This is a genomic window from Methylorubrum thiocyanatum (assembly GCA_014138645.1).
Taxonomy (GTDB): domain Bacteria; phylum Pseudomonadota; class Alphaproteobacteria; order Rhizobiales; family Beijerinckiaceae; genus Methylobacterium; species Methylobacterium thiocyanatum.
On record JACJIB010000002.1, the window covers coordinates 225,626 to 338,070 of the forward strand.

General features: G+C 69.5%; 102 protein-coding genes, 1 tRNA gene and 1 other RNA gene (2 of these 104 running past the window's edge). 51 read left to right on the plus strand and 53 right to left on the minus strand.

Translation table 11 applies throughout. The features are described 5' to 3' along the window. The 4 genes from HNR51_RS04800 to HNR51_RS04815 form a co-directional block, all read right to left on the minus strand. A protein-coding gene (locus HNR51_RS04800; RefSeq protein ID WP_182554148.1) for an AI-2E family transporter crosses the window boundary here: on the minus strand, nt 1-32 show its 5' end (the start). The gene continues 2,005 nt to the left of window position 1, outside the view; only the first 32 of its 2,037 coding nucleotides appear in the window; the start codon lies at nt 30-32; the stop codon falls past the left edge of the window. A 202-nt stretch (nt 33-234) separates the two neighbouring features. Further along, complete coding sequence (locus HNR51_RS04805; RefSeq protein ID WP_182554149.1) at nt 235-1,002, minus strand: LamB/YcsF family protein; 768 nt, start codon at nt 1,000-1,002, stop codon at nt 235-237. 457 nt (nt 1,003-1,459) lie between these two features. Next, nucleotides 1,460-2,758 (minus strand): nicotinate phosphoribosyltransferase, encoded by a 1,299-nt coding sequence (locus HNR51_RS04810; RefSeq protein ID WP_012456771.1) that lies wholly within the window; start codon nt 2,756-2,758, stop codon nt 1,460-1,462. A 155-nt stretch (nt 2,759-2,913) separates the two neighbouring features. Next, nucleotides 2,914-3,417 (minus strand): pyridoxamine 5'-phosphate oxidase family protein, encoded by a 504-nt coding sequence (locus tag HNR51_RS04815; protein WP_012456772.1) that lies wholly within the window; start codon nt 3,415-3,417, stop codon nt 2,914-2,916. A gap of 138 nt (nt 3,418-3,555) precedes the next feature. Here HNR51_RS04815 and HNR51_RS04820 point away from each other — a divergent pair, with 138 nt between their 5' ends. The 10 genes from HNR51_RS04820 (at nt 3,556) to HNR51_RS04865 (ending at nt 12,560) form a co-directional block, all read left to right on the plus strand. Further along, nucleotides 3,556-3,828 (plus strand): hypothetical protein, encoded by a 273-nt coding sequence (locus tag HNR51_RS04820; protein WP_141954184.1) that lies wholly within the window; start codon nt 3,556-3,558, stop codon nt 3,826-3,828. 103 nt (nt 3,829-3,931) lie between these two features. Then, nucleotides 3,932-5,053 carry an Mrp/NBP35 family ATP-binding protein gene (locus HNR51_RS04825; protein ID WP_182554150.1) on the plus strand — a complete coding sequence of 374 codons (1,122 nt, stop codon included), beginning with the start codon at nt 3,932-3,934 and terminating at the stop codon, nt 5,051-5,053. Nucleotides 5,054-5,112: 59 nt separating this feature from the next. Beyond that, entirely contained in the window at nt 5,113-5,715 is a 603-nt protein-coding gene (gene mobA / locus HNR51_RS04830) for a molybdenum cofactor guanylyltransferase MobA (protein ID WP_182554511.1), read from the plus strand. A gap of 315 nt (nt 5,716-6,030) precedes the next feature. Further along, nucleotides 6,031-8,757 (plus strand): DNA gyrase subunit A, encoded by a 2,727-nt coding sequence (gene gyrA, locus HNR51_RS04835; RefSeq protein ID WP_012456776.1) that lies wholly within the window; start codon nt 6,031-6,033, stop codon nt 8,755-8,757. A gap of 145 nt (nt 8,758-8,902) precedes the next feature. Next, nucleotides 8,903-9,190 carry a GIY-YIG nuclease family protein gene (locus tag HNR51_RS04840; RefSeq protein WP_182554151.1) on the plus strand — a complete coding sequence of 96 codons (288 nt, stop codon included), beginning with the start codon at nt 8,903-8,905 and terminating at the stop codon, nt 9,188-9,190. Nucleotides 9,191-9,538: 348 nt separating this feature from the next. Beyond that, on the plus strand, nt 9,539-10,363 hold the full coding sequence (locus HNR51_RS04845; RefSeq protein ID WP_182554152.1) for an outer membrane protein: 825 nt from the start codon (nt 9,539-9,541) through the stop codon (nt 10,361-10,363). A 148-nt stretch (nt 10,364-10,511) separates the two neighbouring features. After that, a complete protein-coding gene (coaD, locus tag HNR51_RS04850) occupies nt 10,512-11,015 on the plus strand; it encodes a pantetheine-phosphate adenylyltransferase (RefSeq protein ID WP_141954192.1) in 504 nt (167 codons plus the stop codon). Nucleotides 11,016-11,040: 25 nt separating this feature from the next. Next, entirely contained in the window at nt 11,041-11,592 is a 552-nt protein-coding gene (locus HNR51_RS04855) for a peptidylprolyl isomerase (RefSeq protein ID WP_012456780.1), read from the plus strand. Nucleotides 11,593-11,618: 26 nt separating this feature from the next. Further along, nucleotides 11,619-12,095 (plus strand): UCP034077 family protein, encoded by a 477-nt coding sequence (locus tag HNR51_RS04860; protein WP_182554153.1) that lies wholly within the window; start codon nt 11,619-11,621, stop codon nt 12,093-12,095. A 3-nt stretch (nt 12,096-12,098) separates the two neighbouring features. Beyond that, nucleotides 12,099-12,560, plus strand: coding sequence for a peptidylprolyl isomerase (locus HNR51_RS04865; protein WP_012456782.1), 462 nt, complete (start codon nt 12,099-12,101; stop codon nt 12,558-12,560). 126 nt (nt 12,561-12,686) lie between these two features. Here HNR51_RS04865 and HNR51_RS04870 read toward each other — a convergent pair whose 3' ends face one another. Next, on the minus strand, nt 12,687-13,091 hold the full coding sequence (locus HNR51_RS04870) for a response regulator (protein ID WP_012456783.1): 405 nt from the start codon (nt 13,089-13,091) through the stop codon (nt 12,687-12,689). Nucleotides 13,092-13,484: 393 nt separating this feature from the next. On the opposite strand from HNR51_RS04870, the gene HNR51_RS04875 reads away from it, so the two are divergent. The 3 genes from HNR51_RS04875 (at nt 13,485) to HNR51_RS04885 (ending at nt 19,027) form a co-directional block, all read left to right on the plus strand. Next, a complete protein-coding gene (locus HNR51_RS04875; protein WP_012456784.1) occupies nt 13,485-14,267 on the plus strand; it encodes an ImuA family protein in 783 nt (260 codons plus the stop codon). Further along, a complete protein-coding gene (locus HNR51_RS04880) occupies nt 14,182-15,696 on the plus strand; it encodes a DUF6504 family protein (protein ID WP_182554154.1) in 1,515 nt (504 codons plus the stop codon). Before HNR51_RS04875 ends, HNR51_RS04880 begins: the two co-directional genes overlap by 86 nt. Nucleotides 15,697-15,817: 121 nt before the next feature. Further along, entirely contained in the window at nt 15,818-19,027 is a 3,210-nt protein-coding gene (locus HNR51_RS04885) for an error-prone DNA polymerase (protein ID WP_182554155.1), read from the plus strand. 48 nt (nt 19,028-19,075) lie between these two features. Here the strand turns inward: HNR51_RS04885 and HNR51_RS04890 are convergent, their stop codons facing one another. Further along, on the minus strand, nt 19,076-19,984 hold the full coding sequence (locus tag HNR51_RS04890; protein WP_012456787.1) for a LysR family transcriptional regulator: 909 nt from the start codon (nt 19,982-19,984) through the stop codon (nt 19,076-19,078). Between the two features lie 107 nt (nt 19,985-20,091). On the opposite strand from HNR51_RS04890, the gene HNR51_RS04895 reads away from it, so the two are divergent. The 10 genes from HNR51_RS04895 (at nt 20,092) to HNR51_RS04940 (ending at nt 27,360) form a co-directional block, all read left to right on the plus strand. Continuing rightward, nucleotides 20,092-20,535: a PACE efflux transporter gene (locus HNR51_RS04895; RefSeq protein WP_012456788.1), complete on the plus strand. Its 444-nt coding sequence runs from the start codon at nt 20,092-20,094 to the stop codon at nt 20,533-20,535. A gap of 239 nt (nt 20,536-20,774) precedes the next feature. Further along, complete coding sequence (locus HNR51_RS04900) at nt 20,775-21,245, plus strand: Na+/H+ antiporter subunit E (protein WP_182554156.1); 471 nt, start codon at nt 20,775-20,777, stop codon at nt 21,243-21,245. After that, the gene (locus HNR51_RS04905; protein ID WP_182554157.1) at nt 21,242-21,496 is read left to right on the plus strand and encodes a monovalent cation/H+ antiporter complex subunit F; all 255 of its coding nucleotides are present in this window, start codon (nt 21,242-21,244) and stop codon (nt 21,494-21,496) included. Before HNR51_RS04900 ends, HNR51_RS04905 begins: the two co-directional genes overlap by 4 nt. Next, a complete protein-coding gene (locus HNR51_RS04910; RefSeq protein WP_012456791.1) occupies nt 21,493-21,777 on the plus strand; it encodes a monovalent cation/H(+) antiporter subunit G in 285 nt (94 codons plus the stop codon). The genes HNR51_RS04905 and HNR51_RS04910 overlap by 4 nt, the downstream gene beginning before the upstream one ends. After that, nucleotides 21,774-22,100, plus strand: a complete 327-nt coding sequence (locus HNR51_RS04915; protein WP_182554158.1) for a hydrogenase subunit MbhD domain-containing protein — start codon at nt 21,774-21,776, stop codon at nt 22,098-22,100. The genes HNR51_RS04910 and HNR51_RS04915 overlap by 4 nt, the downstream gene beginning before the upstream one ends. Before the next feature lie 10 nt (nt 22,101-22,110). Beyond that, entirely contained in the window at nt 22,111-22,914 is an 804-nt protein-coding gene (locus tag HNR51_RS04920) for an MnhB domain-containing protein (protein WP_182554159.1), read from the plus strand. Next, a complete protein-coding gene (locus HNR51_RS04925; protein ID WP_012456794.1) occupies nt 22,911-23,273 on the plus strand; it encodes a sodium:proton antiporter in 363 nt (120 codons plus the stop codon). The genes HNR51_RS04920 and HNR51_RS04925 overlap by 4 nt, the downstream gene beginning before the upstream one ends. Next, nucleotides 23,270-25,024 carry a complex I subunit 5 family protein gene (locus HNR51_RS04930; protein ID WP_182554160.1) on the plus strand — a complete coding sequence of 585 codons (1,755 nt, stop codon included), beginning with the start codon at nt 23,270-23,272 and terminating at the stop codon, nt 25,022-25,024. Before HNR51_RS04925 ends, HNR51_RS04930 begins: the two co-directional genes overlap by 4 nt. A gap of 127 nt (nt 25,025-25,151) precedes the next feature. Further along, the gene (locus HNR51_RS04935) at nt 25,152-26,177 is read left to right on the plus strand and encodes a patatin-like phospholipase family protein (RefSeq protein ID WP_182554161.1); all 1,026 of its coding nucleotides are present in this window, start codon (nt 25,152-25,154) and stop codon (nt 26,175-26,177) included. A gap of 730 nt (nt 26,178-26,907) precedes the next feature. After that, on the plus strand, nt 26,908-27,360 hold the full coding sequence (locus HNR51_RS04940; protein WP_239681458.1) for a hypothetical protein: 453 nt from the start codon (nt 26,908-26,910) through the stop codon (nt 27,358-27,360). Nucleotides 27,361-27,532: 172 nt separating this feature from the next. On the opposite strand, the gene HNR51_RS04945 is transcribed toward HNR51_RS04940, so the two are convergent. Beyond that, complete coding sequence (locus HNR51_RS04945; RefSeq protein ID WP_182554163.1) at nt 27,533-28,861, minus strand: MATE family efflux transporter; 1,329 nt, start codon at nt 28,859-28,861, stop codon at nt 27,533-27,535. Nucleotides 28,862-29,105: 244 nt separating this feature from the next. Between HNR51_RS04945 and HNR51_RS04950 the strand changes: the two genes are divergently transcribed. From HNR51_RS04950 to HNR51_RS04960, 3 genes are all read left to right on the plus strand, one after another. Next, complete coding sequence (locus HNR51_RS04950) at nt 29,106-31,490, plus strand: right-handed parallel beta-helix repeat-containing protein (protein ID WP_182554164.1); 2,385 nt, start codon at nt 29,106-29,108, stop codon at nt 31,488-31,490. Continuing rightward, nucleotides 31,487-32,335, plus strand: coding sequence for a glycosyltransferase family 2 protein (locus tag HNR51_RS04955; protein WP_141954223.1), 849 nt, complete (start codon nt 31,487-31,489; stop codon nt 32,333-32,335). The genes HNR51_RS04950 and HNR51_RS04955 overlap by 4 nt, the downstream gene beginning before the upstream one ends. Nucleotides 32,336-32,479: 144 nt before the next feature. Further along, entirely contained in the window at nt 32,480-33,073 is a 594-nt protein-coding gene (locus HNR51_RS04960; protein WP_182554165.1) for a PAS domain-containing protein, read from the plus strand. Between the two features lie 220 nt (nt 33,074-33,293). On the opposite strand, the gene HNR51_RS04965 is transcribed toward HNR51_RS04960, so the two are convergent. Both HNR51_RS04965 and HNR51_RS04970 read right to left on the minus strand, forming a co-directional pair. Continuing rightward, on the minus strand, nt 33,294-34,025 hold the full coding sequence (locus HNR51_RS04965) for a DUF4198 domain-containing protein (protein WP_182554166.1): 732 nt from the start codon (nt 34,023-34,025) through the stop codon (nt 33,294-33,296). Then, nucleotides 34,022-36,163, minus strand: coding sequence for a TonB-dependent receptor (locus HNR51_RS04970; RefSeq protein ID WP_182554167.1), 2,142 nt, complete (start codon nt 36,161-36,163; stop codon nt 34,022-34,024). Before HNR51_RS04970 ends, HNR51_RS04965 begins: the two co-directional genes overlap by 4 nt. 661 nt (nt 36,164-36,824) lie before the next feature. On the opposite strand from HNR51_RS04970, the gene HNR51_RS04975 reads away from it, so the two are divergent. The 14 genes from HNR51_RS04975 to HNR51_RS05040 all read left to right on the plus strand — a co-directional run bounded on the left by HNR51_RS04975 (nt 36,825) and on the right by HNR51_RS05040 (nt 49,315). Further along, complete coding sequence (locus tag HNR51_RS04975) at nt 36,825-37,127, plus strand: urease subunit gamma (RefSeq protein ID WP_012456804.1); 303 nt, start codon at nt 36,825-36,827, stop codon at nt 37,125-37,127. A 48-nt stretch (nt 37,128-37,175) separates the two neighbouring features. Then, the gene (locus HNR51_RS04980) at nt 37,176-37,586 is read left to right on the plus strand and encodes an urease subunit beta (protein ID WP_182554168.1); all 411 of its coding nucleotides are present in this window, start codon (nt 37,176-37,178) and stop codon (nt 37,584-37,586) included. An 83-nt stretch (nt 37,587-37,669) separates the two neighbouring features. Beyond that, nucleotides 37,670-39,388 carry an urease subunit alpha gene (locus HNR51_RS04985; RefSeq protein WP_012456806.1) on the plus strand — a complete coding sequence of 573 codons (1,719 nt, stop codon included), beginning with the start codon at nt 37,670-37,672 and terminating at the stop codon, nt 39,386-39,388. Between the two features lie 65 nt (nt 39,389-39,453). Next, nucleotides 39,454-39,837, plus strand: coding sequence for a fluoride efflux transporter FluC (locus HNR51_RS04990; RefSeq protein WP_182554169.1), 384 nt, complete (start codon nt 39,454-39,456; stop codon nt 39,835-39,837). Nucleotides 39,838-39,846: 9 nt separating this feature from the next. Continuing rightward, entirely contained in the window at nt 39,847-40,230 is a 384-nt protein-coding gene (gene crcB / locus HNR51_RS04995) for a fluoride efflux transporter CrcB (RefSeq protein ID WP_182554170.1), read from the plus strand. A gap of 25 nt (nt 40,231-40,255) precedes the next feature. Continuing rightward, nucleotides 40,256-40,918, plus strand: a complete 663-nt coding sequence (locus HNR51_RS05000) for an urease accessory protein UreE (protein WP_182554171.1) — start codon at nt 40,256-40,258, stop codon at nt 40,916-40,918. A 41-nt stretch (nt 40,919-40,959) separates the two neighbouring features. Beyond that, complete coding sequence (locus HNR51_RS05005) at nt 40,960-41,640, plus strand: urease accessory protein UreF (RefSeq protein ID WP_239681457.1); 681 nt, start codon at nt 40,960-40,962, stop codon at nt 41,638-41,640. Between the two features lie 20 nt (nt 41,641-41,660). Further along, nucleotides 41,661-42,308: an urease accessory protein UreG gene (ureG, locus tag HNR51_RS05010; RefSeq protein ID WP_012456811.1), complete on the plus strand. Its 648-nt coding sequence runs from the start codon at nt 41,661-41,663 to the stop codon at nt 42,306-42,308. Between the two features lie 4 nt (nt 42,309-42,312). Next, entirely contained in the window at nt 42,313-43,248 is a 936-nt protein-coding gene (locus HNR51_RS05015; RefSeq protein WP_182554173.1) for an urease accessory protein UreD, read from the plus strand. 15 nt (nt 43,249-43,263) lie between these two features. Continuing rightward, complete coding sequence (yut, locus tag HNR51_RS05020) at nt 43,264-44,280, plus strand: urea transporter (RefSeq protein ID WP_182554174.1); 1,017 nt, start codon at nt 43,264-43,266, stop codon at nt 44,278-44,280. 47 nt (nt 44,281-44,327) lie between these two features. Further along, nucleotides 44,328-45,566: an ammonium transporter gene (locus tag HNR51_RS05025; protein ID WP_182554175.1), complete on the plus strand. Its 1,239-nt coding sequence runs from the start codon at nt 44,328-44,330 to the stop codon at nt 45,564-45,566. A gap of 595 nt (nt 45,567-46,161) precedes the next feature. Further along, nucleotides 46,162-46,782, plus strand: a complete 621-nt coding sequence (locus tag HNR51_RS05030; RefSeq protein WP_182554512.1) for a DUF1269 domain-containing protein — start codon at nt 46,162-46,164, stop codon at nt 46,780-46,782. 277 nt (nt 46,783-47,059) lie between these two features. Continuing rightward, nucleotides 47,060-48,550, plus strand: coding sequence for a Do family serine endopeptidase (locus tag HNR51_RS05035; protein WP_182554176.1), 1,491 nt, complete (start codon nt 47,060-47,062; stop codon nt 48,548-48,550). Between the two features lie 405 nt (nt 48,551-48,955). Next, nucleotides 48,956-49,315, plus strand: coding sequence for an acid-activated periplasmic chaperone HdeA (locus HNR51_RS05040; protein ID WP_182554177.1), 360 nt, complete (start codon nt 48,956-48,958; stop codon nt 49,313-49,315). 774 nt (nt 49,316-50,089) lie between these two features. Here HNR51_RS05040 and clcA read toward each other — a convergent pair. The 7 genes from clcA to HNR51_RS05075 all read right to left on the minus strand — a co-directional run bounded on the left by clcA (nt 50,090) and on the right by HNR51_RS05075 (nt 59,939). Further along, nucleotides 50,090-51,457: a H(+)/Cl(-) exchange transporter ClcA gene (gene clcA, locus HNR51_RS05045; RefSeq protein WP_182554178.1), complete on the minus strand. Its 1,368-nt coding sequence runs from the start codon at nt 51,455-51,457 to the stop codon at nt 50,090-50,092. 123 nt (nt 51,458-51,580) lie between these two features. After that, nucleotides 51,581-54,712 (minus strand): efflux RND transporter permease subunit, encoded by a 3,132-nt coding sequence (locus HNR51_RS05050; RefSeq protein WP_182554179.1) that lies wholly within the window; start codon nt 54,710-54,712, stop codon nt 51,581-51,583. A 107-nt stretch (nt 54,713-54,819) separates the two neighbouring features. Continuing rightward, nucleotides 54,820-56,145, minus strand: coding sequence for an efflux RND transporter periplasmic adaptor subunit (locus HNR51_RS05055; RefSeq protein ID WP_182554513.1), 1,326 nt, complete (start codon nt 56,143-56,145; stop codon nt 54,820-54,822). Nucleotides 56,146-56,451: 306 nt separating this feature from the next. Beyond that, a complete protein-coding gene (locus tag HNR51_RS05060) occupies nt 56,452-56,685 on the minus strand; it encodes a hypothetical protein (RefSeq protein ID WP_182554180.1) in 234 nt (77 codons plus the stop codon). 628 nt (nt 56,686-57,313) lie between these two features. Next, a complete protein-coding gene (locus tag HNR51_RS05065) occupies nt 57,314-57,454 on the minus strand; it encodes a DUF2474 family protein (RefSeq protein ID WP_239681456.1) in 141 nt (46 codons plus the stop codon). A 35-nt stretch (nt 57,455-57,489) separates the two neighbouring features. Further along, entirely contained in the window at nt 57,490-58,500 is a 1,011-nt protein-coding gene (cydB, locus tag HNR51_RS05070; protein ID WP_182554182.1) for a cytochrome d ubiquinol oxidase subunit II, read from the minus strand. A gap of 14 nt (nt 58,501-58,514) precedes the next feature. Then, entirely contained in the window at nt 58,515-59,939 is a 1,425-nt protein-coding gene (locus HNR51_RS05075; RefSeq protein ID WP_182554183.1) for a cytochrome ubiquinol oxidase subunit I, read from the minus strand. Nucleotides 59,940-60,739: 800 nt separating this feature from the next. On the opposite strand from HNR51_RS05075, the gene HNR51_RS05080 reads away from it, so the two are divergent. Next, nucleotides 60,740-60,816 (plus strand) — tRNA-Arg (locus tag HNR51_RS05080). A 649-nt stretch (nt 60,817-61,465) separates the two neighbouring features. Here the strand turns inward: HNR51_RS05080 and mnhG are convergent. From mnhG to HNR51_RS05110, 6 genes are read right to left on the minus strand one after another with little or no spacing between them, the layout of a single operon-like run. Next, nucleotides 61,466-61,807: a monovalent cation/H(+) antiporter subunit G gene (gene mnhG / locus HNR51_RS05085; protein WP_182554184.1), complete on the minus strand. Its 342-nt coding sequence runs from the start codon at nt 61,805-61,807 to the stop codon at nt 61,466-61,468. After that, nucleotides 61,804-62,088, minus strand: coding sequence for a K+/H+ antiporter subunit F (locus tag HNR51_RS05090; protein WP_012456843.1), 285 nt, complete (start codon nt 62,086-62,088; stop codon nt 61,804-61,806). The genes mnhG and HNR51_RS05090 overlap by 4 nt, the downstream gene beginning before the upstream one ends. Beyond that, a complete protein-coding gene (locus HNR51_RS05095) occupies nt 62,085-62,573 on the minus strand; it encodes a Na+/H+ antiporter subunit E (protein WP_182554185.1) in 489 nt (162 codons plus the stop codon). The genes HNR51_RS05090 and HNR51_RS05095 overlap by 4 nt, the downstream gene beginning before the upstream one ends. Continuing rightward, nucleotides 62,570-64,174, minus strand: a complete 1,605-nt coding sequence (locus HNR51_RS05100) for a monovalent cation/H+ antiporter subunit D (RefSeq protein WP_182554186.1) — start codon at nt 64,172-64,174, stop codon at nt 62,570-62,572. Before HNR51_RS05100 ends, HNR51_RS05095 begins: the two co-directional genes overlap by 4 nt. After that, nucleotides 64,171-64,539 (minus strand): Na+/H+ antiporter subunit C, encoded by a 369-nt coding sequence (locus HNR51_RS05105; RefSeq protein WP_012456846.1) that lies wholly within the window; start codon nt 64,537-64,539, stop codon nt 64,171-64,173. The genes HNR51_RS05100 and HNR51_RS05105 overlap by 4 nt, the downstream gene beginning before the upstream one ends. Further along, entirely contained in the window at nt 64,539-67,466 is a 2,928-nt protein-coding gene (locus tag HNR51_RS05110) for a monovalent cation/H+ antiporter subunit A (protein WP_182554187.1), read from the minus strand. The genes HNR51_RS05105 and HNR51_RS05110 overlap by 1 nt, the downstream gene beginning before the upstream one ends. Before the next feature lie 349 nt (nt 67,467-67,815). On the opposite strand from HNR51_RS05110, the gene HNR51_RS05115 reads away from it, so the two are divergent. Beyond that, nucleotides 67,816-68,202 carry a hypothetical protein gene (locus tag HNR51_RS05115; protein WP_182554188.1) on the plus strand — a complete coding sequence of 129 codons (387 nt, stop codon included), beginning with the start codon at nt 67,816-67,818 and terminating at the stop codon, nt 68,200-68,202. A gap of 14 nt (nt 68,203-68,216) precedes the next feature. Here HNR51_RS05115 and HNR51_RS05120 read toward each other — a convergent pair whose 3' ends face one another. After that, the gene (locus HNR51_RS05120; protein ID WP_239681455.1) at nt 68,217-68,426 is read right to left on the minus strand and encodes a hypothetical protein; all 210 of its coding nucleotides are present in this window, start codon (nt 68,424-68,426) and stop codon (nt 68,217-68,219) included. A 645-nt stretch (nt 68,427-69,071) separates the two neighbouring features. On the opposite strand from HNR51_RS05120, the gene fcl reads away from it, so the two are divergent. Next, nucleotides 69,072-70,010, plus strand: a complete 939-nt coding sequence (fcl, locus tag HNR51_RS05130; protein WP_182554189.1) for a GDP-L-fucose synthase — start codon at nt 69,072-69,074, stop codon at nt 70,008-70,010. 463 nt (nt 70,011-70,473) lie between these two features. Here the strand turns inward: fcl and HNR51_RS05135 are convergent, their stop codons facing one another. From HNR51_RS05135 to HNR51_RS05170, 8 genes are all read right to left on the minus strand, one after another. Continuing rightward, nucleotides 70,474-73,005: a condensation domain-containing protein gene (locus HNR51_RS05135; RefSeq protein WP_182554190.1), complete on the minus strand. Its 2,532-nt coding sequence runs from the start codon at nt 73,003-73,005 to the stop codon at nt 70,474-70,476. A 12-nt stretch (nt 73,006-73,017) separates the two neighbouring features. After that, nucleotides 73,018-76,542 carry a non-ribosomal peptide synthetase gene (locus HNR51_RS05140; protein ID WP_182554191.1) on the minus strand — a complete coding sequence of 1,175 codons (3,525 nt, stop codon included), beginning with the start codon at nt 76,540-76,542 and terminating at the stop codon, nt 73,018-73,020. Nucleotides 76,543-76,890: 348 nt separating this feature from the next. Beyond that, a complete protein-coding gene (locus HNR51_RS05145) occupies nt 76,891-78,168 on the minus strand; it encodes a hypothetical protein (RefSeq protein ID WP_182554192.1) in 1,278 nt (425 codons plus the stop codon). An 89-nt stretch (nt 78,169-78,257) separates the two neighbouring features. After that, nucleotides 78,258-78,785, minus strand: coding sequence for a SixA phosphatase family protein (locus tag HNR51_RS05150; protein WP_182554193.1), 528 nt, complete (start codon nt 78,783-78,785; stop codon nt 78,258-78,260). Continuing rightward, on the minus strand, nt 78,785-79,765 hold the full coding sequence (locus tag HNR51_RS05155; protein ID WP_182554194.1) for an aldo/keto reductase: 981 nt from the start codon (nt 79,763-79,765) through the stop codon (nt 78,785-78,787). Before HNR51_RS05155 ends, HNR51_RS05150 begins: the two co-directional genes overlap by 1 nt. A 56-nt stretch (nt 79,766-79,821) precedes the next feature. Further along, complete coding sequence (locus tag HNR51_RS05160) at nt 79,822-80,673, minus strand: AAA family ATPase (RefSeq protein WP_141954323.1); 852 nt, start codon at nt 80,671-80,673, stop codon at nt 79,822-79,824. 93 nt (nt 80,674-80,766) lie between these two features. Continuing rightward, complete coding sequence (locus tag HNR51_RS05165) at nt 80,767-81,420, minus strand: glycoside hydrolase family 25 domain-containing protein (protein WP_141954325.1); 654 nt, start codon at nt 81,418-81,420, stop codon at nt 80,767-80,769. Between the two features lie 23 nt (nt 81,421-81,443). Further along, nucleotides 81,444-82,667, minus strand: coding sequence for a hypothetical protein (locus tag HNR51_RS05170; protein ID WP_012456862.1), 1,224 nt, complete (start codon nt 82,665-82,667; stop codon nt 81,444-81,446). A gap of 316 nt (nt 82,668-82,983) precedes the next feature. Here HNR51_RS05170 and HNR51_RS05175 point away from each other — a divergent pair, with 316 nt between their 5' ends. Continuing rightward, a complete protein-coding gene (locus HNR51_RS05175; protein ID WP_182554195.1) occupies nt 82,984-84,882 on the plus strand; it encodes a cation:proton antiporter domain-containing protein in 1,899 nt (632 codons plus the stop codon). Between the two features lie 11 nt (nt 84,883-84,893). Here the strand turns inward: HNR51_RS05175 and murD are convergent, their stop codons facing one another. The 11 genes from murD to ligA form a co-directional block, all read right to left on the minus strand. Then, complete coding sequence (gene murD, locus HNR51_RS05180; protein WP_182554196.1) at nt 84,894-86,261, minus strand: UDP-N-acetylmuramoyl-L-alanine--D-glutamate ligase; 1,368 nt, start codon at nt 86,259-86,261, stop codon at nt 84,894-84,896. 26 nt (nt 86,262-86,287) lie between these two features. Continuing rightward, nucleotides 86,288-87,370 carry a phospho-N-acetylmuramoyl-pentapeptide-transferase gene (gene mraY, locus HNR51_RS05185; protein ID WP_012456865.1) on the minus strand — a complete coding sequence of 361 codons (1,083 nt, stop codon included), beginning with the start codon at nt 87,368-87,370 and terminating at the stop codon, nt 86,288-86,290. Nucleotides 87,371-87,476: 106 nt separating this feature from the next. Next, nucleotides 87,477-88,940 (minus strand): UDP-N-acetylmuramoylalanyl-D-glutamyl-2,6-diaminopimelate--D-alanyl-D-alanine ligase, encoded by a 1,464-nt coding sequence (locus HNR51_RS05190; protein ID WP_182554197.1) that lies wholly within the window; start codon nt 88,938-88,940, stop codon nt 87,477-87,479. Further along, nucleotides 88,937-90,400 carry a UDP-N-acetylmuramoyl-L-alanyl-D-glutamate--2,6-diaminopimelate ligase gene (locus HNR51_RS05195; RefSeq protein WP_182554198.1) on the minus strand — a complete coding sequence of 488 codons (1,464 nt, stop codon included), beginning with the start codon at nt 90,398-90,400 and terminating at the stop codon, nt 88,937-88,939. Before HNR51_RS05195 ends, HNR51_RS05190 begins: the two co-directional genes overlap by 4 nt. Before the next feature lie 57 nt (nt 90,401-90,457). Then, nucleotides 90,458-92,251: a peptidoglycan D,D-transpeptidase FtsI family protein gene (locus HNR51_RS05200; protein ID WP_182554514.1), complete on the minus strand. Its 1,794-nt coding sequence runs from the start codon at nt 92,249-92,251 to the stop codon at nt 90,458-90,460. A 103-nt stretch (nt 92,252-92,354) separates the two neighbouring features. Further along, nucleotides 92,355-92,786 carry a cell division protein FtsL gene (gene ftsL, locus HNR51_RS05205; protein WP_012456869.1) on the minus strand — a complete coding sequence of 144 codons (432 nt, stop codon included), beginning with the start codon at nt 92,784-92,786 and terminating at the stop codon, nt 92,355-92,357. Continuing rightward, entirely contained in the window at nt 92,783-93,838 is a 1,056-nt protein-coding gene (gene rsmH, locus HNR51_RS05210; RefSeq protein ID WP_182554199.1) for a 16S rRNA (cytosine(1402)-N(4))-methyltransferase RsmH, read from the minus strand. Before rsmH ends, ftsL begins: the two co-directional genes overlap by 4 nt. A 451-nt stretch (nt 93,839-94,289) precedes the next feature. Continuing rightward, nucleotides 94,290-94,693, minus strand: an RNA gene (rnpB, locus tag HNR51_RS05215) — RNase P RNA component class A. 102 nt (nt 94,694-94,795) lie between these two features. Further along, entirely contained in the window at nt 94,796-95,101 is a 306-nt protein-coding gene (locus tag HNR51_RS05220) for a type II toxin-antitoxin system RelE/ParE family toxin (RefSeq protein WP_182554200.1), read from the minus strand. Then, nucleotides 95,091-95,366 carry a type II toxin-antitoxin system ParD family antitoxin gene (locus HNR51_RS05225; protein ID WP_182554201.1) on the minus strand — a complete coding sequence of 92 codons (276 nt, stop codon included), beginning with the start codon at nt 95,364-95,366 and terminating at the stop codon, nt 95,091-95,093. Before HNR51_RS05225 ends, HNR51_RS05220 begins: the two co-directional genes overlap by 11 nt. Before the next feature lie 71 nt (nt 95,367-95,437). Next, complete coding sequence (gene ligA / locus HNR51_RS05230; protein WP_182554202.1) at nt 95,438-97,882, minus strand: NAD-dependent DNA ligase LigA; 2,445 nt, start codon at nt 97,880-97,882, stop codon at nt 95,438-95,440. Nucleotides 97,883-97,998: 116 nt separating this feature from the next. On the opposite strand from ligA, the gene HNR51_RS05235 reads away from it, so the two are divergent. From HNR51_RS05235 to HNR51_RS05245, 3 genes are all read left to right on the plus strand, one after another. Beyond that, nucleotides 97,999-98,319, plus strand: a complete 321-nt coding sequence (locus tag HNR51_RS05235; protein WP_182554203.1) for a hypothetical protein — start codon at nt 97,999-98,001, stop codon at nt 98,317-98,319. 45 nt (nt 98,320-98,364) lie between these two features. Next, nucleotides 98,365-98,919 carry a Uma2 family endonuclease gene (locus HNR51_RS05240; RefSeq protein WP_182554204.1) on the plus strand — a complete coding sequence of 185 codons (555 nt, stop codon included), beginning with the start codon at nt 98,365-98,367 and terminating at the stop codon, nt 98,917-98,919. A 76-nt stretch (nt 98,920-98,995) separates the two neighbouring features. Beyond that, complete coding sequence (locus HNR51_RS05245; RefSeq protein ID WP_012456876.1) at nt 98,996-100,009, plus strand: adenosine kinase; 1,014 nt, start codon at nt 98,996-98,998, stop codon at nt 100,007-100,009. A gap of 52 nt (nt 100,010-100,061) precedes the next feature. Here the strand turns inward: HNR51_RS05245 and HNR51_RS05250 are convergent, their stop codons facing one another. Further along, complete coding sequence (locus HNR51_RS05250) at nt 100,062-100,484, minus strand: FKBP-type peptidyl-prolyl cis-trans isomerase (protein ID WP_182554205.1); 423 nt, start codon at nt 100,482-100,484, stop codon at nt 100,062-100,064. A gap of 66 nt (nt 100,485-100,550) precedes the next feature. Beyond that, nucleotides 100,551-101,030: a hypothetical protein gene (locus tag HNR51_RS05255; RefSeq protein WP_182554206.1), complete on the minus strand. Its 480-nt coding sequence runs from the start codon at nt 101,028-101,030 to the stop codon at nt 100,551-100,553. A 333-nt stretch (nt 101,031-101,363) separates the two neighbouring features. Here HNR51_RS05255 and HNR51_RS05260 point away from each other — a divergent pair, with 333 nt between their 5' ends. Next, nucleotides 101,364-102,584 carry a CaiB/BaiF CoA transferase family protein gene (locus HNR51_RS05260; protein WP_182554207.1) on the plus strand — a complete coding sequence of 407 codons (1,221 nt, stop codon included), beginning with the start codon at nt 101,364-101,366 and terminating at the stop codon, nt 102,582-102,584. An 81-nt stretch (nt 102,585-102,665) separates the two neighbouring features. Next, nucleotides 102,666-103,490 (plus strand): enoyl-CoA hydratase, encoded by an 825-nt coding sequence (locus tag HNR51_RS05265; RefSeq protein WP_182554208.1) that lies wholly within the window; start codon nt 102,666-102,668, stop codon nt 103,488-103,490. 89 nt (nt 103,491-103,579) lie between these two features. Here HNR51_RS05265 and HNR51_RS05270 read toward each other — a convergent pair whose 3' ends face one another. Beyond that, a complete protein-coding gene (locus HNR51_RS05270; protein ID WP_182554209.1) occupies nt 103,580-104,257 on the minus strand; it encodes a GntR family transcriptional regulator in 678 nt (225 codons plus the stop codon). A 222-nt stretch (nt 104,258-104,479) separates the two neighbouring features. On the opposite strand from HNR51_RS05270, the gene HNR51_RS05275 reads away from it, so the two are divergent. Beyond that, nucleotides 104,480-105,526, plus strand: a complete 1,047-nt coding sequence (locus HNR51_RS05275; RefSeq protein WP_152278793.1) for a threonine aldolase family protein — start codon at nt 104,480-104,482, stop codon at nt 105,524-105,526. 100 nt (nt 105,527-105,626) lie between these two features. On the opposite strand, the gene HNR51_RS05280 is transcribed toward HNR51_RS05275, so the two are convergent. From HNR51_RS05280 to HNR51_RS05300, 5 genes are all read right to left on the minus strand, one after another. After that, nucleotides 105,627-106,169, minus strand: coding sequence for a DUF4142 domain-containing protein (locus HNR51_RS05280; RefSeq protein WP_012456883.1), 543 nt, complete (start codon nt 106,167-106,169; stop codon nt 105,627-105,629). 107 nt (nt 106,170-106,276) lie between these two features. After that, on the minus strand, nt 106,277-107,404 hold the full coding sequence (locus HNR51_RS05285) for a carboxylate-amine ligase (protein WP_012456884.1): 1,128 nt from the start codon (nt 107,402-107,404) through the stop codon (nt 106,277-106,279). Nucleotides 107,405-107,463: 59 nt separating this feature from the next. Next, nucleotides 107,464-107,835 (minus strand): hypothetical protein, encoded by a 372-nt coding sequence (locus HNR51_RS05290; RefSeq protein ID WP_012456885.1) that lies wholly within the window; start codon nt 107,833-107,835, stop codon nt 107,464-107,466. Continuing rightward, complete coding sequence (locus HNR51_RS05295; protein ID WP_182554210.1) at nt 107,832-109,553, minus strand: S10 family peptidase; 1,722 nt, start codon at nt 109,551-109,553, stop codon at nt 107,832-107,834. Before HNR51_RS05295 ends, HNR51_RS05290 begins: the two co-directional genes overlap by 4 nt. A gap of 5 nt (nt 109,554-109,558) precedes the next feature. After that, nucleotides 109,559-110,011, minus strand: a complete 453-nt coding sequence (locus tag HNR51_RS05300) for a DNA polymerase III subunit chi (RefSeq protein ID WP_012456887.1) — start codon at nt 110,009-110,011, stop codon at nt 109,559-109,561. Nucleotides 110,012-110,149: 138 nt separating this feature from the next. On the opposite strand from HNR51_RS05300, the gene HNR51_RS05305 reads away from it, so the two are divergent. After that, on the plus strand, nt 110,150-110,431 hold the full coding sequence (locus HNR51_RS05305; protein ID WP_182554211.1) for a hypothetical protein: 282 nt from the start codon (nt 110,150-110,152) through the stop codon (nt 110,429-110,431). A gap of 60 nt (nt 110,432-110,491) precedes the next feature. Here the strand turns inward: HNR51_RS05305 and HNR51_RS05310 are convergent, their stop codons facing one another. The 3 genes in view from HNR51_RS05310 to HNR51_RS05320 are tightly spaced (at most 5 nt apart) and all read right to left on the minus strand, a layout consistent with a single transcriptional unit that may run on beyond the window. Further along, nucleotides 110,492-111,655, minus strand: coding sequence for a glutathionylspermidine synthase family protein (locus tag HNR51_RS05310; protein WP_182554212.1), 1,164 nt, complete (start codon nt 111,653-111,655; stop codon nt 110,492-110,494). Continuing rightward, nucleotides 111,655-112,287: a DUF1190 domain-containing protein gene (locus HNR51_RS05315; protein WP_182554515.1), complete on the minus strand. Its 633-nt coding sequence runs from the start codon at nt 112,285-112,287 to the stop codon at nt 111,655-111,657. Before HNR51_RS05315 ends, HNR51_RS05310 begins: the two co-directional genes overlap by 1 nt. A 5-nt stretch (nt 112,288-112,292) precedes the next feature. Next, nucleotides 112,293-112,445, minus strand: partial view of a DUF350 domain-containing protein gene (locus HNR51_RS05320; protein ID WP_182554213.1) — the end only. 246 nt of this gene lie beyond the right edge of the window; only the last 153 of its 399 coding nucleotides appear in the window; its start codon lies off the right edge, out of view; the stop codon is at nt 112,293-112,295.

Here is a 112,445-nt window from a genome sequence, read left to right on the forward strand (position 1 = left end):
ACGAAGCCTTCACCGGTGGACATGCGCTTCATCTCAGGCCGAGCTTTCCTGTTACGCTACGCGTCCCGCGAGGCTGCCGGCCCCGCTTCGTGCCGTGTCGGCTCGGCGGGCCGGTCGCGTCGCCCGCTCGGGCGAATGACCGTCGTGGGCCAGCGCCCGAAGGCACTTGAGCTCAAGAAACCGTGAGCAGCGTGGATTCGATCCCTGAAACGTCGCCGTAACGCGGCGCGTCGTTCAAGGCTCGGAGAAGGGGCGCAGCGTAAAGCCCGCGCGTTCCAACCCGGCCCGCACCGTTCCGGCCATCGCGAGAGCCTGCGGATTGTCGCCGTGGACGCAGACCGTGTCGATCGCAACCGGGATGCGCCGCCCGCTGATCGTGAACACCGCGCGTTGTTCGACCATGTGGACGACGCGCGCGGCGGCCTCCTCTGCGTCGTGGATCACCGCATCAGGCCGCGCGCGCGGGGCGAGCGTCCCGTCCTCGGCATAGGCGCGGTCGGCATAGATCTCCCGCACGAGGGCGAGCCCGGCCCGCTCGCCGGCCCGCTCGGCCGGCAGCCCCGGCATCACCACCAGAGCCAGAGTGCGGTCCACCCCGGCCACGGCGCGAGCCAGCGCCTCGGCGATTGCCGCGTCCTCGTTGGAGAGGTTGGCCAGCGCCCCGTGCGCCTTGACGTGGGTGACGCGGGCGCCCGCGAGTGCGGCACAGGCCTGGAGCGCACCGATCTGGTAGGCGATGTCCCGCTCGATTCGCGTCGGGCTCTCCTGAACCCGGTTCCGGCCGAAGCCGCGCAGGTCGAAGAAGCCGGGATGGGCGCCGACGGCCACACCGCGCGCCTTCGCCGCCAGCACCGTCTCGACCATGATGTCGGGATCGCCCGCATGGAAGCCGCAGGCCACGTTGGCCGAGGTGACGATGTCGAGGAGCGCGGCGTCGTCGCCCATGCGCCAGGGCCCGAAACCCTCGCCGAGATCGGCGTTGAGATCGATGCGACCACTCACGCGGCGGCCCGCATCGCGCGCGACGCCCGGCGGTGCCCGGGCTCGGATGGATCCGTCTGCGCCGAGTCGCCGGGCCTCGGTCGCATCGTCACGCCGAAACCCTCCGTCGCCTCGCCGATGAAGCGGACGCCCGCGCCTACGAGCGGCGAACGGATCGCGTCGAGGGTATTTGCGCGCGGGGCGGCTTGATCGCTCTCGATCATGTTCAGCGTCACAACCGAGACCGCGGCCCCATGGGCCAGAACCCCTTGCGTCCACTTGAGGAGACCGCGACCGGCGCGGATCCGGGCAGGGGTGATGGATGGGCTCGGCATGGGGCGGCGATGGGTGAAGCGGAAAGAATGTCCAAGTTTCCGGTTCCACAATGCACGCTGGACGGGCGGCTGGAAACCGGTCGGATGTCGGCGTGCCTTGGAGGGCCATCCTCCCTTCGGCGGCAGGTTTGCGACAAATGCAGTCACACCGCCACCGGCAAGGCCGCCTGCTCGCCCACGCCGAAAACCCGCTTGTAGCGCTCCACCTCCGCCGCCGGGCCCTGCGCCTTGCTCGGATTGTCGGAGATCTTCACCGTCGGGCGCCCCTCGGCTTCGGTGACCTTGCAGACGACCGAGATCGGATCGAGGCGTCCCTCCGGGACGAGACCGCGAAAATCGTTGGTCAGCCGCGTGCCCCAGCCGTAGCCGATGCGCATGCGGCCGTGGAAATGGGCGTGGATCGCCTCGATGTCGTCGATGTCGAGCCCGTCGGAGAAGATCGCCAGCTTGTCCCGCGGGTCGCAGCCCCGCGATTCCCAGAAGGCCAGCGCCTCCTCGCCGCCCGCGATCGGCTCCTTCGAATCGATGCGGATGCCGGTCCAGGCGGTGAGCCAGTCGGGGGCGTTCGCGAGGAAGCCGGTGGTGCCGTAGGTGTCGGGCAGCGCCACCAGCAGGTTGCCGGCATAGTCCTGCTGCCAGTCGGCGAGCACGGCGTAGGGGGCCTGGGCGAGGGCGTCGTCATCGTCGCCGGCCAAGGCGGCGTAGACCATCGGCAGTTCGTGGGCGTTGGTGCCGACCGCCTCGACCTCGCGGCGCATGGCGATCAGGCAGTTCGACGTGCCGAGGAAGGCCCGCTCACCCAACCCCTCGCTCATCGCCTGCACGCACCAATCCTGCCACAGGAAGCCGTGGCGGCGCCGCGTGCCGAAATCGGCGATGGACAGATCGGGCAGGCGCTTCAGCCGCTCGATCTTTTCCCAGACCCGGGTCATGGCGCGGGCGTAGAGCACCTGAAGCTCGAACTTGCCCATGCCCCGCAGCACGGCGCGGGAGCGCAGCTCGTTGAGGATTGCGAGTGCCGGCACCTCCCACAGCGTGGTCTCGACCCAGGGGCCGTGGAAGGTGAGCGCCACCTGCCCGTCGCGGACCTCCAGCTCGTATTCCGGCAGCCGGAAGGTCTCGAACCACGCCATGAACTCGGAGGAGAGGATCTGGCGCTTGCCGTAGAAGGTGTTGCCGCGCAGCCACGTGGATTCGCCCCGGCTCAGGCGGATGGTGCGGGCGTGGTCGAGCTGCGCCCGCAATTCCCCGAGGTCGATCTCGTCGGCCACCCGCACGCTCCTCGTGCGGTTCTGGATCCCGAAGCTGACCCGGACATCGCGGTGACGGCGGAAGATCATCTGCGCCATCAGCAGCTTGTAGAAATCCGTATCGAGCAGCGAGCGCACGATCGGGTCGATGCGGAAGTTGTGGTCGTAGACCCGCTTCGCGAGGTCGATCATGAGCCGTCCGTGTTCGGGGAGTGTTGCCCGAGCTTGGGACGGATCGCGCCTGCGATCAACGCCGGCCGGCGTGGACGGCCCTCACAAAAACGGCGCCCCCGCCGGGGCGGGGGCGCCGAATATCGAGCAGGGCACCCGGCCCTGTCACGAAAGAATCAGGCGAGGTTGACCTTCTTGGTCTCGGTCTTCGGGCTCTCGCCGGTGAGCGAGGCCTTCACGTAGCCGTAGAGGTGGACCATCGTGGAGGACGGGCTGTCCCAGTACTCGCCCTGCTCGGGATGGATGCGGATCAAGCCGACCTCGGGGTCGTTCTTGCCGTTGGGGAACCACGTCTTGAGGCTCTCCTGCCACTTCTCGTCGATCAGCTTCTGATCGCGGATCACTTCGGCCTTGCCGGCGATGGAGACGTAGGTCTGGCTCGACGGGTCCGAGTAGGCGAGGTTGACTTGGTTGTCGCGGCTGATCTCGGCGGTCTTCGGGCTGTGCAGCTTGGTGAAGAACCAGATGTCGCCGTTCTCGTCGATCTCGTTGTTCCACATCGGGCGGCTGTTCAGCGTGCCGCTCTGGTCGGCGGTGGTCAGCATCGCGACCTTGACGTCCTTGGTCAGCTCGAAGAGCTTCTTCGCGCCCTCGTGGTCGCGATGGTTGCCCTGGTGCATGTGATCCGTTCTCCGTTGTCGGCAATGGTGCGAGCCGGACGCGCGGGGCCGTCCGGCGATTGCCTCGACAACGAGCGAGGCCAGGGTTGGTTCAGGGGCCGGTCGGGAAGCTGCGCGAAGATGGGCGCGAAGATGGGGATGAGGGTTGCGCTGCTCGCAGCGCTGATGATCGCCGGCCTCGGACCGGCCGCGGCCGAGGTGCGCTTCGGGCCCGGCGTACGCATCGGCGGCCACGACTTCTCGAACCGGCGCACCCGCAGCGTCCATATTGAGCGGGTGAAGCGGCTGCGCGGTCCCGTCGGGTGCCGGCATCTGCGCCGCGGCGCCTACCGGCGCGGCGACGGCTCGGTCGTGCGCGGGCCAATGGACGCGTGCAACCTGATCGCCATTCCGCCGGGGCAGCGGCGCTGAGACCGAGTTCCCGGGCTGGTGTTTCCCGCAAGGGCGGTTAGATGAACGGAAGCGGCCTGACCCCGTTCGAGGGCTTGCCCCTTCGCCCGATGGAGTTCGAGTTTTGGCGATCACGCGCGACGACGTGCTGAAGGCGCTCTCGACCGTGACGGTCGATCGCGGCGGCACCACCCTGCCCGGCTCCGGCCGCCTCTCGCCGGTGGTGATCGATCCGGGCAACCGGGTGATGTTCTCCATCCTGATCGACCCAAGCGAGGCCGAGCGCTTCGAGCCCGTGCGCCGCGAGGCGGAAGGACGCGTCCTGGCTCTGCCCGGCGTGTCGAGCGTGCTGGCGAGCCTGACCTCGGAGCGGGCGCCGAATGCGCCGCCGCCGGGGGGGGCGCCCCGCCCGCCCGGTCCCGGTGCGCCGCCGCGCCAGGGCAACGCTTTGCCCGGCGTGCGCCACATCGTGGCGGTGGCCTCGGGCAAGGGCGGCGTCGGCAAGTCCACCACCGCCTGCAACCTTGCCCTCGGCTTGAGCGCACAGGGCCTGCGCGTCGGCCTGCTCGATGCCGATATCTACGGCCCCTCGGTGCCGAAGCTCCTGGGACTGTCCGGCAAGCCCCGGGTGCTCGAGGGCAAGACGCTGGAGCCGATGCAGGCCTACGGCCTGAAGGCGATGTCGATCGGTTTCCTGATCGAGCCGGAATCGGCGATGATCTGGCGCGGGCCGATGGTGCAGTCGGCGATCACCCAGATGCTGCGCGACGTGGCCTGGGGCGAACTCGACGTGCTCGTGGTCGACATGCCGCCCGGCACGGGCGATGCCCAGCTCACCATGGCCCAGGCGACGCCGCTGTCGGGCGCCGTCATCGTCTCGACGCCGCAGGATCTGGCGCTGATCGATGCGCGGCGCGGCGTGACCATGTTCCGCAAGGTCTCGGTGCCGATCCTCGGCGTGATCGAGAACATGGCGACCTTCATCTGTCCGAATTGCGGGGCGGCCTCGGCGATCTTCGGCCATGGCGGTGCCCGCCACGAGGCCGAGCGCCTGGAGGTGCCCTTCCTCGGCGAGATCCCGCTGACCATGGCGATCCGCGAGACCTCGGATGCCGGCCGCCCCGTCGTCGCGACCGATCCGGACGGGCCGCAAGCCAAGGTCTACCGCGAGATCGCCCAGAAACTCTGGGGCAACCTCACCGGCGCGCCCGCCGGCCGGGCGGCGCCGAGGATCGTGATCGAGTGAGCGGCGCTCCGGTGTCCGGGGCGGGCATCTCCGGGTCGGGCATCTCCGGGTCCGGCATCTTGGGCCTGATCCTGGCCGGCGGCCTGTCGCGGCGGATGGGAGGCGGCGACAAGCCGCTCCGGACGCTCTCCGGCCGTACCCTGCTGGCGCGTGTCGCCGAGCGCCTCGCGCCGCAATGCGGGGGCGGCCTCGCACTCAGCGCCAACGGTGATCCGGCCCGCTTCCGCAGCGTGTTCGCGGGGCGTGTCCTGCCGGACACCGTCCCGGACCATCCGGGACCGCTGGCCGGCATCCTCGCCGGGATGGAGGCGGCGGCCGCTCTCCCCGGCCTCACCCATGTCGCCAGCGTACCGGGCGACGCGCCGTTCCTGCCGCACGACTTCGTCGCCCGCCTCGCCGGAGCCGCCGCCGCGGAGGGAAAGTCCATCGCGCTCGCGGCCTCGGGCGAGCGGCGCCACTTCACCTCTGCGCTCTGGCCGGTCGCTCTGCGCGAGGACCTGCGCGACTGGCTCACCCGCGGCGAGCGGCGGGTCGGCGGCTTCATCGAGCGGCACGGCGCGGCCGTCGCCATCTGGCCGGCGGAGCCTCTCGACCCTTTCCTCAACCTCAATGCGCCCGAGGATCTGGCCGCGGCGGAAGCGCTGCTGGCGCGGCGTCCCTGAGGCGTCGGGAAAGCGCCGCCGACAGGGCCGCGGATGTTGTGCCGGGGCCCTGGAATTCATATTTAAGTAACTGAAACCACGGCCTTTGGCTGCTGGCGGGGTCTCCCCTCCGCTCTCCTCATCCTGAGGTGCCGCGAAGCGGCCTCGAAGGATCCTCCAGATCCCGCGCGATCGCTGGAGGATCCTTCGAGGCCCGCCGACGCGGGCGCCGCAAGGTCATGGAATGGATCGGAGGGGTCGCACCGCGATGGCCTTTCCGGCTCACTCGGCGGCGCCTGTCGGCGGGTGAACGAACAGAAGATCGAGAGAACGACGTTGGCAGACGACAAGGACGACACCGGCGCCGGCACGCCGCCGCCCGCGACCGACATCAAGCCCGTCTCCATCACCGACGAGATGCGCCGCTCGTATCTCGATTACGCCATGAGCGTGATCGTGAGCCGGGCGCTGCCCGATGCGCGCGACGGCCTCAAGCCGGTGCACCGGCGCATCCTCTACTCGGCCTTCGAGTCCGGGCACCTGCCGGAGCGCAAATACGTCAAGTCGGCCCGTATCGTCGGCGACGTGATCGGTCAGTACCACCCCCACGGCGACCAATCGATCTACGACGCCTTGGTCCGCATGGCGCAGGACTTCTCCATGCGCCTGATGCTCATCGATGGGCAGGGCAATTTCGGCTCGGTCGACGGCGATCCGCCGGCCGCCATGCGCTACACCGAATCGAGGCTCGCCCGCCCGGCGATCTCGCTGCTCACCGACATCGACAAAAACACCGTCGACTTCCAGTCGAACTACGACGATTCCCGCGAGGAGCCGACGGTCCTCCCCGCGCGCTTCCCGAACCTCTTGGTCAACGGCGCGGGCGGCATCGCGGTCGGCATGGCCACCAACATCCCGCCGCACAATCTCGGCGAGCTGGTCGATGCCTGCGTCGCGCTGATCGACGATCCGGCCCTCACCATCGAGGCGCTCAACGAAATCGTCCCCGGCCCCGACTTCCCCACCGGCGGCATGATCCTGGGCCGCGCCGGCACGCGGCAGGCCTACACCACCGGCCGCGGCTCGATCATCATGCGCGCCCGCTCGCATGTGGAGGAGCTGCGGAAAGAGCGCGAGGCGCTGATCTTCACCGAGATCCCGTATCAGGTGAACAAGGCGACGCTGATCGAGAAGATCGCCGAGCTGGTGAAGGACAAGCGCATCGAGGGCATCTCGGACCTGCGCGACGAGTCCGACCGCGACGGCATGCGCATCGTCGTCGAGATCAAGCGCGACGCCATGGCCGACGTCGTGCTGAACCAGCTCTACCGCTACACCCCGCTCCAGACCTCGTTCGGCGCCAACATGGTGGCGCTCAACGGCGGCCGGCCGGAGCTGATGAACCTGAAGGACCTGCTCCTGGCCTTCAACGACTTCCGCGAGGAAGTCGTCTCCCGGCGCACCAAGTTCCTGCTCAACAAGGCCCGCGAGCGCGCCCACGTGTTGTGCGGTCTGGCCATCGCGGTCGCTAATATCGACGAGGTGATCCGCCTGATCCGCACCTCGCCGGACCCGAACACCGCCCGCGAGGCCTTGATGGCCCGCGACTGGCCGGCCCACGACATCGCCCCGCTGATCGCGCTGGTGGACGATCCGCGCCACCGGGTCGCCGATGACGGCACTTACCGCCTATCGGAGACCCAGGCCCGCGCCATCCTCGACCTGCGCCTGCAGCGCCTCACCGCCCTGGGCCGCGACGAGATCGGCGACGAGCTGAAGAAGCTTGCCGACGAGATCGCCGACTATCTCGACATCCTGCGCTCCCGCGCCCGCATCCAGGCGATCGTGAAGCACGAGCTGGCCGAGGTGCGCGAACTCTTCGCCACCCCGCGCAAGACCGAGATCATCGATTCCGATTTCAGCGTCGAGGACGAGGATCTGATCGCCCGCGAGGACATGGTCGTGACCGTGTCCCATGCCGGCTACGTCAAGCGCGTGCCGCTCTCGACCTACCGGTCGCAGAAGCGCGGCGGCAAGGGCCGCTCCGGCATGAGCACCCGCGACGAGGATTTCGTCACGCGGCTGTTCGTGGCGAACACGCACACGCCGGTCCTGTTCTTCTCCGACCAGGGGCAGGCCTACAAGGAGAAGGTCTGGCGCCTCCCCGTCGCCGCCCCGAACGCGCGCGGCAAGGCGCTCGTCAACATCCTGCACCTGCAGAACGAGGGCGAGCGCATCACCACGATCATGCCGCTGCCCGAGGACGAGGCCTCCTGGGAGACGCTGGACGTGATGTTCGCGACCGCCTCCGGCAATGTTCGCCGCAACAAGCTGTCCGACTTCGTACAGGTGAACCGCAACGGCAAGATCGCGATGAAGCTCGATCCGGGCGATCACATCGTTCATGTCGAGATCTGCCGTCCCGACCAGAACGTGCTGCTCACCACCGCCTTGGGGCAGTGCATCCGCTTCCCCGTCGAGGACGTGCGCGTGTTCAAGGGCCGCGATTCGACCGGCGTGCGCGGGATCAACCTGGGCAAGGACGACAAAGTCATCTCGATGGCGATCCTCAACGCCTTCGACGCCTCGCCCGAGGAGCGGGCCGGCTATCTGAAGATGCGTCGCGCCGTGATCGGCGATTCCGGCGAGGAGGGAACGGAGAACGGCGAGGCCGAGGAGGCCAGCGCAGCGGCGATCTCGCCGGAGCGCTACACGCAGATGGGCGCCGCGGAACAGTTCGTGCTGACCCTGTCCGAGCGCGGCTTCGGCAAGCGTTCGTCCTCCTACGAGTACCGGACCTCGGGCCGCGGCGGCAAAGGCATCACGGCGATGCGGGTCAACGCCCGCAACGGCAACCTCGTGGCGTCCTTCCCCGTGGAGGCCTCCGACCAGATCATGCTGGTCACCAATGCCGGCCAGCTCATCCGCGTACCGGTGGACGACATCCGCATCGTCGGCCGCGCCTCTCAGGGGGTGACGGTGTTCAACACCGACAAGGCCGAGCGCGTCGTCTCGGTGGAGCACATCGAGGGCGAGGAAGAGGGCGGCGAGGAGGCCGTCTGAGACTGACCCGATCTTGCACCCGTCATCCCGGGGCCGCGCAGCGGAACCCGGGATCCACCCGCGATGCGCGGCCGGAGGGATGTCGCGCTCGACCGTGGATTCCGGGTTCGCCTGCGGCGACCCGGAATGACGGGAGAGGGTGCTTGTGATCTGTGCCGTTTATCTGCTCGCGCACAAGCGGGACGGCACGCTCTACCTCGGCGTCACGAAGGATCTGAGCCGGCGCATCTGGGAACACAAGACCAAGGCAGCACCCGGTTTTTCGGCCCGTTACGCCGTCGATCGCCTCGTGTGGTACGAGGTCTACGACCGCATCGACGAAGCCATCGCCCCTGAGAAGGCGCTCAAGAAATGGCGCCGTGCTTGGAAGGTTGCCTTGATCGAAGCGATGAACCCGGACTGGTCCGACCTCTACGAACGGTTGAATGCCTGATCGAGCGAGGCAGGGCCGCCATTCTCCCAAGCATCGGCAGCCGTCATCCCGGGGCCGCGCAGCGGAACCCGGGATCCACCCGTGGTGCGGGGCTGGAAGAGATGTCGCGCTTGGACGTGGATTCCGGGTTCGCCTGCGGCGCCCCGGAATGACGGTGGTGGGAGGCTGAGCCGAACTCATCCGCAGAAGTCGTATTCATCAAAATTTTCGTGATCAGGGATGAATTCACGGAGTAAAGCGTATTACTTGCCTTTCTCATCTAAGTATAAGTGTTGCTGTAATATCATAGAAGCCGCGCCTGCCCCTTGATAGGAACGCACAAGCTTCCTCTAATCTTCGGTGCGAGTCGTGCGCAATTCCCTGATCCTCATCGGCCTCACGGGCGCCCTGCTGTCGAGCACTGCGCTGGCCGCCGACCTGCCGCGCCGGGCCGAGCCGCCGGTCTTCACGCCGATCCCCGTCTTCGCCTGGACCGGCGCCTATCTCGGTATCAATGCCGGCTACGCCTACACCGAGAGCGACACCCTGCGCACCGTGGGTATCGGCGCGCTCCAGGCCAACGTGACCAACGACCTGCGCCGGGCGGCGGTCGGCCTGCCGCAGGACGGCTTCACCGTCGGCGGCCAGGGCGGCTACAACTTCCAGCTCACGCCCGGCACCGGCTTCGTCTTCGGCCTCGAGGTCGATGCGCAGTACATGGACCTGCAGCGCAGCCGCACCGAGACGATCTTCCGTCCGGCCTTCAACCCGAACGTGCTCACCAACGTCTACGCCGCCGATCTCGACTTCCTCGGCACCGTCCGCGGCCGCATCGGCTACGCCTTCGACCGCGTCCTGGTCTACGGCACCGGCGGCTTCGCCTACGGCACCGTCTCGCAGGGCGTCACCTTCCAGACCGGCGCGCCGGTCACCTATGCCGGCGCCCGCTCCGGCGTCGAGACCGGCTATGCCTATGGCGGCGGCATCGAGTACGCGCTGCCGACCGATTCCTTCCTGAACGTGTTCCGCTCCGAGGCCGTCACGCTGAAGGGCGAGTACCTGCGCTACGATCTCGGCAGCCGCACCCTGCTCGTCGGGACCACCGGCGGCCCCGGTGTCGGCTACAACGTCACCTTCCGGACCGAGGGCGCCATCGCCCGTGCCGGCCTGAACTTCAAGTTCGGTTCGTTCTGAGACGGGCAGCCGGTGGGGCACTCCGTCCCGCCGATCCCCGGACCTTCGGCAGGCTTGATCGAAACGGGCGCCCTTCGCGGCGCCCGTTTCCATTGGTGCGGGCCGTCGGCGGTTCCGTTTGCGGGAAAAATGCTCTAGGCCCGTTGCCGTGACGATCCGCACCGCCCTCTATGCCGGCTCCTTCGATCCGGTCACCAACGGCCACCTCGACGTGGTGCGGCAGGCCTGCCGCCTCGTGCCGCGGCTGGTTCTGGCCATCGGCGTGCATCCGGGCAAGGCGCCGCTGTTCTCGGCCGAGGAGCGCGCCGCCCTGCTGGGCGAGACCTGCGGGCCGCTCGCCGCGGCCGAGGGCGCGAGCCTGGAGGTCGTCACCTTCGACGACCTCGCCGTCTCGGCCGCCCGGCGCTGCGGCGCCAGCCTGTTCATCCGCGGCCTGCGCGACGGCACCGATCTCGATTACGAGATGCAACTCGCCGGCATGAACGGCGCGATGGCCCCCGAGGTCCAGACCGTGTTCCTGCCCGCCTCCACCGGGGTGCGGCCGATCACCGCCACCCTGGTGCGCCAGATCGCGGCCATGGGCGGGGACGTCTCGCCCTTCGTGCCCCCTGTCGTCGCCCGGCGGCTCGCCGCCCGCTTCGCCACGTCCTGATTCCCACAACGGAGCTTCCGCCCGCATGAACCGTCGCCACGCCGTCCTCGGCCTCGCCCTCGGGACCGTCCTCTCGGCCAGCCTGTTCGCCGCTCCGGCGCGGGCGGGGGAGAACACCGTCACCCTCGAGACGAAGGACGGGCGGGTCACCATCGAGCTGCGCCCGGAGATCGCGCCCAAGCACGTCAAGCAGCTCAAGACGCTGATCTCTCAAGGCTTCTACAACGGCCTGAAGTTCCACCGCGTCATCGATGGCTTCATGGTTCAGACAGGCGATCCCAAGGGCAACGGCACCGGCGGCTCCAGCCTGCCCAATATCCCCGCCGAGTTCTCCTCCGCCCCGTTCAAGCGCGGCACCGTCGGCATGGCCCGCTCGGGCGATCCGAACTCGGCCAATTCCCAGTTCTTCATCTGCCTCGGCGACGCGGAGTTCCTGAACAACAACTACACCGTCGTCGGCGTCGTCACCTCCGGCATGGACGTGGTCGACAAGATCAAGAAGGGCTCCAAGGCCAATAACGGCTCGGTCCAGGATCCCGACAAGATCGTGAAGATGACGCTCGGAGGCGGCCAATAGCGGCCGCACGGGCCTCGCGCCGGGGGATGAGCCTCCTCGTCGGCTTCCCCGCGATCGGCCTTGCGTTGCTCGCATCGGGTGGGGCGGATGCGTTCGGGGGCATTGAACCCTGGCGCACCCTGCCCCAGACCTTACGAGGCACGCAGCATGTCCCGCTGCGGGCGGGCGAGACGGGGCAGGCCCCGGCCGACACCCTGAAGGCGCTCTATCCGGCGCTGGCCGCCTGCTGGCGGGTGCCCGAGGGCTTGGAAAGATTCGAGCGTGCGGAGATCACGGCGCGCCTCTCGCTGCGCCGGGACGGATCGGTGATCGGCACGCCGCAGGTCACCTTCGCCAAGACGCCGGGCGACGCGAAGACCCGGGACATCCTGATACGGGCGACGCTCGACGCGATCGCCCGCTGCACGCCGGTCCGGCTCACCCCGGGCCTCGGCGGAGCCATCGCGGGGCGCCCCCTGGCGCTGCGCTTCATCTACGACGGACCCAGAGGACAAGGAATTTAAGCCATGGCAGAGACGAACGAGACCATCGTCCTGGAGACCACCAAGGGCCGCGTCGTCATCGCGCTGCGCCCCGATCTCGCCCCCAACCACGTCGAGCGGATCAAGACGCTGGCGAGCCAGGGCTTCTACGACGGCGTGCCGTTCCACCGCGTCATCGACGGCTTCATGGCCCAGACCGGCGACCCGACCGGCACCGGCTCCGGCGGCTCGGAGCTGCCCGACCTCAACGCCGAGTTCAACGCCGAGCCGCACGTGCGCGGCACCTGCTCGATGGCGCGCACCAACTTCCCGCACTCGGCGAATTCGCAGTTCTTCATCTGCTTTTCCGACGCCCGCTTCCTCGACCGCCAGTACACGGTGTGGGGCAAGGTGATCGAGGGCATGGAAGTGGTCGACACGATCAAGCGCGGCGAGCCCGTGCGCGATCCGGACCGGATCGTGAAGGCGACCGTCGCTGCGGCGTGACAGAAGCAGGCCCCTCCCCCTTGTGGGGAGGGGAAGGGGTGGGGGTGCTGCCGGACGGGGCTCTGCGCCGTCTCCTGCACCACTCCCGCCTCCGGCTCCTCCCCAAAAGGAGAGGAGGGACGCCGTTCAACCCTCCGGCGGCTCCCTGAGGCCCGCGGCCTCCTCCAGCCATGTCAGGATCTCCGGCGCCCGCCAGGGCTTGGGCATGAAGGTCGCGGTGACGCGCAGGTCGCTCGGCTGGTCGCCCGCATCGCCAGAGGTCAGCAGCAGGCGGATGCGCGGCCAGGTCACGCCGATGATCCGCGCCAGTTCGAAGCCGCCGATCGTGCCCGGCGTGCGCACGTCGGAGAACACCACGTCGATCCCGTCGCCCCGCTGGCGCAGGATGTCGAGAGCGCGCTCGGCCGTCTCGGCCTCGATCACCTCGAAGCCCTTCTCTTCCAGCAACTCGGCCGCAAGATAGCGCTCGTCGGGCTCGTCCTCGACGACGAGGATGACGGGCCGGCGGTCTGTGGGTCGTGCGTCACTCATGACCGGTCACTCATGACCCTGGCTTATCTTGAGAGTGCGGGGATAACGCAGATTGCGCATCCCGCGCGACATCCTCCGGCAAAGTCCCCGGCAGACATTACGATAGAACGGCAGGGGCAAACGTCTGTCGTTCAAGGGCAACAGCTGGCGGATTTGTTGCTCTCGAGTCGAGGCGGTATGCAGTTTCGGATGAGATAAGCCGTCGCACCCGCATGGCGTGCAGGGCCCAAGGCCGCCCGCCCGAGTCGATTTCGGGGTCAAGGGTAGAGCCGGAATAAAATCCGTATTTTCAACAGGGATGGCAACAACAGATCGGTTGACGAGTTACGGCTCAGGTGTGTTCACTCTTTGTTCTAAGAGCCGCCCCAGAAGCCAGCCCGTGAACCCGCGCCCATGCCCCCTCCCCGCTCCTCCGCCGCGCCGACCCTGGCCGAGCTTCGCCGGCTGACGGAATCCGCCGGGGGGGCTGCCGGCGCTGCCGGACCCGACGCTGCTCCCACCCTGCCCTTCGGGGTCGCGGGGCTCGATGCGGCCCTGCCCGGGGGCGGACTGGCGCTCGGGGCGCTGCACCAGATCCATGAGGGCGGTCCGCGCGGGCGCTACGCCGCCACCGCCGTGCTGTTCGCCGGCGGCATCCTCGCTCGGCTCGACGGGCCGGTGCTGTGGTGCCTGCACAGCCGCGACCTGTTCGCCCCGGCGCTGGCCCGCGTCGGCCTCCATCCCGACCGGGTGGTCTATTGCGAGACGTGGCGCGATGCCGAGGTGCTGCCGGCGATGGAGGAGGGCCTGCGCCATCGCGGGCTGGCCGGCGTCGTCGGCGAACTCACCCGCATGGCGCTCACCCCCTCGCGCCGGCTCCAGCTCGCGGCGGAGGGCTCGGGCGTCACCGCCCTCGTCGTGCACCGCCTCTGCGCCGGCGAGGCGGCCGAGCCGGAGCCCTCCGCCGCGCGAACCCGCTGGCGGGTGGCGCCCGCCCCGCCTGAAGGCATCGACCGTCGCATGGATCGTCGTCTGGGCCGGCCGCGCTGGCGGCTCGAATTGCAGCGCTGCCGCGGCGGTGCGCCGGGGGGCTGGATCGTGGAGGCCTGCGATGCGCAGGGTCGTCTCGCTATACCTGCCGTCCTGGCCGACCGACCGGCTGCGCCGGAGCGGGTCCTGCGCCGCGCCGTCCGATGAACCGCTTGCCACCGTGGCGCAGGACGGCGCCCGCCGTGGGCTGGCGGGCGTGGACGCGGCCGCGCGCCGCCTCGGCCTGTCTCCGGGCATGAGCGCGGCCCATGCCCAGGCGCTGGTGCCCGGCCTGCATCTCGTGCCCGCCGATCCCGAGGCGGAGGCCCAGGCGCTGGCGCGGCTCGGCCTGTGGTGCCAGCGCTACGCGCCGATCGTCGCCCTCGATCCGCCCGATGGGCTCGTGATCGACATCACCGGCGCCGCCCATCTCCACGGCGGCGAAGCGCCCCTGCTCGCCGATCTCGCCGCCCGCCTGGAACGGTCGGGCATCACGGCGCGGCTGGCACTCGCCGATACGCCGGGCTGCGCCTGGGGGCTGGCCCGCTTCGGCGCGGGCGGAATCGTGCCGCCGGGCGGGGCCGCGGACGCGCTCGCGGCGCTGCCGGTGGCGGGTCTGCGGCTCGGCTCCGAGGCGGTGCGGGCGCTGCAGGATGTCGGCCTCACCCGCATCGGCCAACTCGCGGACAAGCCGCGGGCGGCCCTGCGGCTGCGCTTCGGCCCCGAGATCCTGTTCCGGCTCGACCGGGCGCTCGGTCGCGAGCCGGAGCCGCTGACGGCTCTTGCGGCTCCCGAGACCCCGCGTGTCGCCCTGCGCTTCGCCGAGCCGGTCGGTGCCCGCGAGAGCCTGGAGGGCGTCGTGGCCGACCTCTGCGCCCGGCTGGTGCCGGAACTGGAGCGCCGCGGCCTCGGTGCGCGCCGCCTCGACCTCGTCTTCGCCCGGGTGGACCGCCTCGATCAGGCGATCCGGATCGGCACGGCGCGGCCGAGCCGGGATGCGCGCCACCTCGCACGGCTGCTCGCCGAGCGCCTGCCCCTGGTCGATCCCGGTTTCGGCATCGAGGAGGCGGTTCTGGCAGCCTCCCGCGTCGAGCCTCTGGCCGAGCGGCAGATCAGCCACGGCGCGACGCATCTCGTCGCCGGGCCGCAGGCGCCGGACCTCGCCGCCCTGGTCGATACCCTGCTGGTGCGCCTCGGCGCGGCCCGGGTCTACCGACTCGCGCCCGTGGAGAGCGACCTGCCCGAGCGGGCGGTGCGCCGCGTGCCGGCGCTCGCCGCTCCCCTCGGTGCGGTCTGGCCCGCCGACCTGCCGCGTCCGGCCCGCCTCCTGGCTCCCCCCGAGCCGGTGATGGCGATGGCCGAGATTCCCGACGCGCCGCCGCTCTTCTTCGTCTGGCGCAACACCCGCCACCAGATCGCCCGGGCCGACGGGCCGGAGCGCGTCCTCGGCGAGTGGTGGGTGGCGGATGCGGAAGCCGACCTCGCCCGCGACTATTACCGGGTCGAGACGGAAGCCGGCGAGCGCTTCTGGCTTTTTCGCGATGCACCGATGGCGGCGAACGGGCGCTGGTGGCTGCACGGGCTCGGCGAAGCGTGACACCGACCAGCAATGATCCCTTGCAGGTCGCCCCTGCGACTGCGGGGCGGCGCTGGCAAGCTTGCACAGCCTGCCTAGACTTGGCTGCGTCCGACCGTGGTCGGAAGCACGGCAACTCAGCATGAGCACGCCGGAGCTTCAGGTCACGACGCACTTCTCCTTCCTGCGCGGCGCCTCGAGCCCGGAGGAGCTGTTCTCCGCCGCCAGCCTGCTCGGCATCCCGGCGCTCGGGATCACCGATCACGGCTCGCTTGCCGGGATGGTGCGGGCGCATCAGGCGGCCAAGGTGACGGGCGTGCGCCTCGTCGTCGGCTGCCGGCTCGACCTCGACGATTTCCTGCCCCTGCTCGTCTATCCGACCGACCGGGCCGCCTATGGCCGCCTCTGCCGCCTTCTCAGCCTCGGCAAAGCCCGCGGCGGCAAGGGCCGCTGCCGTCTGACATGGGCCGACCTCGAAGCGTGGCAGGAGGGGCTTTTCGCCATCCTTCTGCCCGAGGGGCGGGAGGCCGCGCTCCCAAGCGACCTCGCGAGCCACCTCGTCCAACTCAGAAAAACATTCGGGGCCCGCGCCTCCTGCGCGCTGACCCGCCGCTTCCGCCCCGACGATGCGGACCGGCTCGACGCTCTGGCCGCCGCCGCCCGCGCCGCACGGGTGGCGACCGTCGCCACCGGCGACATCCTCTACCACGTCGCAGGGCGCCGCCGGCTGCAGGACGTGGTGACCTGCATCCGGCTCGGGCTCACCATCGACCGGGCAGGCTTTGCCAAGGAGCGCCACGCCGACCGCTTCCTCAAACCCCCGGACGAGACCGCGCGCCTGTTCGCCCGCTTCCCCGAGGCGCTGGCGCGGGCGGGCGAGATCGCCGCCTGCACCTTCTCGCTGGACGATCTCGCCTACACCTACCCGACGGAGGCTCGCGAGGACGGGCTCTCGCCGCAGGAGCGCCTGGAGGCTCTCACCTGGGCCGGGGCGGAGCGGCGCTATCCGGCCGGCGTGCCGGAGGCGGTGACGCGCCAGTTGCGCCACGAACTCGACCTGATCGGGCGGCTGGCCTACGCCCCCTACTTCCTCACGGTCGAATCGATCGTGGCCTTTGCCGATCGCAAAAAGATCCTGTGCCAGGGGCGCGGCTCGGCGGCCAATTCCGCGGTCTGCTTCTGTTTACGGATCACCTCGATCGATCCGATCCGGCAGAACCTGCTGTTCGAGCGCTTCGTCTCGGAGGCGCGCCGCGAGCCGCCCGACATCGACGTCGATTTCGAGCACGAGCGCCGCGAGGAGGTGATCCAGTGGATCTTCGAGACCTACGGCCGCCACCGCTCCGCGCTCACCGCCATCGTCAGCCGCTTCCGCTCGCGGGGCGCCTTGCGCGAGGTCGGCAAGGTGATGGGCCTGCCCGAGGACGTGACCGGCGCCCTCAACCGCCTGACTTGGAGCTGGAGCAGCGAGGGCGTCGGCGAGCGCGAATTGCGCGAACTCAACCTCAACCCCGACGACCGGCGCCTGCGCCTGACGCTCGAGATCGCCCGCGAGCTGATCGGCACGCCGCGCCACCTGTCGCAGCATCCCGGCGGCTTCGTGCTGACGCTGGACCGGCTCGACGAGCTGGTGCCGGTCGAGCCGGCGGCGATGGCCCACCGCCAAGTCATCGAGTGGGACAAGGACGACATCGACGCCCTCAAGTTCATGAAGGTCGACGTGCTCGGCCTCGGCATGCTCGGCTGCCTGCGCCGCGCCTTCGATCTGTTGGCCGAGGTCAAGAACGAGCCCTACGACCTCGCCTCGATCCCGCAGGAGGACGGGCCCACCTACGCGATGATCCGGCGCGCCGACACGCTGGGCGTGTTCCAGATCGAGAGCCGCGCGCAGATGGCGATGCTGCCGCGGATGAAGCCCAGGACCTTCTACGACCTCGTGATCGAGGTGGCGATCGTGCGCCCCGGCCCGATCCAGGGCGACATGGTCCATCCCTACATCCGCCGTCGGGAAAAGCGTGAGGAGGTGACCTACCCGACGCCCGAGCTGAAGGCGGTGCTGGAGAAGACGCTGGGCGTGCCGCTGTTTCAGGAGCAGGCGATGCAGGTGGCGATGGTCGGCGCCGGCTTCTCGGCGACGGAGGCCGACGAGTTGCGCCGCTCCATGGCGACCTTCAAGTTCACCGGCGGCGTCCACCGCTTCCAGACGCGGCTGGTCGAGGGCATGATCGCCAACGGCTACGCCCGGGATTTCGCCGAGCGCACCTTCAAGCAACTCGAAGGCTTCGGCTCCTACGGCTTCCCCGAGAGCCACGCCGCCTCCTTCGCGCTACTCGCCTACGCCTCCTCCTGGATGAAGTGCCACCATCCGGACGTCTTCTGCGCCGCGCTCCTCAACGCGCAGCCGATGGGCTTCTACGCCCCCGCGCAGATCGTGCGCGACGCCCGCGCCCACGGCGTCGTGATCCGCCCGCTCGACGTGAATTTTTCGGAATGGGACTGCACCCTGGAATCCCTCGGCGAGGGCCGAAAGCTGTTCGCGGTGCGCCTGGGGCTGCGGCTGGCCAGCGGCCTGCCCGAGCGCGACGGCCGGCATCTGGCGAAGATGCGTGGTGGGCGGCCCTTCGCCTCCCTGCCCGAACTGGCAGACCGGGCCGGCCTCCCCGCCACGGCGCTCACCTGCCTCGTGCGGGCCGATGCCTTCCGCTCCCTCGGCCTGAACCGGCGCGAGGCCGCCTGGGCGGCCAAGGCCCTGCGGCCCGATCCCCTCCCCCTCTTCGCCGCCCTGTCCGAACCGGCGCAGGCGGCCGAACCCGCCGTATCGCTGCCGGCGATGAGCGCGGGCGGCGAGGTCGTCGCCGATTACTGCGCCAAGGGCCTCAGCTTGCGGGCCCATCCCCTCGCCTTCCTGCGCGGAACGCTGGGCAGGCTCGGCGCGCGGCCCTGTGCGGCGCTCGACCGGGCGGGCAACGGCGCGTCGATCGTCGTGGCCGGCATCGTGCTGATGCGCCAGCGGCCGGGCTCGGCCAAGGGCACGATGTTCATGACCCTGGAGGACGAGACCGGGATCGCCAACCTGATCGTCCGCCCCGAGCTATTCGACCGGCAGCGCCGGGTCGTGCTCGGCGCCCGGCTGATGGCCTGCCGCGGACGGGTGCAGCGGGTCGGCGAGGTGGTCCACCTCGTGGCCGCGGAACTCTTCGACCGCTCCGGCCTGCTGCGGCGGATCGGCCAGGATATCGGCGAGGAACCCGACCTCGTCCTGCGCACCGGTCGCGGTGACGAGACCGGCCAGAGCGTGCGCCCCGACCCGCGCGGGGATGCGCTGCCGGTGCGGGCGCGGAATTTTTGCTAGTCCCCGTTCCGTCTCGGACCCGATCGTCCTCCCGCCGAGCCCCGTCCCTCACCCCATCCGGTCGCCGCCCGACAAGGTGCCGACCTTTTCCGCCGCGAAGCGCTCGCGCAGCCACGAAGCGGCGGGGCCGCAGGGGCGCTGCTTGTGCCAGACCAATTCCAGGGCGATCGGCCAGTCGCCCTTGTCGAACTGCAGGTCCGGCGTGACGAGGTCCGGGGCGGTCAGCGAGTGGGCGATGACGTGGTCGGTGACGAAGGCCCAGCCGATCCCGTGCTTCACCATCTCCAGGATCACCCAGTGGCTCTCCACCCACCACACCTCCGCGGCCACCCGCAGGCGGCGCTTCTCCTCGCCGTCGCTGCGCGCCGCCACGAGGATCTGGCGGTGACGCTTCAACTCCTCCCACTCCACCCGCGCCTTGGCGAGCGGGTGGTCGCGTCCGCAGACGAGCTTGAGCGGCACCCAGCCGATGGTCTGGAAGCCGAGTTCCGTGGGCAGGGTCTCCTGGCGCCACATCACGCCCAGATCGGCGGCTCCCGACTGCACCATGCGGCTGACATCCTCCATCAGCGGGAAGAGCAGCTCCAGTTCCACGAAGGGGAAGCATCGGGCGAAATCGGCGAAGAGGGCACCGAGTGCGTGCTCGGGGTAGAGTTCGTCGATGGCGACGACCAGCCGGTTCTCCACCCGCTGCTCCAGGCTGCGCGCCACGCCGATCAGGTGCTCCCGCCGTTCGAGCACCACGCGCGCCTCCAGCAGCAGCCGCTCCCCCGCCGGCGTCAGCACCGGATTGCGCCCCGCCCGGCTGAACAGCTCCAGGCCGAGATCCGCTTCGAGGTTCGCCACCTGCGTGCTGACGGCCGACTGCGCCTTGCGCAGGGCACGGGCGGCACCGGAGAACGAGCCGGCCTCGGCCGCCGCGACGAAGGCCTGGAGTTGGTCGAGCGAGACGGCCATCCATCTGGTTCCCAGATAGCTTCTAACTTGCTGGCCGGGGCATCGCAGATAGAAGGCGCGGGAACAACACGGCGTTCAAAGCACGTCCATTTTTCCAGAGCACGTCCATGCGCACCACACGCGACCGTATCCGCCACGCCCTCCTGTTCGAGATCATCGGCCTCGGGCTCATCATCCCGCTCGGGATCGTGCTGTTCGGGCTGCATGCCTCCGACATGGGGGTGATCGGCATCGGCAGCGCCGTGACCGCGACGGTGTGGAACTACGTCTACAATCTCGGCTTCGATCGAACGATGCAGCGGTGGGCCGGGCACACGCGCAAGAGCCTGCTGCTGCGGGTGGCGCACAGCGTGCTGTTCGAGGCGGGGCTGCTCGTGATCCTGCTGCCGGCGATCGCCTGGTACCTCGGCATCAGCCTCGCTCAGGCCTTCGTCATGGATCTCGCCATCGCGGCCTTCTACTTGGCCTACGCCTTCGTCTTCAATCTGGCCTACGACCGGGCCTTCCCCTTGCCGGGCTGGGGCGAGGTCGCGGCGGCGCCCGTCCGCTGAGCCTGTCCGAAATCCGCGCTTACATCCGGGCTTTCGGTGGCCGCATCCGCGCCGGAAGCTGCTGCCACCTACGGCGGTCCCTCCGCTTTCTCCCGGCCATCGCGTTCCGGACCGAGCATCGCCTCCCGTGATGCAGCCGGGAGGCGGCCCTCAAGGGCTCTCCGCCCGCCGCGACGGCGCATCGGCCGACAGAACAGGATGGCGTCCCCCTGGGTTAGCTCCGCGAAAGGGAGGCCGCCATGATCCTGCGCACAGGCGCGCTCTGGCTCGGACTGTTCGCGCTCTATCTGGGGCTGGCGGGGCAGGCCGGGCTGCACGAGGCGGTGACGGGTGCCGTCGTCGCCGCTCTGGCGACGGCCTGGGCTTGCCGCGTCCGCAGGCATGCGCAGCGGCGCTTCGCCTGGCCCGCCGGCGCCCTGCGCCACGGGGGACGGACGTTCGCCGGCCTCGTCCCGGCAACGGCGCGGACCGGGCGGGTGCTGCTGCGGGCGGCCCTCACCGGTTTCCATCCGGGCCACGCCCTGCGCCGCCCGTTCCGGCGCGGGCCCGCGGACGACCCCGCCGAGGCGGGGCGCCGGGCCTGCGCGGTGCTCCTCGCCTCCCTCAGCCCCGACAGCTTCGTGCTGCGGGCCGATCCCGGCCGCGACGAGGCGCTGGTCCACGCCCTCGGCGCGTCCGGTCCTGCCTCCGATCCGCGGTGGCTGGCATGACCGGGCTCTGGCTCGCCGCCACGCTCGCGCTGCTGCCGTCCTTCGCCCTGGCCGTGCTCGCCTGCGGGCGCGGGGCGCTCGCGTTCCGCCTCGTTGCCGTTCAACTCGCCACCGCGCTCGCGACCCTGCTCCTCGTCGCCCTGAGCTTCGCCCTCGATCAGCCCGCGGTGATCGACCTCGCGCTGACGCTCGCGGTGCTGACGCTGCCGGGCACCCTGCTCTTCGCGCTGTTCCAGGAGCGCTGGCTGTGAGCGTGGCGGTGGCGCTCTGCCTCGCCCTCGCGGTCCTCTGCGCCTGGACCGCGGCGCTCGCCTTCTGGCGTCTTCCGACGCCGCTGGAGCGGCTGCACGCCGTCACCTTCGCCACCCTCGCCGGGGGCGCCGCCGTGCTGCTCGCCGCCGGGCTCACCGACGGGCTTACGCCGCGCACCCTGAAATGCGCCGCGATCTGGCTCGTGACGGTGCCGGTCGGCGCCCTTCTCAGCCATGTGACGGGCCACGCCCTGCATATCCGCGACGGGGAGCGGCGATGAGCGGGCTCGTCGCCGGGCTCCTACTGCTCGCTGCCCTCTCCGGTCTCCTCGTGGTGCTGGCCCGCGATCCGCGGCGGCAGGTTTTCGCGATGGCCGGCAACGGGCTCGTGCTCGGCCTCCTGTTCCTCGCGCTCCAGGCGCCGGACGTGGCGCTCTCGGAGATCGCCGTCGGCACCGCGGTCACGCCGCTGCTGTTCCTGGCCGCGCTCGCGGCCATCGCCATGGACCGCGCCAAGGGGCGCACCGAGGGGCGCGCCAAAGGGCGCACCGCGGATCCGGCCAAAGATCAGGCCGAGGACCGCGCCGTGGACCACGCCAAGTGATGAAGCCGCGATGACGCCCCGCTGGCGCCTGCTCCTCCTCGCCCTTGCCCTGGCCGCGCTGCTTCCGGCGGTCCTGCGGGTCGCGCTCGCCATGCCCGAATTCGGCGCGCCGACGGCGGTGCTGGGGCAGAGTGTCAACGCCCTGGTGCCGGAGCTGCGCCACGTCGCCAACATGGTCGCGGCGGTGAACTTCGATCTGCGCGGCTTCGATACCCTGGGCGAGGAATGCATGCTGCTCTGCGCCGTCACCGGGGCGACGGTGCTGCTGCGCGGGGCGCGGGGGGAGCGCGGCGATGTGCGCGCCGGCCATCTCCCCGGCCGGCCGGTGATCCCGCGGGCCGACGCCACGGTGCTCGTCTGCCGGGTGGCCGCGACCCTGACCCTGCTGTTCGGGATCTCCGTGGCGCTCCACGGGATGACGACGCCCGGCGGCGGCTTCCAGGGCGGGGTGATCGCGGCCTCGGGCCTGCTGCTGCTCTATCTCGGCGAGGGCTATGCCGGCTGGCGTACCCTGGTCCCCTCTCCGGTGCTCGCCGCCATGGAGGGCAGCGGCGCCGTGCTGTTCGTGCTCTGCGCCGGGCTGCCGCTGATCGCCGGCCATCCCGCCCTGACGAACGGGCTGCCCCTGGGCGAATGGAAGGATCTCTATTCCGGCGGCCTGATGATCGCGGTGAACGCCGCGGTCGCGCTCTCGGTCACCGGCAGCTTCGGCCTGCTGCTGGTGGAGTTCCTGGAGGAGACCCGCGAGCCCGCCGATGCGCCGGCCTCCAACGAGGCGGACCACGAGGACGGGACCATGAGGGCGCGGACATGACCCTCCTGCCCTGGCTCGTCGCGGCCTGGCTGTTCGCCGTCGGCCTCTACGGTCTCGTCACCTCACGCCACTACGTGCATCTCGTCGGCTGCCTCACCGTGTGCCAGTCGGCGACCTACGTGCTGCTCCTCGGGATCGGCTACGTTCACGAGGCTGGGCCGCCGGTCTTCTACGACCACCCGCCCGGCACGCCCGCGGTCGATCCCGTGGTGCAGGCGCTGGTGCTCACCGACATCGTCGTCGGCGCCGCCGTCACGGCCCTGCTGCTCGCCATCGCGATCCAGGTGCAGCGCCGCCGCGGTACCCTCGACCCGCAGGCCTTGCGTCCCTTGCGTCCGCCGCCCTCCGCCGCCGAATGAGCCTCGCCGAAACCCTCCTGCCCGTTGCGGTGCTGCTGCCGCTCGGCGTCGCGACGTTGCTGCTGGCGCTGGCCCACTGGCTGCCGCCGCGGCTGCCGAAGCTCGTGGCGATCCTCGTGGCGCTCGCCGTCTGCGCTTTCTGCGTGCTGCTGGCCCGCGCGAGCCTCGACGGGCCGGTGCGGCACTGGTTCGGCGGCTGGACGCCCGACGCTGCGGGGCGGCCCGGCGTGGTCCTCGGCATCGGCTTCCAGGCCGATCCGGCGAGCGCGGCGCTCGCCGCCTTCTGCGGCCTGCTGTTCGCCGCCGCCTTCGTCTTCGCCTGGGGCTATTTCGACACCGAGCACGCGCATTTCCACGTGCTGATGCTGCTCTTCCTCGCGGCGATGACCGGCTTCTGCCTGACCCGCGACCTGTTCAACCTGTTCGTCTGGTTCGAGCTGATGAGCGTGGCGGCCTTCGCGCTCACCGCCTACCCGCTCGGCCGCAGTGCGCTCGAAGGCGCCTTCAACTTCACGATCACCAACGCGCTGGCGAGCTTCCTGCTGCTCGCCGGCACCGGCCTGCTCTATGCCCGCACCGGCACCTTCGACTTCGCGACCATGGGCGCGGCCCTGGCCCGGACCGGTGCCGACCCGGTGCTCATCGCGGGCTTCGTGCTGGTGGCCGCCGCGCTCCTGACCAAGGCGGCGATCCTGCCCTTCCATCTCTGGCTCGCCGACGCCCACGCGGTGGCGCCGAGCCCGGTCTCGGTGATCTTCTCCGGTGCGATGGTCAGCCTCGCCCTGTTCGGCCTCGCCAAGCTCGTCGCCCAGGTCTTTCCCGGGAATGCCGAGGTGATGGGCCTCGTCCACGGCCTGCTGCACGGGCTCGGGCTCGCCACCGCCCTTGTGGCCGGCCTGACGGCCTTCGCGCAGCGTCACCTCAAGCGGCTGCTCGCCTTCTCCACCATCGCGCATATGGGCATCATGCTGACGGCCCTGGCCGACGGGAGCGGCACCGCGACCGCGGGGCTCCTGCTCTACATCCTCGGCCACGGCCTGACGAAGGGCGCCCTGTTCATGGCCGCCGGCATCCTGCTCGCCCTGCGGCGCTCGGCGGACGAGATCGTGCTCTACGGCCGGGGCCGGGGTCTGTGGGCGCCGGCGCTGGCCACGGGTCTGGGCGGACTCCTGCTCGGCGGCCTGCCGCTCGGGCTGATGCACGGGGCGACCGGCCTCATGGATCTGTCCGCGGGCGTCCTGGACCGGGTGGTCGTGGCGCTGGCCTCCGCGCTCACCGGCGCCGCGGTCCTGCGCGCCGCCGCCCGCATCTTCCTGCGCGCCAGCGGCGTGCCGGGGCCGGAACTTCTGGCGCCGACCGAGCGCGAGCACGAGAAGCCCGACCGCCCGCTCTGGCTGATGGCGCTTCCGGCGCTCACGCTCGTCGCCCTCGCCCTGGTTCCGCCTGCGGCTGTGAGGCCCTTCCTCGGTGCGGCGGCGGCGCGCCTGCGCGATCCGTCGCTCCCGCCCCTCGCCCTGCCCGAGGCCGGTTCGCTCGATCTCGCCCCGCTGCTGCTGACGGCGGTCCTGTTCGCCTTCGCGCTCCTGCGTCGCCGGGCCGTGCGGCCCCTGAGCCGGGCGGTGACGCGCAGCGAGCGGACGGGCTTCCGCGCGCTCCAGGCGCTGCATAGCGGCTTGGTCGGCGACTACGTGGCGTGGATGGCGGTGGGGCTGGCGCTGTTCGCCCTCGCCGCCGCGGTCTCAGCGGGGTGAGAGCCAGGAGCCGCCCCCGTCACCGCCTTTCTTCTCCATGCATCGCAAACCGCGTCCGCCGGGTTCCCGAACACGGGACCGGCCGCGCGCATGGTCCCCGCCGGACAAGCAAAGGCCTTCTCGACGCATGGAATCGACGTCACCCACCCGCGACCTCGCCCTCGTCTTCGGCGGCGGCAACGCGCTCGGCGCCTATCATGCCGGGGCCTTCGAGGTTCTTCAGGCCCGCGGCCTCCGGCCGGATCGGCTGGTGGGCGCCTCCATGGGGGCGGTCACCGGCGCGATCATCGCCGGCAACGCGCCGGAGGACCGGATCGAGCGGCTCCACCGCTTCTGGAACGAGGCGACCCTGCAGACCGGCCTTCCCGGAACACATCTGCTGAAGCCGCGCCAGTACTACAACGCCCTGCACTCGCTCCTGACCCTGGCCTGGGGGCGGCCGAGCATCTTCACGCACCGCTATCCCGGCCTGTGGTCGGCGCTGCCCTGGGTGCCCAACGACGTCGCCCTGTTCGATCATCGGCCCCTGCTCGCGACGCTGGAACGGCTGGTCGATTTCGAGCGCCTGAACCGGGCCGAGATCCGGCTCACAATCGCCTGCATCGACGTGGCGACCGGTGAGGAGGTGTTCTTCGACAACACCCGCCAGACGATCCGGCCCGAGCACATCCTGGCGAGCGCCGCCCTGCTCCCGGCCTTCCCGCCGGTCGAGGTGGACGGGCGGCTGTTGTGCGATGCCGGCTACACCAACAACCTGCCCCTCGATCCGCTGTTCGATCCCGAGCCGACCCGCGACCTGCTCTGCATCGCCCTCGACCTGTTCTGCCTGCGTGCCGACCGGCCGCGTTCCCTCGATGCCGTGCTGGAGCGGGCCAACGATCTCATCTTCGCCAGCGCCGCCCGGCGCGCGGTCACCGGGCTCGCGCGCACCTACGCCCTGCGCGAGCGGCTCGATCCGGACGGACCCGTCGCGACGCTGCTGCACCTCGTCTACCGGGCCGGTGCCGACCAGCTCGCCTCGAAGAGCTTCGACTTCTCGCCCTCGTCGATCCGCGACCGATGGCAGGCGGGCGCAAGCGACATGGAGCGGGGACTCGACCAGCTGGCCGCGCTGCCGCCCGCGCCGGGGCGCTTCCATTACGCGTGCACGTGACGCGGCAGGCGGCCGCTACGGGTCCCCGATGAGGCCGCGGCTCACGGCCGGCTTCGGATCGAGTCGAGAGCGGAAACAGCGGCACTCGGGCGAGAGCATTGCTTGGGCGAAAGGCCAGGGGCCGCTGCCTAGCCCGGCGGGTCTCTCACGCAGGCAAGCGGGCCGAGCGTCGCCCCCGGTTCGGTGCCCCTCGGCTTCGCACGGATTACGCCGGTCCGAACGGGCGCAGCCACCGGCCGGGTGCCGTCCAACCCGCGGCTGGTCGCAGCTGATGGCCGCGTACGAGTCCCGACCCGCTGACAGAAACGATCCGGAACGGCGATCGCCGCGCGGGGATGGAGGGCGGTCTCGACCGCGTATCCAGGCGACAGGCTGCGCATCCCGCGACCGCGCCTTCGTCGATATTGCCGCGAAGCCGAGTTCGTCGTGTCGAAACCGGGAAGCGGTCGCGAAGATCCGGATAACGTATCTTATTATATGGTAGAAAATGACTATCCTGCTTGTGATATTTTTACAACATTTAGTCGAAAGGGAAACTCGGCAATTTCATCGTTAAAAAATTGTCTTGCCTCCACTAATTATTTCGCCCGATTGTCATTTTGCGGATCATTCCTCGCCCGCGTGTATCCGCCGTGCATCCATGTCTCGCTGGAAGCTTCTAAAAATGGATATCGTCAAGAAGATGCGCTGGGAGCGTCCACTCGATCTTGATCGATCCGAGTCTCAAAACATGCCGCTTGTGTCTCACGAAGCTCCGAAATCGCCCGATAGCCTGACGAGTATTCTACGGCTCGTTCAATCGGACACCGAGGCAAGCGCGGCCCCGGCGGCGGCATCCCCCTCCTCCTCTCAGGATTGGGCGAACCTGATCGAGCGCGTGCGCGCCGCCGCGCATCGGACCCGCGAGGTCGAGGCGCAGGCCCAGGAGCAGGAGCAGCGGGTGCACGAGTTGCTGGAGCGCGTCCGCGACGACATCAAGCTGGCCAGCGAGCGAGTCCGTGCGGCCGAAGCGAGGGCGTCCAACGTGCAGGCGCAGGCCGAGCAGCGCATCCGGGCGGCGGAAGAGCGGGCCGAGGCCGCGGAGGAGCGGGCGCGCATCGCCGAGGACTGGCTGAAGCAGGTGCACGAGGCCATCGTCAGCGAGTTCTCGACCCTCACCGAGGTGCCGTCGAAGGCGGCGTGACGCCGTCGCCCGCGCGATCGATCGCGCGGGTGCCTCTTGCCGGATCGATCGCGGGCTCGACGCGCGGATCATCGGCGGAGCGCTGCGTCTGTCCTGCCCATCGATCGGGGTTTCGAAAGGACGAGTCCTTTCGTGGCTCCAGGGCAGAGCCCTGGTTGAAGGGATCCCGGATTTACGCCGCCTGGAGCCCGCCGAGTGTATCCGACGGGCGCGCCTTGAGGACGCGCCGCAGCAGACCGGCAAGGACGAGGCACACGAGCACCTCCGCCGCGATCGCGACGCCGAGCAGGCCCTCGATGCCGAACCAGCGCACCGCCGGGTAGACGAAAGCGAGGTTGATGGCCGCCGCCGCCGCCGTGGCGGCGAAGACCGCGCCGGTCCGCTCCAAGGCGCGGAAGGCGCAGATCTGCGCGAAGGACACCAGCGAGACCGGGAACAGCAGCGAGTACCACGCCACCACCCAGGCATAGGCGGCCATGCCGGGTCCGAACGCCGCCGCGAGCAGGCTCTTGCCGGTGAGCGCCAGCAGCGCCGTGAAGCCCAGGCCCCCGGCAAAGCCGATGGCGGCGGTGACGCCGATGACCGGCAGGAGGCCATCGAGGCCGCGCTGCGCCAGCGCCCGGCCGGCGATGGGCGGGACGATGTTCTCCAGGGCGTCGCGGATCAGGTTGAGCACGCCGAGGATGCTCTGCGCCGCGCGCAGCACGCCGATCAGCGTCACGCCGAGGAGCGCGCCCGCGATCAGCAGGCCGCCATAGCCGCTGAGCCACTGCATCAGCCCGGTCAGAACCAGCCAGCGGCCGGACTGCCATTGCCGCCGGCTCGCCGCGCCGAACGCGCCCGCCCGCCACGCCAGCGCTCCTCGGAAGGGGATGGCGCAGAGGCAGGACAGGGCGGCCGAGGCGGCGATGACCTCCAGGGCGTGGGCCGGCGTGAGCATCGCGCTGCGGCTGAGCAGGATCAGCGCCGCGAGCTTGACCCCTTGATTGAGCGCATCGATCCCCAGCACCACCGGTGGCCGGCCGCGGGCGAAGAGATAGCGTCGGCAGAAGTCCTGGGCGAGATGGGCGGCGCAGGCGGTGCCCGCGGCGAGCGCGAGCGTCCGGTCGCCGAAGGCCAGGGCGAGGCCGATCGCGACGGCGCTGCCGGCGAGCGCCAGGAAGGCGGCCTCATGGACGAGGACGATGGCGTAGTAGGCGTGCCGCGCCTCGCCCGGCAGCCCCGGTCCGATGCTGATCATCGGGCAGACGACGAGGCCGAGTTGCAGGCTGACCGTGAGCAGCACCGCGATCCAGGCGGTCGAGAACAGGCCGAACGCCTCCAGCCCGAGGGCATGGGCCAGCACGATGGTGGTGGCGAAGTTGCACGCACTCACCAGCGCCTGATCGGCGACGGAGAGCGCCGGACCTGCGGCGCCGCGCCCACCTCCCGCGAAGATCCCACGGCAGGCGCCGGCCAAGGCAGGGGCCAAGGCACGGAGGTCGCGCGGATAGGCGGGCATGCGGAGTCCGGATGAGGGGGAAGACGGCCGGAAGGCTGGCCCGCCGAGCCTAGTCGAGGCCGGTCCGGGCACCACGCGGACATCGGGAGAGGCTCAGGCCGTTTCCTCGATCGTTCGGGGTACGCCCGAAGTACGGGCCGGCGCGCTCCCGATGCGCCGCCGGCCGCGATTGTCACCGGGCGTGCCGCTCGCGAAGACTGATCCCCGACCGGGCCGGTGGGCGGCTGGCGATGGGCGGGTCTTCATGACGACGACGACGATAGTCCGCCCGCTGCCGCGCGAGAGCCGGCTCGCCGAGCTGTTCCTGGCGGCGCTCGGCATCGCGTTTGCCGGTTACATGATCTTCGGCAAGAGCTTCGCCTATCTCGGCCTGCCGCCGCTCTATGCCGGCGAGCTGCTGTTTCTTCTGGGTCTGACGGCCGCCTTGCGGGCGCGGACGGGGCTCAATCTCGTCGCGGGGCTCGCCACGGCGCCTGCGCTCTGCGTCGCTGCCCTGATGGGCTGGGTGCTGCTGCGGACGCTGGCGGGATTGCGCGAATACCGGGTCGATGCCCTGCGCGACGGCGCGGTCGCGCTCTACGGCGGCTACGCCTTCGTCGTGATCGCCCTCCTGCTCGACGATCCGCGGCGGCTCGGGCTCCTGCTGCGGATGTTCCGCTGGCTCGCCCGCTTCGCGATCCCGATGGCGATCATCGCCTTCATTCTCGGCGACGTCCCGTTCTTCGCGGCGCGGGCGGGCGAACTCGCGGCCCACCTGACGGGTGCCCTCGTCCTGGCGCTGGTCGGCCTCGTCCGGGTGGGGCCGCGCTGGTTCCTCTTCGTCGCCCTCGGCGCCATGCTGGCCGCCGCGCAGAACCGCGGCTCCATGCTGGCGATCGCCGTGCCGGTCGGCCTCGCCCTCGTGGCGGTCGGCCAGTGGAAGCGCCTCGCGGCGACGCTGATCCTCGGCGCGGGCCTGCTGAGCGCCGCCGCGGCCCTCGACCTTGAGGTGGAACTGCCCAACAGCGACCGGCCCGTTAGCGCCGCGGCAATGGTGAACAACATCACCAGCATCGTCGCGCCGAGCACCGGCGGCAACCTCGACGACACCAAGCAGTGGCGCCTGCGCTGGTGGAACACCATCGTCGGCTACACCGTGCACGGCCCCTATTTCTGGACCGGTAAGGGCTTCGGGCCGAACTTGGCCGAGACCGACGGCTACGTCGTCGGGCTGGAGAATGGCGGGCCGACCCTGCGCAGCCCGCACAGCATCCACATGACCTATCTCGCTCGCGGCGGCGTGCCGGGCCTCGTCCTGTGGCTCCTGACCTGCGCCGTCTGGATGGCGGCGATGCTCGCCGCCTTCTGGCGGGCGCGCCGGCTCGGCGAGCGGCGATGGGAGAGCTTCTTCCTGTTCATTACCTGCTACGTCGCCTCGATCATCATCGATGCGAGCTTCGACGTCGCCCTGGAAGGGCCGATGCTGGCGGTGCCGTTCTGGACGCTGATCGGCATCGGCATCGGTGCCGCGATGATCTTCCGGGCGCAGGTCGCCGCCTCCCCTTCCTGCCCGCCTGCCCCGCCGCGCCGCTCCGGCGGTCTGCGCGGGGCGGCGCTGATCGCGCTGGCCGCCCTGCCGGCCCTGGCGCCCTGGCCCGGCGCATCCTCCGCCCGCGCGGAGGAAGGCCGCCGCGCCGTGAGCAATCCGTCCGGTCCCTGCCTCGTCCTGCGCGATGTCGCCGACCGCACCATCGAGAATCTCGATCTCGGGCCCTGCGGTGGCGAGGGATTGCGGGTCGAGCGCGCGCGCAACGTGACGATCCGCAACCTCACGATCCGCGATACCGGCGATGTCGGCATCTATGTCGAGGCGAGCGAGGGCGTCCGCATCGAGGAGAACCGGATCGAGAACGCCCTGTCGGGCATCCGCGCCCTCTCCTCCTCGGGCGTCGATGTCCGCTGCAACAGCCTGCGCAACGTCCGCGGACCCATCCCCGCCGGGCAGTTCGTCCAGTTCGACAAAGTGACGGGCGCCGGCAACGGCATCGCCTGCAACATCGGCGAGAGCGAGCCCGGCCGCGGCGTGCCGGAGGATGCGATCAGCCTGTTCCAGTCGCGCGGTCAGCCGGGGGCGCCGATCCTGGTCAGCCGCAACCGCCTGGTCGGCGGCGGCCCGAGCCAGTCCGGCGGCGGGATCATGCTCGGCGACGGCGGCGGCTCGTATCTGGAGGCCCGCGACAACCTGCTGATCGATCCGGGTCAGTACGGGATCGCGGTGGCGAGCGGCGACCACATGACGATCGCCGGCAACGTGGTGATCGCCCGGCCGCAGGCCTTCACCAATGTCGGCATCTCGGTCTGGAACCAGTATCCGGAGCCCTGCCACTCGGTGACGGTGAGCGGAAACACCGTCGATTGGCGCGCCCGCACCGGGCGACCCAACCCCTGGTGGGATGCGAAGAACTGCGCCGGCACGCTCTGGTCTCTCAACCGGACGCTCCCCCTCGATCCGCAGCGGGAGGTCGCGGCCCAGCCCGCCTGCGCCTGCCGCGCGGCCGGGCGCACGGCCCGCCCCGAGGCCGGCAAGGAATCCCTCAAGGAATCCCTCAAGGAACCCGGCAAGGACTCTGCCAAGGAAGCCGCACGATGAGCGTTCTGGACGACACCCGCCCCGACATCGTGGTGCTGGCGCTGGCGCGCAATTGCGCCGCCACCCTCCCCGCTTTCCTGCACTTCCTGGCGTCCCTCAGGGCGGCGGGCCTCGATTGCCGCGCGCTGGTCGGCGAGAACGATTCCCGCGACGGCACCGGGGCGCTGCTCGGGGCGGCCCAGGCCCGCGGCGAACTCCGCCACGTCCCCACCGGCTTCATGACGCAGACGCGCGGCCGGCTCGCCCGCATGGCGGCGGGCCGCGAGCATCTCAAACGCGTCCTCGATGCCCAGGGACTTGCGCCGGCCTGTGTCTGCGTCGCCGACATCGACAACGTCATGGCCCGCCCGCCGGAACCGGCGGCGATCCTGGCGGCTCTCGAAAAGCTCGAACGGCCGGGCCTGTTCGCGGTCTCGGCGGCGTCCTACCCGCACTATTACGACCTGCTCGCCTACGAGGACGAGGCGGTGAGCTACGAGCACCTCCTCGACGACATCGCCCGGCACCGGCGCGGGGCGCTGAACTACTACCGCTTCTTCTCCGGCACGATCTACCCGGCGCAGAGCGCGCTGACGCGGGCGCGCGAGACTACCTGCCGTTCGGCTTTCAACGGGCTGACGCTCTACCGCGGCGAGGATTACCGGCTCGGCTCCTACCTCGACGAGACCTACGCCCGCTGCGAGCACCTCACCTTCAACCGCCGCCTCGCCGCCGCCACGGGCCGGCGGATGCTCGTCGATCCCGACCTCGTCCTGCGCACCCCCGGCGACCACGCCCAGCGCGGCTTCTTCTCGTTCTACGCGAGCCGGGTCCGGAAGTTGGCCGTGACGCGGTTGAGGGGATGAGAGCCGGACACGGAACGGCGGGCTCGTTCAAAGGGCGCCCGCGCTTCGGCTTTCCTGGTTTCCGCCTCGCGTGATACGATCATCGTCAGTCGTCGCTGCTCTTTTGTCGCTCTCGCGCGTCAGCGGTGGTCCGGATGGTTGAGCATGCCCCATCACTCGAGGCAATTTTGGCTCGACTTCCTTCCTGACGCCTTGATCGCCTCCCAGATCGGCATCTGGGAAACAGATTTCGAGAACGACCGCACCGTCGCCGATGCAACCACCACCGCGTTGTTCGGCGTCGATCCGGTGCAGGCTGCTCTCGGTCTGCCACTTGCCGCTTACGCCGAGGCGATCTTCCCGGCCGACCAGGCGGCGTTCTTCAGCAATATCGATCGCGTCTGCGAGCAGGGCGGATTGTTCGTCGTCGAGTATCGCGTGCGCTCTGCGGCGAACGGGGTGCGCTGGGTCTTGGCGCGGGGGCATTACCAGCGCGACGAGCGCACCGGCGGTGTCCTCGGACGCGGCATCGTCGTCGACATCACCGAGAGCAAGCGGAGCGGGCAGGCGGACGACCGCAGGTTCTTGGTCCTGCAGGAGCGGGACGAGACGCCGCTCGATCGCATCGCCACCTGCGCTCTCCAGGCGCGGGGGGCGATCAACGGCGTGGCCGAACACGAGAAGCCGGCCTTGCAGTCCGCCGTCGATGGGCTGCTCTGGGCGGTCGGGCGTGCGCTGGCCAAGCGCAACCTCTTCTAGAGCCGTATCCGACCCCAGCGCATCAGGCCGACGCCGCTCGGTCTTTGTTCCGACGCGCATTCTCTCGACGAGCCGGTGACCACTTCGTCGGAATGCGCTCGCGCGCCTCCTCCCGAACGGCAGCCCTCGCCTTTCGAGAGAAGTGACGCAGGAACAACGCGCGAGAGCCTCGTCCCGGAGATCGCGGCGGGACCGTGCTCGTCGCACGGGGCCGGCCCGGTCAGTTGGTCTTCGGGTCGATGACGGTGAAGGCGAGCGTCGCGCCGTAGCTGTCCGCATCGGCGAGCGTCGGCGTCTGCGAGGGGGCGACCCGGTGGCTGACGCCGAGCACCTGCGGACCCGCCCGGCGCAGCGGCACCACCGCCACGCCCTCCGCATCCGTCGTCGCCCGGGCCTGATCCGCCTCGCTCTTGAAGGTCACGCCGTCGGTGGCCACCACGCCCGCCCCGCCGAGCGGACGGCCCTCGAACAGCACCCGCACCCGGATCTGGCCCGCGGCCGCCGACGGCGCCTCCAGCGGGACGATCTCCAGCGGCTGGCCGACGACCTTATCCCACGGCGCCGTCGGACCGGAGACGGCCTTGGCGAACTTGACCGACCACAGACTCTTGTCGGCGTGCGGCAGCATCCGTTTGCTGGCGTTGCGGTAGCTGCCGTCGGGCAGGCGCACCCAGTAGCCGTTGTCGTAGGCCGCCGCGAACAGCGCATCGCCCTGATGCGCGGCTCTCAGGGCCGGTGCCGGGCCGGCGTCCAGCTTCGCCTTCAGCACCACCGCGCCGGCGGGCTCGTAGGCGGTCAGGCTCATCAGCTTGCCCGCGCTCGGCAGTTCCGGCTCGTGCGGGTGGCCGTAGAGGATCTGCACGCGGCTGCCCGTGGGATCGAGCCAGAGGTCGTGGGCGCCGGCCGGCCCGGCGAGGGCGAGGAAGGCGGCGAAGAGGGCGGTGCGTCTCATGGGGCAGGTGCTCCTGTTGCAAAGCCGTAGGTGAGACCGGCCAGCAGCGTCAGGCGCGGCTGCGGGCTGGTGAAGATGTCGGCGGCCGTGGCCGATACCGACGAGCCGAAATTGAAGATGCTCTCGCTGGTGCGGTCGCCCGGATACCAAGTCGCCTGCCCGTAGGTGGTCCAGCCGCTCGCGTGGACGTAGGCGACGCGGCCGCTCACCCGCGGATAGGGCGAGGAGCGCAAGCCGCCGTCCTCGGTCAGCGGCTTGGCGCCGGCGTAGGACAGGTAGGCCGCGCCGGTCAGGCGGCCGGAGCCGAGCGGGGCCGGCGCGCCGACATCGAACTCGGCGCCGACGCTGGCGAGGAAGGCCGGCACGTTGGGGACGAAGATCGACGGCGCGCCGTTGAGCAGCCGGGCGGAGACGGCCGAGTAGTTGGCGAAGACGGCGACCCGGTCGAGGCCTTCGCGGTAGGCCAGGACCTTCGCCTCGACCTCGAAGCCGTCGCGGCGCGACTTGCCGAGGTTCTGTACCGGCAGGCCGGGTGCCGGCTGGAAGACCTCGTTGGCAATGTCGGTGAAGAACACCGTGCCGAGGAGGCTGAGCCGGTCGAATACGAGCCGTCCGCCGCCCTCCGTGCTCTCGATCGTCAGCGGCGTGAGGCGGGGATTGCTCGTCAGTTCGCTCGAGGCGGACGGACTGCGAAAGCCCTGGCCGTAATTGGCGAACAGCTCCAGCCAGTCGAAGGGTGTGAGCGCCGCCCCGCCCTTGGGGGAGACCACGTCGGGGCTGACTTTGGGCGACAGCGCAGGTTCGAGGTTGTTGCGCACGTCGTAGAAGAACTGGTCGAAGCGGGCGCCGCCGGTCAGTTTCAGCCAGGGCGTCGGCTTGACCTGTACCTGCGCATAGGCCGCGAGGTTGTGCTGCAGAAGGTCGAGATCGAGGGTGCGCGCGGTGAAGCGGCGCGCGATCGAGGGGCCGGTGTTCACGTCGAGCCCGTCCGTGCGCCAGTCGCCGCCGACGAGGAACTGGGTCGGCAGGGCCTCGAACAGGCTCGTCGTCCAGACCTTGCGGATGCGCCCGCCCACGGTCTCGCGCTCCTCGATCTGCCCGCGCTGCCCGGCGCCGAAATCCGAGAAGCGGCTGAACACGTCGTGGCTGACGTAGAGAAGCCCCGACACTTCGTCGTCCGGCAGCCCGTTGACGTAGTTGGCCACGAAGGTCTGGAGGGTCTTGCCGCCGCCGTCGGTGACGTTGGTCGCTGCGCGCGGCGAGACGAGGCCGGCGCGCACGCGGTCGCGCTCGAGGTAGCCCGGCTGCCCGAAGCCGGTGCCGTAGATCTGCACCCGCAGCGACAGGCTGGACCCGAGATCGAGGGGAAGGGTGACCTTGTTGAAGGCGTTGTAGCGCCCGAGATCGCCGTTCTCGCGGTAACCGGCGGTGCCGTAGCCCTCGTAGGCGAGGAAGGGCTGAGGGCCGGGGCCGAGCTGGCTGAAGGTGGCGAGCCCTCGGCCCGTTCCGAACGAGCCGCCCGCCACGCCGAGGGTCGAGAACGGCTCGGCCCGCTTCGTGTCGATGAAGATCGAGCCGCCGAGATTGGCATCGCCCGCCTCGACGGAGAACGGTCCGCGCACGATGCTGATCGAGCGGATCGTCTCCGGGATCAGCGGATTGAGATCGACGTAGTTCGGGGTATGGATCGAGGAGACCTCGTTGATCGGCACGCCGTCGATGAAGACCGCCACGTCGCGGCCGTGCTCGGCATCGCTGAAGCCGCGCAGGGCGATGCCGTAGCCGACGCCGCCCTGGCCGTAATTCGACACATCGAAGCCGGCCACGGGCCGGAAGAGGTCGCCGTAGCTCTGCACGGGCAGGCGGGCGATCTCCACGGCATCGATCACCGTGGTGTTGCCCGGCAGGGCCGAGACCGACGGGGACAGGACGGTCTTCGAGTTCGCGGCCGGGCCGGGGATCCCGGCCAATGGGATCGTGGCCACAGAATTGGCAGCCGCGGGGTTCGCCGGTGAAGACTGCGCCGTGACGTGCAATTCCTCGAGCTCCACCACGGCCGAGTCGCCTGCGAAGCCGGGGAGCGCGCTCACACCGAGGATGCCGGCCGATGCGAGAAGGCGCGTCAGGAACGGCGACATGGCGCAACCCAGGCAATAGCTGACCCGGTCGTTACTAAACTTCAAATTATGTGTATGCACAAGCCGGGAATTTTTCGTACTTCTGCGTCGGCCTGAGCATATCCGCGACGCGATGCAGCCTTTCGCCGGGTTGTTGATCTCGGACAGTGCCGATTTGAACGACTGCCATCTTCGTAAAATTGCTTTTCCGGCAGCGTCATAGCCGATTCTGCGCCGCAAGACCGAGCGGTCGCCAAGTCTTCGGCCCGTCGTCCGCGAAGCGTCTTCAAGGCGAGTGGCCACCACGCCCCGCTCCACAGGGCGGCGGGAGGTCATGGCCGCCGGAGCGACTGCCCCAAGATCCTACATCCTCAAGATTCTGCATCCCGATGCGGCGTTTGCGACGCGAGCGTCGCGACCCGGTCCGTGTTCCGCATTGACAGGCGGAGGGACGGCGGCACCGCACCCGTCCGGAACCGCAATCAGAAGCAGCGCTTTGCGCGGTGTTCTCGTCATCACAACAACTTAAGGAAGAAATTGCTCATTTGATTAAGTAATTGCACGTATCCAAACGCGACTAGCAATGCTGAATTCGATTCTGCTATGGGTTGAAGGCGAAATATCATCTGAGTGACAATAATTTATCGGACAGATCAGGCCGTATCCGCTCGGGAATCTGCTCATGCACTTCACTCAGCGTGAAACTGACAAGCTGCTGATCTACATGCTCGCCCAGGTCGCGCAGCGCCGCAAGGATCAGGGTCTCAAGCTCAACCACCCGGAAACCGTCTCCCTCATCTCCGTCGCGGCCCTGGAAGGCGCCCGCGCCGGCAAGACGGTGGAGGAGGTGATGGAGCTGGCCGGCAAAGCCATCACCCGCGACAGCGTCATGGAGGGCGTCGCGGAGATGATCCCCTTCGTTCAGGTCGAAGCGGTGTTCACCGACGGCTCTCGTCTCGTCACCGTGCATTCGCCCATCAAGTAGCCGGTCAAGTCGGCAGGCCGGTGGATCTGGATTTGAGGAGGGGCCGTGATGAGTCCTGCGCAGAAGAAGACGGCCGTCGGCGGTATTGTCTTCGGCTCCGGCGACATCGAGATCAATGCCGGCTATCCGACGACGACGCTCAAGGTCCGCAATACGGGGGATCGCCCGATCCAGGTCGGCTCCCATTACCATTTCTTCGAGGTGAACGCGTTCCTCGAATTCGATCGTGAGCAGGCGTTCGGCAAGCGGCTCGACATTCCGGCCACGACCGCCCTGCGGTTCGAGCCGGGTGACGAGCGGGAGATCACGCTGGTGCCCTATCAGGGCAAGCAGCGGGTGCTCGGCTTCAACGGCCTCGTCGATGGCTGGGTCGGCGACGAGACGTACGAGGATTATCGCCCCCGGCTGATGGACGCGCTCGATCGCGTCAACCGCTACGGGTTCAAGAACAAGCCGTAGATCATCGTCCCGAGAGGTGGTCGCCGGCTTTCGGGACGATGCGCCCGCTCACCCCCTCGACAGTCGGATCTGGAGCGCCTGGGATGACCAAACTCTCGCGGCGGCAATACGCGGATCTGTACGGTCCCACGACCGGGGACCGGATCCGGCTCGCCGATACGGATCTCTATATCGAGATCGAGAAGGACCTTCGCGTCTACGGAGAGGAGGCCGTCTACGGCGGCGGCAAGACGCTGCGGGACGGCATGGGGTACGACAACGAGCTGACCAGTGCGGCGGGCGCGCCGGATCTCGTCATCACCAACGTCACGATCGTCGATGCCGTCCAGGGTGTCATCAAGGCCGATCTCGGCATCAAGAACGGCCTGATCGTCGGGATCGGGAAGGCCGGCAATCCCGCGACGATGTCCGGGGTGACGCGGGGTCTCGCCCTCGGCCCCGGCACCGATGCCATCTCCGGCGAGCACCTGATCCTGACCGCGGGCGGCATCGACGCCCACGTCCACTTCATCTCGCCGCAGCAGGCGCAGGCCGCGCTCAGCAACGGCGTCACGACCCTGTTCGGCGGCGGCATCGGCCCGTCCGACGGCACCAACGGCACCACCATCACGCCGGGCACGTGGAACATCGAGATGATGCTCCGCTCCTTCGATGCGTGGCCGGTCAATGCGGGCGTCCACGGCAAGGGCAATTGCTCGGCGCCGCTGCCGATCGACGAGCAGATCCGCGCCGGCGCGATGGGTCTGAAGGTTCACGAGGACTGGGGCAGCACGCCGTCCGCGATCCGCATGGCGCTGACCGTGGCGGACGACCACGACGTGCAGGTCTGCATCCACACGGACACCCTCAACGAGGCGGGCTTCGTCGAGAGCACCATCGCCGCCTTCGAGGGGCGCACGATCCACACCTACCACACCGAGGGGGCGGGCGGCGGACATGCCCCGGACATCATCCGGGTGGCGGGCATCGCCAACGTGCTCCCCAGCTCGACCAACCCGACCATGCCCTACGGCATCAATTCGCAGGCCGAACTGTTCGACATGGTGATGGTCTGCCACAACCTCAGCCCGAAGATCCCGACCGACGTCGCCTTCGCCGAGAGCCGCGTGCGGGCCGAGACCATCGCGGCGGAGAACGTCCTGCACGATCTCGGCGCGATCTCGATCCTGTCGAGCGACAGCCAAGCCATGGGCCGGGTCGGCGAGAACTGGGCGCGCACCATTCAGACGGCCCATCTGATGAAGGCGCGGCGCGGCGCCTATCCGGGCGATGCGTCCGGCAACGACAACCAGCGCGTCCTGCGCTTCGTCGCCAAGGTGACGATCAATCCCGCCATCGTGGCGGGGGTCTCGCACGTGATCGGCTCGGTCGAGGTCGGCAAGATGGCCGACCTCATCCTGTGGGAGCCGGCCTTCTTCGGCGCCAAGCCGAAGATGGTGATCAAGGGCGGCATGATCTCCTGGGCGGTCATGGGCGATCCCAACGCCTCGCTGCCGACGCCGCAGCCCGCCGTCTATCGCCCAATGTTCGGCGCACTGGGGCCGGCGGTGGCCAAGACCCGCGTGACCTTCACCTCGCATGCCGGCTACGAAGCCGGCATCGCGGACCGCTACGCGCTGACCTCCAAGGTGGTGCCCGTCTACGGCACCCGCACCCTCACCAAGGCGTCGATGGTCCGGAATGACCGGCTCCCCGTCATCGAGGTCAACCCGGAAACCTTCGCGGTGATGGTCGACGGCAAGCACGCCACGATCGAGCCGGCCACGCATCTTCCGCTCGCGCAACTCCACTTCTTCAGCTGACCCCCTCGGTGCTGCGCGGCGGGAGACGCCTCCCGCTGCCGGCTCATAGCCCGGTGCACGCGTTGATGAGACCGATTGACATCATATGGGTGTGTCTCGGCGGGGGAGCCGGCTCCCTGCTGCGCTGGGGACTCGGCGGGGCCATCGACCGCGCGATCCCCGCGCGCTTCAAGTTCGGCACCTTCCTCGTCAACGTCACCGGCGCCTTCGCGATCGCCTATCTCTCCGCCGCGCTCGCCCTCGGCTGGCAGCAACGCCATGGCGACTTGGTGTCGTCCCTGGTGCTGACGGGCTTCCTCGGCGGCTACACGACGTTCAGCTCCATGCAACTCGATACGGCGCGGATGGCGATGGAGCATCGCCATGCACTCGCCGCCCTCTACCTCGTCGCGTCGGTCGGGGTCGGCCTCTGCGCCGCCGCGGCGGGCGTGGCCCTGGCGCGGGCGTAGGGGCTCGTCATGGGGGCGCAGGCCATCTTCGTCTTTATCGGCGGAGGCGTCGGCGCGATCACGCGCGAGTTCCTGATGCTGCTGATCCCCGGACAGCGCGGGGCTTTTCCGCTCGACATCTTCACCGCCAACGTCGTCGCCTGCCTCTGCCTCGGTGCGGCCTTCGAACGTCATCGCCGGGGCAGCGTCTCGCAGGAGTTCATGCTCCTGATCGGCATGGGGTTCGCCGGCGGCATGTCGACATTCTCAAGCTTTGTCTACGGCATCTATTCCGAAGCATCGTCGCCGGGCCAGCTCGGACTTTCGATCCTTTACTGCTTGTCCAGTCTTGTTGTCGGCTACGCCGCGGTCTGGCTCGGACTCGCATCCGGGAAACGCCTGCGTCGCGCCTGAGCGCCCACTCGGTATGGAGAGACGGATGATCCTCGTCGAACGCAAACTCGGTCATCTCGGCGATCCGGTCTGGCAGGAGCGCGCGCGGCAGGCGCGGATCGATCCGCTGGTGCTGGAGCAATGGGAGGCGCCCAAGAGCCGCTTGCGCAAGGCGAGCGAAGGCGGGATCGAGCTGGCGGTCTCGCTGCCGCGCTCCGAGCACCTGCACGACGGCGACATCCTCCATTACGACCCGGCGCGGGGGCTCATCGTCGCCGCCCGGGTCGCCCTCAAGGAGGTGCTCGTCATCGAGCTGGAGGGACTGGAGCACCTCGCGCCGCACGAGATCCTGCGGGCCTGCTTCGAACTCGGGCACGGCCTCGGCAACCAGCATTGGCCGGCCGTGATCAAGGGATCGACGGTCTACGTGCCGCTCTCCGTCGATCAGAAGGTGATGGCCTCGGTCATGCGCACCCACGCCTTCACGCATGTGAAGACCCGCTTCGTTCCGGGCGAGGAGGTGGCGGCCAAACTCGATGCCAGGGACGTCCGGCTGCTCTTCGCCGGCGCCGACGCCACCCCGCACCACCATCACGGCGATCACGGCGCGGGGCACAGCCAGGATCACGCGAACGATCACAGCCACGATCACGACCATGCATACGGTCATGCGCACGAGCCGCATCACCGACACGGTCCGGTGGCGTGATGCGGCACGGGGAACCGAGGGCCCGTCTCGCACCGCACGGCATGGCGCATCTCGCGCGCCTGCTGCAATTCTCCGATTCGACTCTGCCGATCGGCGCCTTCGCCTTCTCCAACGGTCTCGAATCCGCGCTTCAGACCGGCATCGTCACCGACGCCGACAGCCTGCTGCCTTTCGTCGAACTCGCCCTGCACCAGACCGCCCGGACGGACGGCGTCGCGCTGCTGCACGCCCACCGGGCCGCCCTGGCCGCGGATGAGGCCGGCCTCGTCGCCGCCGACCGGGAGCTGTTCTGCCGCCGTGTCGGCGAGGAGCAGCAACTGATGCTGACGCGGATGGGCAAGAAACTCGCCGAATTGGCGCTCAAGATCAGCCCCTCGCCGATGCTGACGCGCTGGCTCGCGCAGATCCGCTCGAACGAGACCCCCGGCTGCCTGCCGGTCGCCCAGGCGATCACGCTCGCCCATCTGGGGGCCGACGAGAGCGAGGCCTTCGTCGTCCACCAGTACGGTATCGCCTCGATGATCCTGAGCGCGGCGCTCCGGCTGATGCGGATCGATCACCTCGAGACCCAGCGCATCCTGTTCACCGCCCAGGGGCGCGTTCAGGACGACTATCTTGCCGTCCGCGATCTCGCCCTCGAGGAGATGGCGTCCTTCGCGCCGGTCTTCGACGTCCTCGTCGCCCACCACACCACGGTCCACGTGCGCCTGTTCATGAACTGATCGCGGCAAAGGAAGTCGAGATGAAGAAGATCACCCGTATCGGCATCGGCGGCCCGGTCGGCTCGGGCAAGACCGCGGTCATCGAGACCATCACGCCGCGCCTGATCGAACGGGGCATCAAGCCGCTCATCATCACCAACGACGTCGTGACCACCGAGGATGCCAAGCAGGTGCGCCGCACCCTCAACGGCGTGCTGATCGAGGAGAAGATCGTCGGGGTGGAGACCGGAGCCTGCCCGCACACCGCCGTGCGCGAGGATCCGTCCATGAACATCGCCGCGGTCGAGGAACTCGAAGACAAATATCCCGACAGCGATGTGATCCTGATCGAATCCGGCGGCGATAACCTCACGCTCACCTTCAGCCCGGCGCTGGCGGACTTCTACATCTACGTGATCGACGTCGCCGCCGGCGACAAGATCCCGCGCAAGAATGGCGCCGGGGTCTGCCAGTCGGACATCCTCGTCATCAACAAGCGGGATCTCGCCCCCTATGTCGGCGCGAGTCTGGAGGTCATGGCGCGCGACTCCAAGATCATGCGCGGCAAGAAGCCGTTCCTCTTCACCAACTGCAAGACCGGCGAGGGGATCGACGACCTCCTCCGGCTCATCCTCGACATGGCGCTGTTCGACGTGACGACGAACCGTCCGCTGGCGGCGAGCGCGTGAGGCCATGACCCTGCACGGACCGCTCGGCCTCCTCGATACGGCGCGCGAGCTGCGCGGCTTCCAGACGGAGCCGGCACAGATGCGGGCGGGCGCGCCGGGCAAGGTCGGTCGCCTGCGTCTCGGCTTCTCGCTGCGCGACGGGGTTTCGGTGCTGCACGATCTCTACCGGGTCGCCCCGCTGCTGGTGCAGCAGGCGCTCTACTGGGACGAGGCGATGCCGGACTTGCCGGTCTGCCCGATCATCTCGGTCGGCGGGGGCATCCTACAGGGCGACCGCTACACGATCGACATCACGGTCGGCGAAGGCGCCTGCGCACACGTGTCCACGCAGGGGGCCAACCGCATCCACTGCATGGACGCGAACTACGCCGCCCAGCACCAGAACGTGACGGTGGAGGCCGGCGGCTACCTCGAATACCTGCCGGACGTCACCATTCCCTATCGGGGATCGCGCTTCCTCTCGCGCACGGAGATCGTCGTCGCCGAGGACGCCACCCTCCTCTACGGCGAGATGGTGCTGGCCGGGCGCAAGCATCACCATGCGGAGGAGCGCTTCGGCTTCGACCTGCTGTCGATGGACGTGACCCTGCGCCGGCCCGGCGGGCGCAAGCTGTTCGCGGAAAAGATCCTGATCGAGCGGGGCGATCCGACGATCGCCTTCGCCGCGGTGATGCGCGGCTTCGACGTCTTCGCCAACATCCTCTGCGTGACGCCGCCCGGGACCGCCGCGCGCATCAAGGAGCGGTTCGAGACCAACTTCTCGTCCGACGCGCCGCGGGCGGTCTCCGGCGTGAGCCGCCTGCCCGACGCCGCCGGGCTGATGCTGCGCGCGGTCGGCGTGGAGACCTACGACGTCCGCAACGAGGTTCGCCGGTTCTGGCGCATCGTGCGCGAGGAAGCCCGCGGCCGTCCCCTTCCCGCCGAACCCTACTGGCGCTGAGCGAGGGCCGCACCGATGCCGCGCGCGAACAGCAATCTCCTCGTCCAGTCGCTTCGTGGAGCGAGCCAGGTCTTCTTCATGGAGAACGCGGCGACCGGCATGCTGTTCTTCGTCGCGATGGCCTATGCCTCCTCTGTGACGGGCAATTGGGCCACCACGATCGGAGCGGCGGTCGGCCTCCTCGTGGCGACGCTGACCGCGCGGCTCCTGGACTGCGACCCGCCCTCCGTCGCCTCCGGGCTCTACGGGTTCAACGGCGTCCTCGTCGGCGCCGCGCTTCCCACCTTCATCGCCGCCTCGCCCCAGCTCTGGATCGCGGTGGTGGTCGGTGCGGCGGCGAGCACGGTCTTCACCGCCGCCTTCAGCGCGACGCTCACCGGAAAATGGGGCATCCCCGGTTCGACCGGGCCCTTCGTTCTCGCGGGCTGGCTGATGGTCGCCGCGGCCCATTCCTTCGGCCGTCTCCACGTGACCGGCGACGCGCCCAAGCTCGCGGGCGACGTCACCCCGAACGTCCTCGGCATCCCGGCGCTGACGGACCTCGTCGCGATCTTCTTCCGCAACATCGGGCAGGTCTACCTGCTGGGCAGCGCCATCAGCGGCGCCATCATCCTGGCCGGGATCCTGATCGCCTCCGTTCCGGCGGGGATCGCCGCCGCCGCCGGATCGCTGATCAGCATCGCGGTCGCGCTCGCGCTCGGCGCGGATCCGTCGGCGGTGAGCCAGGGTCTCTACGGCTTCAGCCCGGTCCTGACGGCGATGGCCGTCGGCGTCATCTTCATGACGCCCTCGCCGCGGGTCGCCCTCTATGCCGGTCTTGCGACCGTCACCACCGTCTTCGTCCAGGGCGCCCTCGACGTCATGGTCGCGCCGGCCGGCATTCCGTCCTTCACGGCCCCCTACGTGCTGACGATGTACCTCTTCATCGCGCCCAAGAAGCTGATCGCGCCCCATCCGCACGGACCCGTCGCCGATCCCGTGATCGACCGCAGCAGCAAGGCGCCGCTCCACGCGGCCGGAACCGGCCGCTGAGGCCCCGTCCCACGTCCTCCCGAGAAGCGCAGATCAAGGAGCATGCGATGCAGGGCATTAATGCCGGCGACACGGCCTTCATCCTTCTGTGTACCGCGCTGGTCCTCATGATGACGCCGGCTCTCGCCCTCTTCTACGGCGGCCTCGTCAAGCAGCGCGATGTCCTGTCCGTCATGATCCAGAACTTCATCTGTATCGGCGTCGTCGGCCTGATCTGGGTCTTCGGCGGCTTCAGTCTCGCCTTCGGCCCGGACATCGCCGGCACGATCGGAGAGTTCGGCTCCTATTTCGGCATGTACGAAGTCGGCATCGCGCCCAATCCGGTCTACGCTCCCAACATCCCCTTCATCATGGTCTTCGCCTACCAGATGATGTTCGCCATCATCACGCCGGCCCTGATGACCGGCGCCTTCGTCGGACGCTTCCGGTTCGGCGCCTACCTGTTCTTCATCACCGCCTGGACCGTCCTCGTCTACGTGCCGGCCGCCCACTGGGTCTGGGGAGGCGGGTTCCTCGCCAAACTGGGCGTCGTCGATTTCGCCGGCGGCATCGTCATCCATACCTCGGCGGGTTTCTCCGCCCTGGCGACGGCGAAGTATCTCGGCAAGCGACGGGTGGCATCGGGCGAGACCGAAGCCGCGCCGGCCAGCCTGCCCCTGGTCGCCCTCGGCGCCGGTCTCCTGTGGTTCGGCTGGTTCGGCTTCAACGCCGGCGGCGCCTACGCGGCGGATGCGCTGGCAGCCTACGCCTTCACCAACACCATGCTCGCCGGCTCCATCGCCATGCTCGTGTGGATGTTCTGGGAATGGCGCGAGACCAAGCACCCGTCCTTCTCCGGCGTCCTCGTCGGTGCGGTGGCGGGGCTCGCGACGATCACGCCGGCCTCGGGCTATGTCGAGCCCATCGCCGCCCTGGCGATCGGCGCGATCGGCGCCACGGCCTGCTATCACGCCAAACACGTCCAGAGATGGCTGAGGATCGACGACACGCTGGAAGTGTGGCGCGCCCACGGTGTCGGCGGCCTGACCGGTGCGCTGCTGATCGGTGTCCTGGCCAGCTCGCACATCAATCAGGTCTCGGCGAGCCTGCGGCAGCTCGGTGTTCAACTCCTCGCCGTGACCGTTGTCGCCGCCTATTCCTCCCTCGTCACCCTCCTCATCCTGAAGGGCCTCGACCGCTTCGGGACGCTGCGGGTGCCGGAAGCGATTCAGGAAGAGGGCCTCGACACGATGCTCGGCGAGCGCGCCTTCAACCTGTGGGAGATGGATCGCACCCTCCCGAAATAGCCTCCTTGCGAGGATCCCTGCCACCGGACGGGCCGAGGGCCGTGCCCCTCGCGTCACCGGCAACGCGATCGGTGTTCCGGATCTGCGGGGCGGTCTTGCTGGATCGATGTGCACCATCGAGCGGGACAAGACAGGGCTTACATCGAGGCGCGCCCTCGATGAAGGGATCCCGTTCCGCTGCGAATATGTGCCTGATCAATGTGATGCGGTCCGAAGTGTCCGAAAACGCGTCTCGACGTGCGAGCGAGGACGGATCGGATCGGCCATGAGGCACGACGCTTGAGAACCGTGGTCCCCAACCCTGAGCTGGACTGGTCGCCGTCCGACGTTCCTGCCCGCACGCACGCGCCCGATCGCCGTCCCGTCAACCATGCCGGTCGCCCGGTCTCGGGCGCTGGGGCGGCCGATCCATCGGTAGCCGATCGGGACACTGGCCCCGACGAGACCCTGCCGCCTCCTCTCTGAGAGGCGCCACGACACGCACCCGTCCGGTGCCGACGCGGCCAAGGAGAGGGTCAGCGGGAGGGGGCCGAGCACAACCGCGAGCGCATCCGCTTCGAGAATGACGGAAGACGCTGCCCACGAGGAGGAACGAATGTCCGAGCTTGTCGTGATCGGTTTCGAGGATCCGCAGGAGGCGGATCGCTCCCTGAACGAACTGTCGCGCATGCAGACCGAGCACTTGGTCGACCTTGAGGATGCCGTGGTCGCGATCCGCGGCCAGGACGGCAAGCTGCGGCTCAAGCAGAGCGTGGATCTGATCGGTGTGGGCGCCGCCTCCGGAGGCATGTGGGGGGCAATGTGGGGATCGCTCGTCGGGCTCCTCTTCCTCAACCCGCTGCTGGGCCTTGCCACGGGCGCAGCCCTGGGCGCGGGCGCCGGCGCCCTGTCGGGGAAGCTCGCGGATTACGGCATCAACGACGACTTCATCCGCTCGATCGGGGAAACGCTGCAGCCGAATACGTCGGCTCTGTTCATCCTGTTGCGCAAGGCACAGCCGGAGAAGGTGCTGAGTGAGATCTCGCAGTTCCGCGGCCGCGTGATCCGTTCCTCCCTCTCTCCTGAGCAGGAAAGCCGCCTCCAGGCCGCCCTGTCGGGCCCTCAGGTGTCGATGCCGGGGAGCGGCCCCGAGACGACAGGCGGTGACAGCTCGACCCCGGATCAAGGCCGGCCCCCGCAACCGCCGGGCGGTCCGAGCGAGGCCGCCGGTTCGTGATCGTCCCATCGCTCTTCAGCGTCCTCCGGACGAGCGGATCTCGGGGGATGCGCCGGCCCTCTGTCCTGCACCGACTCCTGCCGAGTATCGGCGGTGACGATTGAAGACCGGATGGCAGGCAGGGGCGGCTCACCTTGGACGAGCTGTCATTCTCCCGGCCTGCGCCGATCGAGGGGCGTGAATCCAGGTTTCCGTTCCCTCTCCCGCAGTCCGACGTCCGGCCGCGTTCCGGCACGCTCGTGCGGCAGGTTCGCGTGATCGATCTTAGGAGATTTCCATGGCCCTGACCGTTCGCCGCCGCGTCACCGCCTCCGTCGCCGCGGCCGCCTTCGTCGCGGGTGGTCCGGCCGGGTTCGGCCTGACCCAACCCGGCACCCCGGCCTATGCCCAGGCCCTGCCCAAGACCCCGATCGAGGCTCCCGAGCATCCGCCGGGCTCGTTTGCCAACGTCGTCGACAAGGTGAAGCCGGGCGTCGTCGCCGTGAAGGTCAAGCTCGACAGCGGCCTCGACGACGATGACGACGGCCCTGGCGGCCCCAACATGCAGCAGGTGCCGCCGCAACTGCGCGAGTTCTTCAGGCGCTTCGGCCAAGGTGGTCCCGGCGGGCGCGGCATGCCGCAGCGCGGCGGGGTCGGCTCCGGGTTCATCATCTCGGCGGACGGCTACGTGGTGACCAACAACCACGTCGTCGATCATGCCAAGACCGTGCAGGTCACTCTCGACGACGGCCGGACCCTCGATGCCAAGGTCATCGGCAAGGACCCGAAGACCGACATCGCGCTCCTGAAGATCACCGAGAGCGGCAGCTACCCCTACGTCCAGTTCGGCAAGGGCGCGCCGCGGGTCGGCGACTGGGTCGTCGCCATCGGCAACCCGTTCGGCCTCGGCGGCACGGTGACGGCGGGCATCGTCTCGGCCCGCGGCCGTGACATCGGTGCCGGCCCCTACGACGACTTCCTGCAGATCGATGCGCCGATCAACAAGGGCAATTCCGGCGGCCCGACCTTCAACGTCAACGGCGAGGTCGTGGGCGTGAACACGGCGATCGCCTCCCCGTCCGGCGGCTCGGTCGGCCTCGGCTTCGCGATCCCCGCCGAGACGGTGCAGACGGTGGTCGATCAGCTCCGCACCGACGGCAAGGTGGTGCGCGGCTATCTCGGCGTGCAGGTCCAGCCGGTGACGAAGGACATCGCCGAGGGGCTCGGCCTCGACAAGGCCAAGGGTGCGCTTGTCAATGACGCCGAGAGCGGCACGCCGGCCGCCAAGGCCGGGTTGAAGCCCGGCGACGTGATCGAGTCGGTCAACGGCGTCCCGATCGACAACGCGCGCGACCTCTCGCGGTTGATCGCCGGCCTCAAGCCCGGCACCGAGGTGAAGCTCGCCTATCTGCGCGGCGGCAAGAGCGACACCGCGACCGTCGAACTCGGAACATTGCCGGGCGATGGCAAAGTGGTGAGCCGCGGCGACGACGCGCCGAGCGGTCAGGTCCGGCTCGGCCTCAGCCTGGCCCCCGCCAGCGAGGTTGGCCTCGGCGACGAGGGCGTGGCGGTGATGGATGTCGATCCGACCGGTCCGGCGGCGGCCAGGGGCATCTCGCAAGGCGATGTGATCCTGGATGTCGGCGGCACCAGCGTCGCGAAGCCCTCCGATGTCCAGGCGCAGATCCGCGCCGCGGAATCGAGCGGCCGCAAGGCGGTGCTGATGCGGGTGAAGGGCGCGAGGGGGCAGACCCGATTCGTCGCCGTCGCGCTCAACAAGGAAGGATGATTCACTCTGGAGCACCCTCCCTGGCCGGAAGGCGGGCGGGCGGAAGCCTGCCGAGCCGGTCCGGCCCGTCGTCGGGACGGTCTACCGATGGTCGCGGGATGCACGTGCCGACAGCGCGAGGCTATACCGTGTTCACTCCGGATCGACGATCTTGCTATTCTCTCTATAAGATATGCTTTGATTCGTATATTTTCGGTGGTATTTGCCCGGAACCTTGCAAAGCGACGGGCGTTCACGCTATAGTTCAGACATCTATCTTCGGCGTTATAGCTCTTCATCATTTGATGTTGGCGCAGCCGGCAATCGGCCCGGTACATCGAGATCTGTTGGCTGGCCCGGACGCCGCCACGCCGAATTCCGACAAGACACCGTCGATGGCATCACGCCAAAGCAAAGGAGCTCATCATGCGCACAGGATTTCTGAAAACTCACCTGCTGCCCGCGATTGCAGTCGTCTTGTCTGCCGGTCTTGTTCAGGCCGAAACCTCAGGCGGGAAGAGCGCCGACAAGCATCATGAGAAGCTCGCGAGCAAGCCGCTCGAGAAGGTCACCTGCGAAGAATTCAACGGGTTCGAAGACACGTTCAAGCCGAAAGTCGTCGCATGGGCCGCAGGCTACAAACAGGGTCAGAAGAAGCCCGATGCGGTGGCGATCGATATCGCAGGGGTCGAGAAGGTCACCCCGCTCATCGCTGAAGAATGCAGGAAGGCGCCGGCCGCCTCCCTATGGTCGAAGATCGATGGAGAGCTGAAGAAGGTCTTCTGACGCAGAAGTCTTGCCTCATCGAAACGCCTTTCCGCGCGGGCGCTCGAACCGCCCGCAGGTGTCTGGACGTGTCAAAGATCGGTTGATCGACCAGCTTTTGTTCTCCTGCAACTGGTCGAGTGCCGCTTCTCATTTTGCCCGATACGCGACCCTTTCCTGCCCAGGCAACTGAACCGGCAGGCTTCGGCCGAGCCTCGTTGAGGGGCTCGGCCGGGGTCCGAGGCGTCGAGGATGAAGCCCGGTCCGAACGCGTATCCTTCCGTATCTTCAGCGTTTCTCGAAGTGCCGCAGGGCTTGGCAAACGCGATCTTGGTCAGCGCGATAGAGGTGTGCCCATGATGAAGCGATTGATCATCATCACCGCGGCGCTTGCGACCAGCACGGCGACGCTCGCACAGCCGCTCCCGCCCCCGCCCGGTCCACCGCCGCCGCCGTTGGTTTTGCCACCGCCTCCGCCGCCCCCTCCTCCGCCACCGCCGCCAGTTCCGGTCTTGCCTCTGCCGCCACCGCCTCCGCCACCCCCTCCCCCGCCACCGCCGCCCGTGTGAAAGGGCTGCGGCCTGACGCGGCGCACAGTCTCGCGCGGATCGTCACATCCGCTTCGGGTCTGCGCCGCGGCCGGGATCTCCCGGGTGGCAACCGCGCCTTGCTCCAACGCCAAGGGCGGCCGACCTCGTCCCCCCCGATCCCGACGGGACGCGGAAGGTCGAGCATGTCGGAAAGGGTCCGCCTGCCGGGCTTCGTGCCGCGCCGTGACAGGCGCAGAGGCGGCGTTCAGTGTGTCGCACGCTCCGGATCGGCAGCCAGACCGACATCCGAGCCCTTGGCTGGACCCCGGCCGGCCCGGGCCAGGGTGCGATCCAGCATCTGTCCGTAGATCGGACGGCCACCCAGCCATTGGGCCACGAGGCTCGCCGTCAGGCAGGCCGTCAACATGGGCAGGACGAGCGCATAGGCGCTGGTGAGTTCAAGCACCAGTACCACGCCCACGGCCGGAGCTTGGACGGTTGCGCTGAACAGCGCGGCCATCGCCACGATCCCGAAGGAGACCGGCGTCACCCCCATACCGGACAAGGCTTCGGGGAAGGCCGTCTGCGCGAGCACGCCGAAGGCCAAGCCGATGCAGGTCGCGAGGGACAGGATCGGCGCAAAGATGCCGCCCGGTGTCCCGATGGAATAGCTGGCAACCGCAGTGACGAGGCGGGCGCCGGCCAGCATCAGGAGGACGCCCGCACCCGGTGTCTGCACGGCGATCTGCGAAATGACCCGTTCCCCGCCGGTGACGGCGCGCGGAGCGACGATCAGCAGGATGCCCACGAGCAGCCCGACCAGGGTGGGCCACAGATAGGGTGCCCGCTTCTGCCAGGCGGTGGCGATGTCCAGCATCGCCAGGATGCATCGATTGAAGAGCACGCCCACGGCACCCAGGATGATGCCCAGGATGGCGAAGGCCGGCAACGACGCCAGCGCCGCCTCTCCGGCGGACAGCGGCAGGTCCGGTCGTTCGCCCGAAATGATCTGGGTCACCGCCGTTCCGGTGATCGCGGCCGCGAACACCCCCATGTAGTTCCGGAACGTGTAGGGGAACTGCTTGCGCGTTTCCTCGATGACGAAGAGCACGGCCGACATCGGGGCATTGAAGGCGCAGGCGAGACCCGCCCCCGCGCCGGCCGCCAGCAAGGCCTTTCGATCGCCGTCCCGCATCCGGAACATCTGGCAGGCGGCGAGCGCCGCCGAACCGCCCATGTGAATGGTCGGTCCCTCCCGGCCGAGAACGAGCCCCGAGCCGATGGCGGCAATGCCGGCGATGAACTTCACCGGCAGCACGCGCTCCCAACGCACGTGCCGGATGCCGGCGATGGCCCCCTCGATCTCGGGCACCCCGCTCCCGCTCGCCTCGGGGGCGAAGCGCCGGGTGATGAACACGGCAAAGACCGCGGCCGCCGTCGTGACGGCGGCGCTCGCCGCGACCAGCCGCCAGCCCTCGACCCGGCCGGCGAGCCATGTCGGCCATTCGATGATCGTGTCGATGGCAAGGTGGAAGAGGCCGCCGAACACGCCCGTGAGGGCGCCGACGAACAGGGCCACGGCGACGAAGCTTGCCTGCTGCAGGGGGGTAGCGGGTCGATCTGCCGGCTCCATCCTCGCCCGCTCCTCTCGCTGATTGCCGGCCAATCCTGGATGTCCGGGAGCCAATCCCGAAAAAAATCTCCCGGCGGGACACCCCGAAGTTCCCGGGGACGGTTTCCCGCACGCGCCCTCGGGTCAGGCGGTCTGCCCCTGTCTCGTCTTCCCGGATCTCACGCGCTCTCGCAGGGACTGGACCGTGACGTAGAGCATCGGCACCAGGAAGATGCCGATCGAACTCGCCGCGATCATTCCGCCGAAGACCGCGGTGCCGACGTCGCGACGGCTGATCTGGGCCGCGCCGGTGGCGATCACGAGGGGCACGAGGCCGAGGATGAAGGCGATGGAGGTCATCATCACGGCGCGGAACCGCTGCTCGGCGCCGCGGATCGCGGCTTCCCGGATCGGCACGCCCGCCTCCCGCTGATCCTTCGCGAACTCGACGATCAGGATGCCGTTCTTGGCCGCCAGCGCGATCAGCACCACGAGCCCGATCTCGCTGTAGAGGTCGAGGGAAAGGCCGGCGAGCTTGACGGCAAGGTAGGAGCCGAAGGCGCCGACCACGACGGACAGAAGGACCGGAATGGGGATCGTCCAGCTCTCGTAGAGGGCGACCAGAAACAGATAGGCGAACAGGAAGGCGAGGCCGAGGACGATCCAGGTCTGTCCGGACGCCTGCTGCTCCTGATAGGCGGTTCCGGTCCACTCGTAGCCGTAGCCTGTCGGCAGGGTACGGTCGGAAATCTGCTCCATCGCGGCCAGTGCGGTGCCGGAGGAGATCCCGGGCGCCGGGCTGCCGTTCACGCTGACAGCCCGGAAATTGTTGTAGCGGGTCAGGACCTGCGGTCCGAGCACGAAGCGCTCGCTCGCCACCGAACGCAGCGGCACCATCTGGCCCGAGGCGCCGCGGACATAGATGTTCCAGATGTCGCGAATATCGCCCCGGTTGTCCGCCTCGCCCTCCACGTTCACCTGCCAGGTGCGGCCGTAGAGATTGAAATTGTTGACGTAGATCCCGCCGAGCGTGGCCTGGAGCGAAGCGAAGACGTCGCTCATCGCCAGTCCGAGCACCTGTGCCTTCGTGCGGTCGATGTCGAGGTAGATCGACGGATTCGACGCCGTGAAGGTGGAGAAGACACGGGCGAGTTGCGGATCGCGGTTCGCCGCCGCGGTGAGGCCGCGCACGACCGCGTCGATCGCGGCCGGGTCCTGGCCCTCGTGCGCTTCGAGCACGTATTCGAAGCCGCCGCTCGTCGAGAGTCCGACGATGGGCGGAAGGTTGAAGGGCCGCACCGTCGCTTGCCCGATCCCTGCCGCCGCCGCATTCGTGCGCGCGATCAGGGCCTGGGCGGATTCCGCGGCGCTTCGGCGCTCGGCGAAGGGCTTGAGCTGCGCCACAAGGAATGCGGCGTTCGGCTCCGCCGCCCCGTCCAGCAGCGAGAAGCCGATAACCGACAGCACTTGGTTGACGCCGGGCATGTCCTTCAGGAGCCTCTCGACCTCCCTCGCGACGGTACTCGTGCGGGCCACCGAGGCACCGTCGGGTAGCTGCACCGAGACGAAGAAGGCGCCCTGATCCTCCTCCGGGAGAAAGCCGACCGGCGTGACCCGCGAAAGGCCGAAGATGCCGCCCGCGAACAGGAGAACCAGCATGAGCGAGAGCGCGGACACGCGGACGAGGCGGCGGACCCCTGATGCGTAGCGGTCGCGCACCCAGTCGATCCCGCCGAGCACCCGGCCCATGATGCCGCGCCGCGCGCCCGTGGGACGCAGGAAGACCCCGCAGAGCGCGGGCGACAGGGTCAGCGCGTTGATCGCCGAGATCATCATGGCGGCGCTGATCGTCACGGCGAACTGGCGAAACAGCGTTCCCGACACGCCCGGGATGAAGGCGATCGGAACGAAAACGGACAGGAGGACGAGCGTGATGGCGATGATGGGAGCCGTGATCTGCGTCATGGCGAGCTTCGTCGCGTCGGCCGGCGACAGTTCCGGATGCTCCTCCATCACCCGCTCGACATTCTCGACGACGACGATGGCGTCGTCGACCACGATGCCGATGGCCAGCACCATCGCCAGGAGCGAGACGGTGTTCGCCGAATAGCCCAGCACGAGCAGCACCGCGAAGGTACCGATGAGGCTCACCGGCACGGCGACTGCCGGGATCACCGTCGCCCGGAGGTTTCCCAGGAACAGGAACACGACGATGACGACGAGGACGAAGGCCTCGGCCAGCGTCCGCAGCACCTCGGAGATGGTGTCCTTCACGAAGGTCGTGGAATCGTGCACGACCACGTACCGCAAGCCTGCCGGGAAGCGCGCCGAAAGCTTTTCGAGCGTCGCCTTCACGGCGGTCGCGGTCCGCACCGCGTTGGCGCCCGGTACGAGATAGATCGCCACCGGGACACCGGGGCGGCCGTCGAGCCGGGACTCGCTGTCGAAGCTCTGCGCACTGAGCTCCACCCGGGCGACGTCGCGGATCCGAACCACGGAGCCGTCGGAATTCGTTCGCAGGACGATCGCGCCGAACTGGGCAGGCGTCGATAAACGACCCTGCGTCTGCACGTTCATCTGGATCTGCTGCTCGTCCGTGATCGGCGGTGCGCCGATCCGGCCGACCGGCGCCTGCACGCTCTGCGCCCGGATCGCGTCCACCACATCCGAGGGCGCGAGCTTCAGGCTCGTCAGGCGCTGCGTGTCGAACCAGATGCGCATCGAGTAGTTCATCCGCGCGAACAGGTTGGCTTGGCCCACCCCGGCGGTGCGCGAAATCTCGTCGAGCACGTTGATGATGGCGTAGTTCGTGATGAAGAGCGGGTCCTGCGCGCCCGTCTCGCTGTAGAGCACCGCGAAGAGCAGGATCGCGGAAGACTTCTTCTGAACCTTGAGCCCCTGCAGCTGCACCTCGGAGGGCAGCTGGGACAAGGCCGACTGGACGCGGTTGTTGACGCTGACCGTGTTGATATCCGGGTCCGTGCCGAGATCGAAACTCACCGACAGGCTGTAGCTGCCGTCATTGGCACTCGTGGATTTCATGTAGATCATGCGGTCGACGCCGATGATCTGCGCCTCGAGCGGCTGGGCAACGCTCGCCTCGACGACCTCGGCCGAGGCGCCCGGATAGGTCCCCGTGACGCTCACCTGCGGCGGCACGATGTCCGGAAACTGCGCCACCGGGATCCGAAGCAGCGCCAGCCCCCCGGCAATCGTGATGATCAGCGCGATGACGAGCGCGAGCCGGGGGCGGTCCACGAAGATCGACGAGATCATGATGCGCCTCGGGCCGGATTGCCTGGGACAATGAGCGGTCGATCCGTGACTGGGGGCCGCGGAGCGGGAAACGGGCGGGCGCGGGGGAGACGACGTCCCATGCGGCTTCAGTGCCGGCTGCGCGGGCTGCCGCTCGCGTTCGAGCCGGCACCGCCGGCGGTGCCTGCCGGAGCTTGTCCTGCCGGTAGGGCGGTCGACGCAGCCGGCGTCGTGGGGCGCGCGGTCTCCGCGCCGCTATCCGTCACGGACGAGTCCCGCATCATCTTCTGCAGAACGGCGTCGGCGGGCCTGGGCGAGACGGCCTCGCCCGCGCGGACCCGCTGCAAGCCCTCGGCGATCACCTGCTCCCCAACATCGAGGCCGTTCGTCACCGCCGCGAGCGTCGTGCTCGACTGGCCGAGTTGGACACGGCGCAACTCGGCCTTGTTCCCCGGCCCGATCACGTAGACGTAGCTGCCCTGCTGATCGGCGAGGACGGCAGCGCGCGGAATCGCGACGACCTCGACCGGCTTGGCTCCTTCGAGGAAGACGGTCACGAACTCGCCATCAAGGAGTTCGCGAGGGGTGACGGGGCTCTTCGCCTGCTCGAAGATCGGCGGATTCGGCAACACGCCGCGGAGCAGGATCGTATCCGTGTTCGTGGCGATGGTGTTGTTGACGAAATCGAGCTTGCCGGTGTGGCGGTAGACCCGGCCGTCCGGCAGTTGCGCCCGGATGAGGACGGCGCCGAACCCGCCGATCGGCGTGTAGCGCGCTCTCAGACGGATGGCCTCCTGGACCGGCACCGGAAAGATCACGAACATCGGATCCTGGCTGACGATCGTCGTCAGCACCCCGGAACCCGGCCCGACGACGTTGCCGATGGTGAGCGCGGTGCGCCCGATCTGGCCCGCGATCGGCGCCCGGATCTCGGTGTAGCCGAGATTGATCTGCGCCGTGTCGAGCTGGGCTTGGGCGGCCTGAAGCTGCGCCTCCAGCGCGCGCTCGTTCGCGAGCGCCGCGTCATAAGTCGATTGCTGGCCGGCCGGCCCGCCGAGAAGGGTTCTGGCACGGCCTGTCGTGAGACGTGCGTTTCCCAATTGCGCTTCGACCTGCGCGATCTGCGCCTGCTGAGCGGCCACGGCCGCCTGGAACGGACCCTGCTCGAGAAGATAGAGGAGAGTGCCTTCCTCGACGTCGGCGCCCTCGACGAAGAACCGCTTCTCGATGAAGGCCGTCACCCGCGCAACGATATCGACACGTTGCTTGGCCTCGATGCGGCCGATGAACTGCTCCGTCTGCGTAATCGGCTCCTTGCGGGCCGCGACGATGCCGACAACGGGCGCCCCACCCGGCTCGCCCTGCGCGAGAGCCGTCGGCATGAGCGGCAGGCAGGAGGCGGACAGCGTGGTCGCCGCCATCCAGGCCCGGAGCGTGGCCATGCCGGACCGCATCACGGCTGCCTCCGGGGGATCGTCCACCGACACGCGACACTTCTTCGAACGCCATGCCGGGTGGCTGGCGGCATGCCGGGCCGGTGAGGCGTTGTTGCGGGCGGCGAGGCACATGCGGGAGCTTGCAGAGCCCGGCGCCCATCGCACGCCTCCCCAATGGCGAAAGGCCCCAGGCTCATCCATGTGCCTCTTCGAAGATCCGGGTGCTGGGAATGCCGCCCCGAACGGCTGGTCGGGGTCGGAACGCCGAAGGCTTTCGCTGCAGCCTCCGTCCAAGGATCGGCGAAGGCTTTCTTGGACGGTGCTCTAAAAGGACGGTTTGTTGCCGATGCACTTGCATCGCTTCGACTTCAGGATCCGGCAGCGGCCGCTGCAACAATCCCGCGCGCTTCGTCCGATCCATCCATTGCCGCGGCATTCGATGTTCATGTCCCGCGTCGTCATGATCTGTCCGGGCCGGCTCATCGCCGTCGTCGCCATCGGGATGCTCAGTCCCATGATCGTTGCTGAAAAAACAGCGAGCATTGCGATGTTTTTCATGGCGTATCCTCCGTCTTGATTGATTGATCGGCTGTTGAGGGTTCGTCGCGGCGATCGATCTCCAGCGAGTTGTATTTTTATTCGACAAGAAATATTGCGTGTCGACGATGGATGGCCGGGTCGGCGCCAGATGCTCGGGGCATTTCAGCCGCGACTCGACGAATGCAAGCTGACCGAGGCAGGCTTTGAACCAGCCGCCTGTTTCAGGTTGCGCAATGAAGCGGGAGTCTTCCGACGATCAGTACAACGGCCTGGTGACGATGCGGCGGATCGGCCCGACAGAGGCCGGGCACCTCGGGACAAGGACGGCGACATACTCGTTCGTATGGAAATCGGCACGCGTCTTGAGGTGAGGCATCGTCGATCTCCGCACCCCGGAGAGTATAGTCGATCAATCCCGGCCCGTTCCTTGATGACGATCAATCCAAGCCCTGCGCGCCTTCCTTTGGAATGGTCGAAATCTGGCCGAACATCTGAGAGGTCTCGGACAGGCGTAGGAGCCGGCCTGAGCGCAAAGCGTCTTCGCGGTTCGCCAAGACGCGCCCGCCCAAGCCCATTCCAAAGGTTCGTCCCCGACCCATCGGCCGATCACCGCGCCACGGGTCCGCGACCGAGTCCGGTGCGCCGATCACGTCGACTTCAGCAGCCATCGTAGCGGGAGGGCGATGGCCGTCAGCGCCGCGACCCCGATCGTCCAGAGCAGAACGAACCAGCCGATCCGGCCGAACTGCCTGATCCGCCGCGTCCGGCGAGCGTGGGTGGCGGACACGAATGCAGGCTTCGCCGCCGGCCGCCGGGCCCTCATCAATGATATCCGGTTTCCGGCGTGACCTTGCCGCGGAACAGCCAGTAGACGTAGGCCGTGTAGCCGAGCACCATGGGTACCAAGATCGCCGCACCGGCGAGGAGGAAGGCTTGGCTGCTCGGATGCGTGGCCGCCGCCCAGATCGTGATGTCCGGAGGCACGATCGTCGGCCAAAGGCTGATGCCGAGCCCGATATAGGAGAGCAGGAAGAAGCCGAGCGCGCAGAGGAAGGGCATGACTTCCTCCCTCCGCTCCAGCGCGCGCTGGAAGCGCAGCGCCAGCAATCCGACAAGCAGCGGCACCGGCGCCCCGAGGAGGATGCCGGGGAAGGAAAGCCATCGTTCGCGGAAGGGGACGCTCAGAAGGAGCATGACGAGCGAGATGATCGCGATCAGGAGCAGGGTCGCGAAGCCGAGCGGACGGGCGAGGCGGTACGCGCGGATCTGCAACTCTCCCCCGGTCTTCCAGATGAGCCAGCATGCTCCGAGAAGCCCGTAACCCACGACCAGCGCGACGCCGGTCAGAAGGGAGAACGGGGTGAGCCAGTCCCACCAGCCGCCGGCATAGGCCCGCCCCTCGACGCGGATGCCCTGCACGAGAGCGCCGAGCGCGATGCCCTGGCACAAGGCCGCGACGTAGCTGCCCCAGGAGAAGGCCCGATCCCACCAGAGCTGCCCCCGCGCCGTCACCATGCGGAAGCGCATCTCGAAGGCGACGCCGCGGAAGACGAGGGCGAGCAGCATCAGGATCAGCGGCATGTAGAGCGCCGGCAGGATCGTGACGTAGGCAAGCGGGAAGACGGCGAAGAGGCCGCCGCCGCCGAGGATCAGCCAAGTCTCGTTGCCGTCCCATACGGGCGCGACGGAATTCACCATCACGTCGCGGTCGGCCTTGGCGGACACGGCCGGAAACAGGATGCCGATGCCGAGATCGAACCCGTCCATCGCAACGTAGAGGAACACGGCGGTCGCGATCAGGACGGCCCATATCAAGGTCAGGTCGAGTGACATGGACATCGCCTCCTTCACTCGGCCGGCTGAGCGTTGGGGCCGGCCGCGAGCGCCGGAGCCGGAGTGATGCCGGCGGTGCGCACCGGCTGGCCGGTGGGCAGACCCGCCTCGTGCGGTCGCGGCGGCTGATTGAAGAGGTGCAGAAGGAACCAGATACCGGCTCCGAACACGACGAAGTAGACGACGGCGAAGGCAGCGAGCGAGGCCGCAACGGCGGGGGCGGCGATGGGTGAGACGCTGTCGGCGGTGCGCAGCAGCCCGTAGACCGTGAACGGCTGACGCCCGGATTCCGTCACGATCCAGCCCGCCGTGACGGCGATGAGGCCGGACGGGCCCATCGCGACCGCGCAACGGTGCAGCCATCGAGAGGTGTAGAGCCGTCCGTTCCAGCGCAGATAGAGCGACGTCACGCCCAACGCGATCATCAAGAAGCCGATCCCGACCATGACCCGGAAGGCCCAGAACACCAGCGGCAGGTTGGTCGGCCAAGTGTCCCGCGGCATCGACTTCAGTCCACGCACCTCGGCGTTCAGGTCGTGGGCGAGATACAGGCTCGCGAGCCCCGGTATGCCGATCGCCCAACGCGTCGTCTCGGCCTGCGCGTCCGGCCAGCCGAACAGGATCGAGGGCGCGCGCCGCTCGCTGTCGAAATGGCCCTCCATCGCCGCGACCTTGGCGGGCTGATGGTGGTAGGTGTTCGTCCCATGCAGATCGCCCAGAACGAGTTGTACGGGGGCGACGATCGCCGCCATCCACATCGCCATCGAGAACATCAGGCGGGCGCGCGGGTTCGAGCGGTCCCGCAGGAGATGCCATGCCGCCACCGCACCGACGATCATCGCAGTGGTGAGGTAGGCGGCGGTGACGGTGTGGGCGAAACGGAAGGGGAAGGACGGGTTGAAGATTACGGCCCACCAATCCTGGGGCGCGAAATGGCCGTTGGCGTCGAGCACGTAGCCCGTCGGCGTCTGCATCCAGGAATTGGCCGACAGGATCCAGAAGGCCGAGATCAGCGTGCCCACCGCCACGAGGCAGGTCGCCAGGAAGTGGAGGCGCGGGCCCACGCGCTCCAAACCGAACAGCATGACCCCGAGAAAGCCTGCCTCGAGAAAGAAGGCCGTCAGAACCTCGTAGCCGAGAAGAGGGCCGAGAACCGGGGCCGTCTTGTCGGAGAAGACCGACCAGTTGGTGCCGAACTGGTAGCTCATGACGAGGCCGGAGACGACGCCCATCGCGAACGCCACGGCGAAGATCTTGAGCCAGTAACGGTAGGAATCGAGATAGACCGCGCGGCCCGTGGTGAGCCAGAAGGCTTCCAGCACCGCGAGAAAGCTGGCCAGTCCGATGGTGAAGGCCGGGAACAGGAAATGCCAAACGACAGTGAAGGCAAACTGGCTGCGGGCGAGGTCGAGTGCACTGGGGAGGTGGTCGGCCAACATCTCTGACACCCGATCTGCGGGGTTGACGAGGTATGGACTGAATATCAATCCCAATAATAGGCGAGAAACGATCAGTATATTATAAGGTACGAAGGCATATTATCCAGGATGGTCCGGCGGTCATTTGCGGTGCGGCAGCTCTGAGCTCCGGATGAAGTTTTTATGGTCTCCGGCGTTTTTTCCTCCCTGTCTCGAATGCTTGCTCGCGGCGTTCGTACGAATAAGGGAAGCTCGGCAAAATCAATGCGCACTGGCCGCCTTCTCGGTTGAGCGCACTGTCGAGAGGACGCTCTCCACGAAAGCCCATCACGTTGGGGATCACATTGATCTCGATCAGACGGAACCATTGCAGCGCTGGGAGCGGGCGCCTGATCTTGTCTCCCCATCGTAATCAAGGCGCGGTTGGGCCTTCGCCCGCGGCCTCTGCTCAGAGGTGGATGGCGCCGCGCTGGATCGCCTTGCAGACGAATTGCGCGTCGCGTTGAACGCCGCCCGCGCTTTGGGCAACTGCCGGGCTCGGTCCACCCCGATGGTTGCGGTCGACCCGGGGTTTCGGACCTGTCTTCTTCGTGGAAGGCGACCGACGGCGGACCTCCGGCGTCGGCGCGTCGCATGCCGTCCCAGATTCGTTGCCGGCGCGAGAGGGGGGCGCTGCTCCGACGCAACCGTCACGATTCGACGGTGTGACCTCCGCCTTTGCAGGCTAGGCAGGCATCCCAATGAGCGATCAAGGCATTCCACTGTGCCGCACAGCGCCGTTGCGTCGGCGGCGCAGTTAGGCTACTCACGAGCCACGGTCAGCACCCGTAGCTCAGCTGGATAGAGCGTTGCCCTCCGAAGGCAAAGGTCACACGTTCGAATCGTGTCGGGTGCGCCATTTCCGTACAGAACTGCGAGCGCCGGAACGGCTTTGCCGCCCGAACCGTTAGGGCATTCTCCAGGCTCTCCCTGTCGCCAACGATGCGGATCATGTCCGCTCCGACTTCGACACAATCGGCAATCGCCTGAAGCCACGCTTCCCGGAACGGAATCTCGCCCGGGGGCACATGCTCGCGTCGCTGACGCCCGAAGCATTCAGTCAGTTCGGGTCTGATCTCAATTGAATTTGGTTTGACCTTACGGATCCGTCCGAGGGCAGACTTCGCCAGTTCACGCTTGGTTCGCCACGCCGAGAGCTACTGCTTCAGCAGATTGTCCGGCTCGCCGTCGCCGTTCTCCACCTATCGCTAACCGCTAAAGCCGCCTCAGCTTCTCCTCCGCAGTCGCGAACTCGGTGATCGGCCCCGATGGGGTGCTCCGAGTTGGAAGTTCGTGCAGGGTCAAGGGGCAGATCCATGGGGAGCTTGCCCGGCGGATGCGGCCTCTACGTAGGGCTCGGCGCCGAAGCCCCGGCCGTTCGCTCCCGGTCTACGCCAGAACGTCAAGACGATCCTGTCAAACGACTGGACAAAGGGGCCGTCAACGCCCTCAACGGCGATCGCCCGAGCCTCAGGCCGATGACGCGGCTGCGCTCGAACCCGAGGACGTCACGGCTCCGGTGGGGCTTTCGGGGACTTCTCGGTCCGGTCGCGGTGGGCGGCGGCGCGGGCCAGTAGCAGCATCGTCACCGGCGTCGTGATGGTGATGAACAGGCCGATCAGCGCGTCGCGCAGGACCACGCGGCCCTCCACCAGCGTCAGAAGCAGCATCGACCCGCTCAGGATGAGGAAGGCGCCGAGCGTCGCCCCCAGCGTCGGGGCGTGGACGCGCTCGTAGAACGTCTTCAGGCGGATGAGCCCGAGCGCCCCGGTCAGCGCGAAGCCGGCGCCGGTCACCGCCAGAATCACGACGATCCAGGCCGCCCAGGCGGGCAGATCGGGACCGTTCACTGGATCACCTCGCCCTGCATCAGGAACTTGGCCAACGCCACGGTGGCGGTGAAGCCGATCATCCCGAGGATCAGCGCCGCCTCGAAATAGAGCCCGCTGCCGGTGCGCATGCCGTGCACCACGATCGCCAGCATGCCGTTGAGATAGAGCGTGTCGAGGCCGAGGATCCGGTCCTGGGCGCGGGGGCCGCGCAGCATCCGCCACGCCGCCAGCGCCATGGCCAGCACCAGCATGCCTTGGGCGAGGCCGAGGCCCCAGTCGAGGACGGTGGCGGCGCTCACGAGAAGATCTCCATCAGGGGGCGCTCGTAGCGGTCCTTGACCCGCCGGACCCAGCCCTCGCTGTCGGTGTCGTCGAGGAGGTGCATCAGCAGGCGCCCGGTATGGGAATCGTACTGGACCCAGAGGGTGCCGGGCGTGGCGGTCAGGATGATCGACAGCAGCGACAGGCCGAACGGCGTCCGCATCTCAAGGGGGATCGAGACGAAGCCGGTGCGACGCTCGCCGCGGTGCAGGCCGAGGATGATCCGGGCCACGTCGATGTTCGAGCGCAGCATGTCGTAGAGCACGGTCACGAGCAGCCGGAGCGCGAGGCCGGGGCGGCGCACCCGCACCGGCCGCGGGCGCAGAGCCCGCATCACCGCCGGTACGGTCAGCCCGACGAGAAGCGCGAGCAGCACGTTGCCCGGCGTCGGCGGCGCGTTCAGCAGCAGCCACATCAGGAACAGGGCTGCGGACAGGAAGGGATGCGGCAGCAGCGCGCTCATGAGCGGGCTCCCGAGGCGCCTGTGTCGAGGACGGCGCGGATGTAGTCCTGCGGCTGGGACAGCCACTGCACCGTCGCCTCGGCATAGGCGAGCGCCGGTCCGCCCCACAGGGCGAGCGCGACGCAGGCCGCCAGAAGCACGCTCAGGCTCGCGAGTTCAGGCGTGCGCAGCACCGGCGGCAGGTCGTCGTGGGGCACCCACAGGCTGAAGATGCCGAGCCGCACCAGGGGGATCAGGGTGCCGAGGCTGGAGAGCGTCAGCGCGGCGATCAGCCACCAGGCCGCGGCGGTCATGGTGCCCGAAGCGAGACCCGAGAAGATCGCGAGCTTGCCGACGAAGCCGGCGAGCGGCGGGATGCCGGCGAGCATCAGCGTGCAGACGAGGAAGCCGCTGCCCAGGATCGCTACCGCGGCGGGGATCGCCCGGCCGATCTCGACGGCGTCGGCATCGTCGAAGGGATCGCGGTACTCGTCGGCGAAGACGGGTTGCGCCGCGTCGGCCGGGTCGCGGCTGCGCTGGAGGATTTCCGCCACGAGGAACAGGGCGGCCGCGGCGAAGGTCGAGCCGACGAGGTAGTACAGCGCGCCCGAGAGCGCCTCGCCGCTGCCGGTGCCGAGCACGGCGAGCACCGTGCCCGACGAGATCATCACCGCGTAGCCCGCCGCACGGGCCAGATGGCGCGCGGCCAGGATGCCGATCGTGCCGAAGGCGATCGTCGCCAGACCCGTGGCCAGGATCCAGCTCTGGCCGAAGCCCTCGGAGCTGCCGGCGCCGAACAGCAGCAGGCTCAGGCGGATCACGACGTAGACGCCGACCTTGCTCAGGATCGCCAGGATCGCCGCGGCCGGGGCGGTGGCGGCGGAATAGGTGGTCGGCAGCCAGAAGCCGAGGGGCCAGGCGCTGCACTTGATGAGGAAGGCGATGCCGAGCACGGCGCAGCCGACCTCGAACAGGGCGGCCTCCGCCGGCGGGCTCGCGAGGCGCCGGGCGAGGTCGGCCATGTTGAGCGTGCCCATGGTGCCGTAGATCAGGCTGACGCCGATGAGGAAGAACAGCGACGCGACGAGGTTGACGGCGATGTAGCCGAGCCCCGCGCGGATCCGCGTCTCGCCCGAGCCATGCAGGACGAGCCCGTAGGAGGCCGCCAGCATCACCTCGAAGAACACGAACAGGTTGAATACGTCGCCGGTGAGGAAGGCGCCGTTCACCCCCATCAGCAGCAGCAGGAACAGGCCGTGGAAGCGCGGGCCCGCCCGGCCCCAGCGGGCGAAGGAGAAGACCAGGGCGGCAAGTCCCAGCACGCTGGCCAGCGTCAGCATCATCGCCGAGAGCCGGTCGGCCACCAGTACGATGCCGTAGGGGGCGGCCCAGTTGCCGAGATGATAGACCTCCGGCGCCGCGCTCACCCGGCCGACGAGGACGAGGGCGGTGGCGAGCAGCACCAGCACCGTGGCCAAGCTGATCGCCGCCTTCAGGCGATGCCGCCGCTCGTCCATCAGGAACATCGCCCCGGCCGTGGCGATCGGCAGCACGATCGGCAGGACGACGAGATGGTCGAACCACAGGGCCGCGCCGGGTCCGGTCAGGAGGGGCGCGTTCATGGATGCGGATTCTCCGGCGTGGGTTCGGCGTGGTGCGGCTCCCGGCCGTCGACGTGGTCGTTGCCGGTGACGCCGCGGGCAGCAAGCAGCACGACGAGGAACAGGGCGGTGAGCGCGAAGCTGATCACCAGCGCGGTGAGCACCAGCGCCTGCGGCACCGGATCGTCGACCGAGACGGTCTCCGGGCCGGTCTTGAGCACCGGCGGCGCGCCGACGGTCAGCCGGCCCATGGCGAAGATGAACAAGTTGACGGCATAGCTCAGCAGCGAGAGCCCGAGCGCCACCTGGAAGGTACGCGGGCGCAGCATCAGCCACACGCCGGAAGCGGCGAAGAGGCCGATTCCGGCCGACAGCACGATCTCCATTACGCCGTCTCCTCGGCGGCCCGCTCAGCTTCCGCCTCCGCGGTGCGGGTGCGGCGCAGGGACTGGTGGGCGAGCGCCACCAGCATCAGCGCGCTCGCGCCCACCACCAGCACCATGATCCCGAGGTCGAACACCAGGGCGCTCGCCACCGGCACCTTGCCGACGAGCGGCAGCTCCCAATAGGCGAAATAGGCGGTGAGGAAGGGCTGCCCGAACGCCCACGAGGCCGCGCCGGCCGCCACCGCGATCAGCAGGCCGAGGCCGATCCACGCGATCGGCTGAATCCGCAGGCGCTCCTCCACCCACTGCGCACCGCAGGCCATGTATTGCAGGATAAAGGCGATGGTGAGCGCGATGCCCGCCGCGAAGCCGCCGCCCGGCAGGTCGTGCCCGCGCAGGAACAGGTGCAGCGACAGGAGGACGATGAACGGGAACAGCCACGTCATCACCACCCGCGGCACGAGCAGGGCATCGGCGGCGGTGTCGCCGGGCTTGCGGCCCTCGCGGGCGCGGTCGTAGGCGTCGTGGTGGTGCTGCTGCTTCGGCCGCTCCAGGCTGTCGGGCGCCGGGCGGAAGCGGCGCAGCAGCGCGAACACGGTCAGCCCGACGACGCCGAGAACCGAGATCTCGCCGAGCGTATCGAAGGCGCGGAAATCCACCAGCAGCACGTTGACGACGTTGCGCCCGCCCGCCTGCGGATAGGCCTTCTCGACGAACCAGCGCGCGATGCCGTCGCCCGCCGGGCGGGTCATCACGGCGTAGGCGAGGCCGGCGAGCCCCAGGCCCGCGAAGCCGGCGATGCACAGATCGATGATGCGGCGGCGGCGCGCCCTCGCCCGCTCGGAGGCGGGCGCGGGGATCGCCGCGTCGCGCTTGGGCAGCCAGCGCAGGCCCAGCAGCAGCATCACGGTGGTGACGATCTCGACGAGGATCTGCGTCACCGCGAGATCGGGCGCCGAGAGCCAGAGGAAGGTCAGGCTGCTCACCAGCCCCGCCCCGCCGACGAAGATCGTGGCCGAGAGGCGGTGATACTTCGCCCGCTCCGCCGCACCGATGGCGCAGGCGCCGCCGACGAGCCACATCAGCGCGAAGGCGGGATCGAACGGCGTCAGCCGGCCCGGCGCGAACAGGTCGAGCCCGCGGGCCGTCCCCGCCGCCAGCGCCGCGAGCAGGGCTGCGAGGAACAGGATGCGCAGTTGCGGCTGGAGCCGCTCGGCCCCGAGCCCGCGCTCCAGCAGGCGGGCGCCCTTGGTCAGCCCGGTCATCGCGCGCTCGAACAGCCAGCCGCCGTCGAGCCGGTCCATGAGCCAGGGGCCGCCGCGGGGGTTGGTGTCGATGCGCTTGCCGAACAGGACGTAGAGCAGCACGCCGCCGACGAGCGCGGTCATGCTGAGCACCAGCGGCAGATTGAAGCCGTGCCAGATCGCGAGACTGTAGGTCGGGGCGTCCGCGCCGAACACCGCGCGCACGGCGCGTTCCAGGGCCGGCCCGATGGTGAGGTTCGGCACGAGGCCAATGGCGACGCAGGTGAGAACCAGGAGTTCGATCGGGATGCGCATCCATCGCACCGGCTCATGCGGCTCGTGCGGCAGGTCGTGCGGGGGCGGGCCGAAGAAGGTCTGGCGGATGAAGCGCAGCGAGTAGAGCATGGTGAAGGCGCTGGCGAGGGTCGCCAGCACCGGCAGGGCGAGGTGGATCGGGTGGTCGCCCATGTTGTCGACCGCCTCGGACAGGAACATTTCCTTCGAGAGGAAGCCGTTGAGCAGCGGCACGCCGGCCATCGCCGCGGCGGCGACCATGGCGAGCGTGGCCGTGTAGGGCATCGCCCGCCACAGGCCCGAGAGGCGGCGCATGTCGCGGGTGCCGGTCTCGTGGTCGATGATGCCGACCGCCATAAACAGCGACGCCTTGAAGGTCGCGTGGTTCACGGTGTGGAAGATCGCGGCGACCACGGCGAGCGGCGAGTTGAGGCCGAGCAGCAGCGTGATCAGCCCGAGATGGCTGATGGTCGAGTAGGCGAGCAGGCCCTTGAGGTCGTGCTGGAAGATCGCGCTCCACGAGCCGATCAGCAGGGTCGCCATGCCGGCGCTGCCGACGATCCAGTACCATGGCTCGGTGCCCGACATCACCGGCCACAGGCGGATCATCAGGAAGATGCCGGCCTTCACCATGGTGGCCGAGTGCAGGTAGGCGCTGATCGGCGTCGGCGCCGCCATGGCCCGGGGCAGCCAGATGTGGAACGGGAACTGCGCCGACTTGGTGAGCGCGCCCATGAGCACCAGCACCAGGGCCGGCAGGTAGAGCGGGCTGTTGCGGATCGTGTCGCCCGAGGCCAGCACCGTGGCGAGGTCGTAGCTGCCGACGATGCGCCCGATCAGGATCGTGCCCACCAGGAGGCACAGCCCGCCCGCGGCGGTGATGGTGAGCGACATCCGCGCTCCGTCACGGGCCGCTGCGTTGTCGTACCAGTAGCCGATCAGCAGGAACGAGACGATGCTCGTCAGTTCCCAGAACAGGACGAGCTGGATCAGGTTGCCGGCCAGCACGATGCCGAGCATCGCGCCGACGAAGGCGAGGAAGTAGGAGAACAACCGCGGCACCGGGTCGGCGGCGGCCATGTAGTAGCGCGCGTAGAGCACCACCAGCGCGCCGATGGCGAGCACCAGCACGCTGAACAGCCAGGCGAGCCCATCGAGCCGCAGGACGAGGTTGACGCCGAGGCTCGGCAGCCACTCGACCGCGTGGACGACGGTGCCGCCCTCGGCGAGTTGCGGCGTCAGAGCGAGAATGCAGCCGAGGCTGGCCAGCGTCACGAGCCCGGCGAGCAAAGCCGCGGCCGTGCGGGCATGGCTCGGCAGGGCACCCGTGAGCACGGAGCCCGCGAAGGGCAGGATCGCGGCGGCGGCGAGAAATGCGTTGGACGTCATCAACCCAGGCGAGATGCAGGCTCGGAAGCGGCCTGACGGATGGGAGGGGGCGGCGGCGCGTGCGAGCGGAACCGTCCACCCGGGCGGACGCGGCACTCGCAGGTGCATTTAGGGCATGCGGGAGGGTTCGACCGCAAGGGATTGGTGCGCGAAAGGCGAAATCGGCCCGATGGTTGCGCGGCGTGAGAAACCGCACGTGGCTTCCCGGTGCCCCGGAGCGCACCCGGATGGAAGCGAAAGCAACATCCGTTGGACAAGGAAGGGGTCGGCGCGACGGCCCGGTGCCACAAGGCCGTCCCGCGCTGGACCGGCCCTCCAATCTTGTAAAGAAATCCCGGGGCCAAGCCGCATGATCGTCAGAACCGCCGGTGCCACCGATCCGTCGCAGGCCGATCTGCTGGCATTGGGTGAGCGCATCTGGCTCGCGACGGAGATGGCCTGCGACCCGATCTGGGACCTGCACCCGGACCGTCTTGGCGTTCAGATGCCGCTGCAGACCGTGGGCGGTATCCTCGCGACCACCCGCGGCCGGTTCGAGCCCCAGGCGCAGATGGCGGCCCTACGGATCGCCGCCGGCCTCGGCGACGAGGCCGTGCTGCGGCTGACGGAGCGCCTGATCCGGGCGCGCGGGGCGCGGTCGGTTCTGGGCGCGCCCCGCTCCGTCTTCCTTCGCTCCCTCGTCACCCTGGCCGCGCGCTCCGACGGCCCGGAGAACGCCGTCTCGCTCCCGGTGTGATCCGGGCGTCGGGGTCAGAGCGGGAAGGCCGTCAGCGCCTGTTGGAGCGCCCGCCGTGCCGTCTGCCGCGCGGCGGCTTCCGTCTGCGTCTCCGACTCGATGGCCGGCACCCGGACCGTCGCCGCCACCTCGACGATGCCGCCATCCGCGTCCGACCGGTCGAACAGCACCCGGACCACGACCTGCCGCCGGCCGTCGATCACATCCTGCGTTTCCTGGGTCATCCGAACCGGCATCCGCGTCTCCCTCCGAGACAGCGGCGCCCGATGCGCCATCGCCGTCTCCGGCAGGACGAACGAAGCGCGCGGCCAAGCGTTGCTTCTGCGCCTTCGCGATCGACTGAGGCTATGGGCCGCGCGGGGATCGCGGGATGAAGGAACGAGGGCCGGCCCGCCCTTGGTCTTTCCCGGTCTCCGCCGGCCCCACCCCATCCCCAAAGGTGCCGATCCTCACCCGAGGAAACGCCGGTCGATTACCGTGCGAAGTCCCGAACGCGTCATGTCCCGGTCTCCGAAGTGTCCGGTGACGGGCCGGAGATCCCGTGCGACAAGGATTGCCCAGGCATGCCGATTGCAGAACCGGGGCGCAATGCAGTTCTCGACGGTTCCGGCCGTCTCGAGAGTCATGGTATGACGCTGTGTCCGATGAACGCCTGCTCCGCACCTAATTTCAAGAAGGGACGGAGACTTCGAAAATCGATTGCAAACGGGACCTCAGCCGGGGCGACGCCGCGCCACTGCCCCGACATCGGCACGATGCGGGCAATCGGCTACGCGCCCTCCGCGGTCCGGGGCATCGCGCGGAGGGTCGCGTGGTACCGCGAGAACCCGGCGCCGACCGAGACCAACCCGCTTCTGTGAGGACGCTCCATGTACAGTCTGGCGGGCAAGACCGTTTTCGTGGCGGGCCATCGCGGCCTCGTCGGGAGCGCCCTGGTGCGGCGTTTGAAGGCTGAGGATTGCGCGATCCTCACCGCGACCCGCGCGGAACTGGACCTGCGCGATCAGGCGGCCGTGCGGGCCTGGATGCGCGACCGGCGGCCGGACGCGGTGTTCCTGGCGGCGGCCAAGGTCGGCGGGATTCTCGCCAACGCGACCTATCCGGCCGACTTCCTCTACGAGAATCTGATGATCGAGGCCAACGTCATCGAGGCCGCGTTCCGCGAGGATGTCGGCAAGTTGCTGTTCCTCGGGTCGAGCTGCATCTACCCGAAATTCGCCGAGCAGCCGATCGTCGAGCCGAGACTGCTGACCGGATCGCTGGAGCCGACCAACGAGGGGTACGCGATCGCCAAGATCGCCGGGATCAAGCTCGCCCAGGCCTACCGCCAGCAGCACGACCGCGACTTCATCTCCGCCATGCCGACCAATCTCTACGGGCCGGGCGACAATTTCGACCTGACCTCGAGCCACGTTCTGCCGGCGCTGATCCGCAAGGCGCATGAGGCCAAGTGCTCCGGCGCGAAGGAGATGGTGATCTGGGGCACCGGATCGCCGCGCCGCGAGTTCCTGCACGTCGATGACTGCGCCGATGCCTGCCTCCACCTGATGAAGACCTATTCGGATGACGAGCACGTCAATGTCGGCTCGGGCGAGGACATCCCGATCTACGACCTGACCTGTCTCGTCTGCGACGTCGTCGGGTTCGAGGGCGAGATCGTGCGCGATCCGACCAAGCCCGACGGGACGCCGCGCAAGCTGATGTCGGCGGACAAGCTGCGCGGTCTGGGCTGGGCGCCGAGGGTGCCGCTGCGGGATGGCATCGCCGACACCTATGCGTGGTTCCGCGCCAACGTGGCCGAAGCGTGAGAGCCTGCGCAGGCGTGAAGCGGATGCCGTCCCTGCCTCCGAGGCTGACGCGCTGCGGATCAACCGGAACGACCCCTACCTCGTCCCCGCGGACGGGCCCGTGCGCACCGCCTGCCGGCGACCCGCAGTTCGAGCGTGCCGGAAAGCGTTCGACGTGGTCGGCTAATCCCAGGACAGGGAGCGTGCTCTCTGCTTCTCGAGCTCGGACAGCGCCGGAGCCGGTTCCGGTGCCTCGTCATAGGGAGCGTTCCTGAGCTCGTGAAAGAGGAACAGCACGGAAAGCAATCCGATGCCGATTGCGCCCCAAATGATCAATGACACGCTCGTCAACCGCCCCCGCCTGTCATTCGACTTTCATTAACCTAGATTAGTCACGGTCGACGGCCGAGGACAAGTGACGCGAGTCTTGCTTCTCAGAGGCGTCACGGAACCGTGATCGAGGCGTCGTTCCGGTTCGGCCGCATCACCGGCAGGCCATCAGGCTGATCTTGGCGGCCATCACCCGGCATCCGGCGGGGGAGAAGGCGCCCTCGTGGCCGAAGCCTGGGACGCTGACGGTCTCGCCGTTCCCGGCATAGGCACCCCAGCCGAGCATCGGGTCGAGGGCCGGGCCGACCGGCACGCTCTCGCTGCGCACGATCAGCACCGGCCCGGGATGCGGTCGCGGCTCATAGGCCAGGGCGAGGGCGTCGAGATCGTCGGTCACCTGCCAGAATGCTTCCTCCGGGTTCTCCGACGCGAGTCCGGCCCGATGCAAGCCGCGCCGCAGCCCGCGCCAGGCGCGGTTCGACCGCAGCCAGAGATGCGCCCGCGAGGCGAGATAGCCGGCCCCGTCGCGGCGAACGTGCCGGACGAGGGCGGCGAGGCGTCCGCGCCGGTAGGCCGCCGCGGCCCTGCGCTTCGCGGCGGGCGCGAGACGACGGAAATAGCCGGGCTCCCAGCAATCGATGAGGACGACGACGGCGACGTTCCGTCCCGCTTGTGCGAATTGGCGGGCGATCTCGAAGGCGAGGACGCCGGAGCGGCAGAAGCCGACGAGGCGGATCGGTCCCTGCGGCTGCGCGGCGTCGATCGCCGCACGGTAGGCGCCGGCCAGCCGCTCCAGCGTATCCTCCTGCCGGGGAACCCGGCTTTCCAGTTGCAGGGTCGCGAAGGGCTGGTCCGTCCCGAGCGCCTCGGCCAGGGTTCGGTAGAGTTCCTGATCGGCCGCGGCGTGGTGGATGGCGGTGAAGCCCGATCGCCCCGCCGCGTCGGGCGGCGCGTCCTGAAGCGACCGGTGCCGCATGCCGGCCGCAGCCTCGCCGTCGAGGAGGGCGCAGAGCCGCGCCACCGTACCCGCCTCGAAGAAGGACCAGAGCGGAACGCGCCGGCCCGTCTCCGCCTCGATCCGGGCGACGACCCGGGCGGCCAGCAGCGAGTGTCCGCCGACGGCGAAGAAATCCTCGTCGTCGGAGAGGTCGGGGCGGCCGAGCATCTCGCGCCAGATCGCGCGTACGGCCGGCCGAAGCGCGTCGGGGGCGCCGCCCGCCTCCGGAGCCGCCTCGGGCTCGATTCCCGCATTGGTCGTCTCCGGCGCAGGCGCAGTCTCGGCGGCAGGGCGTCCGACGCGTCCGGTCCAGGGTGCCGGATCGGGCAGGCGCACGCCGACCGCCGCGCAGGCCGAGCGTTCAAAATCCGCGAGCAGGCCGGCGACGGTCTGCGCCTCGTAGAGGCCGGCATCGTACTCGCAGGTCAGGCACCAGCCGGACGCGCTCGGTGCGAGTTCGAGATCGAGATCGAAGAAGGAGCCGGAGGCGGCGTAGTCGAGATCGACGAGGTGGATCGGCGCCTCTCCCTCGGCCGATCCGGCGGCGTGCGGCGTCTCGGCGGTCGGCCGCATGCGGACGTTGACCGAGACGAGCGGCGGCCGAAGCCCGTCGCGGCAGGGCGCCAGCGCCTGCACCACCCGATCGAACGGGGCGAGCGCGTGATCGCAGGCCTCAAGAATAGTCCGGCGCGTCGCCGCGAGCCGCTCGGCGAAATGCGTCTCGCCCTCACCGCTCTCGATCCGCAGGACCAGCGTGTTGACGAAGGAGCCGACGACGCCTTCCAGCTCGATCTCGTCGCGCCCGAGCACCTGTGTGCCGATGGCGATGTCGCGGCGCCCGCTGCGCGCGCCGAGGAGCCCCAGCAGGACGGTACAGGCGAGGACGAAGGGGGTGGCGCCGTGCGCTCGGGCGCAGGCCTCCAGGCGCTCCCCGAGTTCGGCGGGAAGCCGGCGGGTCTCGGCGGCGAAGCGGCGTTCCCGACCGGCGCGGCGCGGATGGTCCGGCGGCAGTTCGAACGGCGTCAGGTCGCGCAGGGATCGCGCCCAGAAGGCGAGATCGCGCTCCGCCGCCTCGGCCATGGCGGGGGAGACCTCCCATTCCGCGAAGTCGGCATAGTGCAGGGGCGGCGGTGCCAGACTCGGCTGCTGTCCCCGGATCAGGGCCGCGTAGATGGCGATGAATTCCCGCGCCAGCACCACCATCGACCAGCCGTCGCAGACGCTGTGATGGGCGGTGACGAGGAGCAGGGAATCGCCACGTCCGAGCCGCAGCAGGGTCACGCGCATGAGCGGCGCGCGGGCCAGATCGAACGGCTTGCCGGCCTCCGCGTCGGCGATCGTCCTTGCCTCGCCGAGGCGGTCGCCGGGCAGGCCCGACAGGTCGATCTCGGAGAAGGGCAGCGCCACTGTCCCGGCGATCCGTTGCACCGGTCGGCCGCCTTCCCCGACGATCGCGGTCCGCAGCGCCTCGTGCCGGTCGATGAGGTGGCGGAAGCTGCGGACGAGGATCTCCGCATCGAGCCGGCCGGCGATGCGCCAGCGGGCGGCGACGTGCAGGCTCGGATCCCCCGGCCGGAGCTGATCGAGCAGCCAGAACCGGGTCTGGCTGTGGGAGCAGCGGGCGGTGAAGGCGTTGCCGTTCTGTGTCTCGCCGCTCAGGGCCGGCGTCTCCTGCGTGAAATGCCGCATCGCGCCCCTTCCTCACGCTTGGCCGAATATCGGGCCGACGGCGGCGCGATCGACCTCCGGAGGCTGCGGGCGCCGGATCGGCTGGATCGGCGCGCGCCCGGCGGCGGGTGGCTCACCGCCCTCCCCGAGGCGGCCCCGCAGCAGGGCCGCCACCCGGGCGATGGTGCGCTCCTGAAACAGGTCGCCGGCGCTGAGCGGCAGGTTCTCGCGTCGCGCCCGGGCGGTGATGCGGAACACGGTGAGCGAGTCCGCGCCCAGCGCGATCAGGTCGTCGTCCCGCGCGACCGCCGCGAGGCCCAGCACCTCCCGCCAGATCGCCGCCAGAACGGCTTCCAAGTTCGCGTCCGATGCCGCATCCCCGCCATCGCTCGGAGGCGTCTGCGGAGTCTTGAGCGGCAGCGGCGTCGCGAGGCCCTGCGGCCCAGCGCCCGGCGCGGGCAGCGCCCTGCGATCGACCTTGCCGCTCGCAGTCAGCGGCAGCCGGGAGAGCCGGACCCATTCCGAGGGGATCATGTAGTCCGGCAATTCGCGGGCGAGCGCGGCGCGCAGGTTGCGCAGGGTCGGGGCCGCCTCGGCCTCGGGCCGCACGAAGTAGCAGACGAGGCGCTCTTCGCCGCCCGCGTCGGGGCGCAGCACCACGACCGAGTGCAGGCCCGTCTGGCGCAGGAGCACCGCCTCGATCTCGCCCGGTTCGATCCGGTAGCCGCGCAGCTTGATCTGGTGATCGGCACGGCCAAGGATTTCGATGCGCCCGTCCGGCCGGTAGCGCGCCCGGTCGCCGGTGCGGTAGAGCCGGGCGCCGGGCCATTCCGGCAGGGCGCTCGCGATGAAGCTCCGCTGCGTCAGGTCCGGGCGGCCGAGATAGCCGCGGGCGAGCCCGACGCCGCCGATCAGCAACTCCCCCGTGACCCCGACCGGCACCGGCTCGCCCTGCGCATCGAGGATGAAGAGGCTGGTGTTGTCGATCGGCCGGCCGACCGTGATCGCCGCGTCACCGGGCTCGATGCGCGCGGCCGAGGACCAGATCGTCGTCTCCGTCGGTCCGTACAGGTTCCACAATTCGCCGCCGCCCTCGAGGAGGCGTCGGGCGAGGTCGAGCGGCAGCGCTTCGCCGCCGCACAGCATCTTGAAGCCGGGCCGGGAGCGGAACCCCGCCTCCAGCAGGAGACGCCACGTCATCGGCGTCGCCTGGAGCAGCGTCGCGCCGCTGCGCTCCATCCGGGCGAGAAGCGCGTGGCCGTCACGGATTTCGTCGGCGGAGGCGAGCACGATCGCAGCGCCGCGGATCAGCGGCAGGAGCAGTTCGAGCCCGGCAATGTCGAAGGTCACGGTCGTCACCGCCAGGAGCCGGTCGTCGCGGCCGATCCCCGGTGCCCGCGCCATCGAGAACAGCAGGTTGGAGAGGCCGCGATGGAGCACCTCGACGCCCTTCGGCGCGCCGGTCGTGCTCGATGTGTAGATCAGGTAGGCGGGCCGGTCCGCCGGAACCGGGGGAAGGCGGCCCGGCGCCGGCCCGTCGAGGCGATCGACCTCGATGATCCGCGGCCCTCCCTCCGGCATCAGCGCGCGGTCGGCAGCGCGGGTCAGCATCGCCCCGACGCCCGCATCCGCGATGATGCCGGCACGCCGGGCAGGCGGCATCACCGGGTCGAGCGGGACGTAGGGGATGCCGGCCCGGAGCGCGCCGAGCATCGCCGCGACCAAGCCGGGTGAGCGCTGCATCAGGATGCCGACACGGGTGCCCTCCGGCAGATCACCCGCTCGCAGCGCGCCCGCGACGCGGTCGGCCCAGGCGTCGAGGGCGCCGTAGGTGACCGTCTCCTCGCCGAAGCGGATCGCGACCCGGTCCGGATGGCGCCGGGCGTGGAGCCGGAAGCCGCGCATCGCCCCGACTTTGAGCGGGTGGGCGGTCTCGGTGGCGTTCCAGTCCACCAGCATGGTCTGCCGCTCCGCCGGAGTGAGGAGCGGGACGCGACCGACCGACTGCGCGGGATCGCGGGCGAGGTGCCCGAGCAGGGTGAGATAATGCCCGATCCAGCGCTCGATCGTGGACGGTTCGAACAGGGCGCGGTTGTAGGTGGCGTCGAGGGTGATCCCGTCCGCGGTCTCGCTCAGGCTGAGGGTCAGTTCGAAGGTCGAGAAGCGTTTCGGGGCCGGGGCGAGCCTGCCGCGCAGGCCAGCTCCGAAATCGAGGCCGTCTCCGAAGTTCTGAAGGTTGAACTGCACCTGCGCCAGCGGCGGGCGCGCCGGATCGTGCGGCCGGTCGAGGTGGCGCAGCAGCCGCCCGAGGGTGCAGTCGGCGTGGGCGGCGGCCCCCGCCAGGGCCGCGCCGGTGCGGGCGAGATGGGCCGCGAAGGGCTCCGCCGGATCGATCCGGGCCCGCAGCGGCAGTAAATCGGCGTGATGCCCGACGAGCCCCGGCGCGCCGCATCGCGGCTGCCCGGCCATCGGCACGCCGACAACGAGGTCGTCCTGGCCCGAAAGCCGGGCGAGCAGGACTTGGAAGGCCGCGAGCAGCGTTGCGGTCAGCGTCTGCCCCTGGCGGGCAGCGAGATCCTTGAGCGCGGCGACGAGCGGCGGCGCGAGGCTGGCGCTCCGGGTGTCGCCGGTGAAGCCCCGCAGCTTCGGTCGCGGATGGTCGGTCGGCAGATCGAGCGGATCCGGCCGATCCGCGTAGAGCCCGGCCCAGTATTCCAGCGCCTGGCCCGCCTCGCCCTCGGACCGCTGATGCGCATCGCAGGGCGGTGCCGGCGCCAGCCGCTCCGGACCGGAGCGGTAGGCGATCGCGATCTCCTCGGCCAGGACCGCGAAGGACCAGCCGTCGCAGGCGATATGGTGGGCCGCGAGCACGAGGACGTGCCGATCCTCGTCGAGGCGGACGAGATCGGCCTGTGCCACCGGACCGGAGACGGGATCGAACGCGTGGTCCGTCTGCGCGTGGAGATGTGCCGCGAAGGCGGCCCCCGGATCGACCTCGCGCGACATGTCGCTCGACCGCACCGGCACCGCGCCGTCTGGATCGATCCGCACCGACTCGCCGCCGGGAGAGACGCGGCTGCGCAGGGCACCGTGACGTCCGAGCACCGCCCGCGCGGCCGCCAGGAGACGCTCGGCATCGAGCGGCCCTTCCAGGCGCAGCGTCACGACCTCGGTCATCGCGGCGTTGGCCTCCGCGCCGAACTGCGCGGCCATCCAGATCTCGGCCTCGCCGTCGGTCAGCGGTCGCGGCGCCTCGCGATCCGCGGCTGATGACATCGACGGAGACATCGGCACAGGCGCCGGCAGAACGGCCTGCGGCGCGGGCTGGCCCATCCGGGCGGCGGTGACGGTCAGCGTCAGCGTGCGGAGCTGCTCCTCCACGACGCGGCACACGGCATCGAGCTGTTGCCGGAAGACCTCCTGCAGCTCCGCCGGCGTCAGCGTCGCAGGCGCCGGGCTCGGGTCCCCCTCACCGCTTCCGCCGGACGCGGCAACGGGACCCGGCATGACCCGAAGAACAGCCTCGCGGTGAATGGAGGTGCTGTCGATGCGGGACATTCCGATCCTCGTCTGGCCGTGCGGCTCATCGACGAGGGCCGGAGCGGCGGATGCGCAACCCGCCGGGCGTTCCCCACGCGCGTCCCGCCGCGCCGCCGGGATCGAACCGGGCGTTGTCGACGATCGGGACACCGATGCGGTCCGCCTGCCTTCGAGTGATGAGCAGGTGAAACATCGCGCTGCCGGAGGTGGCGACCGGTGTCTCGTCCGGTTTCCTCAAGCCGCCGAAAGACGTTTTCGCGACCATACCAGCGGGGCGGAGGCGATCATCTGCCTCCTTGGGAGTAGTGCTTCTCCTCTTTTTTCCCGGATCGCGTCGACGCGCGCCGAGACGCTGCGCGGGTCGTTTCAAAGGGCGGAATTGCGCGTCTTCTCCGCGGCTGCAGTGCCGGCGATGCGTGCCTCCAGGCGCTCGATCGCCGCGCGCACCAGGGCTCTCGATGCGTGCAGCGTGCCGAGTTCGACCGAGGACATCGCCAGCATCACCGGCAGGAGACGGTCGGTCGGCCGTCCGTCGTCGCCGAACAGGCGCAGGTCGTCATCGGGCTTGAGCCCGACGCTTCCGGCGACGCGCGCCGCGTAGTTGCGGATCCGGGTCTCGTCGCTGGAGCAGACGGGCGCCGGCACGCTGAGATCGAGCAGGCTCCCCTTCGGCAACGAGGCCGCGATCGAGGGCAGGGCCGCTGCCTCCGCCGTCAGCCGGTCGGGCGCCAGCAGGGCGGCGGGGTTGACCGCTCCGGAAACGGTGGCGCGGACCGGAGCGGCCGGCCGGCTCCCAGTCTTCGCAGTCGCCGTCCCGGCGCTCGTGAGCGCGGTCCTGAGGACCGTCTCAGGGGCCGCCTTGGGCGCCGACTTGGGCGCCGCTTCGGCGAGGCCCGTCGCGATGTCGGCGGCGGGCTTCGGTACGGAGACCGGAGGCGCTGCGCGGGGCGCGCGTCCCGGATGCCCGGCGAGCCGTGCGCGGGCCGACCACGGCTGTACCCGCAGCCCCGTCGCCACGACTGGCGCGGCCCGCGCCACCCCGCCCCGGCCGTGCCGGGCGAGGAAGCGGGCCCGCAGGGTGCCGCCTATGCCCCGCGGCGCGACGTCCTGGGAGACCGCGGCCTGCGGCCGCCGTGCCGGTGGCTTCGCCGCCCCGTGGACGGGAGCCGCCGCTGCGACCGGGCGGGGTGCGCCGCATTCGGCGGGCGCCCAGCGGCGGACGATGGCGAGCGCCGAGCGCCGCCCGTATTCGCGCTGGTAGCGTCGCAAGAGCTGCGCCGCCGCATCCGCCCCATCCGCGGCGGTGGCGAAGCCGGTATGGCCTTCCGCATCGCCGCCGAGTTCGCCGCTCCAGCCCGCCTGCTTGATGCACCAGTAATTGTTGAGTCGCACGCAGCGGGCCACGAAACCCGGCTCCGTCGCCGCGTGCCGGACGACGAAGGCGAGCGAGCCCGGCGCGAGATTCTCGCCGGCCTGTTCCCGCCAGTTCGAGACCGCCCGCGCCACGAGACTCAGGCTCGGCGGGGGCGTCGGCGCCGCCTCGGCCGTGCGGGGAAGCGCCGGCAGACGGGCCCGCGCGGCGTCCACCGCGGGCTCGATCCGCGGCATCAGCGTCGTCAGGGCGAGGAGCGTTTCGAGGAGCACGCCGGTCTTCCCTTACGCAATGCCAGCTCGGCCGTTCTCATCAGGAACGGCGCGAGGGGCCGAAGGGTTCGGCGGTTGTCCGCGAAACCTCAATCGTCCTCCATCTCCGCCGCGAGCTGGCGCGGGCGCACGAACCGTCGGAGACGCGCACCGCCGGCGGCGATGTCGGCCCAGTCCTCGGCATCGAACTCGAGCACGGCGAGCGCGGCGGTCGGGAATTTCTCGCGCAGATCCCGCATCAGGTCCTTCGGCCCCTCCCCCGCGAGCCGCTGGGCGAGATCGCCCAGGCCGGGATTGTGGCCGATTACGAGCAGGCTCGCCGCCTCCGCCGGGGCGGAGCGAATCGCGTCGAGGATGCGCGCGGCCGCCGCCTCGTAGATCGAGGGCACCGTCTCCATCGGCATGTCGGCGAGTTCCGCCCGCACGATCTCCCAGGTCTCCTGCGTGCGCCGGGCCGGAGAGACCATGGTGTGGTCGGGCTGCAGCCCTTCGCGGGCGATATAGGCGCCCATCAGCGCGGCGGCCGCGCGGCCGCGATCATTCAGCGGCCGGTCGTGATCGGACACGCCCTGCGGATAGGCGGATTTGGCGTGGCGCAGGAGGAGCAGACGGCGCATCACTGGAAGCCCGCCACGGCGTGCGGGACGTAGGGCGCTTCGAGCCGAGCGATCTCGTCGGGCGTCAGCGTGAGGGCGAGGGCCGCGGCCGCGTCGTCGAGATGCTGCGGCTTCGAAGCCCCGACGATGGGTGCGGCGACGCCCGGCTTCTGGATCACCCAAGCGAGCGCCACCTGCGCCCGGGGCACGCCGCGGGCGCGCGCCACCTCGGCCACCGCCTCGACCACCTTGCGGTCGGCCTCGACCGTGGCGTCGTAGAGGTTCTTTCCCACCAGATCGCTCTCCTGCCGGGCGCTACCGGCATCGGAGTCGCGGGTCAGCCGGCCGCGGGCGAGCGGGCTCCAGGGCAGCAGGGGGATGCTCTGGTCGACGCAGAGCGGGATCATCTCCCGCTCCTCCTCGCGGTGGAGCAGGTTGAGGTGGTTCTGCATCGTCGCGAAACGCGTCCAGCCGTTCAGGTCGGCGGTGTAGAGCGCCTTGGCGAACTGCCACGCGAACATCGACGAGGCGCCGATATACCGGGCCTTGCCCGCCTTCACGACGTCGTGCAGCGCCTCCAGCGTCACCTCGATCGGCGTGGCGTAGTCCCAGCGGTGGATCTGATAGAGATCGACATAGTCGGTGCCGAGCCGCTTCAGCGAGGCGTCGATCGCGGAGAAGATCGCCTTGCGCGAGAGGCCGCCGGCATTGGGCTGGCTCTTGAGCGGGTAGAAGACTTTGGTGGCCAGCACGAGGCTGTCGCGATCCGCGTAGTCCTTCAGCGCGCGGCCGACGATCTCCTCGGACGTGCCGTCGGAATAGTAGTTCGCGGTGTCGAAGAAGTTGATCCCGAGATCGAGTGCCCGCTTGATCAGCGGCCGGCTCTCCTCCTCCCGCAGGGTCCACGGATGCGGCCCCCGCTCCGGCACGCCGTAGGTCATGCAGCCGAGGCAGAGGGGTGAGATGTCGAGGCCGGTTCGGCCGAGTTTCTTGGTCTGCATGAGCGATCACGCGGTGGTCGGGCGGAGACCTTTACCTGGGGCGGCGGAGCCGATCGTCACCCGCCCCGCCCCTCGCGGCGCATCATGAAGGCGAGCTTCTCGAACAGGCTGACATCCTGCTCGTTCTTGAGCAGCGCGCCGTGCAGCGGCGGGATCAGCTTGCGGCCGTCACGCTCGCGCAGGGTCTCGGGCTGGACGTCCTCGGAGACGAGGAGCTTGAGCCAGTCGAGCAGTTCCGAGGTCGAGGGCTTCTTCTTCAGGCCCGGCACTTCGCGGGTCTCGAGGAACACCCGCAAAGCCTCCTCGACGAGGCGGTGCTTGATGCCCGGGTAATGCACCTCGACGATGGCCTTCAGCGTCTCGGCGTCGGGAAACTTGATGTAGTGGAAGAAGCAGCGGCGCAGGAAGGCGTCCGGCAGCTCCTTCTCGTTGTTCGAGGTGATGATGACGATCGGCCGGTTTTCCGCGCGGACCGTCTCCCCGGTCTCGTAGACGTGGAACTCCATCCGGTCGAGTTCGGTCAGCAGGTCGTTGGGGAACTCGATATCGGCCTTGTCGATCTCGTCGATCAGCAGCACCGGCCGCTGCGGCGCCGTGAACGCCTCCCACAGCTTGCCGCGGCGGATGTAGTTGGCGATGTCCGACACCCGCGGGTCGCCGAGCTGCGAGTCGCGCAGCCGCGAGACCGCGTCGTATTCGTAGAGGCCCTGCTGCGCCTTGGTGGTGGACTTGATGTTCCACGTCAGCAGCGGCGCGCTCAAGCCTCGGGCGATCTCTTCCGCCAGCACCGTCTTGCCGGTGCCGGGCTCGCCCTTCACCAGCAGCGGGCGCTCCAGCACGATCGCCGCGTTGACCGCCGTGGTGAGGTCGGGCGGCGCGACGTAGGACTCGGTTCCGGTGAAGCGCATGGGGCCTCGCGTCGGGGAAGGGGATCGACCCGCAGTAACCCGGTGCGAAGCGGCTCGGCAACCGGTCCGCGCGCCGGCCCCGCTGCTCTCCGCTTAAAGCGTCTTGCCGTCGTGCCAGACGCAGTTGGTGGCCAGGATCCCGAGATTGACGTCCGACTTCTGCGGCTGCGGCAGGGTCTTGCCGTCCATGGCGAGATCGATCTTGATCTCGACCTGCCCCTTCGACTCGTTCGAGCGGCGGGAGAAGTAGCAATATTGCTGGAACGGCCGCTCCTCGTTGGCCTTGAAGTTCCAGCCGGTGACGATCTGCCCGTCGAGATAGGGCACCTGCTTGAACACGGTGAACGTCGTGTTCACCGGCGCCTGCGAGGCCGGGGCGGCGTCGGCGCCGAGCTGGGCCTTGGTCGGGGTGGGCACGGCGTTGGCCTTCTGCGCCGGCAGGCCTTCGAGCTTCAGGGTGTTATCGGTCAGCGTCACCTCGCCCTTGGTCTTGAGCGTCACGTCGGCGAGCGCCGTCTGCATGGCGCTGGCAATCTTCTCCGCCGCCGAGTCGAACTGGTTCATATAGGCGTAGCCGTAGCAGGCCGCGCCGATGCCGATCCCGGCCAGCGCCGAGAAGGCCCCTGCCCCGACGGCGCGCAACAGGAAGGCGCGGGCGAAGTGCATCCGCGCCTCGGCCCGCAGGCGGCCGTTGACGTGCTGCGCCAGCACGATGTTCTCGTGCGTCCCCTCGGTATGGATGCTCATGGCCGGGCGCTTGCCTCAGGATCTTACGCGGTGACGCCGGTCGGGGCGTTGCCGGAGGTGTTGGCGGGCGGCGGGGGCGGCGGCACGACGGGGGCCGTGCGCCGTTCCAGCGGGATCACCGAGGCGTCCCGCGTCACCGGCCTCGGCTGGGCCAGCGCCATCTCCTGGCGCACGCCGTCGGCGATCGAGGCGAGCAGGTAGGGCGTGGCTTCCGGGTCCACGGCGGCGCCGAGGTCGTCCTCGTCCATGAAGGTCTTGCGAACCGAGACCGCCGACAGCGCCAGGATCGTCGAGGCGAAGGCGGCGCAGAGCGCGGGCACGAACACGAAGATGCGCAGGAAGGCGTGGACCTGCGCGTCGGTCACGTCGATCGGATCGACGCCGTAGACCATCGCGGTGAAGGAGTGGAGCTGCGAGCGGTTGACCGAATTGCGGTAGGCCTGCTCGGCATCGGCGACCTTGCGGTCGGCGGCGCCCCGGTCGAGGAGTCCGCGCGCCTTGCGCGCCTCCTCCAGCTCCTTGACGATGGCGCTGCGGTCAGTGCCCGCCTTGGCCACCGCGGCGTTGAGGGTCGCGGTGCGCGGGTCGGTGACGCATTTGAGATTCGAGTAGCGCATACCGCGGCTGTTGGTGCCGTAGACCCGCTCGCAGCGCTGCGCCGGCAGACCGGCGAGCTGCGAGGCGTTCTCCGCCGAGCGCTTCTCGATCTGCTCCAGCTCGTTCGTGTACTGCTCGACCCGGGCATTGGCCGCGGCGATGCGGGTGTCGATGCTGTCGCGGTCGGCCTGCGCGTCCTTGAGGGCGGTCTTGGCCTTGGCCGCGTCCATCAGGCGGGGATGGAACATCATCTCGCCGAGCTGCGACACCGACTTGGTGGTCACGCCCGCGGCGAACACGATGCCGATGATCGCCAGCCCCTTCACGAACCACGAGCGCTGCGTGCGCGCCAGGATGCCGAGCGGCACCCGGCACAGCTCCACCGCGGCGTAGACCAGCGGCGCCAGCAGCATGAAGTAGAAGGCGCGGTCGTCGCCGTCGCTGTAATAGCCCGCGAACAGCCATGCCCCGGCGAGCGAGGCGCCGATCACCATGAACTCCACGAGATAGGCGATGGCGACGTAGCCCCACTTGATGCGGTAGCCGCGTTCGATGTCGCGCTGATGCTTCCAGCGCTGCTGGTCGAGCACCCAATCGCGCCGCTCGCGCTGCACGTCCCGGCTCGGAGGCGTCTTGGAGAAGAGATTCATGGGCCTAAGACTGCTGCGGGCCTCCGGCGGAGCCGGCGGACCTGCCATCCCCTAACATCGCGTTACCCGAGCGTAAGCGCGTATTGTGCCGAAGTTGTGCCGACGCGGCGATGAGCGGTGGATGGCACGCGTGAGCGGCCGTCCCGGATGAAACCAGGGCGCGAAATCGGCGCATCGCGCGCGGAAAACGGTTGCCCCGCCACCGGCTCGCCGCCCATGATGGTGCCGGATCCCTCCCGCGTCATCGATCGGCATCGATGCTGCAAGGAGCCGGGCCGCCCCTCTCCTTCCCTTCAGGCGTCAGCGTATCAGCCCGATGACCGACCCCGTGCAGGCCGGAACCCAGATCGCCGCGGAAGCGGGCGCGCATGCGGGCGGCTACCGGGAGGCGATCCTGTTTCTCGTCACGGCCGGCATCGTCGTGCCGCTGTTCCACCGCCTGCGGGTCAGCCCGGTGCTCGGCTTCATCGGTGCGGGCGCCCTGCTCGGCCCCTTCGGCCTCGGGCGCTTCGCCGAGACGTATCCGTGGCTTGCCCCCTTCACCATCGGCAATCGGGCGGAGATCGCGCATCTCGCCGAATTCGGCGTCATCTTCCTGATGTTCATGATCGGGATCGAGCTGTCCTGGGAGCGCCTGCGGGTGCTGCGCCGGCTCGTCTTCGGCCTCGGTGCGATCCAGGTGATCGCCTCCGCCGCCCTGATCGCCGCGATCCTCGTCGCCCTGGACCAGCCCGTGGCCGGGGCGGTGCTGGTGGGTCTGGCGCTTGCACTCTCCTCCACCGCCGTGGTGCTGCCGGTGCTCGCCGAGCAGAAGCGGCTCGGCACGCCGGCCGGGCGCACCAGTTTCGCGATCCTGCTGTTTCAGGATCTCGCCGTCGCACCGATCCTGTTCGCCATCGCCGTGCTCGGCCGAAAGGATGGCGGGGATCTCGGCGGCGCGCTGGCCCTGGCGCTCGGTCAGGCGGCGGTCGCCCTTGCGGTGATCGTCGTGGCCGGCCGCGTGGCCCTGCGTCCGCTGTTCCACCTCGTGGCCCGCACCCGCTCGCCCGAACTGTTCATGGCGGCCTGCCTGCTCGTGATTGTCGCGACCGCCCTGGTCGCGGCCGGCAGCGGCCTGTCGATGACGCTGGGCGCCTTCGTCGCCGGCCTGCTGCTGGCCGAGACCGAGTATCGCCGGGCGATCGAGGCGACCATCGACCCGTTCAAGGGGCTGCTGCTCGGGGTGTTCTTCGTCTCGGTCGGCATGAATCTCGACCCGGCCCAGCTCGTCTCCGCGCCCGGCGCGATCCTCGGCCTGTCGGTCGGCCTCCTCATCATCAAGGGCGCGGTGGTGCTGGCCGGCGCCCGCATCATGAAGCTGTCCCAATCGGTCGCCCTGGAGACGGCGCTGCTGATCGGCCCCGGCGGCGAGTTCGCCTTCGTGCTGATCGGCGGGGCGATGGCGACCGGGCTGGTCCCGGAGCCGGTGGGCGGTGCGGCCCTCATCGTCACGACGGTGACCATGATCGCGATCCCCGGCCTCGCGGCGCTCGCCCGCCGGATTGGCGGTCGCGTCTCGCGGGAGCAACTCGCCCGTGAGCGGGCCGAGCCGCTGCCGGAGCCGGACCCGCAGGAGAACCGGGTCATCATCGCCGGCTACGGCCGGGTCGGGCGGCTCGTCGGCGAGATGCTCAAGCGCCACGACATCCCCTACATCGCCCTCGATTCCGATCCGGCGCGGGTCGCCGAGCAGCGGCGTTTGGGCAGCCCGGTCTATTTCGGCGATTCGGCCAATGCGGAGATGCTGCTGCGCTGTGGCGTCGCCACCGCCCGCGCCCTCGTCGTGACCCTCGACAATTCCCGCGCCGTGGAGGCGGTGGTGCAGGCTGCCCGTGCCGAGCGGCGCGACCTCACCATCGTCGCCCGCGCCCGCGACGCGCGCCACGCGACGCAGCTCTACGAGATGGGCGTGGACGACGCGGTGCCCGAGACGATCGAGGCCTCGCTCCAGCTCTCGGAAGCGGTGCTCGTCGATGTCGGCGTGCCGATGGGCCACGTCATCGCCTCGATCCACGACCGGCGTGACGAGTTCCGCACCATGCTCAAGCGGAAGGAGGCGGAGGCCCGTCCCGTCTTCCGCGCCCGCCGCACGGTCGGCAAGGGACGCGAGACGCCGCCCGAGGCCAAGGCCGCCGAGCCGGCCCCGCATCCGCGGCCCCTCGGCAAGAGCGCCTGAGCGGGCTTCCCTCAGGCCTCCGGCAGGGCGGCGACCAGAGCCCGAAAGCGGTCCCCGCGGACCTCGAAGTTCGGGAACTGATCGTAGGAGGCGCAAGCCGGCGAGAGCAGCACGACGGGCGCGTCCGTAGCAGAGGCGCGGGCGGCCTGCGCGGCGGCGGCGGTGGCGGCTTCCAGCGTGTCGCAGCGGGTGAAGGGCAGGCGCCCGTCCAGCGTCGCGGCGAAGGCGTCGCTCGACGCGCCGATGAGGTAGGCGTGCGCCACCCGGTCGAAGAGCGGGGCGAGCGGCTCGATGCCGCCCTCCTTCGCCTTGCCGCCGACGATCCAGTGGATGTCGCGGAAGGCGAGCAGCGCCTTCTCGGTGGAATCGGCGTTGGTCGCCTTGGAATCGTTGACGAACAGCGTCGGGCCGATCCGGCGCAGGGGCTCCATCCGGTGGGCGAGCCCCGGGAAGCTCTTGAGGCCGGCGGCGATCTCAGCGCCGGAGAGGCCGAGCCGGAGCGCGGCGGCGACCGCCGCCGCGGCGTTCTGAAGGTTGTGGTCGCCGAGCAGGGATTGGATGCCGGAGATCTCGGCGATCACGGCGCCGTCGGGGCCGCGCACGGCGCCGGCACTGCAGACGTAGTCGCCCGCCGCGTCGCCGTGGCCCTCGACATGGAGGCGGATGCGTTCCCCCCTACGGCGCCCGGCGATGGCCGCGCAATAGGCGTCGTCGACGCCGATCACCGCGAGGTCGGAGCCGGCCACCAGCCGCTCCTTGATCGCGGCGTAGTTCTCCATGGTGCCGTGGCGGTCGAGGTGGTCCGGCGTCAGGTTGAGCAGGATGCCGACGCTGGGGTTGAGCGAGGGCGTCAGGTCGATCTGGAACGAGGACAACTCGACCACGTGGACGCGATTTTCCGCGGGCGGCGCCAGCGATAGGACGGCGGTGCCGATATTGCCGCCCATCTGCACGTCGCGGCCGGCATGGCGCAGCAGGTGGGCGGTCAGTGCAGTGGTGGTGGATTTTCCGTTGGTGCCGGTGATCGCCACGAACGGCGCCTTGGGCGCGAGCGCCGCGCGCTCGCGGCAGAAGATCTCGATGTCGCCGATGATCGGGATGCCGGCCTGTTGCGCCAACCCGACGGTCCAGTGCGGCTCGGGATGGGTCAGCGGCACGCCCGGCGCCAGAACCAGGGCGGAGAAGCCCGACCAGTCGGCGTCGTTGAGGTCGGTGACGGTGATGCCCTGCTCGCGGGCGCGGTCGCGGCTGCCGGCATTGTCGTCCCAGGCCAGCACGTCGGCGCCGCCCGCGAGCAGCGAGCGAACGGTGGCGAGCCCGGACCCGCCGAGGCCGAACAGGGCGAGTTTCTGGCCGGCGAAGGTGGTGGCTGGCGTCATGGTTCCTGTCTCTCGTGCCCCGCCGCTCAGCGCAGCTTCAGCGTGGCGAGCCCGACCAGTGCCAGGATCACGGCGATGATCCAGAAGCGGATCACGACCTGCGGCTCCTTCCAGCCCTTCTGCTCGAAATGGTGGTGGATCGGCGCCATGCGGAAGACGCGCTTGCCCGTGAGCTTGAACGAGGCGACCTGGATGATCACCGACATGATCTCCAGCACGAAGAGGCCGCCGACGATGGCGAGCACGATCTCGTGCTTGGCCGCCACCGCGATGGCGCCGAGCAGGCCGCCGAGCGCCAGCGAACCGGTATCGCCCATGAAGATCTGCGCGGGCGGTGCGTTGAACCAGAGGAAGCCGAGCCCCGCCCCGATCACCGCGCCGCAGACCACGGCGAGTTCGCCGGTGTCGCGGACGTAGTTCACCTGCAGGTAGCCGGCGGTGAAGGAGTTGCCGACGAGGTAGGCGATGACGCCGAAGGTGCCGCAGGCGATCATCACCGGGACGATGGCGAGGCCGTCGAGGCCGTCGGTGATGTTGACCGCGTTGCCCGCGCCGACGATCACGAAGGCGGCGAACGGCACCCAGAACCAGCCGAGGTTCAGCAGCGCGTCCTTGAAGACGGGGAAGGCGAGCTGATTCTGTAGACCGGCTGGCGAGTAGATCGAGATCAGCAGGCAGGCGGCGCCCGCGATCGCGAATTCGAGCAACAGTCGGAAGCGGCCGGAAAAGCCCTTGTGCGACTGCTTCGTCACCTTGAGGTAATCGTCGTAGAAGCCGATCGCGCCGAAGCCGAGGGTCACGGCCAGCGTCACCCAGACGTAGTGGTTGCGCGGGTTGGTCCAGAGCAGGATCGAGACCACGGCGCCGGCCAGGATCATCAGGCCGCCCATGGTGGGCGTGCCGCGCTTGGTCAGGTGGGTGGCCGGGCCGTCCTCGCGGATCGGCTGGCCCTTGCCCTGACGCAGGCGCAGCAGCGAGATGATCCAGGGCCCGAACCAGAACACGAAGAAGCCCGCCGTGAACAGCGCGCCGCCGGTGCGGAAGGTGATGTAGCGGAACACGTTGAGGGGCGTGAGCGTGCCGCTCAGTTCCGACAGCAAGAAGAGCATGCGTTCGTCCGCCCGCGGCAGGTCGTTGTTCGGCGTGCCCGGCGTCGCGTCTGGGACGCGGCCGGCAGGAAGGGCCGGGCGCCAGGGCCCGGCCGGTGAGACCAGATCAGCGGACCGCGTTCAGCGAGGCTTCGCGCGGGTCCGGCGCGACCGCGTAGCGGTCTTTGACCGCTTCGACAATGCGGACCATGCGCATGGAGTTGGAGCCTTTGACCATCACCGCATCGCCTGGCCGCAGGGTCGCGAGAACGGCGTCGGTGACGCCCTCCGCGCTCGGCGCGGCCGTGCCCCGCACCGCCATCGGCAGGGCCTCGAACAGGTGCGCCATCAGCGGGCCGACGGCGAAGACGAGGTCGATGCCGTGGCCGGCGACCGCGTCCGCCAGTTCGCGGTGGAGCGTCTCGCCGGCCGCGCCGAGCTCCTTCATGTCGCCGAGCACGGCGATGCGCCGGCCCTTGGCGCCGGTCTCGATGCCGGCAAGCGTCGCCAGGGCGGCGCGGATCGAGGCGGGGTTGGCGTTGTAGCTCTCGTCGATCAGGAAGGCTTCGCCGTCTCCGACCCGCAGGGCGGTGCGCTCGCCGCGCCCGACCGGCGGCTTCAGCGCCGCGAGCGACAGGGCGGCGCGGGCGAGATCGGCGCCGAGCGCGTGGATGCAGGCGAGCACGCCGAGCGAGTTCATCGCCACGTGCCGGCCCGGCGTGCCGAGCTGATAGGTCAAGGGCACGCCCATCACGCTGGCATCGACCACCGAGACGTCGGGCCGGGTCAGGATCCGGTTCGCCCGCACATCCGCCGCCGCATGCTCGCCGAAGGTGATGACGCGTCCGGCCCGCGAGGCGTGGGCGTGGGCGAGCAGCCGCTCGTAATTTGCGTTGTCGCGGTTGATCACCGCGACGCCGCCGGGCTTGAGCCCGGAAAAGATCTCGCCCTTGGCGTCGGCGATGGCCGAGAGCGAGCGGAAATGCTCGATATGGACCGGCTCGACCGTGGTGATCAGCGCCACGTCCGGCCGCACCATCGCGGTGAGCGGCAGGATCTCGGCGCCGTGGTTCATGCCGATCTCGAACACGCCGAAGCGGGTCTGTTCCGCCATCCGCGCCAGCGTCAGCGGCACGCCCCAGTGGTTGTTGTAGGAGGCGACCGAGGCGTGGGTGGCGCCTTGCGCCGAGAGCACATGGCGCAGGGCCTCCTTGGTGCCGGTTTTGCCGACCGAACCCGTGACCGCGACGATGGCGGCCCCGGTGCGGGCGCGGGCGGCGAGCCCGAGGCGGCGCATCGCCTCTAGAGCCGGATCCTCGCCCTCCCCCGGCACCGCCAGCACCGGGCCGACGCCCTCGAACTCATTCGCACGCGCGGCCGCGACCACCGCCGCGCCGGCGCCCTTCTCCAAGGCGGCGCGCACGAAGTCGTGCCCGTCCCGCGCTTCGCCGCGGATGGCGAAGAACAGGTCGCCGGGCTCCAGGCTGCGGGTGTCGATCGACGCACCGGTGACGGCGCGGGGCGCGCCGATCAGGCGCCCGCCGGTGGCGGACTCCAGGGCAGCCGGCGTCCAGAGGGGGGCGTCGCTCATTTGTTCAACTCCGCGATCGCGGCGCGCAGGGTGTCGTGATCCGAGAACGGGAGCACGCGTGACCCGACGATCTGGCCGGTTTCATGACCTTTGCCGGCCACCACCAGCACATCGCCGGCTCTCAAGCCGCGCACGCCTGCGCGGATCGCCTCCGCCCGGTCACCGATCTCCTCCGCTCCCGGTGCCGCGGCGAGGATCGCGGCGCGGATCGCGGCGGGCTCCTCGTTGCGGGGGTTGTCGTCGGTGACGATCACCCGATCGGCGAGGCGCTCGGCGATGGCACCCATGATCGGCCGCTTGCCGGCATCGCGGTTGCCGCCGCAGCCGAACACCACGACGAGCTGTCCGCTGGCAAAGGGGCGGAGCGCCGTCAGAACGTGTTCCAGCGCCTCCGGCTTATGGGCGTAATCGACGAGGCACAGACCCCCGTTCGCCTCGCCGATCCGCTCCATGCGGCCCGGCACGCCGGTCAGCCCTTCGAGGGCCGCGAAGACACCCGCCGGATCGGCCGCGCCCGCCGGCGTCGACAGGGCGAGGCCTGCGGCGACCAAGGCGTTCTCGACCTGGAATCCGCCCACCAGCGGCAGGCGCACGCGGTACTCCCGGCCGTCATGGGCGAGCGTCAGCGATTGGGAAAATCCGACCGTCCCCGACTCGATCAGGCGGATGAAGTCGCCGCTGCGCCCCGTGGTCAGAACTGTGTGTCCGGCGGAATCGGCGACGCCGATGACGCGTTCGGCATAGGCGCCGTCGGCGTTGACGATGGCCGGGCGGCCCTTCGGCAGCAGCGTCGTGAACAGCCGGAGCTTGGCTTCCAGATAGTCCTCGACGGTCGGATGGTAGTCGAGGTGATCGCGGCCGAGATTGGTGAAGGCGGCGGCCGTCAGCGCCACCCCGTCGAGGCGGCGCTGCTCGATGCCGTGGGAGGAGGCCTCCATGGCCAGATCGGTGATCCCCTCCCCCGCCAGCCGTGCCAGGGTCTGGTGCAGCGTGACGGGATCGGGCGTCGTCAGCGAGCCGTATTCCGCGCCCCGGTTGGTGACGATGCCGACCGTGCCGAGGCTCGCCGATTCCCGGCCGAGCCGCGACAGGATCTGGCGCACGAAGTCGGCGACCGAACTCTTGCCGCTGGTGCCGGTCACCGCCACCACCGTCTCCGGCTGGCGTCCGGACAGGCGGGCGGCGGCGAGCGCCAGGGCGCGACGGGCTTCCGCCACCTCGATCCAGGCCGTCGCCTCGGGCAGGTCCGTCGGCCGCGTCCCCTCCCCGGCCACGGCGACCGCGCCGGCCCGGGCTGCCGCAGCGGCGAAGAGCCGGCCGTCGGCGGCGGTGCCGGGCACGGCCACGAACACGCCGCCGGGTACGACCCGGCGGCTGTCGGCGGTGAGGCCGGCGACGGGGCGGGCGGCAATCGCCGCGTCCGCCTCCGGGAACAGGTCAGCAAGCGTCGGCTGGCTCATCGGGAAGGATCCTCGGAAGAGTCCGTGCGGGTCAGGCCGACCGCCTACAGGCCATCGTCACTGCCCGTCCACCATGGTCGCGTGGTAGGCGCCGAGCTTGACCATCAGCGGGAACGGCTTGGCCGGCGGGTCGAAGCGGGGCGCCAGACCGAGGATCGGTGCGGCCCGCTCGATGATCTTGCCCGTCACCGTGCCGGAATTGTAGGCCGCGGTGGCGTAACCGCCGGTCTCGGGCAGGCCCTGCGGCTCGTCCATGATCGTCAGGAACAGGTATTTCGGCTTGTCCATCGGGGCGGCCGCCATGAAGGTCGTGAACAGGCGGTTCTTGGCGTAGCGCCCGTTGATGACCTTCTCCGCCGTGCCGGTCTTGCCGCCGACGTAGTAGAGCGGGATCGACGCCTTCTTGGCCGAGCCCTCGGTGGCGTTGAGGCGCATGATGAAGCGCATCGCCTCGCTGGCTTCCGGCTTCAGCACGTGGCTGGCCTTGGCCCGCGCAGTCGCCTCGTCGCTCTTGAGGAAGGTCGGCGTCATCAGGTCGCCGCCGTTGATGATCGCCGCGACCGCCGCCGCCGCCTGGATCGGCGCCACCGCGATGCCGTGGCCGAAGGCGATGGTGATGGTGTTGATCTCGGCCCAGCGCGGCGGAAGGATCGGCGCGGCCGATTCCGGCAGCTCGGTCCGCATCCGATCGAGCAGGCCCATCTTCTTGAGGAAGGCGCGATGGCCGGGCACGCCGACGCCGAGCGCCATCTTGGCCGAGCCGATGTTGGAGGAGTGGGTGAACACCTCCGGCATGGTCAGCACGCGGCCGGTGGCGTGGTAGTCGTGGATCTTCTGCCGGCCCCAGTGCAGCACGCCGCCGCGGGTGTCGAAGGTCGAGTTGACGTTGTACTTGCCGGAATCGAGCGCCATGGCGAGGGTCATCGCCTTGAAGGTCGAGCCCATCTCGTAGACGCCGACATTCATCCGGTTGATGCGGTCGTCGGACAGCGCATCCTTCGGCTCGTTGGGGTCGAAATCCGGATAGGAGGCGAGGGCCACGACCTCGCCGGTGGTCACGTCGAGGATCATCGACGCGCCGGCCTTCGCCTTGAACTTCTCCACCCCCTTCACGAGCTCGTCGCGCACGGCGAACTGGGCGCGCAGGTCGAGGGAGAGCTGGACCGGCGACAGGTCGGTCTGCTTGGCCACGAGCCCGAACTCGTTGAGCGCCTTGTTGCCGCGGTTGTCGATGTACTTCTCGATGCCCGCGATGCCGATATTGTCGAGATTGGTCGCGCCGATGATGTGCGCGGCTGCGACGCCGTTCGGATAGACGCGCTTGTGGTCGGGCAGGAAGCCGACGCCGGGGATACCGAGGCGGTGGACTTCGAGCTGCTGCTTCGGCGTGATCTCGCGCTTGATCCAGACGAAGCCCTTCTTCGAGGACAGCTTGGCGCGCAGCTCCGCCGCGTTCAGCTCGGGCAGCACCGCGGTGAGCAGCTCGACCGCCTCGTCGGTGTCGAAGGTGCGGGCCATCCGCTTCGGCTCGGCGAAGACCGACACGGTGCGGATGTCGGTCGCCAGGATCTCGCCGTTGCGGTCGATGATGTCGGGGCGGATCGTGGTGGTGGCGGCGGCTGCCACCCGGTGCTCGTCGCTGTTGCTCGCCGGGGTCGCGGCCATCACGATCAGCCGGACGCCGATCGTGGCGAACACCGCCGCGAAGGCGAGGCCGACCAGGGCCACGCGGGCGTGCGAGCGCTCGATCGCGAGGCGGAACATCATCCGGGCGAGCCGCATCAGCGCCGAGGCCGGCGGCTCGCTCGTCACCACGCGCTCCGGAACCGGATCCGGCGCCGGGACGGCCATGTCGGCCGCGGGCACGTCCGAACCCTCCTGCGCGGGATCGTACGAGAGATCTTGCAAAGGATCTTGCCGAGGATCGTGCGACGAATCTTGGGACACGGGGACGCTACCTCGAAACCGCCGGCGGGCGGGTGGAGACGGTGCGGGTGGTGACGGAGCCCGTGGTGCGCGGCTCGTCGCGGGCACTCGCCGGCTTGTCCTTCGGCGTCGCGGTCGGCGTCGCCGTGGAAGCCAGCAGGCGGCCGATCTCGTCGCCGCGGTCCGGACGGTTCGGCAGGTCGGAGAGCCGGGCGAGATGCCCGTCGCCGATGGGCTCGAGGGTGAGATGCCGCTCGACCGCCGCCTGGAGCCGGTCGGGCCGGGTCAGGAGCTGCCACTCGGCGCGCAGCACCGCGATGGCCTGCCGCTCCTTGTGCAGGGCGGTCTTCAGCTTGGAGACCTGACCCGCTTGGTAGAGCGTGTCGTATTTGGTCGAGTAGGCGTAGACCGCCGAGCCGATCAGGCCGACGATCGCCAGCACGTTGAGAAGCCGGATCACCGCCGCGTCCCCCGTCCCTGCGGTGCCGGCAGGCTCGCCAGCGTCTCGATGGCGCTCAGAGGCGGCGGCGCCGGCCCGTCCGTCCGCTCTCCGGCGCGCAGCTTGGCCGAGCGGGCCCGCGGGTTCACCTCCGTCTCCGCCTCGGAGGGCAGGACGGGCCCCTTGGTCACGAGCCGGAAGCTCTTGGGCGCCGGCCGCTCGACGCCCGGCAGGTGGCGGGAGGCCTGCGCCGCCCGGCCGCTGCGGGCGGAGAAGAATTGTTTGACGATGCGGTCTTCCAGCGAGTGGAACGTCACCACCGCGAGCCGGCCCCCGGGCTTGAGCACCCGCTCGGCGGCGTGCAGGCCGCGCACCAATTCGCCGAGTTCGTCGTTCACCGCGATCCGCAGGCCCTGGAAGCTGCGGGTCGCCGGGTGGATCGGGCTGCCGGGCTCGGGCCGCACGACGCCGGCGATGAGGCCGGCGAGCTGTGCCGTCGTCGCGATCGGGGCGCGGCGGCGCGCCTCGACGATCGCCCGGGCCACCGCTCGCGAGCGGCGCTCCTCGCCGAAATGGTAGAGGATGTCGGCGAGCGTGCTCTCCTCCTCGCCGTTCACGAGGTCGGCCGCGGACGGCCCTTCGCCGCCCATCCGCATGTCGAGCGGCCCGTCCTGCCGGAACGAAAAGCCGCGATGCGCCTCGTCGAGCTGCATCGAGGAGACGCCGATATCGAGGACGACCCAGTCGGCCTGCGCCTCGCCCTGGTCGGCGAGCAACGTGTCGAGATCGCCGAAGCGGCCCTGCACCAGCCGCAGGCGGCCCCCTGCGCCCTCGACCAGATCCGCGCCGGCCCGGATCGCGGTGGGGTCGCGGTCGATGGCGATGACGCGCATGTCCGGCCCGGATTCGAGCAGCGCGCGGGTGTAGCCGCCGGCACCGAAGGTGCCGTCCACGGCCAGTCCCGGCCGGTCGAGGGCTAGTGCGGCGAGAACCTCGGCGAGAAGAACGGGAACGTGGCGGGCGGGCTCGGACCTGGCCGTCTCGCCCTTCGCCGTCCGCGGCGCCCGGCTCATCGGCGCTGCCCCGCGCCGCTCTCGCGGAATCCGGAGAAAGCTCGGGCGCCATCCGGCGAGGGACGAGTCATGAGGGCCTGCTGAATGGACGGACCGGAGGGCGACCCGGTCGGATGTGGCGACGCCGATCCGCAAGCGGCTCCGGCCATGCGCGCGCAGCCCCGCGAGGCAACCTGAGCGAGTGTTGGCCGATCCAGAATAGGGCGTCAACGGGATGGCTCGGGGTAACATGGGCCCTCGAAACGCGTCAACGAGCTTGACCGTGCAGGCTGCTCTGATCTGACCGCATCAAGGTTAACCGAGCGTCAATGGACCGAAGGGTTTCTTGAGGTTTACCAAGGGGGCCGCCGGCAACTCATGCCCCTGCGCCCGCTCCAGGGCGGCGCATCGCGTGAATTGCGCGAAGCACTTCGCTACGCCGAAATGGAAAGCACTCTTCGCGCGTGCCGGGTGGATCAGCCGGCCTGTAAGCCGGGTTCTGTAGGGCCCGTGGGCAAGCCCACGGACGTGGCAGCCATTCCTCTGGGACGGCCGTTGCCGGCCGCCTCGAGCAACCAACCCGGGCGACGAGCCTGGAGAGCGGGCCTGCCTTCCCCTCGCGGAGAAGGCGTGTCGCCCCTATTCGGTTTTGCTCCCGGTGGGGTTTGCCGTGCCGTCCGCGTTGCCGCGTCCGCGGTGCGCTCTTACCGCACCCTTTCACCCTGACCCCGCGAAGGACGAGCCTTGGCGGGGCGGTCTGCTTTCTGTGGCACTGTCCCTGGGGTCGCCCCCGCCGGAGGTTATCCGGCACCGCCTCTCCATGGAGCCCGGACTTTCCTCCCCGTCTGACGACGGAGCGGCCGCCCGGCCGGCTGATCCGGCGCCCCGCTTGCGCCCAGGGGGGCACGGGGTCAAGGCTCGCCACGGCGATTCTTGTCATGAGGGACGAGGGTCGCGGTAACGAGGCGTCAGCCGTGCTCAATGCGGTATCTCATCGGCACGGAAGTCCCGCCCGGCATAGAGGACTCGCAAGATCTCGATATGCCCCGGTGTCATGCGGTAGGCGATCAGGACCCGGCGCTCCAGCGCCCAGGTTCGCAAACCCGCGGAAACATCATCGCGCGGCGTGCCCTTCCCTGGAAATTCCGTCAGCCCACGACACGCCGCCTCGATCCGATCAAGGAAGCCGCCGGCGCGAGCGGCTCCGCTTCGTTCCTCGATGTAGTCGTAGATTTCGAACAAGTCCGCCCTTGCAAGACGATGGAAGACGAGGTCATGCGCCATCCTTGCTGGCCTTCACCCGAGCGGCGTGATGGGCACGCAGTTCCGTGAAGACCTGATCGGCCGGAAGCGTGAGGGCCGCATCGTCCAGAGCCTCCTGCACCTTCCGGTGCAGGACGGTCTCGATAGCGGCCTCTTCGCGCTCCAGAGCGCGCAATCCGGCGCGGACGACCTCGCTGACCGAGGCATAGGCCCCAGAGCGGACGCGCGCGTCCACGCGCTCCTGCATCTCGCCGAGAGTGACCGTAACGGGCTTGCTGCTACGCATGGGAGAGGCTGCGCTTTGCGTTCGATCGATGGAGTGTATGACAAAGTCATGCTTGGTCCAAGGCCGCCGCCTTAAGCCTCCGCCAGCATCGCCAGCCAATCGTCCTCGGAGACCACCTTCACCCCGTGACGCTCGGCGTCCTTGAGCTTCGAGCCGGCGCCGGGCCCGGCGACCACGAGATCGGTCTTGGCGGAGACCGAACCGGAGACCTTCGCGCCGAGCCGCTCGGCGGTGGCCTTGGCCTCGCTGCGGGTCATCTTTTCCAGGGTGCCGGTGAACACCACCGTCTTGCCGGCGAACGCCGCCGCCGAGGTCGTGGCGGCAAGCGGCTCGGTGCCGACCTCTTCGAGCAGTGCCCGCACCGCCGCGTCGTTATGCGGCTCGGAGAAGAACTGGATCAGCGAATCCGTCGCCACCGGGCCGATCTCGCCGTCGTCGGCGAACAGCCGGTAGGCGTCGCCCGGCCGCTGCGAGGCCGCCCGTTCGAGGGCTGCGCCGGCCTCTTCCTCGCTGCCGTAATGGGCGAGCACCGCCTCCCGTTGGGAGGGCGTGAGCCGTCCGCGCAGGCGCGCACCGAGGCTGAGGTCCTGCATCGCCTCGCCGGGTAACGGATCGAGGGTCTCGAACAGCCGGTCGCGGGTGCCGGGTCCGATCCGGGGGAGTGCCGAGAGTTCGAGCCAGTCGCGGCCCGCCTGCTCCCGCGTTGCCGCCTCAAGGGCTGCCATCAGCGCGGGCATGTCGGGGAAGCGCTTGGCCAAAGCCTTGGCGGTCGACTCGCCGATCTGCGGGATGCCGAGCGCGAACAGGAAGCGGTTGAGCGGGATTTTCCGCCGCGCCTCCAGCGAGGCGAGCAGGTTCTTGATCGCCTTGTCTTCCTCCTCGCCCTTCTTCTTGGTCGGCTTCTTCGGCGCCGGCTCGCCCTCGGCGCGACGTTGCGCGGAGAGCGCCTCGCGCCGGGCGACGATCGCGGCCTTCAAGGGCTCGAATTCAAGCCGGAACAGGTCGGCCGGCTGCTTCACGAGGCCGGCTTCGAACAGCACCTCGATATAGGTCTGCCCGAACCCTTCGAGGTCGAAGCCGTTGCGCGAGACGAAGTGCTTCAGCCGCTCCACCCCCTGCGCCGGGCAGATCAGCCCGCCGGTGCAGCGGCGGATCGCGTCGAGTTTCTTCGTGCGGGGATTCAGTTCGCGGACCGCCCGGCTGCCGCAGGCCGGGCAGGTCTCGGGGAAGACGTAGGGAACGGCGTCGGCCGGGCGCTTGTCGAGCACCACGTCCATCACCTTGGGGATCACGTCGCCGGCACGCACCACGATCACCGTATCGCCGACGCGGATGTCGCGCCCCTCGCGGATCGGCTCGCCGTCGGCGCCGACGCCCTGGACGTAGCCCTCGTTGTGCAGCGTCGCGTTCGAGACCACGACGCCGCCGACGGTGACGGGCTTGAGGCGGGCCAGCGGATTGAGCGAGCCGGTGCGGCCGACATTGATGTCGATGGCGAGGAGTTCGGTGATCGCCTCCTGCGCCGCGAACTTGTGCGCCAGCGCCCAGCGCGGTGCCCGGCTGACGAAGCCGAGCCGGCGCTGGAAGCCGAGGTCGTCGACCTTGTAGACGACGCCGTCGATGTCGTAGCCGAGGCCGGCTCGCTCCGCCTCGATGGTGCGGTAATGCGCGATCATCTCTTCCGCCGAGCGGCACAGCTTGGTCCGCGGATTGACCGGCAGGCGCCAGCCGCGGAACCGCTCCAGCACCGCCGTTTGCGTGTCGGTGAAGGGCTCGGAGACCTCGCCCCAGGCATAGGCGAAGAAGCGCAAGGGCCGCGAGGCGGTGATCGCCGGATCGAGCTGGCGCAGCGACCCGGCCGCCGCGTTGCGCGGGTTGGCGAAGAGCGGCTTGCCCGCCGCCTCCTGGCGCGCATTGATGCCCGCGAAATCCTCGTGGGAGAGGTAGACCTCGCCGCGCACCTCCAGCACCTCGGGAATGTCCTTGCCCGACAGCGTCGCCGGGATGTCCTCGACCGTCAGAGCGTTGGCGGTGACGTTCTCGCCGACCTCGCCGTCGCCGCGCGTTGCGGCGGTGACGAGCCGGCCGCCCTCGTAGCGCAGCGAGAGCGAGAGCCCGTCGATCTTCGGCTCGGCGGTAAAGGCGACCGGCTCCTCGGCCGTCAGGTTGAGGAAGCGGCGCACGCGGGCGACGAACTCGTCCACGTCCTCGTCGGCGAAGGCGTTGCCGAGGGACAGCATCGGCACCGCATGGCGGACCTTGGCGAACTTTTCCGAGGGCTTGGCGCCGACGCCCGCGCTCGCCTCGGTGGTGCCGGTCAGCGCAGGAAAGCGCGCCTCGATCGCTTCCAGCTCCTGACGCAGGGCGTCGTATTCGGCGTCCGTCAGTTCGGGCGCGTCCTCATTGTAGTAGAGGTGGTTCGCCCGCTCGATCGCCCGGGACAGCTCGGCGTGGCGCGCCTGGGCGGCGTCCTCGCTCAAGGATTCGACGGCGGCGGAAGCTTGCGTGCGCGGCATGGGCCGCGTTCTAACCGATCTCGCGCGACGGTGCGTTAACGCTCGGGCGGCCGCGTCCCCATTCCCGCCACAACTCGACGGGCAGAAGCGTCGCAGGAACGGCGCGGGGACGGACCATGGCAGGACGCATCATCACGGCTCTGGCGCTCGCCGGCCTCGGAGGGCCGGCGCTTGGCGCTCCCTGCACCCCGCCGACGCCCCCGCCGGCCGAGGCGCGGCCGGAAAAACCGAAGCTCCCGGAAAAACCGGCTTGCCTCGACAAGAAGGATGGCTGCCCCGGCTGGGAGGCCTACAGCTACAACGACGCGATCAAGGCCTACAATGCCCAGGCCCAGGCTTTCCAATCGATCGCAGGGGCTTACGTCCAGAAGCTCAACGCCTACGTCAAGGCGAGTTCGGACTACGCGCAGTGCGAGGTGAAGGCGCTGCAGCAGTAGCGTCCCGCCTTCGCCGGCATCGGGAATGGTGATAGGCTCAAGCCTATGAGCGTGCAGCCCAAAGTCCGCATGACCGCCGATGAATTCCTGGCTTGGGCCGAGGGCCAGCCAGGACGACACGAACTCGCCGATGGCGAGGTCTTCTCGATGTCGCCGGAGCGTGTACGGCATGCGGTGACAAAATTCGCGGCGCAGACGGCCCTGCGCGATGCGATCCGCGCATGCGGCATCCCTTGCAAAATGCTGCCGGACGGCCTGTCCGTTCGGGTCGACGAGCAAACGGTCTTCGAGCCGGATGCTCTCGTCCATTGCGGCGGGCGTCTCGATCCCGATGCCACGACGGTCCCCGAACCGCTCATCGTCGTCGAGGTGCTCTCACCGAGTACGAAGCACGTCGATACCGGCTTCAAGTTCCAGGGTTACTTCCGCCTGCCGAGCGTGCAGCACTACCTCATCCTCGACACAGAACGACGTACGGTGATCCATCACCGCCGCGGCGCAGGCGACCTGATCGAGACGCGCATCGCCGCGTCCGGCGATCTCATCCTCGATCCGCCCGGGCTCACGCTTCCCGTCGAGGCCTTGTTCGCGGAGCCTTGACGCGGCCCTTGCTTGACGCTTGTCGAGCGGGGTGCGACAGGCCCGGCCCATCTGTCACGCGAGACCGGACGGCCCGATGTCCCAATCCCTCGACCTCCTCGTCCTCGGCAACGCCATCGTCGATCTCATCGCCCATGCCGACGAGGACTTCCTCGTCCAGCAGGGCGTGGCGAAGGGCGCGATGCAGCTCATCGACGAGCCGCGAGCCGAGAACCTCTTCGAGGTGATGGGCCCGGCCACCGTCGTCTCCGGCGGCTCGGGCGCCAACACCGCGGTCGGCGCGGCCTTGCTCGGCGCCAAGACCGGCTTCGTCGGCAAGGTTCATGAAGACGAACTCGGACGGCTGTTCAGCCACGACCTGAAGGCGACCGGCGTGCGCTTCGACGTGCCGCCCGCCACCGAAGGCCCGGCCACCGCCCGCTGCTTCATCCTGGTGACGCCCGATGGCGAGCGCACCATGAACACCTATCTCGGCGCCTGCCAGGGTCTCTCCCCGGACGACGTGGACGAGGCGACGGTGCGCTCGGCCCGCGTCACCTATCTCGAAGGCTATCTGTGGGATCCGCCGGCCGCCAAGGACGCGTTCCGCAAGGCGGTGAAGGTGGCCCATTCCGCCGGCAACGCCGTCGCGCTGACCCTGTCGGATGCGTTCTGCGTCGGCCGCTACCGCGAAGAATTCCTCGAACTCATCCGCAACGGCAGCATCGACATCCTGTTCGCCAATATCGGCGAGCTGCAGAGCCTCTACCAGACCGACGATCCGGACGCGGCGGTCGCAAGCCTGCGCGAGGAGCGCGGCGTCAAGGGCACGCACCTCCTCGGTCTCGTCACCCGCTCGGCGCAGGGCGCCCTGGTGGTGCGCGGCGGCGAGGTGCGGGCCGTCGACGCCTTCCCGGCGCGCGAGGTGGTCGACACCACGGGAGCGGGGGATCTGTTCGCGGCGGGCTTCCTGGCCGGCTATACCCGCGGCATCGACTACGCGGCCTCGGCCCGGCTCGGTGCACTCGCGGCGGCCGAAGTGATCGAGCATATCGGTGCCCGGCCGCAGCGGGATCTTCTGGCCCTGGCCCGTGAGCACCGGCTGATCTGAGGCCAAGGCTTACGGGATCCGGCGCCCTTAGGCGCCAGACCGGAAGCGACGATCAGCGCGAGCCGATCAGCTCCACGTCGAAGATCAGCGTGGCGTTCGGCGGGATCACGCCGCCGGCGCCGCGGGCACCGTAGCCGAGATCCGGCGGGATCGTCAGGATGCGGCGGCCGCCGGCCTTCATCGTGGCGACGCCCTCGTCCCAGCCGCGGATCACCTGGCCCGCGCCGATGGTGAACGAGAAGGGCTGACCGCGGTCGCGCGACGAGTCGAACTTCTTGCCCCGCTTGCCGCCGCCCTCATCGAGCCAGCCGGTGTAGTGGACGGTCACCTGCTGGCCGGTTTTCGGCTCCGGGCCGGTTCCGACCACCTCGTCGGTGTAGCTGAGGCCCGAAGGCAGGGTCACGGGCTGGGTGGCGGAAGCGGCACTGGTCATGGCGAGGGCGATGGCTCCGGCGATGGGAAGGATCGAGCGCATGGTTTCGTCTCGGCGCGTCGTCGCGGACGACGGGGCGCGCGGGTTAACACGCGCCCGGCCACAAGGCTAATAGCGGGCGCTGATCGCGCCACGCTCGATCGCCGGGCAGCCGCCGGCCTGCGGGCCGACCACGAGGTCGCCCTGGCGCGGGTTGTTGAGGGAGAGCGGCGCCGTATCCTTCCGGCCGATGAAACCGCCGCCGAGCTGATCCTCGAAGAAGCCGTCGCCGAAGCGGATGTAGCAGCGGTCGATGATCGCCACCGTGTCGTAGCTTGCCCGGTAGGAAGCCTGCTCCGGCAGGGCTCCGGGGCCGCAGGTCAGCGCCACGTCGATGCGGCCGGACTGGTAATAGTTGATCGTCTGCGAGCGGCCCGGCCGAACGGCAACCCAGGGCCCGCCGTCGCGGCTGACGAGGGCGATGTAGCCCGACTTGTTGACGATGCGACGCGCGCAGGACGCCTCCGCCGGAGCGGTTGCCGCAACGGTCATGACCATGGTCGTGGCGAAGGCCGCCGCCATCCCGAGTGCCGTACTCACATTCCGCATCGATCCCTCCGCTCCTCAGGGCCGGAAAGGGAGCATACCCGACGGCCACGCTTTCGCCGACAACCGGGAGCCGGCCCGCGCGTTCCATCGAGCGCGTCGAACCCGCCCACGAACCCGCTTCAAACGAAAAATCGCATTCAAAATCGATTGCCTCCTCGGCGCTACGACCCGTAAAATCAATTCAAAATGCGGACGACTGCCGATCGCCCGTGCGGTGTCAAAGCCGCATGACGGGGCGGCTCGCCGAGACAGGGAGGAGCGATGTGATGGTCTCTTGGCAGGCTTTCGACTCAGCTTGTGCGTGTGGCGCAGCGCTGCGGCATGGCTAGGGCAATGACACAAGCCGAAAGGTCCGGTCCGCTGGCCGGCGTGAAGGTCGTCGAACTCGCCCACATCATGGCCGGTCCGGTCTGCGGGCTGATGCTCGGCGATATGGGCGCGGAGGTCATCAAGGTCGAGAAGATCGAGGGGGGCGACGACACCCGCCGCTCGGTGCCGCCGGCTATCGAGGGCGAGAGCGCCGCCTATATGATGATGAACCGCGGCAAGCGCGGGATCGCCCTCGACCTCAAGAGCGCCGACGGCAAGGCGGTGCTGCGCCGCCTGCTCGCGGACGCCGACGTGCTGATCGAGAATTACCGCGCCGGCACGATGGAGCGCCTCGGCCTCGGCTACGATGTCCTCCGCCAGGAGTTTCCGGGATTGGTCTACTGCTCGCTCTCCGGCTTCGGTCGCTCGGGGCCCTATGCCGATCGGGCGGGCTTCGACCTCGTGGCACAGGGTATGAGCGGGCTGATGAGCATCACCGGCGAGGGGCCGGGCCGCCCGCCGATGAAATGCGGCCCGCCGGTCACCGACATCACCGCCGGCCTTCTGGCGGCGATGGGTGTGCTCGCCGCCCATGTCCACAAGCTGAAGACCGGCGAGGGGCAAATCGTCGATACCTCGCTGTTCGAGGCCGGCATCACCCTCACCTACTGGCAGTCGGCCATCGCCATGGCGACGGGGGTGGCGCCGGGGCCGATGGGCTCGGCCCATCCGCTCAACGCGCCCTACGAGGCGTTCGAGACGAAGGACGGCTGGATCACCATCGGCGCGGCCAACCAGACCAATTGGCTGCGCCTCCTCGCCGTGCTCGGCGCCGAGGATCTCGCCGACGATCCGCGCTTCTCGGCCAACCGCGACCGGATGGCGAACCGGGCAGCGCTGGCGGCGGCCCTCGCCCCGCATTTCCGCACCGCGTCCTCGGACGATTGGCTCGCGCGGCTCGAGGCGGGCGGCGTGCCGGCCGGGCCGGTGCTCGACGTGCTCGCCATGAAGGCCGACCCGCAGACACGCGCCCGCGCCATGGTGGTCGAGGTCGAGCATGCCCGCGCCGGGCGGATGGAGACGCTCGGTCTGCCGGTCAAGTTCTCGGCGACGCCGGGGCGCGTGCACGGCCCCGCGCCGCTGCTCGGCGAGCACAGCCGGGCGATCTTGCGCGAGGCGGGCTATGACGAGGCGGCGATCGCTGATCTTGTCGCCCGGGGCGTCGTGCGCGAGACAACGGCCTGAGACCGAGCCGTAGGGGAGCCGCCCGCCGGACGTCTTCCATGCGTTCGACGGCGCGTACGACAGACTGACGAGGAATGCCCGATGAACGCTGACGCCGAGACCGCTTCGAGCGACGAACTCCTGTTCGCGGTGGACGAGACGGGCATCGCCCGCATCACCCTCAACCGGCCGAAGGCGCGCAACGCGCTGACCTTCGCCATGTATCGCGGGCTGGTCGAGCTGTGCGAGCGGATCGAGGCGGATCGCGCGATCAAGGCCGTGATCATCACGGGCGCGGGCGACAAGGCGTTCGCGGCGGGCACCGACATCGCCCAGTTCCGCAGCTTCAGCAAACCGGACGACGCCATCGGCTATGAGCGGTTCATGGACCGGGTGCTCGGGGGGCTGGAGCGTCTGCGGGTGCCGACCATTGCGGCGATCGCGGGGGCCTGCACCGGCGGCGGTGCGGCCATCGCCGCGGCCTGCGACATGCGCATCGCCAGCCGGGATGCCCGCTTCGGCTTTCCCATCGCCCGCACCCTCGGCAATTGCCTGTCGCAGAACACCCTGCGGCGTCTCGCCAACCTCATCGGCGGTCCGCGGGTGAAGGACATCCTGTTCACCGCCCGCCTGGTCGGTGCGGACGAGGCCCTGGCGATCGGCCTCGTCAACGAGGTGGTCGAGGATGCCGCCGCCGTCGCGGCCCGCGCCGATGCGCTCGCCGCCCTGCTCGCGAGCCACGCGCCGCTCACGCTCCAGGCGACGAAGGAAGGCCTGCGCCGCATCGCCGAGGAAGGCACGGCGGAGACCGCCGAGGGCGAGCGCCCCGGCGACGACCTGATCCTGATGACCTACATGAGCGAGGATTTTCGCGAGGGGATGGAAGCCTTCCTCGGCAAGCGTCCGCCGAACTTCAAGGGCCGCTGACGCGGTCCCGATTCGTCATCGCAAGCGGCGGCGCGTTGGTCCCTCTCCGGGCGATGTGCAGCCCTGGATGATCCTGCCGCGGCTGCGCCTCAGTTCCCCTCCTCGCCGTACATGGCCGCGATCACGGGCTGCTTCGCGCGAATGTGCCGGCGCATCAGCGCGGCGAGCCCATCGCCGTCGCGGGCGCGCAGGAGCGGGATCATCTGATCGTGCTCCTCGACCGCCTGGGCCCACTGCGCCTCGGTCTGATGGGCGCTGTAGCGGGAGCGCTGGATGCGGCCGGTCAGGCCGAGATAGAGGCTGCGCAACTTGGTGTTGCGGCTCGCCAGCATGATGGCCTCGTGGATCTCGCGGTTGAGGCGGAAGTAGCTCGCCTCGTCGCGGGCCTGCCACGCCACCACCATCTCGCGATGCATCGTCTCGATCTTCGCCAGTTCCTCCTCGGTGACCGACCGGCAGGCAAGTTCGCAGGCGGTCGCCTCCAGTCCGGCGATGACCTCGATCATCTCTTCGAGTTCGGTGCGCGAGATGCTGGCGACGCGGGCGCCGCGATTGGGCAGCAGTTCCAGGAGCCCCTCGGTCGCCAGAATCTTGATCGCCTCGCGCAGGGGCGTGCGCGAGATTCCGAACCGCTCGGTCAATTCGCTCTCGTTGACGCGGGCGCGGGGCTCCAACTCGCCTTCGTTGATCAACTCACGCATCCGGTCCGCCACCTCGTCATGAAGGTAGCGGCGGCTGATCCCGATACTGGGCTCAATTCTATTCATCGAGCTCTCAAAGAATTTTAAATGCGAAACTTCGTGTGACAATTCCTAGACTTGCTGCTTCCGCCTGTCGAGATACGGGGCCGTTCCCAGCTTCGTGAGGCATGTTGAAAAAACTTGAGGTTCGGGAAAGATTGTCGGAGCCTCGACGGCTCGGCTTGCCGCCGATTGTATTTTTCATGCATTAGGCGCTGCCTGCGAGCCGCGACAGCGGAGGGATGCGCCATGATCGACCTGTTCAGCGACACCCAGACGCGCCCGACACCCGGCATGCGCGAGGCCATGGCGCGGGCGGAGGTCGGGGACGAGCAGTCGGGGTCCGATCCGACCACCAACGCCCTATGCGAGCGGGTGGCCGCGTTGCTCGGTCAGGAGGCGGCCGTATTCATGCCATCGGGCACGATGTGCAACCTCGCCTCGATCCTCGTCCATTGCCGGCCCGGCGACGAGATCATCGTCGATGATCAGTCCCACATCTACAACACCGAGGCCGCGGGTGCGGCGGCGATCGGCGGGGTCTCGGTCAAGCCCCTGCCGACGCGGGTCGGCTTGTTCACCCTCGCGCAGGTCGAGGCGGCGATCCGGGTTCCGCAGCGCACGGCGCCGCGCTCGCGGCTGGTCTCGATCGAGCAGACGACGAGCTTTTCTGGTGGCACCGTCTGGGACATCGGCACGATGCGCCTGATCCGCGACTACGCCCAGGCGCGCGGCCTCAAGGCGCATATCGACGGGGCGCGCCTGCTCAACGCAGTGGTGGCGACCGGCATTCCGGCGGCGGACTATGCGGCCGGGTTCGACAGCGCCTGGATCGATCTCAGCAAGGGGCTGGGCTGCCCGGTCGGCGCGGTTCTCTGCGGCACGCGGGACTTCGTCGAGCAGGCGTGGCAGTGGAAGTACCGGCTCGGCGGCGCCATGCGCCAGTCGGGCGTGCTGGCCGCGGCGGGGCTCTACGCCCTCGACCACCACATGACCCAGCTCGCCGCGGACAATGCCCATGCCGGCCGCCTGCACCGGGCGATCGCCGACGTGCCGGGGCTGGCCTTCGACCCGACGGCGGGGCAGTCGAACATCCTGTGCTTCACGGTGGAGGCGCTCGGCATCACCGCTTCGACCTTCGCCAGCGCCTGTCTCGAAGAGGGGGTGCGGGTGCGGGCGATCGGCACGCATCAGATCCGCGCCACCGCCAATCTCGACGTGGACGGCGCCGGCATCGACCGTGCTGCCGAGGTGATCCGGGCGAAGGCGGCGCAGTTCGCGGCAGGGGCCGCGTGACGGGAGCCTCCGATCAGGCTCAAGGCCCGCTTGCGCTCGGCCTGTCCGAGCCCATGTTGCGGGCGGCGCCTCCGACGAGCGCCGCCCGCGTGGCAAAAAACTACTTCTTGTCGAGATCCTGAGCCATCTTCAGGTGCTCGTCGAGATGCGGCTTGGTCTTGATGGCGAAGGCCTTCAGCGCCGCGTTGTCGCCGCCCTCGGCGTAGCGCTTGTAGAGGTCGGTGGCGTTCTTGTGCGCCGTCACCTGATCGTCGTGATACTGCTTGGTGAAATCCTCGCCGCTCAGGCTCTTGAGCTTGTCGAGCTTGCTCTGGTGGCTGGAATCCAGCTCGGTCGGCAGGGTGAGCTTCATGTCGCCGGTCTGGACCACGGATTTCAGCTCGTCCGAGGTCTTCTTGTGATCGTCGATCATCTTCTGGGCGAAGGCCTTGGTCTTCTCATCGGACTTCTCCAGAGCCAGCTTGCTCGACTGATTCTCGAACATGTCGCTGATCACGGCCTGCGTCACGAAGTCCTGACTTGAAGGGGCGACGCCGATCAGCGAGTTCACGCCGGTCTTCTCGCCGACGGACTGGGCATGGGCCGGCATCCCCGCCGCGCCCAACAGGAGCAGGCAGGCGGCGGCGGTGAGTGTCGTTCTCATGGACGTCTCCTCAGGCAAATTCGGACCTGTCGGAGCAACCGGAGCGGGCGTGCGATGTTCCTGGGTGGGTGCCTGTGCGGACTCTTGGGCGGGTTGGCGGGGCGCCGTTACGCTTCGCAGTTCGCCGTCTCGCGGGCGAGCCAGTCGATGACGCAGGAGAGCGCCTTGCGCTCGCTGCCGCCTGCGGCGAGCGAGGCCTCGTAGGCGCGGATCTGCCCGTCGGCGCTGGAGCCGCATTCGGCGATGGTGAGCGCGTGGGCGACCTGGGCGGCGCAGCCCAGAGCCGCGGCGTCCTCCGCCACGAGGTCGAGCATGCGCGCGACGAGCTGGCGCACCGGCACCGCCTCCTCCTTGTCCACGTCGATCAGGGCGGCGTGGATGCCGTCGCGCTGCGCCCGCCACAGGTTCTCCATCACGAAGCCCCGCGAGGCGCCGGTCGGCGTCCCGTTGAGGTCGGGCCGGCGCACGCAGAGCCGCACGAGGCAGCGGTAGAGCGCGGCGATGGCGAGCGTGTCCTTGAGCCGGGTGCAGCTGTCGGCGACCCGCAATTCGAGGGTCGGATACCGGATCGATGGACGGATGTGCCACCAGAGATAGGTCGCATCCTCGATCGCCCCGGCCTGGGTCATCACCCGCACGTAGCGCTCGAAATCCTCGGCCCCGTCGAACAGCTCGGGCAGGCCGGTGCGCGGCAATTCGGCATAGGCCCGCAGGCGGTAGCCGGCGAGCCCCGTGCGGTGGCGCTCGTAGAAGGGCGAGGAGGTGGAGAGCGCGAGCAGGACCGGCAGGTACGGCATCAGCCGGTTGATCAGGTCGATGCGCTGGTCCGGATCGGGCACCTCGACATGGACGTGCAGGCCGCTGACGATGGAGCGCCGCCCCACCATCTGCAGTGTCTCGATCATCTTGCGGTAGCGGACCTTGGCGGTCTCGCGCTGGTCGGTCCAGATCGCCGTGGGGTGGGTGCCGGCGGCGAAGACCTTCAGGCCGTGCTCGCGGCCGATGGCGCAGAGGCCCGTGCGCAGCTTGGCCAGCGCCTCGTGCGTCTCGGCAAAGCTCGCCGAGGGTTTGGAGCAGATCTCGGCCTGACTCTCGAGCATCTCGCGCTCGACACCCTCCAGCCGGCCCCGCGCCGCCTTGTGGAAGGCCGAGACCGATTCGCGCGGCGCGGCACGGGTCCGGCTGCTCGCCAGGAACAGCTCCTCCTCGATGCCGAACCGGTACTCGTGTGCCATCGTCTGTCCCGCCTGCCCGTCCTGCCCGGAAGCAAGTGCGGGCCCAATCGATCCGCGCGTTAACGAACGATACGATCGAGGCGGTTGTTCACGAAGAAATACAGCTCCTTGGCGCCGGGCTCGGTGTAGAGCACCTGCACCTCGCGGCCGGACCGGCCCTCGCCGACCAGAACGTCGGTCGGCGGGCGGCCCTTGAGCCGGACGAGGTCGCACTCGCCGATGCCGGTCGCGATGGCGGTGGCCGTTCCCGGCACCGGGCCGGTGCAGCCACCGTTCCCGTCGAGCACGGGACCGAGGGCGACGGCCGGCGCTGCTGGCGCCGCGGGCAGCACCGCGCTCGGCGGAGGCGGCGGCTGGATCGGTTCGCGGCGCTCGGTGCTGTTGCAGCCCGCCAGCAGCAGGGCGGGCAGAAGTCCCAGAAGCAGTCTCAAGGCGTCGGTCTCGTTTCCGGCAGGGTCGCACCCGATGCGCCCTCCCCCGTCGCGCTGCCGTTCGAGCGCGTCTCCAGCGCCCGGGCGAACAGGTCGGCGGCGTCGTCGTGGAAGGCGTTGCGCGAGTCCGGCCGCGTGTAGAACATGTGGCCGCCGGGATAAACCGAGAGCTTGAGCCGGTCGGCCGAGCCGTAGACCGGCATCTGGTCCAGCAGCATCTTCGAGGTGAAGTAGGGCGTCACGAGATCGGTGAAGCCGTGGGCGACGAGCACCCGCATCCGTCCGTCGAGCGCCAGCACGTCCTTCAGGGCCCCCATCGCCTCCGGCGCCGAGCGGCCCGAGCCCCAGGTCCAGCCGCGATTGACCGCCCCGTTGAGCAACTCGTAGCGCATGTTCTCCACGCGCCAGCCGAGGCGGCCCTGATAGAGCTGCACCATGGCGGTGGTGAGCGGTGCCTGCAGCGCGTCGAGCACCGGATCCTCAAAGCCCGATTGCGGGGCGGTCGGGTCCGGATCCCAGCCGGTCACGCCGGTATCGTAGGCCGAGAGGACGCGGCCGACATCCCGCCCGATCTCGCGCTGGTAGCTGTGGGCGGTCAGCCGCCCGGCTTGGCGCCGCACGGTCTCGCGATCGAGCCCGGTCAGCGCCGACACCCTTTCGGCGAGCCGCGTCACGGCCTCCCGGTCGGCTGGGCCCTTCAGGAGATCGGCGAGATAGGCGCCGGTGGCGTAGGTCTCGGCCTCCTTCATCAACTCGCGGCTCGGCGTCGTGCCCGCGCGCTCCAGGGCTGCGGCGGCAAACGAGGGGAGCTTGGTGACGAAGCCCCAGGGCGTGGTGCGGGCCGACTGCAGCCACGCGAAGTCGAGCACGGGGGAGAGCAGCACGAGACCCGAGAGGCCGACGCCGACATCCTGCTGCAGCTTCTGCGCGATCAGCGGGCCACGGAAACCGCCATAGCTCTCGCCGACGAAGAATTTCGGCGAGGCGAGCCGGTCGTTCTGGCGAAGATAGCGGGCGATGGCCGCCGCCAGCACCGAGGCGTCCGTGTCGACGCTCCAATACTTCTTGCCGTCGCCGTCCGCCGCACGGCTGTAGCCCGTCCCGACGGGATCGATGAAGACGAGATCGGTGAAGTCGAGCCAGGTCGCCGGGTTCGGCTGGAGTGCGATCGTCTGCGAGGGGCTGATCGAGGCGCCGTCCGTCGGCAGGCGCCAGGGGCCGATCGCGCCGATATTGAGATAGGCCGAGGCGGCGCCCGGCCCGCCATTGACGCCGAAGGTGACCGGCCGGGCGGCCCGCTCCTCCGGTTTGCCCGCCTTGGTGTAGGCGATGAAGGCGATCTCGGACTGCAGCTTGCCCTCCTCGTCGACCAGCGCGAGGCTGCCGGCGGTCGCCGTGAAGTTCAGCGGCTGACGGTTGGGCAGATCGATGCTGTGCTCGGTGGTGGTGTCCGGCGGCAGGCGGCGCCCTTCCGGCGCCTTGCGCGGCGGCTGAGCCTGTCCCTTCGCTTGCGTCTGCCCTGGACTATCGCCCTGCGGACCGTGCTGGGCGAGCGCCGGCAGCGGTCCCAGCCCGACCGTGAGGGAAAGGAGGCCGGCGAGGCAGAGCCGGGTCGTCGCGGCCCGGGACGTAGAAGACAGGGCTGGATTCATCGGGTTCTCGCGATCCTCGAACGGTTGGTCGTGCGTGTTGTCGCGCCGTCCCATCGGACGACGCATTGATCTCACGCCTTCTTGGTCCAGCGCCCGCTCTCGTCCTGCTGCCAGTAGGCGACCGCGTGGCCGGCGGCCTTGGCGCCGCGCCATTGCTCGCGGGCATGGAGCAGCGCGTCGGTGTCGGTGCCGTCGAACAGGATGCAGATGCGCTGGTAGCTGCCCGCATCCTCCGGCAGTTCCGCCCCCTCGACGAGGAAACGGATCGAGGCGGCGTTGGGATTGGTCTCCCGCAGGGTCAGCACCACGGGCTGGCTCGCCGCATCCGTGTCGCGGTCGGTCCCATGGGGCAGGAAACTTTCGTCGGTATAGGTCCAGAGGCCGTCGTCGAGCGCCTGGAGCCGCTCCTCGCTCACCGCCTGGATGGCCGCCTGCCAGCCGCGCTCCAGCGACTTCTCGAGGAGGTTCGGCAGCACCTTTTCGAGGGGCTGGCGCTGAAGGTGGTAGAACAGGATCTCGGTCACGGCTCCGTCTCATATAGGGTCCGGCAGCGCTTCGGCAGTGCGGACGCAGCGTCGCGGCCGGAGAGACGAATTTGCTCTGAACAATGCCGGCGGCGGCGGGTTCGCCCCTCACGAACGAGATCAGGGACGGAACAAGCCATGCCGATCAAGACCATCGCCCTCGCCGCCGCGGTGACCCTCGCCGTCTCAGGCGCCGCCCTCGCCCAGTCGAGCACCGGCAAGGGCGGCACCGGGGGCACCACGGACAGCACCAGTCCGGTTCGGAACAACACCGGCAACAGCATGCGGCCCACGACGGGCGGAACCACCGGCTCGACCGGCACCATGGCGCCCGGCGCCACGACGGGTTCGACCACGGGCGGTTCCATGGGCGGCGGCGCGGGCAGCGCCGGCGGCGGCAACAGCGCCGCGGGCCGGTAAACGCGAAACGTCCGGGATCAGAGGGGCCGGAGATTCTCCGGCCCTTTTCACGTCCAGGGCTCAGGCCGGCTCGATCAGGTGGGGGACGAACAGCGCACCGTCCCCGGTGATCGGCCCGTCCGATTCGCGGATGCACAGACCGGCCGGCGCGTCACCGACGATCCAGGCGCCGACGAGCGGGCGGCGGCCGTCGAAGCGGGGCAGTTCCGCCAGCCCCTGCCGGATGGTGCCCTCCGCACCGTACGGCCCGGCCTCGCCGGCGATGCGCGTCCCCTCGGCCGAGAAGATCTCGACATTGGCCCCCTCGCGCGAGAGCAGCGGTTTGCGCACACAAGCGCCCAGGCTCGCGCAGGCCGGGTTGTCCTCGAAATAGGCCGGCAGCAGGTTCGGGTGGCCGGGTTCGCGTGCCCAGAGATGGGCGAGCAGGCCCTTGTTGGAGAGCACCATCTTCCAGGGCGGCTCGAGGAATCGTGTCGGCGCGGCGGCGACCGCCGGGCCGAAGGCGTCCTGAAACGCCCATTCCCACGGGTAGAGCTTGAACAGGGCGGCGAAGGCCCGCTCGTCGGGCCCGCAGAAGGCGCCGTCCGCGCGCAAACCGATCTGGGCGAGGTCGAGCAGGATCGTCTCGCAGCCGGCCTGCACCGCGCAATCCTGAAGGTAGCCCGCGGTGCCGAGGTCTTCCGGGCCGCTCGTGTCGGCGGCGAAGGCGAAGAGACCGGGCGGCGCGATCTCGCTCGGGCGCGCGATCAGCCGCTCGTGGATCGCATTGAACTGGTCGCTGCCCGCGGGAAGGTGCCCATCCCGCAGGCCCTGTTCGAGCCAGAGCCACTGGAAGACGGCACTCTCGTAGAGGGCGGTCGGCGTGTCGGCGTTGTATTCGAGGAGCTTGGCCGGTCCGGTCCCGCCGTAGGAGAGATCGAGGCGGCCGTAGAGGCTCGGATCACCCCGAAGCCAACTCGCCCGCACCGTGTCCCAGGCCGCCTCCGGAATGGCGAGGGAGGCGAGGATGCGCTCGTCCGAAACCGCATCGGCGGCGAAGGCGAGGCAGAGGCCGTGCAGTTCCGCGCTCGGGCCCTCGATCGCCTCCTCGATCTCTGTGAGGGAAAAGGCGTAGGCGTGGCTCTCGTCCCAATAGGGCGCGCCGTCGATGGTGTGGAAGGTGAAGCCCGCCTCCCGCGCGATCTCACGCCAGCCGGGTCGCTCTCCGCAGGGTATGCGGCGCATCAGCTGCCGCCGAAGGAGGAGAAGCTCTTGCCGCTGCTGCCGAAGCCGCCGAACTGCGTCGCCTTGGCGGCGGCAGGCTTGAGCGTTGCCGAGGAGGCGTGGCTTCCGCTTCCGGTCGAGATCTTGCCGCCCGACCCGGTGCAGTAGTTGCCCTGATGACCACCGTGACCCTGGCGGTGGTCGTAGACGGGTTCGGGTATCACCCAATCGGACGCCCGGCGACCGAGCAGGAAGCCCGCCATGCGCGGGACGAAGCGCGGCGGCGCATTCGGATCCGGCAGGCAGTGCGACGCCCCGTGATGCTCCTCGCATTCCATCGATGAGCCGTAATGCGGCGCGGTCGAGGGATAGGCCGCGCGGGCGGTGGCGTAGTCGCTGCGGCACTCGTCGGCCGGGCGGATGCCGTCGGCAGCGCAGGCGGCGGCATCGGCGTAGACGAGGACGTCCTTCGACGGCGCGGTCCGGTCGAGGGAGCCGAGGCCGAGTGCGGCAAGGCCCGCGCTTGCCACCAGCACCGTGGAGACGGTCTGCGAGCGCTTGCTCGCAGACCTGTCGGGCGGTTCGACACCCGGAGCAGGCTCGGCCGGCCGGCGTCGGCCGAAGATTGCCTGGGCCTCGCGGTCGTCCGCCAGGGGGGTCAGTAGCTCATGCAGGCGGCGTTCACGAGGCCGCCCGCCAGGGAGGCGGCCCCGAGCAGCACCGCAGGCGCGGTCTCGCCGTCGTCGATGCGCCGCGACAGGTTCGGCAGCAACGGCCGCATCAGCCAGTAGATCGCGACCTGCACCACGAG

Excerpts from the sequence above, each read along its gene's own strand:
- HNR51_RS05005 (WP_239681457.1), top strand. The coding sequence starts at position 40,960 with ATGGCGCATCTCGCGCGCCTGCTGCAATTCTCCGATTCGACTCTGCCG.
- HNR51_RS04935 (WP_182554161.1), top strand. The coding sequence starts at position 25,152 with ATGGAATCGACGTCACCCACCCGCGACCTCGCCCTCGTCTTCGGCGGC.
- HNR51_RS05060 (WP_182554180.1), bottom strand. The coding sequence starts at position 56,685 with ATGAAAAACATCGCAATGCTCGCTGTTTTTTCAGCAACGATCATGGGA.
- HNR51_RS05105 (WP_012456846.1), bottom strand. The coding sequence starts at position 64,539 with ATGGAGATCGTGCTGTCGGCCGGAATCGGCCTCTTCGCCGCTTCCGGC.
- ureG (WP_012456811.1), top strand. The coding sequence starts at position 41,661 with ATGAAGAAGATCACCCGTATCGGCATCGGCGGCCCGGTCGGCTCGGGC.
- HNR51_RS05235 (WP_182554203.1), top strand. The coding sequence starts at position 97,999 with ATGGCAGGACGCATCATCACGGCTCTGGCGCTCGCCGGCCTCGGAGGG.
- HNR51_RS04870 (WP_012456783.1), bottom strand. The coding sequence starts at position 13,091 with ATGAGTGACGCACGACCCACAGACCGCCGGCCCGTCATCCTCGTCGTC.
- HNR51_RS04810 (WP_012456771.1), bottom strand. The coding sequence starts at position 2,758 with ATGATCGACCTCGCGAAGCGGGTCTACGACCACAACTTCCGCATCGAC.
- rsmH (WP_182554199.1), bottom strand. The coding sequence starts at position 93,838 with ATGAGCCGGGCGCCGCGGACGGCGAAGGGCGAGACGGCCAGGTCCGAG.
- crcB (WP_182554170.1), top strand. The coding sequence starts at position 39,847 with ATGGGGGCGCAGGCCATCTTCGTCTTTATCGGCGGAGGCGTCGGCGCG.
- HNR51_RS04920 (WP_182554159.1), top strand. The coding sequence starts at position 22,111 with ATGACGCCCCGCTGGCGCCTGCTCCTCCTCGCCCTTGCCCTGGCCGCG.
- HNR51_RS04950 (WP_182554164.1), top strand. The coding sequence starts at position 29,106 with ATGACGACGACGACGATAGTCCGCCCGCTGCCGCGCGAGAGCCGGCTC.
- HNR51_RS05190 (WP_182554197.1), bottom strand. The coding sequence starts at position 88,940 with ATGAGCGACGCCCCCCTCTGGACGCCGGCTGCCCTGGAGTCCGCCACC.
- HNR51_RS05170 (WP_012456862.1), bottom strand. The coding sequence starts at position 82,667 with ATGAATCTCTTCTCCAAGACGCCTCCGAGCCGGGACGTGCAGCGCGAG.
- HNR51_RS05165 (WP_141954325.1), bottom strand. The coding sequence starts at position 81,420 with ATGAGCATCCATACCGAGGGGACGCACGAGAACATCGTGCTGGCGCAG.
- HNR51_RS05015 (WP_182554173.1), top strand. The coding sequence starts at position 42,313 with ATGACCCTGCACGGACCGCTCGGCCTCCTCGATACGGCGCGCGAGCTG.
- HNR51_RS05100 (WP_182554186.1), bottom strand. The coding sequence starts at position 64,174 with ATGAACGCGCCCCTCCTGACCGGACCCGGCGCGGCCCTGTGGTTCGAC.
- HNR51_RS05260 (WP_182554207.1), top strand. The coding sequence starts at position 101,364 with ATGACACAAGCCGAAAGGTCCGGTCCGCTGGCCGGCGTGAAGGTCGTC.
- HNR51_RS05295 (WP_182554210.1), bottom strand. The coding sequence starts at position 109,553 with ATGCGTCGTCCGATGGGACGGCGCGACAACACGCACGACCAACCGTTC.
- HNR51_RS05200 (WP_182554514.1), bottom strand. The coding sequence starts at position 92,251 with ATGGCCGTCCCGGCGCCGGATCCGGTTCCGGAGCGCGTGGTGACGAGC.
- HNR51_RS04930 (WP_182554160.1), top strand. The coding sequence starts at position 23,270 with ATGAGCCTCGCCGAAACCCTCCTGCCCGTTGCGGTGCTGCTGCCGCTC.
- HNR51_RS05050 (WP_182554179.1), bottom strand. The coding sequence starts at position 54,712 with ATGATCTCGTCGATCTTCGTGGACCGCCCCCGGCTCGCGCTCGTCATC.
- HNR51_RS04860 (WP_182554153.1), top strand. The coding sequence starts at position 11,619 with ATGAGCCTCCTCGTCGGCTTCCCCGCGATCGGCCTTGCGTTGCTCGCA.
- HNR51_RS04875 (WP_012456784.1), top strand. The coding sequence starts at position 13,485 with ATGCCCCCTCCCCGCTCCTCCGCCGCGCCGACCCTGGCCGAGCTTCGC.
- HNR51_RS04990 (WP_182554169.1), top strand. The coding sequence starts at position 39,454 with ATGAGACCGATTGACATCATATGGGTGTGTCTCGGCGGGGGAGCCGGC.
- HNR51_RS04925 (WP_012456794.1), top strand. The coding sequence starts at position 22,911 with ATGACCCTCCTGCCCTGGCTCGTCGCGGCCTGGCTGTTCGCCGTCGGC.
- HNR51_RS04865 (WP_012456782.1), top strand. The coding sequence starts at position 12,099 with ATGGCAGAGACGAACGAGACCATCGTCCTGGAGACCACCAAGGGCCGC.
- HNR51_RS05160 (WP_141954323.1), bottom strand. The coding sequence starts at position 80,673 with ATGCGCTTCACCGGAACCGAGTCCTACGTCGCGCCGCCCGACCTCACC.
- fcl (WP_182554189.1), top strand. The coding sequence starts at position 69,072 with ATGTACAGTCTGGCGGGCAAGACCGTTTTCGTGGCGGGCCATCGCGGC.
- HNR51_RS04955 (WP_141954223.1), top strand. The coding sequence starts at position 31,487 with ATGAGCGTTCTGGACGACACCCGCCCCGACATCGTGGTGCTGGCGCTG.
- HNR51_RS04885 (WP_182554155.1), top strand. The coding sequence starts at position 15,818 with ATGAGCACGCCGGAGCTTCAGGTCACGACGCACTTCTCCTTCCTGCGC.
- HNR51_RS05280 (WP_012456883.1), bottom strand. The coding sequence starts at position 106,169 with ATGAGAACGACACTCACCGCCGCCGCCTGCCTGCTCCTGTTGGGCGCG.
- HNR51_RS05270 (WP_182554209.1), bottom strand. The coding sequence starts at position 104,257 with ATGAATAGAATTGAGCCCAGTATCGGGATCAGCCGCCGCTACCTTCAT.
- HNR51_RS05150 (WP_182554193.1), bottom strand. The coding sequence starts at position 78,785 with ATGCGCCGTCTGCTCCTCCTGCGCCACGCCAAATCCGCCTATCCGCAG.
- HNR51_RS05120 (WP_239681455.1), bottom strand. The coding sequence starts at position 68,426 with ATGACCCAGGAAACGCAGGATGTGATCGACGGCCGGCGGCAGGTCGTG.
- HNR51_RS05115 (WP_182554188.1), top strand. The coding sequence starts at position 67,816 with ATGATCGTCAGAACCGCCGGTGCCACCGATCCGTCGCAGGCCGATCTG.
- HNR51_RS05035 (WP_182554176.1), top strand. The coding sequence starts at position 47,060 with ATGGCCCTGACCGTTCGCCGCCGCGTCACCGCCTCCGTCGCCGCGGCC.
- HNR51_RS04970 (WP_182554167.1), bottom strand. The coding sequence starts at position 36,163 with ATGTCGCCGTTCCTGACGCGCCTTCTCGCATCGGCCGGCATCCTCGGT.
- HNR51_RS05250 (WP_182554205.1), bottom strand. The coding sequence starts at position 100,484 with ATGCGCTCGATCCTTCCCATCGCCGGAGCCATCGCCCTCGCCATGACC.
- HNR51_RS05305 (WP_182554211.1), top strand. The coding sequence starts at position 110,150 with ATGCCGATCAAGACCATCGCCCTCGCCGCCGCGGTGACCCTCGCCGTC.
- HNR51_RS04815 (WP_012456772.1), bottom strand. The coding sequence starts at position 3,417 with ATGCACCAGGGCAACCATCGCGACCACGAGGGCGCGAAGAAGCTCTTC.
- HNR51_RS05095 (WP_182554185.1), bottom strand. The coding sequence starts at position 62,573 with ATGAGCGCGCTGCTGCCGCATCCCTTCCTGTCCGCAGCCCTGTTCCTG.
- ligA (WP_182554202.1), bottom strand. The coding sequence starts at position 97,882 with ATGCCGCGCACGCAAGCTTCCGCCGCCGTCGAATCCTTGAGCGAGGAC.
- HNR51_RS05240 (WP_182554204.1), top strand. The coding sequence starts at position 98,365 with ATGAGCGTGCAGCCCAAAGTCCGCATGACCGCCGATGAATTCCTGGCT.
- HNR51_RS04960 (WP_182554165.1), top strand. The coding sequence starts at position 32,480 with ATGCCCCATCACTCGAGGCAATTTTGGCTCGACTTCCTTCCTGACGCC.
- HNR51_RS05220 (WP_182554200.1), bottom strand. The coding sequence starts at position 95,101 with ATGGCGCATGACCTCGTCTTCCATCGTCTTGCAAGGGCGGACTTGTTC.
- HNR51_RS05175 (WP_182554195.1), top strand. The coding sequence starts at position 82,984 with ATGACCGACCCCGTGCAGGCCGGAACCCAGATCGCCGCGGAAGCGGGC.
- HNR51_RS05140 (WP_182554191.1), bottom strand. The coding sequence starts at position 76,542 with ATGTCCCGCATCGACAGCACCTCCATTCACCGCGAGGCTGTTCTTCGG.
- HNR51_RS05195 (WP_182554198.1), bottom strand. The coding sequence starts at position 90,400 with ATGAGCCAGCCGACGCTTGCTGACCTGTTCCCGGAGGCGGACGCGGCG.
- HNR51_RS04945 (WP_182554163.1), bottom strand. The coding sequence starts at position 28,861 with ATGCCCGCCTATCCGCGCGACCTCCGTGCCTTGGCCCCTGCCTTGGCC.
- murD (WP_182554196.1), bottom strand. The coding sequence starts at position 86,261 with ATGACGCCAGCCACCACCTTCGCCGGCCAGAAACTCGCCCTGTTCGGC.
- HNR51_RS05265 (WP_182554208.1), top strand. The coding sequence starts at position 102,666 with ATGAACGCTGACGCCGAGACCGCTTCGAGCGACGAACTCCTGTTCGCG.
- cydB (WP_182554182.1), bottom strand. The coding sequence starts at position 58,500 with ATGTCACTCGACCTGACCTTGATATGGGCCGTCCTGATCGCGACCGCC.
- HNR51_RS04940 (WP_239681458.1), top strand. The coding sequence starts at position 26,908 with ATGCCGCTTGTGTCTCACGAAGCTCCGAAATCGCCCGATAGCCTGACG.
- HNR51_RS04980 (WP_182554168.1), top strand. The coding sequence starts at position 37,176 with ATGAGTCCTGCGCAGAAGAAGACGGCCGTCGGCGGTATTGTCTTCGGC.
- HNR51_RS05110 (WP_182554187.1), bottom strand. The coding sequence starts at position 67,466 with ATGACGTCCAACGCATTTCTCGCCGCCGCCGCGATCCTGCCCTTCGCG.
- yut (WP_182554174.1), top strand. The coding sequence starts at position 43,264 with ATGCCGCGCGCGAACAGCAATCTCCTCGTCCAGTCGCTTCGTGGAGCG.
- HNR51_RS05155 (WP_182554194.1), bottom strand. The coding sequence starts at position 79,765 with ATGCAGACCAAGAAACTCGGCCGAACCGGCCTCGACATCTCACCCCTC.
- HNR51_RS04820 (WP_141954184.1), top strand. The coding sequence starts at position 3,556 with ATGAGGGTTGCGCTGCTCGCAGCGCTGATGATCGCCGGCCTCGGACCG.
- HNR51_RS05225 (WP_182554201.1), bottom strand. The coding sequence starts at position 95,366 with ATGCGTAGCAGCAAGCCCGTTACGGTCACTCTCGGCGAGATGCAGGAG.
- HNR51_RS05040 (WP_182554177.1), top strand. The coding sequence starts at position 48,956 with ATGCGCACAGGATTTCTGAAAACTCACCTGCTGCCCGCGATTGCAGTC.
- HNR51_RS04900 (WP_182554156.1), top strand. The coding sequence starts at position 20,775 with ATGATCCTGCGCACAGGCGCGCTCTGGCTCGGACTGTTCGCGCTCTAT.
- HNR51_RS05025 (WP_182554175.1), top strand. The coding sequence starts at position 44,328 with ATGCAGGGCATTAATGCCGGCGACACGGCCTTCATCCTTCTGTGTACC.
- HNR51_RS04975 (WP_012456804.1), top strand. The coding sequence starts at position 36,825 with ATGCACTTCACTCAGCGTGAAACTGACAAGCTGCTGATCTACATGCTC.
- HNR51_RS04895 (WP_012456788.1), top strand. The coding sequence starts at position 20,092 with ATGCGCACCACACGCGACCGTATCCGCCACGCCCTCCTGTTCGAGATC.
- HNR51_RS05030 (WP_182554512.1), top strand. The coding sequence starts at position 46,162 with ATGTCCGAGCTTGTCGTGATCGGTTTCGAGGATCCGCAGGAGGCGGAT.
- HNR51_RS04880 (WP_182554154.1), top strand. The coding sequence starts at position 14,182 with ATGCGCAGGGTCGTCTCGCTATACCTGCCGTCCTGGCCGACCGACCGG.
- HNR51_RS05055 (WP_182554513.1), bottom strand. The coding sequence starts at position 56,145 with ATGCGGTCCGGCATGGCCACGCTCCGGGCCTGGATGGCGGCGACCACG.
- HNR51_RS05285 (WP_012456884.1), bottom strand. The coding sequence starts at position 107,404 with ATGGCACACGAGTACCGGTTCGGCATCGAGGAGGAGCTGTTCCTGGCG.
- HNR51_RS04855 (WP_012456780.1), top strand. The coding sequence starts at position 11,041 with ATGAACCGTCGCCACGCCGTCCTCGGCCTCGCCCTCGGGACCGTCCTC.
- HNR51_RS04905 (WP_182554157.1), top strand. The coding sequence starts at position 21,242 with ATGACCGGGCTCTGGCTCGCCGCCACGCTCGCGCTGCTGCCGTCCTTC.
- HNR51_RS05245 (WP_012456876.1), top strand. The coding sequence starts at position 98,996 with ATGTCCCAATCCCTCGACCTCCTCGTCCTCGGCAACGCCATCGTCGAT.
- HNR51_RS04965 (WP_182554166.1), bottom strand. The coding sequence starts at position 34,025 with ATGAGACGCACCGCCCTCTTCGCCGCCTTCCTCGCCCTCGCCGGGCCG.
- HNR51_RS04890 (WP_012456787.1), bottom strand. The coding sequence starts at position 19,984 with ATGGCCGTCTCGCTCGACCAACTCCAGGCCTTCGTCGCGGCGGCCGAG.
- HNR51_RS05000 (WP_182554171.1), top strand. The coding sequence starts at position 40,256 with ATGATCCTCGTCGAACGCAAACTCGGTCATCTCGGCGATCCGGTCTGG.
- HNR51_RS05135 (WP_182554190.1), bottom strand. The coding sequence starts at position 73,005 with ATGCGGCATTTCACGCAGGAGACGCCGGCCCTGAGCGGCGAGACACAG.
- HNR51_RS05310 (WP_182554212.1), bottom strand. The coding sequence starts at position 111,655 with ATGCGCCGCATACCCTGCGGAGAGCGACCCGGCTGGCGTGAGATCGCG.
- clcA (WP_182554178.1), bottom strand. The coding sequence starts at position 51,457 with ATGGAGCCGGCAGATCGACCCGCTACCCCCCTGCAGCAGGCAAGCTTC.
- HNR51_RS05075 (WP_182554183.1), bottom strand. The coding sequence starts at position 59,939 with ATGTTGGCCGACCACCTCCCCAGTGCACTCGACCTCGCCCGCAGCCAG.
- mraY (WP_012456865.1), bottom strand. The coding sequence starts at position 87,370 with ATGCTCTTCTTGCTGTCGGAACTGAGCGGCACGCTCACGCCCCTCAAC.
- HNR51_RS05275 (WP_152278793.1), top strand. The coding sequence starts at position 104,480 with ATGATCGACCTGTTCAGCGACACCCAGACGCGCCCGACACCCGGCATG.
- HNR51_RS04915 (WP_182554158.1), top strand. The coding sequence starts at position 21,774 with ATGAGCGGGCTCGTCGCCGGGCTCCTACTGCTCGCTGCCCTCTCCGGT.
- HNR51_RS05255 (WP_182554206.1), bottom strand. The coding sequence starts at position 101,030 with ATGCGGAATGTGAGTACGGCACTCGGGATGGCGGCGGCCTTCGCCACG.
- HNR51_RS04985 (WP_012456806.1), top strand. The coding sequence starts at position 37,670 with ATGACCAAACTCTCGCGGCGGCAATACGCGGATCTGTACGGTCCCACG.